Here is a 109,092-nt window from a genome sequence, read left to right on the forward strand (position 1 = left end):
GCGAGCCAGGACAGGGCCTTGTCCCAGGCCACGTCCCGGAAGGCGGGCAGGCGGTCGTCCGGGGTCTTCAGGAGGCGCAGGAGCTGGGCGGAGAGGGAGAGTTCCGCGCGGTGGAAGGGGACGAGGTAGACGGCGGTCACGTCCTCTTCGCCCTCGGGGCCGGGGACCCTCTCGCGTACGACGCCTTCCTCCTCCTTGGCGAGCTCCGCCAGGCAGTCGATGACCAGGCCCGTGTCCACCTGGAGCAGCTTCACCGCGTCCGTGATGAGGCGCTCCTCGGGGAGGTAGCAGTTGCCCTGGTCGGTGGACTGGGAGAGTGCGTACTGGAGGCCTGCCTTGACGCGTTCGGGGCTGTCGTGGGGGATGCCGACGGACTGGGCGATGCGGTCCGCGGTGAGGAAGCCGATGCCCCAGACGTCGGCGGCGAGGCGGTAGGGCTCGTTCTTCACCACGGAGATGGAGGCGTCCGCGTACTTCTTGTAGATGCGGACGGCGATGGAGGTGGAGACGCCCACGCCCTGCAGGAAGACCATCACCTCCTTGATGGCCTTCTGTTCCTCCCAGGCCGCGGCGATCATCTTGGTGCGTTTGGGGCCGAGGCCGGGGACTTCGACGAGGCGCCCCGGCTGCTGCTCGATGATGTCGAGGGTGTCCACGCCGAAGTGGGTGGTGATGCGGTCGGCCATGACGGGGCCGATGCCCTTGATGAGGCCGGAGCCGAGGTAGCGGCGGATGCCTTGGATGGTGGCGGGGAGGATGGTGGTGTAGTTCTCCACCGTGAACTGCTTGCCGTACTGGGCGTGGGAGGCCCAGCGGCCCTCCATGCGGAGGGACTCTCCCACTTGGGCGCCCAGCAGTGCGCCGACGACGGTGAGGAGGTCGCCTGCGCCGCGGCCGGTGTCCACACGGGCGACCGTGTACCCGTTCTCCTCGTTGGCGTAGGTGATCCGCTCCAGGACCCCTTCGACCACCGCGCCGCTTGCTGTCGCTGGGCTTGACATGAGCCGACGTTATCGCCCGGCACTGACAGCGTGGGAAGCCTGTGGATAACTCCCCCGGGGGTGTGGGAGTGGGGGCAGCGGGGTGGCGGGAAAGCTTCGAAGGGCCCGGCTTTTCGGCCGGGCCCCTCGGGTCTCCCCTCCCCTGTCGGTACCCCGCGATCCCCCCAGATCCCCCCTACGGGAGTCCCGACGCAAAGTACGACCCGCGTCGGGCGGAAAGGGTTGCACGGGCAAGGCTTCTTTCTTTCAGGGTGTTCTCGGGATGCCTTCGGGATGCCTCGGGGGTGCCTTGGGGGTGCCTTCGGGGTGCCGACGAAGTTGGGCGGAAGTAGCGTTTCCCCCATGAGCGACGAATCCCCCGAAACCACGCCCGGCACTTCACTGGAGAAGGACGTCCTGGACGAACTCGGCGACGACAAGCTCCAGGAGATCGCGGGGCTGCTCGGTACGGATGCGGCCGGGGCGCAGGACGTGGTGGGCACCACGGTGACCGCGCTTTCGGGCAACCTGCGGGAGAAGGCGGCGGACCCCGCGGAGGCGGAGGAGGTCGAACAGGCCCTCACCGAGGCGTCGCCTCCGCAGGGGATCGCCGGGTTCGGGGGCTTCGGAGGGCTCGCGGCGGGCGGAATGCTGTCCGGGGTGCTGGCGAAGATGAGTCGGCCGGTGGCGAATGCGGTGGCGAAGAAGACGGGCCTGCCGGCGGCTTCGGTGACCCGCGTGATCGAACTGCTGATCCCGGTGCTGTTGACGGTACTGACGAAGCGGGCCCGGACGTCGTCGAAGCCGACGGCGGGGGCGGGGCGTTCCGGGGGCGGCGGCCTGGGGGACTTGCTGGCCCAAGTCCTGGGCGCCAAGAAGAAGTAGCCCTGCCGGGGGGGCACCGGAGCGGGGCCGCGCCGCCTTAGGGGCGGGGCCGCGCCGGTATGTCCGTCCTCGCTATCGTCCGGTGGCCGCCTTGGCACTTCGGCCCCGGAGCGCCGCGAACCGTGCTCCGGGCGGACAAACCGGCCCGCCCCCTCCCGAGCGCTCCCGACTGCGGGTCAACGGGCGGGTGGGCGGGAAGGCTTGTTCGTTCAGGGGCGGATGCGGGGTTTCGGGCGGGTGGGCGGGAAGGCTTGTTCGTTCAAGGGCGGATGCGGGGTTTCGGGCGGGTGGGTGGGGAGGCTTGTTCGTTCAAAGTTGGATGCGGGGATTCGGGTGGGTGGGTGGGGAAGGAGGGCTGCGGAGCCCCCCGGCTAGCAAGCGTGGTGCAGGTAGTTTGTTGAGGTTTCCGACAGGAGTTGTCGGCCGTCCCTCGACCACAGCTCCTCGTTGAAGAGTTCAACCTCGATGGGGCCCCCGTAGCCCGCCTCCTCGACCAAGGACCGCCACGACCGCAGGTCGATCGCGCCGTCGCCCAGCTGCCCACGCCCGTTCAGTACGCCCTGCGGCAACGGCGTGATCCAGTCGGCCAGTTGGAACGCGTGCAGGCGTCCACCCCGACCCGCGCGGGCAATCTGCGCGGGCGCCTGGTCGTCCCACCACACGTGGTACGTGTCCACGCACACCCCGACCTCCGCCGCCGGAAAGCCCTCCGCCAGGTCGAGGGCCTGGGCCAGCGTGGAGACCACGCAGCGGTCCGACGCGAACATGGGGTGGAGGGGTTCGATGGCCAGGCGGATCCCCCGCGCTGCCGCGTAGGGAGCGAGCTCGGCCAGCGCCTCGGCGATGCGCGAGCGCGCGCCCCGCAGATCCTTGCTGCCCTCGGGCAACCCGCCCGAGACCAGCACCAGCGTGTCCGTACCCAGCGTCGCCGCCTCGTCGATCGCCGCCTTGTTGTCGTCGATCGCCCGCACGCGCGCGTGCGGGTCGATCGCCGTCAGGAAGCCTCCCCGGCACAGGGTCGTGACCGTCAGGCCCGCGTCCCGCATCAGCTTGGCGGTCGCCTCCAGCCCGTAGGACTGGACCGGCTCTCGCCATAGGCCCACCCCCGGAATGCCCAAGTCCGTGCAGGACGCCGCCAGTTCCGGCAGCGACAGTTGCTTCACCGTCATCTGGTTGATGGAGAAGCGTGCCAAGCCCTCGCCCTCGCTCATTGCCGCACTCCGTACAGGGTGAGAAGAGTTTTCATGCGGGACTCCGCCAGGCGCGGGTCCGGGAACAGGCCCAGGCCGTCCGCCAGTTCGTACGCGCGCGCCAAGTGCGGCAGCGAACGCGCCGACTGAAGGCCGCCCACCATCGTGAAGTGGGTCTGGTGGCCCGCCAGCCAGGCCAGGAACACCACGCCCGTCTTGTAGAAGCGGGTGGGCGGCTGGAAGAGGTGGCGGGACAGTTCGACCGTGGGGTCGAGGCAGGCGCGGAACGCCTCCGTGTCCCCCGTGTCGAGGCGGCGCACCGCCTGCGCCGCCAGCGGAGCCAGCGGGTCGAAGATGCCGAGCAGGGCGTGGCTGAAGCCCTGGTCGTCGCCCGCGATCAGCTCGGGGTAGTTGAAGTCGTCGCCCGTGTAGCAGCGGACGCCGTCCGGCAGGCGGCGGCGCAGGGCGATCTCGCGGCCCGGGTCCAGGAGGGAGATCTTGATGCCGTCGACCTTGTCCGGGTGCGCGGCGATGACCTCCAGGAAGGTGTCGGTCGCCGCGTCCAGGTCCGCGCTCCCCCAGTAGCCGGTGAGCGCCGGGTCGAACATCGGGCCGAGCCAGTGCAGGATCACCGGCTCGCTCGCCTGGCGCAGGAGGTGGCCGTACGTCTCCAGGTAGTCGTCCGGGCCCTTCGCCGCCGCGGCGAGCGCCCTGGACGCCATCAGGATCACCTGTGCGCCGGTCGACTCGACCAGGGTCAGCTGTTCCTCGTACGCCGATCTGACCGTCAACAGGTCGGCCGGGCCGGTGAGTTGGTCCGTCCCCGCGCCGCAGGCGATCGCGCCGCCCACCGACTTCGCCTCCGCCGCCGAGCGCGTGATCAGTTCCGCCGCGCCCTTCCAGTCCAGGCCCATCCCGCGTTGCGCCGTGTCCATCGCCTCGGCCACGCCCAGGCCCTGCGCCCACAGGTGGCGGCGGAAGGCGAGGGTCGCGTCCCAGTCGACGGCCGCCGGTGAGTCCGGGGAGACGTCGGCGCGGGGGTCCGCCACCACGTGCGCCGCCGAGAAGACCGTGCGGGAGGTGAGGGGGGAGCTCCCGGGCGCCGGCTGGGCCGGGTTCTCCCGGGGTTCGTACGTGCGCGTCGTTCCGTCCTCGCACGGCAGCTTGAGCGTCACTGGGCGATCTCCGGAACCTCGATGCGGCGGCCCTCCGCCGAGGACTTCAGGCCCAGCTCCGCGAGCTGCACGCCGCGCGCGCCCGCGTGCAGGTCCCAGTGGTAGGGCGCGTCCGCGTACACGTGCCGCAGGAACAGCTCCCACTGCGCCTTGAAGCCGTTGTCGAACTCCTGGTTGTCGGGGATCTCCTGCCACTGGTCCCGGAAGGAGTGGGTGACGGGCAGGTCCGGGTTCCAGACCGGCTTGGGGGTGGAACTGCGGTGCTGTACGCGGCAGTTGCGCAGCCCTGCCACCGCCGAGCCCTCCGTGCCGTCCACCTGGAACTCGACCAGCTCGTCGCGGTTCACGCGGACCGTCCAGGAGGAGTTGATCTGGGCGATCGCGCCGCCCTCCAGCTCGAAGATGCCGTACGCGGCGTCGTCCGCCGTCGCGTCGTAGGGCTTGTCCTGCTCGTCCCAGCGCTGCGGTACGTGCGTCGCGGCAAGCGCCTGGACGCTGCGTACGCGGCCGAACAGCTCGTGCAGGACGTACTCCCAGTGCGGGAACATGTCGACGACGATGCCGCCGCCGTCCTCCGAGCGGTAGTTCCAGGAGGGGCGCTGGGCGCTCTGCCAGTCTCCCTCGAAGACCCAGTAGCCGAACTCGCCCCGGACGGACAGGATCTGGCCGAAGAAGCCGCCGTCGATGAGGCGCTTGAGCTTGAGCAGTCCCGGTAGAAAGAGCTTGTCCTGGACCACGCCGTGCTTGATGCCGGCGGCCTGGGCGAGGCGGGCCAGTTCCAGGGCTCCGGCGAGGCCGGTGGCGGACGGCTTCTCCGTGTAGATGTGCTTGCCCGCCGCGATGGCCTTCTTGATGGCCTCCTCGCGCGCGGACGTGACCTGCGCGTCGAAGTAGATGTCGATGGTGGGGTCGGCGAGGACCGCGTCCAGGTCGGTCGAGACGCTCGATCCGGCGTCAAGTCCGTGGCGCTCCGCGATCTCGCGCAGTGCGCGCTCTCTGCGGCCCACCAGGACCGGCTCGGGCCACAGCACCGTGCCGTCGGCGTCGCCCAGGGGCAGTCCGCCCTGCTCGCGCAGGGCGAGGAGCGAGCGGACGAGGTGCTGGCGGTAGCCCATCCGTCCCGTCACACCGTTCATGGCGATGCGCACCGTCTTGCGAGTCACAGGGGTCCCTCCGTACGCAGGTAAGCGTATAGCAAGCGCTTTCTATCCAAGAAGAAGCTAGCCTGCCGCACAAGGTTCGGACAAGGGTTTCGGACCAGAGCCGTGACCGGAGGACGACGAGATGACCGTGACCCTGGCGGACGTGGCGGCACGCGCCCAGGTCTCCCCCGCCACCGTCTCCCGCGTACTGAACGGCAACTACCCCGTGGCGGCGGCCACCCGGGAGCGCGTCCTGCGGGCCGTGGACGACCTCGACTACGTCCTCAACGGGCCCGCGAGCTCGCTCGCCGCGGCCACGTCCGATCTGGTCGGCATCCTGGTGAACGACATCGCCGACCCCTTCTTCGGGATCATGGCGGGCGCCGTCCAGTCCGAGATCGGCGGCCCCGGCGGGCGCGCCGGGGGCGAGCGGATGGCCGTGGTCTGCAACACGGGCGGCTCCCCGGAGCGCGAGCTCACCTATCTGACCCTGCTCCAGCGCCAGCGCGCCGCCGCGGTCGTCCTGACCGGCGGCGCCCTGGAGGACCCCGCGCACGCCGCCGCGATGTCCGCGAAGCTGGCCCGGCTCGCGGACGCGGGAACCCGGATCGTGCTCTGCGGGCGGCCCCCGCTGGAGGACTCGGACGCGGCGGTGGCCACGCTCACCTTCGACAACCGCAACGGCGGGCGGCGGCTCACGGAGCATCTGCTGACGCTCGGGCACCGCAGGATCGGGTACGTGGCGGGGCCGATGGAGCGCACGACGACCCGGCACCGGCTCGAAGGCCACCGGGACGCGCTCGCGGCGTCCGGCGCGGGCAACGCGGGCAACGGCGACCAGGACGAACTGACCGTGCACGGCCCCTACACCCGCCGGTCCGGCTACGAGGCAACCCTCGAACTCCTGCGCCGCGCCCCGGACCTGACCGCCATCGTGGCCGCCAACGACACGGTCGCCCTGGGCGCGTCCGCCGCCCTGCGCGAGCGCGGCCTGCGCATCCCCGAGGACATCTCGGTGGCGGGCTTCGACGACCTGCCGTTCTCGGTGGACGCGGTCCCCGCCCTGACGACCGTACGCCTGCCGCTGTACGAGGCGGGCGCCCGCGCGGGCCGCCTGGCCACGGGCGCGGAGGAGGCACCCCCCGGCGGCGTGGCGACGATCGGCGCGGAACTGATGGTCCGGGGGTCGACGGCGCCGCCGTGTCGGTGAGGCCTCGATGTCGTTGACGTCCTCGGGAAAAGGAGGCTCATATGGCAGTCATGGTCATGGATGCACCCAGCGCCTGGGACGTACTGGACGGCGTCAACCTTCCCCGCGGCTACCGCGTCGAGATCACGGAGGGGAAGATCATCATGACGCCGCAAGGTGAGTACCAGTGGAAAGTCATCCTGAGGGCGGCTCCCCAGATCGAGCAGCAGCTCGCCGCACACGGTGACATCCTCTCGGACGTCATGATCGACTTTCCGTCCAGTCAGTACGGGTACGCACCTGCCCTGGCGATCGTCGCCCCCGGAGCAGAACGCAACAGCCGTGGCCGCTACGAGTGGCACAGCCTGGAGGCGGTCCTTGAGGTCGTCTCGCGGAGCAGCCGGGACAACGACTTCGCCAAGAAGTTCCACCTCTACGCGGAATGCGGCATCCCGCTCTACGTGGTCATCGATCCCGAGGACGGCGTCTGCACCGTCCACCGCGGCCCGACCAGGACCGGGAACTACGAGGACGCGGCCAAGATCCCCTTCGGCCAGGATCTGACCCTGCCTCTCCAAGGGCGCGACATCACCATCACGACCGACGGCTTCCCCAAGGCCGGGGACCTGGACTGAGCCCGCGCATCCCGCGCGACAGGGCATGGCGGTCATGGACGGCCCGGCGTACCGTTGACTCAGTCAAGGGTGATTCGCCTCGATGCCCCCTGGAGTGATCCGTGATGCCGCACGCCTCCGATACGCCCATCCAAGAGATCCGCGCCTTCAACCGCTTCTACACCAACCTCATCGGCGCCCTCGACTACAGCCGTCAGCTCTACGTCCCGTACACCCTCACCGAGGCCCGGGTCCTGTACGAGCTCAATCACGCCAGCCATCTCGACGCGGCCGATCTGCGCTCCGAACTCTGTCTGGACGCGGGGTACTTGAGCCGTCTGCTCGGCAAGCTGGAGAAGGCCGGGATCGTCGAGCGCGCGCCGTCCGAGCGTGATCCGCGGCGTCAGCGCATCACGCTCACCCCGCGGGGGCGGGAGACCGCCGGGCTGCTGGACGAGCGGTCCACCGAGGCCGTCGGGTCGCTGCTCTCGGACGTCCCCGCCGCCGAGCGGCCCCGCCTGGCCACCGCGATGCGCACCGTGCGGGAGATCTTGAGCAACCGGAAGGGCGGGGCGGTCGCCTCGCGGCCTCTCCTCCGCGAGCCCGGTCCCGGTGATCTGGGGTGGATCGTGCAGCGCAACGCCGCCCTGTACGCGGCCGAGTTCGGGTTCAACATCGACTACGAAGGCCTCGTCGCCCGCATCGTCGCCGATTTCGCCGAGGATCACGATCCGCACCTGGAGCGGGTATGGATCGCCGAGCTCGACGGGCGGCCCGTGGGGTGTGTGATGTGCGTGCGCGACGACGCTCCGGGGACCGCCCGGCTGCGGCTCCTGCTCGTCGAGCCGGACGCGCGGGGGCACGGCATCGGGGATCAACTGGTCGGCGCCTGCGTCGAGTTCGCGCGCGGTGTCGGATATCGCGAGATGGTCCTGTGGACCAACGACATCCTCGGCGCCGCCCGCACCATCTACCAGCGGCACGGCTTCGTCCTCGTCGACGAGAAGCCGCACCGCTCGTTCGGCGTCGACCTGCTGGGGCAGGACTGGCAACTGCACCTAGGGTCTGCGTCATGAAACTCGCCTTCTCCACCCTCGGCGTCCCCGGACTCCCCGTCGCCGACGTGCTGGACCTCGCCACCACCCACGGCTACCACGGCATCGAGCTGCGCGCGCATCCCGAGGAGCCGGTCCACCCGGGGATCGGCCTCACCGAACGGGCGGACGTCGCCGCCCAGTTCAAGACCGCGGGCATCGAGATCCTCGGGGTCTCCGGGTACGCGCGCGTGGCGGCGCCCGGCGACGACGGGCCCGTCCTCGACGACATACGTTCCCTGCTCACCCTCGCCCGCGACCTGGGCGCCCCCTTCATCCGCGTCTTCCCCGGCGGCGGCACCGAGCAGAGCGCCGACGAGGCCGACGCGACGGCGGCCCGGCGGCTCGGCACCGCGGCCGAGATCGCCGCGGACTTCGGCGTACGCATCCTCCTGGAGACCCACGACTCGCACCGCACGGGCGCCGCGGCCACTCGCGTGCTCGGCGCGGTCGGCCACCGGCACGCGGGCGCCCTGTGGGACGTGATGCACACCTGGCTCGGCGGCGAGTCCCCCGTGGAGAGCCACGCGGCGCTCTCCCCGTACCTCGGCTACGTACAGGTGAAGGACATCGCGTCGGCCGACGACACGACACCGCTGGCGCTCGGCGACGGCGTCCTGCCGCTCGCCGCGTGCGTGGACGCGCTGCTCAGCGGGGAGCACCGGGACGGCTGGCTGTGCTGGGAGTACGAGGCGCGGTGGTACGAGGACGCGGCGCCGCTGCCCGAACTCCTCGGCCCGGGACGGGACTTCCTGTCACGGCTCCTGAACCGCCCCGCCTGACCCCGCCGGAACCGCCACGCCCGGCCCCCGCCAGGGACGTCAGGCCCACCCCGCCCACCAGGAGCGCCGCCGCGCACCAGCCGAGCGGGCTCACCGACTCGCCCAGGACGAGACCGGCGGCGGACATCCCGAACACCGGGACCAGGAGCGAGAAGGGCGCCACGGTCGAGGCGGGGTGGCGGCGCAGCAGATACCCCCAGGCGCCGAAGCCGAAGACCGTCGTGATCCACGCGACGTAGACGATGATGCCCACGCCCTGCCAGTCCAGCGAGCGCAGGGCGGCGAGGTCCGCCGTCGGGCCCTCGAAGAGCAGCGAGAGCCCGAGCAGCGGCAGGACCGGGACCGTGCTCACCCACACCATGAAGTTCAGGGAGTCGGGCGGGGACGCCTTGCGGGTCAGGACGTTCGACGCGCCCCAGCAGGCCGCGGCGCCGATCAGCAGCACGAAGGCCGTGAGCGGGCCGGCCTCCCCCTCGTCGACCGCCGCGACGCCGATGCCCGCGAGCGCGATGAGCATCCCCGCCAGGCGTACGCCGCCGGGGCGTTCACCGAGGGCCACGAAGGCGAACAGGGCCGTGAACACCGCCTGGATCTGGAGGACGAGGGAGGACGTTCCCGCCGGCATCCCCGCGTCCATGCCGATGAACAGCAGGCCGAACTTGGCGACCCCCAGGACGAGTCCGACCCCCACGATCCACTTCCAGGCGACCTTCGGCGGCCCCACGAAGAACACCGCGGGCAGCGCCGCCACCAGGAAGCGCAGGGCGGAGAAGAGCAGCGGCGGGAAGTGGTCGAGGCCCACCTCGATGACGACGAAATTGACGCCCCACACGGCGGTGACGAGGAGAGCGAGGAGGACATGAGCGGGTCGCATGCGTCGAGGATCACCCGCCGCGACCATGTAGGACCAGCGCGGATCTCTGCATGATGGGATGTAGCAACGCTTACGGATCAGGCGGGGCCCGCAGGGCGTCGCATCCCAATGGGGAGGGCTTCCCGTGCTCGATCTCGCTCGGCTCCGCGCCCTGCACGCCGTCTCCGTGCACGGCACCGTCGGCGCCGCCGCCACCGCGCTCGGCTACACCCCCTCCGCCGTCTCCCAGCAGATAGCCAAGCTGGAGCGCGAGACCCGCACCACCCTCCTGGAGCGGCAGGGCAGGGGCGTCGCGCTCACCGAGGAGGCGCGTCATCTCGCCGCCACGGCGCAGGAGTTGATGGCGATCGTGGAGCGCGCGGAGACCGAGCTCGAGGAGCGGCGCGGGCTGCCCGCGGGGCGCCTGACCATCGCCGCGTTCGCATCGGCGGCGCGCGGTCTGCTCCCCGGCGCCCTCGCGGATCTCGCCGCGCGGCACCCCGCGCTCGACGCCCGGATGTCGGAGATCGACCCGCATCTCTCCGTGGACCTGGTGGCCAAGGGCGCGGTGGACATGGCGGTCGTGCACGACTGGGACATCGCGCCGCTGCCCACGCCGCCCGGCGTCGAACAGGCCGTCATCGGCGACGACTACTGCGACCTCGTGGTGCCCGCGGGACACCGGCTCTCGGGGCGCGTCTCCGTGCGCCGCGAGGAGCTGAAGGGCGAGCGGTGGATCACCCAGCCGCCGGGGCTCGTCTGCCACGAGTGGCTGGTGCGCACCCTGCGCGAGGCGGGCTGCGAGCCGGACATCGCGCACACGGCGGAGGAGAACCCCACCCTCGTCGCCCTGGTCGCGGCCCGGCTCGGCATCGCGCTCATCCCCCGCCTGGGCCGCGGCCCGATCCCCGACGGCGCGGTCACGGTGGGGCTCGACCCGCTGCCGGTGCGGCGGCTGTACGCACTGTGGCGGGCCGGGGCGTCGCGGCGCCCCGCGATCGCCGAGACGGTCCGCACCCTGCAGGAGCAGTGGGACGGCGCGCGGCCCGACGCGGGGCCCTACGCGGTGCCCGAGGCCGCGCGAATCGCCGTTCCCTGAACCTCAGTTCCCCCACTCGTACCACTTTCCGAAAATGGCCCTCTGCCGGGAACCCACGCGCACGCCCCACCGTCCAACTGGCAGCTGCCGGGTGAGTCTCCGCGAGGCGGTGTCGGCATCGCTGCTGGCTGCGAACGCTGACCACCCTCTCCGCCGCCCGCGGCCGGCAGCATGCCGTCACCGGTGCGCCCCCCTCCAACAGCGCCGGTGACGGCCCCTCTCCTCCACAGTGGCTGCCGACTCCCTTGACCGGCAGAAATCTTCGGGATATCCGTGACTCTCGGAAAGTTTCCTTCAGCCGGTTTCCCCAGCCCGGCTCCCGGTCCGGCCTCCGTCCCCGAAGGAGCGCACATGTCCCACCGCAACGCCTCCAGACGCACCCTGCTCACCGCCACGGCCGTCGCTGCGACGGCCCTCGCCGCGCCGTCCGCCGCCCATGCCGCGGGCAGCGGCGACCGCGGGCGCGACCGGAAGCTGCGGGAGATCATCTCCCGCATGAGCCTCGAGGAGAAGGTCGGCCAGCTCTTCGTGATGCATGTGTACGGCCACTCCGCCACCGAGCCCGACCAGGCGGACATCGACGCCAACCTCAAGGAACTGGGCGTCCGCACCGCCGCGGAAGCGGTCGCCAAGTACCACCTCGGCGGCATCATCTACTTCGGCTGGGCCCACAACACCCGCGCCCCGCACCAGATCGCCGCCCTCTCGAACGGCATCCAGCGCGCGGCCCTCACCCCGGACGCCCCCGAGCAGTCCCCCACCGCCCGCATCCCGCTGCTCATCTCCACCGACCAGGAGCACGGCGCCGTGGCCCGCGTCGGCAAGCCCGCCACGCTCCTGCCCGGCGCGATGGCCCTGGGAGCCGCGGGCTCGCGCTCCACCGCGCGCAAGGCGGCCCGGATCGCGGGCGCCGAGCTGCGCGCGCTCGGCATCCGGCAGAACTACGCCCCGGTGGCCGACGTGAACGTCAATCCGGCCAACCCCGTCATCGCCGTCCGCTCCTTCGGCTCGGACCCCGAAGCGGTCGCCGAACTGGTCGCCGCCCAGGTCAAGGGCTACCAGGGCGAGGACATCGCCTCGACGTCCAAGCACTTCCCCGGGCACGGCGACACCAAGGACGACAGCCACTCCCACCTGCCCTACATCCACCACACCCGCGAGCAGTGGGAGACCCTGGACGCGCCGCCGTTCCGGGCCGCGGTGGCCGCCGGCATCGACTCGATCATGACCGCGCACATCGTGGTCCCCGCCCTGGACCCGGCCGAGGACCCGGCCACGCTCTCGCGCCCCATCCTCACCGGCATCCTGCGCGAGGAACTCGGCTACGACGGCGTCGTGGTGACCGACTCGCTCGGCATGCAGGGCGTCCGCACGAAGTACGGCGACGACCGGGTGCCGGTGCTCGCCCTGAAGGCGGGCGTCGACCAGCTCCTGAACCCGCCGAAGCCGGAGATCGCCTGGAACGCGGTGCTCCGGGCGGTGCGCGGCGGGGAGTTGACGGAGGCGCGGCTCGACGAGTCGATCCTGCGAATCCTGCGCCTGAAGGCGAAGCTCGACCTGTTCTCCGACCCGTACGTCACCTCGCGCGGCGTCGACCGCACGGTCGGCACGCGCGCGCATCTCGCCGCCGCGGACCGGATCGCCGAGGAGACGACGACGCTGCTCAGCAACACGGGCGGGCTGCTTCCGCTGTCGCGGCGTACGCACGGGGAGGTGCTCGTCGTGGGCGCGGACCCGGCGTCGCCGTCGGGGACGACGGGTCCGCCGACGACCGTGCTCGGGCGCGAACTGACGGCCGTCGGCTTCTCGCCGACGGTGCTTCCGACGGGCACGGCCCCCTCCGCCGCGAAGATCGCCGAGGCGGTGGCGGCCGCCGCGGGCAAGGACGCGGTGCTGGTGGGCACGTACAACGTGGGGGCCGGGAGCGCGCAGATCGCCCTGGTGCAGGCGCTGGTGGCGACGGGGGTTCCGGTCGTCGCGGTGGCCATCCGCAATCCGTACGACGTGGCGCGGTTGCCGTCCGTGGGCGCTTCCCTTGCCGCCTACTGCTGGACGGACGTCGAACTGCGCGCCGCGGTCCGGGTGATCGCGGGGCGCGTCGAGCCGCGGGGGAAGCTGCCCGTGCCGGTGCAGCGGGCGGACGATCCGGGGCAGGTGCTGTACCCGGTCGGCCACGGCCTGACGTACTGATCCGTACGTCGCCCCACCCGCGCACCGCCTCCACCTGACCCAAAGCACCCCACGCACCTGGCGTGCGCCCGCCCGAGCGGGTCACGCTGGGTGCACATATCGGGGGGTTTGCCATGCATGCCATGCCGGGCTTGAGGTGTGCGGGGGTGCTCCTTGCCGTGCTTTTTGCCGTGCTCCTCGGCGTGACCGGCTGCCAGAAGTCCTCGTCCCCCGGATCGGATTCCTCGGACCGGAAGCCGTCCTCGTCGGTGTCGTCCGGTTACGGGGCCGTCTTCCTCGCCGTGGACGAGTGCAGTTCGCGGGGGCGCGAGACCTTCACGGAGGTGCCGTGCACGAGCGAGCGGGCGGCGGCGCGGGTCATCGCCCGCTACGACGGCAGGGTCGCGGAGGGCCCCGCGTGCCCCGTCCGCACGGACTTCGTGCTCCACATCAGCGAGAACCGGCCCGCGGGCGACGAGGACGGGAACGGCGAGGTGCCGCGCGGCTACGCCTGCATGCGGAACCTGGAGGAGCCGCATCCCGGTGACCCCGGGGGCGGCGGCGGGCCCCGGACCGTCGTCGGGGACTGCGTCTACAGCGCGAGGCAGGGGGAGGTGCGGGAGACCGCGTGCGACGGGTCCGGCGCGAAGGCCCCCGAGTACCGGGTGACGTCGGCCGTCTCGGAGCGGGCCCTGTGTCCTGCCGCCACGCAGCTGTACGTGTCGCTGGAGGGCGGTAAGCCGGTGGGGTGTGCGGTGCGGGTGTGAGCGGTGCGGCGTGCGAACGCCGGACGGGCCGAGGATGCGGCCCGTCCGGCCGTACGGCAACGACCCTACGGACGCAGGGTCATCTGCTTCCGCTCGTCCTTGCGGTCGAGCTTCGCGTCGTACGGGGCCAGCGGCTTCGGGGACGCCGAGGTGGAGACCCCGGCCCACGCCTGGATCCGCTCCGTGGCCTTCGCCTTCTCCGCCGGGACGAGGCCCGCCACGTTCGCTCCGTGGTTGGCGCCCGGGGCGGTGAAGACGTGCGAGTCGTGCTTCGCGCCCCTGGCGGGACGGAAGGGCTCCGCACCCCACGGGTCGTTCTCGCCGTAGACGTACAGCATCCGGTGCGAGTTGTGCCGCACCCAGCGGTCCACGTCCTTCATGGCACCGGACTGGAACTTCATCGGGATCTCACGCGGCACGAAGTTCCGCGGCGGCTGGTAGCCGTAGCGGCTCAGGTCGCCGAGCCAGGGCTGCTTGATGTCGGGCGAGCCCAGCTGCGTACCGGCCTGGTAGTAGTACGGCGTGTACGGGGTGAGGCCCTGGTCCGTGTAGGAGGTCCAGCCGCCCACCGCGTCCACGTAGTCGAAGATCACCTGGTCGGACGCGGACTTGGCGTCCGGCACGTCCGCGCACGCGGACTCCGGCTGGTACTGCCAGAAGCCCCACACCAGGTCGAGGACGACGGCCTCGTACGCCTTGTCCAGGTTGCCGACCGTCTTGAAGGTGTAGCCGCCCGCCTCGGCGAACGCGGCGTACTTCTTCTCCAGCGGCTCGCGGCGCACGAGCGCCTCGCGCTGCACGGCCTCCAGCTTGGCGCGGCACTCCTTGGTGCCGACCGTCTCGAAGAACTCGTCGTAGCGCGAGTCCTCCTTGTTCACCACGTCGTTCGGGGCGACGTACGCGACGACGCCGTCCATGTCACGCGGGTAGAAGCGCTCGTAGTACGTGGCGGTCATGCCGCCCTTCGAGCCGCCGGTCGCCACCCACTTCTTGTCGTAGATCGGCTTCAGCGCCTTGAAGATGCGGTGCTGGTCGCTCGCGGCCTGCCAGATGTCGAGCTTGGACCAGTCGGCCGGCTCGGGGCGGGACGGCGTGAAGAAGCGGTACTCCATGGAGACCTGGTTGCCGTCGATGATCCGCGTCGGCTCGCTGCGGCTGGGGTTCGTCGAGACGCCGTAGCCGCTGGTGAAGAAGGCCGTGGGGCGGGCGGTGTCCTTGTGCAGCACCGTCAGGCGCTGCTTGAAGGTGCCCTTGGAGGGGTGCCGGTGGTCGATCGGCTGGGTGTAGTTGAGGACGAAGTAGCGGTAGCCGGTGTACGGCTTCTCCTCGATCAGGCTCATGCCCGGTATCGCGAGGAGCCGGTCCTTGATGTCGGTGGCCTGCGGCTTGGCGGCGGTGGCCGCCCCTGCCGCACTCACTGTGCCCGCGGTGCCTATGCCTATGAGCACCACGAGCGACAGCAGCCATCTGAGCGCCTTGCGCATGCACTCTCCCCTGAGTGGTTCACGGTTGCGTCCGCCGGAACTTATCGGAGCAACTCGCTCACCACTAGGGGCTCTTGCGTCACATCAGGCCGCAGTACGGAACAAAGAGGGCATTGCCCTCAGCCGGACCCACAAGTCGGACCCACAAGTCAGCACCCTGAGTCGGCACGCACGGTCAGCACAGGATCCAGCCCGAGCTGACGCTCCCCCCGCCGACCATCCCCTTCACCCACACGCACCGATGCCCCACGTGCACCGTCACCGGGCCCGCGCGATGCGTGTAGCGGCCCTTGTCCCTGGCCGGGCGGTTGCCCCGGGCCTGGACACTGACCGACATCGTCTTGCGGGCGCCGGGGCGCTTGGCGATCGTGACGGCGCAGACATAGCTGCGCTTCTTGTAGATGACGACCTTGCCCGTGCTGAAGGAGAGCGTGCGCACCTTGTGCCCGGCGCAGCGTCCGGCCGAAGCCTGGGCCTGCGCCGCGCCGGCGCCCGCGACACCGAGCAGGACGGCAGCCGCAAGGACGACGGCGCCGAGCGCGAGGCTCCGCCGTATTCGACCACTGCTCACCAGTTTCCCTCCCGACACTTCCGCATCAGCGTACTGATGTACGGACGCCGACCGTACGTCCGCCGGTTGCGCCGCCGCCCGGATTCGTTCGACGGGCCGGTCATCGGGCGTCCCCCGGCTACGCGGTCGACGGCTCGGCCTCCCCCACGAACGTCCGCCACAGCCGCGCGTACCGTCCGTCGAGCGCGAGCAGCTCCTCGTGCGTGCCGTCCTCCGCGACCCGGCCGTGGTCCATCAGGATCACGCGGTCCGCGCGGGCCGCCGTGGTCAGGCGGTGGGCGACCACCAGCGTGGTGCGCTTGCCCGCGATGCGGTCGGTGGCCTGGTTGACCTGCGCCTCCGTGGCGAGGTCGAGGGCCGCGGTGGCCTCGTCCAGGAGCAGGATGTCCGGGTCGACGAGCTCCGCGCGGGCCAGGGCGATCAGCTGGCGCTGTCCCGCGGAGAGGTTGCGGCCGCGCTCGGAGACCTCGTGGAGGTAGCCGCCGTCCAGGGTGGCGATCATGTCGTGCGCGCCGACCGCGCGGGCCGCGGCCTCCACCTCGGCGTCCGTGGCGTCGGGCCGCCCGTAGGCGATCGCGTCGCGCACCGTGCCCGCGAAGAGGTAGGCCTCCTGCGGGACGACACCGAGGCGGTGGCGGTACGAGGTGAGGTCCAGGGAGCGCAGGTCGGTGCCGTCGACGGTGACCCGGCCGCCGGTCGGGTCGTAGAACCGGGCGACGAGCTTGACCAGCGTCGACTTGCCCGCGCCGGTCTCGCCGACGAACGCGACGGTCTGGCCTGCGGGGATGCGCAGGCGCACGTCGCTGAGGGCCTCCTCGGGCTCGTCCTCGGAGCCGTACGCGAAGTCCACGTCCTCGAAGGCGATCTCTCCGCGCAGGGACAGGACGTCGAGCGGCTCGTCCGCGGCCTTCGTCGAGGTCGGCTCCTGGAGCAGTTCCTGGATGCGGCCGAGCGAGACGGTGGCCTGCTGGTAGCCGTCGAAGACCTGGGAGAGCTGCTGGACCGGCGCGAAGAACAGGTCGATGTAGAGGAGGTAGGCGACCAGGGCGCCGGTGGTCAGCGTCCCCGCCTCCACACGCCCCGCGCCGACCATCAGGACCGCGGCCGCGGCGACCGCCGAGAGCAGCTGAACGAACGGGAAGTAGATGGAGATCAGCCACTGCCCGCGGATGCGGGCGCTGCGGTAGTCGGCGCTGGCCTGCGCGAACTTCCTTGCGCCCGAGCGCTCGCGCCGGAAGGCCTGCACGATGCGCAGCCCGGCGACCGACTCCTGGAGATCGGCGTTGACCACCGAGACGCGCTCGCGCGCCAGCTCGTACGCCTTGACGCTGGAGCGGCGGAAGAAGAACGTACCGATGATCAGCGGCGGCAGCGTCGCGAAGACGACGAGCGCGAGCTCCACGTCGATCACGACGAGCGCGACCATGATGCCGAAGAAGGTGACGACGGAGACGAAGGCGGTGACCAGACCCGTCTGGAGGAAGGTGGACAGGGCGTCCACGTCGGTCGTCATCCGGGTCATGATGCGCCCGGTCAACTCCCGCTCGTAGTAGTCGAGTCCAAGCCGCTGGAGCTGGGCGAAGATCTTCAGGCGCAGCGAGTAGAGGACGCGTTCGCCCGTCCGTCCGGTCATCCGCGTCTCGCCGATCTGCGCCGTCCACTGGACGAGCACGGCGAGCAGCGCGAGCCCGGATGCCGCCCACACGGCGCCGAGCGCGAGCTGCGATACGCCCTCGTCGATGCCGTGCCGGATCAGCACCGGAAGCAGCAGACCCATGCCCGCGTCGATGGCGACCAGGAGCAGCGCCAGGAGCAGCGGCTTGCCGAATCCGGCGAGGAGACGGCGCAGGCCGTAGGACTCCTCCGTGGCGACCGCGCGCGCCTCGTCGACGCCGGGGGTGTCGGTGGCCGGGGGCAACGCGTCGACCTGGGCGAGGAGTTCGGGGGTCGCGGGCATCCCGGACATCGCGGTGTCCTTGGGCTCGCGGTCGCCGACCCAGAGCTGCGGGGTGATGCCGCGTTCGGCGTCGAACTCGGCGTCGAGCTCGGCGCGCAGGGAGGTGTCCTCGGGGAGCTCGACCGGGACCGTCCGGCCGGGCGAGACGCCGCCGAGCTCGTCCGGGTCGGTCAGCAGGCGCCGGTAGAGGGGAGAGTTCTCCGTCAGCTCCTCGTGCGTGCCGATCGCGGCGAGCTTCCCGCCGTCGAGCACGGCGATGCGGTCGGCGAGGTTCAGGGTGGAGCGGCGGTGGGCGATGAGGAGGGTCGTGCGGCCCGCCATGACGCCGCGCAGGGCCTCGTGGATCTCGTGCTCGACGCGCGCGTCCACCGCCGACGTCGCGTCGTCGAGGACGAGCAGGCGCGGATCGGTGAGGATGGCGCGGGCGAGGGCGACGCGCTGGCGCTGGCCGCCGGAGAGGGTGAGGCCGTGCTCGCCGACGGTGGTGTCGTACCCGTCGGGCAGTTCGGAGATGAAGCGGTCGGCCTGGGCGGCGCGGGCCGCGGTCTCGATCTCCTCCTGGGTGGCGTCGGGCTTTCCGTACGCGATGTTGGCGCGGACGGTGTCGGAGAAGAGGAAGGAGTCCTCGGGCACGAGCCCTATCGCGGCCCGCAGCGAGTCGGTCGTCAGCTCGCGCACGTCGTGGCCGCCGACGAGGACGGCGCCGTGCGTCACGTCGTAGAAGCGGGGCAGCAGCAGCGAGACGGTGGACTTGCCGCTGCCCGAGGTGCCGACGACGGCGAGCGTCTCGCCGGGCCGGATCTCGAAGGAGAGCCCGTCAAGGACGGGGCGGCTGTCCTCGTACGCGAAGGAGACGTCGTCGAACTCGACGGTGGCCGGGGCGTCGGCGGGCAGTTCCTTGGTGCCGTCCTTCAGCGTCGGCTCGGTGTCGATGAGCTCCAGGACGCGCTCGGCGCCCGCGCGGGCCTGCTGGCCGACGGTGAGGACCATGGCGAGCATGCGCACGGGCCCGACGAGCTGGGCGAGATAGCTGGAGAAGGCGACGAACGTACCGAGCGTGATCTGCCCGCGCACCGCGAGCCAGCCGCCGAGCGCGAGCATCGCGACCTGGCCGAGCGCGGGCACGGCCTGGAGGGCGGGCGTGTACTTGGAGTTCAGCCGGATGGTGCGCATCCGCCCCGCGAAGAGCTTGCGCCCGACCTCCCTGAGCTTCCCGGTCTCCTGGTCCTCCTGGCCGAACCCCTTCACGACGCGTACGCCGGAGACGGAGCCGTCCACGACTCCGGCGACGGCGGCGGCCTGGGCCTGCGCGTACCAGGTGGAGGGGTGCAGGCGGCCCCGGCTGCGCTTGGCGATGAACCAGAGGGCGGGGGCGACGGCCAGCGCGACGAGGGTCAGCGGGATGGAGAGCCACGCCATGATCACGAGGGACATGACGAAGAGGAGGATGTTGCCGATGGTCATCGGCAACATGAAGAGCAGGCCCTGGATGAGCTGGAGGTCGCTGGTGGCGCGGCCGACGACCTGCCCGGTGGACAGCTCGTCCTGCCGCCGCCCGTCGAGCTTGGTGATCGTGCCGTACATCTCGGTCCGCAGGTCGTGCTGGACGTCGAGGGCGAGGCGTCCGCCGTAGTAGCGGCGGATGTAGGTGAAGACGTAGACGAGGAGGGCCGCGCCGATGAGGGCGCCGACCCAGGGGCCCATGGACCGGCTCTTGTCCCCGATGACGTCGTCGATGATCACCTTGGTGATGAGCGGTACGAGCGCCATGACGGCCATGCCCGCGAGCGAGGACCCGAGGGCGAGCACGACGTCCTTCGGGTACCGCCACGCGTACCCGGTCAGCCGTTTCGCCCAGCCGGATTTCTCCGCCCCGGCCCCACCGGATTTCTCCGGCTCGGCCCCGCCCCGTTGCTCCGTCACGTGCTGCCTCCCGTCGACCTGACCTGCCGAGAGGCCCAACGCGGCGGGATGCGGATTTCATCCCGCCGCAACAAAGAGGGGTCTGAGGTCCTAGGACCCGGTCAGCTGCCGGGGACCGCGACGAACGCCTCACGCGGCGTGTCGGTCGGCGTGTAGCGCTGGGACGCGGCGGTCCTGGGCGTCAGGTCCTTGTGGACGGCCTTGGCCACGCCCTGGATGGTGGTGACGCCGTAGTTCATGGAGCTGTTGCCGTGGGTGAGCACGGAGATCGTGTAGTCGTGGCCGCCGCCCTTGAACGCGCCGATGCTGTGCACCCGCCAGCCGTGGGTCGAGCGCTGCAGCCAGCCGTTCTTGACGTGGATCTTGACGCCGGACGGCGCGCCCGCCGGGGTGCCCCAGCGCTGCGAGGAGACGACCTTGCCCATCAGCTTGAGGATGTAGGCGCGCGCGTTGTCGCTCAGGACGGAGTTCTTGGCGGTGATCAGGGCGAGGAGCTTCTGCTCGTCGGCCGCGTTGATCCGGGTCAGGCCCCAGTAGCCGCCGGAACCCGGCACCGTCTTGGTCATCTTGGCGGCCCGGAGGAACCCGTTGATCTTTCCCGTGCCGAGCTGGCGCCAGAGCTTGCTGGTCGCCGCGTTGTCCGACCTGGTGATCATGGCGTACGCGAGGTCCGACTCGCGCACCGACAGCTTCCGATCGGTCTTCTTCGCGTCCCACAGCAGCGCCGCGAGGACGGTCGTCTTGACGACGCTCGCCGAGTCGAACGACGTGGTCGATCGCAGGGTGCAGGTGGTCTTGGTGGTGCGGTCGTGCAGGCCGACCGCGACGGTGCCCTTGCGGTTCTTCAGCGCCGCCGTGATGTCCTTGGTCAGCTTGGCGGCCAGGCCGGCCTGCGCGGAGGTGCAGACGACCTGCGGCGCCGCCGCCGCGGCGGCGGGCGTGGCGGTCGCGGCGGTGCCGAGCGGCACGAGCACTCCGGCGGCGAGACTCGCCGAGAGCACGCGGGCACGCCTGGATATCCCGGATACCGGGTGCGTCATGGAATTTCCCCATCCCCTTGGGTTCGTACAAACCCCTCGGGGCCCGTACGAGCGCGCCCCCCGGCGCACTCACCCCGCATGACTCACCGGCCCCGGGCGAGGTTGTACGACTTTGGAACAGATGACCGATCCGTGACGAACCCGTAGCCAAATGATCACCTCGCGCCCGGACGCGGCGGAGTCCCGGCGTCACACCGCGAAGAGCGGGTGGTGCCGGGACTCCGCCGCGATCGGCGGCGGCTCAGATGTGCGTCGGGTCAGATATGCGTCGGCTCGAACATGCGCAGCACCGCCGGGAGCACGACCACCGAGGGGCCGGGCTCCGCGAGCGCCTTCGCCAGGTCGTCGCGGAGGGTCTCCGGGGTCGTACGGACGCCCGGCACCCCGAAGGACTCCGCGAGCGCCACGAAGTCGGGGCGGGCCAGCTCCGTCGCGGTGGGTTCGCCGAACGCCTCGGACATGTACTCCCGGAGGATTCCGTACCCCCCGTCGTCCACGATCAGCCAGGTGACCGGCAGGCCGTGCTGCTTGGCCGAGGCCAGTTCCGCGATGGAGTACATCGCGCCGCCGTCGCCCGACACGGCGAGCACCGGCCTGGTCGGGTCGGCCGCCGCGGCGCCGATGGCGGCCGGGAAGCCGTACCCCAGGCCGCCCGCGCCCTGCGCCGAGTGCATCGTGTTCGGACGCCGCGCGTCGAAGGCGGACCAGGCCCAGTACGCGAGGATCGTCATGTCCCAGAAGGACGGCGAGGCGTCCGGCAGGGCCTCGCGCACCGACGCCAGGACCTGCTGCTCCAGGTCGAGCTCCTGGGCGGCGATGCGGTCCTTGACCTTGGCGAGCACCGTCCGCACCCGCTCGGGGGCCGACGGGTCCTCACGCGGGGCGTCGATCGTCTCCAGGAGCGCGGAGAGCGCCAGGCGCGCGTCCGCGTGGATGCCGAGCGCCGGGTGGTTGGACTCCAGCTTCCCGGCGTCCGCCTCGATCTGCACGACCCGGCCGCGCGGCTTGAACGTGTGGTAGTTCGAGGAGAGCTCGCCGAGGCCCGATCCGACCACCAGGAGGACGTCCGCGTCCTCCAGGAAGTCCGTGGTGTACCGGTCCTCCAGCCACGACTGGAGCGACAGCGGGTGCTCCCAGGGGAAGGCGCCCTTGCCGCCGAAGGTCGTCACGACAGGGGCGTTCACCAGCTCGGCGAGGGCCAGGAGCTTTCCGGAGGCATCCGAGCGCACGACTCCGCCGCCCGCGATGATCGCCGGGCGCTCGGCCCGGGACAGCAGGTCGGCCGCCACCGCGGTCAGCTCGGGACGCGGGACGACCTCGTCCGGGGTCGCGTCCATGGCCGTGACGACGGGCAGGGTCGTCTCCGCGAGCAGCACGTCCTGCGGGATCTCCACCCAGACCGGGCCGTGCGGGGCGGTGAGCGCCGACTCCCAGGCCGCCGCGATCGCGGAGGGGATCTGCGAGGCCGTGCGGACCGTGTGGACGGACTTCACGATGTCGCGGAAGGATGCCTGCTGGTCGCGCAGCTCGTGGAGGTAGCCGTGCCGGCCGCCGCCGAGGCCCGCCACCGGGATCTGGCTGCCGATCGCGAGCACGGGCGACGAGCCGGCCGCCGCCTCCTGGAGCGCGGCGAGCGAGGTCAGCGCGCCGGGTCCGGTGGACAGGAGCAGCGGGGCCACCTCGCCGGTGATCCGGCCGTACGCGTCCGCCGCGAAGCCGGTGTTGTTCTCGACGCGAAGCCCGACGTACGACAGGGAAGAGCGGCGCAGCGCGTCGAACATGCCGAGCGCGTGCTGGCCGGGCAGGCCGAAGACCGTCGTCGCGCCGAGGCCCTGGAGGGTCTCGACGACGAGGTCGCCGCCGTTGCGCCCGGCGGGCGGGTTCAGGGCCGCTTCCTGCTGCGCGTCCGTGGGGCGCAGGACTACGTCGTGGTCGTGCGTCACTTGGCCGCGCTCCCCTCGGTGGTCCGGCGGGCCTCCGCGATCTGCCGGGACATGATCGTCGTCAGCTCGTACGCGGTGTGCGAGGCGGCGACGGCCGTGATCTCCGCGTGGTCGTAGGCGGGGGCGACCTCGACGACGTCCGCCGAGACGAGGTTGCAGGAGGAGAGTCCCCGCAGGATCTCCAGGAGCTCGCGCGACGTCATGCCGCCCGCCTCCGGGGTGCCGGTGCCGGGCGCGTGGGCCGGGTCCAGGCAGTCGATGTCGATGGAGATGTACAGCGGGCGGTCGCCGATGCGCTGGCGCAGCTGGTCGGCGACCTCGTCGGCGCCGCGGCGGTAGATGTCCGCCGAGGTGACGATGCCGAAGCCCATCTTCTCGTCGTCGGTGAGGTCCTTCTTGCCGTACAGCGGGCCGCGCGTGCCGACGTGGCTGAGCGCCTCGGTGTCGAGGATGCCCTCCTCGACGGCCCGGCGGAACGGCGTGCCGTGCGTGTACTCCGCGCCGAAGTACGTGTCCCAGGTGTCCAGGTGCGCGTCGAAGTGCAGCAGGGCGACCGGGCCGTGCTTCTTGGCGACCGAGCGGAGCAGCGGCAGCGCGATGGTGTGGTCGCCGCCGAGCGTCATCATGCGGGCGCCGGAGCCGAGGAGGTCGTCCGCGGCGGCCTCGATCGTCTCGACCGCCTCGTTGATGTTGAACGGGTTGGCGGCTATGTCGCCCGCGTCCGCGACCTGCGCGAGCGCGAAGGGGGATGCGTCCTGCGCGGGGTTGTACGGACGCAGGAGGCGCGAGGCCTCGCGGATCGCGTTGCCGCCGAAGCGTGCGCCGGGGCGGTACGAGACACCGGTGTCGAAGGGCACGCCGACCACGGCGATGTCCGTCTTGCCGCCCACCTCGTCGAGACGGGGCAGCCGGGCGTAGGTCGCCGGGCCCGCGTACCGGGGAACGCGGGAGGAATCGACCGGGCCGCGGGGGGTCGGGGTCTCGGCGCTGCTCATGGTCGGTTTCCTCCTGCTGGTTACGAGTGCTGCGTTGCTGCTGGGACAAGTGTCGCGCGGCCCACCGGCAGTGGGCCGCGCGAGAGGGCTAGGCGGGCACCGGAGTCTCCGGCTCCGCCTCTTCGGCCCCCCGGCCCGCGAGCCGCTCGCGCCAGGCCGCGAGGACCTGTGCGTCGGTCGGCTTGGTGGCGAGGGAGACGACGACGTACACGGCGAGCGAGATCAGCAGGCCGTAGTAGACGGGCTCGTTGGCGAGGATTCCGTACCCCCACATGAGCCCGATGACCGAGAGCCCGCCGGTGGCGACGGCCGCGAGCGCACCGGGCGCCGTGCCGCGCTTCCAGAGCAGCCCGCCGAGGATCGGCACGAGCAGCCCGGCGACGAGCAGGTTGTAGGCGACGGTGAGCGCCTGGACGACGTCGTTGAGGGCGATGGCGATGCAGACGACCGCGATGCCCATGATCAGGATGAAGAGGCGGTTGCCCTTCACCTCGTCGTGCTCCTCGCCCTCCCCCTTCGGGGAGACGGCGCCCCGCAGCCGCGACCAGATGTCGTTGTTGGCGACGGTCGCGCAGGCGATGAGCGCTCCGGAGGAGGTGGACATCACGGCGGCGAGCGCCGCGGCGAGCACCAGCCCTCGTACACCCATGGGCAGTTCGTCCTTGACGATGGTCGCGAAGGCCGCGTCCGCGCTGGGCAGCTTCGGGTACATGACCTTGGCCGCGGTGCCGATGACGGCGCCCGCGACGGCGTACACCAGACAGTAGGTACCGGCGACGGTGCCGCCGTAGCGGGCGACCTTGTCGCTGCGCGCGGTGAAGACGCGCTGCCAGATGTCCTGCCCGATGAGCATGCCGAACGTATAGATCAGGACGTACGTGAAGATCGTCTCGCCGCCGATGCCCAGCGGGTCGAAGTACTCGGTGGGCAGCTTGGCCTTCATCTCGCTGAAGCCGCCGGCCTTGACGACCGCGATGGGCAGCAGCAGGAGCAGCACGCCGATGGTCTTCACCACGAACTGCACCATGTCGGTGAGCGTGATGGACCACATGCCGCCGAGCGTGGAGTACGCGACGACGATCGAGCCGCCCAGGATGATCGCGATCGTGCGGTTCATGTCGAACAGGACGTCGAAGATGGTGGCGTACGCGATGGTCGAGGTGACCGCGAGCATCAGGGTGTACGCCCACATGACGACCCCGGAGATGACGCCCGCGCGCCCGCCGTAGCGCAGGTCGAGCATCTCGGAGACGGTGTAGACCTTCAGGCGCGCGATGCGCGCCGAGAAGAAGACGCTCAGCGCGAGCAGGCCGAGGCCGATGGTGAAGACCATCCAGGCGCCGGAGAGCCCGTACTGGTAGCCGAGGCCGACGCCGCCGATGGTGGACGCGCCGCCGAGGACGATGGCGGCCATGGTCCCGGAGTACATCCACGGTCCGAGGCGGCGTCCGGCGACCAGGAACTCGCTCTTGGACTTGGCGCGGCGCATGCCCCACCAGCCCATCGCGAGCATGCCGGCGAGATAGACGACGATCACTGTGTAGTCGACGGCCATAGGGGGCCCTCCTTCGCGCACCTCGGTGGCGTGTCGTGCAGATGGGGGTGGTGGGGGGTGGCAACCAGCCGCGGGGACATCCGCCCGTACCCGCGGCCTGGGGTCGGCACGACCTTAGGTGGCCGGAAAGCAACGCTGAAGTGTACGTTTCATCCACTTCCCGTGATCGATATGGATGGAACATCCACCGTGCCGGACCCCGCCACCCCGTCAGCCCCCTCCGCGCCGCCCCCGACGCCGCCGGTCCCGCTCACCGCACTGCTTGCCCGGGAGGACCTGGGCCTGCGCCAGATCGCGGGCCCGGACGCCGCGGAGAGCGGGGCGGCCGTCCAGTGGGTGCACACCTCGGAGATGGCGGACCCGTACCCGTACCTCCTGGGCGGCGAGCTCCTGCTGACGGCGGGCGTGCACATCAGCGACCCGGTGGGCGCGGGCGTCTACCTGGACGACTACGTGGCGCGGATCGTCCAGGCGGGCGGCTCGGCCCTCGGCTTCGGCGTCGCGCCGGTGCACGACACGGTGCCGCGCGCCCTGGTGACGGCCTGCGACCGCTACGGCCTGCCGCTCCTGGAGGTGCCGCCGCGCACCACGTTCAGCGGGGTCGCCCGCGCGGTGTGGCAGCTGGTGGCCGAGGCCAGGCACGCCGAGCTGCGCCGCGTGACGGAGGCCCAGCAGGGCCTCGCCACGGCCGCCGCGCGCCCGGACCCGGTGCCCGCGGTCCTTCGCCAGCTGGCGGCGCGCCTGAGCGGCTGGGCGGTGCTCTACGCACCGGACGGCGCGGTGCTCCACACGGCGGGGGCCGATCCGGCGCCGGGCGCGCGGCAGGCGGTGCGCGGCCTCTCCGAAGTCGTCCGTCCGGCGGGGCGGCCCGGCCCGACGCCCGCCTCCGCCACCGACTCCGTGGGCGGCGCCCACCTCGCCGCGTACGCGCTGGGCGGCGGGCAGGGGTTCGCGCTCGGGGTCGCCGCCGAGCAGCGCGAACCGGGGGATCACACCATCACCGGGGTGGCCGTCGTGCTGCTCTCGCTCCTGACCGGGAAGCACCAGGGGGCCGCCGACTCCCTGCGGTCGGCGGCGCTCGTGCGGCTGCTCCTGGGCTCGGCGGTGGGCGATGTCGCGCCCCTTCTAGGGGGCGAGGAGTGGACCGTGGTGCACGCGCGCGGGGAGGCCGGAAACGAACCGGTGGCCCACTCGGTCGCGGCCTCCGCGCTGGCCGCCGCGCTGGGCAGCGGCCTGGTCGACGCGGACGCGGGGCAGGACCTCGTACGGCTGCTGCTCCCCGCCGACCGCGAGCTCACCGGACAGCCGGGCTGGACCCTCGGCGTCTCCGCCCCCGCCGCCCCCCGCGACCTGCCCGCCGCCGACGCGCAGGCGGACCGCGCCCTGCGCCGCGCCGAGGCCACCCGCGCGCCGCTCGTCCGGCACCGCGAGGCGGGCATCGCCGCGCTGGTGGCGCCCGCCGAGGCCGCGGCCCACGCGCGCGTGCTGCTCGCCCCGCTCGGCGGCGGCCAGGCGCTCACGGAGACCCTGCGCACCTGGCTCTCCCTGCACGGCAGCTGGGACCGCACGGCAACGGCCCTGGGGGTGCACCGCAACACGGTCCGGCAGCGCATCGCCCGGTGCGCGACGCTGCTGGGGGCGGACTTGGACGACCCCGATGTCCGCATGGAACTGTGGTTCGCACTGGGCCGCTGAGGGGCGCCCTGAAGGGGCGCGGGGAACCGCGCGCCAAGCCACAGGCGGCCCGCGGACGAGGAAGAACCCACCCCCGCTCAAGCCAAACGCAGTGCAGCTCACAGTCCAGGCTTCGGGACTGCCCGCCACCAGCCGGTCACCGACGGCAGAATGGACACCATGCCGATACCCAGCCGTGCCGCGCTCGTCGACCACCTAGTCCGCTCCCGCATCGCGGGCGATGTCGCCACGCCCCGCGAGAACAACCTCAGCCATTACCGGAAGCTCGCGAACGGCGACCGCCACTACTGGCTCGGCCTTGAGCTCGGTGACCGCTGGACGGACGAGCAGGACGTCCTCGCGGTGATGGCCGAGCGGTGCGGCGTGATCGACGACGCCGAGTTCCGGCACGGGCAGGACACCATCGACCCGGAGCTGACGGTCGACGCCCTGGAGCGGATGGCGGCCCGCCTTCGCAAGGCCGCGGCCGGCAAGGAGAGGGTCCTTTTCGCCACCGGCCACCCCGGAGGCCTGCTGGACGTGCACCGCGCGACGGCCGCCGCCCTGCGCTCGGCGGGCTGCGAGATCGTCGTCATCCCCGAGGGCCTCACCGCCGACGAGGGCATGGTCTTCCAGTTCGCGGACGTGGCGATGCTGGAGCGCGGCGCGACCCTGTGGCACACCCACTCCCCCGAGCCGATGAACGCGATCCTGGACGGCCTGGAGCGCGAGGGGCGCCCGCTGCCGGACCTGGTCGTCGCCGACCACGGCTGGGCCGGACGGGCGGGCCAGCGCGGCATCGACTCCGTCGGGTACGCGGACTGCAACGACCCGGCGCTGTTCATCGGTGAGGCCGAGGGCACCGTCCAGGTGACGGTCCCGATGGACGACCACGTCACGAGCCCGCGCTTCTACGACCCGATGACGGCCTACCTGTTGGACGCCGCGGGCCTCACGGCCACGGATTGAGCCCTTCCGTACGTTGCTGGGAGTAGCCCGGCGTGGGGTCCAGATAGACCCGTCGTACGCCGGGGAACCGCTCCCGCAGCCGCCGCTCGGCCTGTTCGCAGGCCCACTCGATCTGCGCCGCCGTGGAGGCGTCGCGGAAGTCGACCTTGGCGGCGACCATCGCCTCCTGCGGCCCCTGGAGCAGCGTCGTCAGTTCGAGCACGGCCTCGACGTGCTCGGAGGCGAGGAGCACCTCGCGGATCTCCTTGCGCATCGGCTTCGGCAGCGGGCGCCCGATGAGGAGCTGCGCGTTGCTGCGGCCGAGCACCCAGGCGACGTAGAGCAGCAGCGCGCCGATGCAGAGCGAGGCCGCGCCGTCCCACGCGCCCGACCCGGTGAGCTGCCCGCCGAGCAGTCCGCCCGCGGCGAGCACGAGGCCGGCGAGGGCGGCGGAGTCCTCCAGGACGACGGCCTTCACGGCGGTGTCGGGCGTGTAGCGCAGATAGCGCCCGAAGGACGCCCCGAAGCGCTCCGCCTCACCGCGTGCCTGTTTGACGCCGGTGCGCAGCGAATAGCCCTCCAGGAGGAAGGCGACGGCGAGCACGATGTACGAGACGAGCGGGTCGCCGAGCTCCTCGCCCGCCACCAGGGTGTGGATGCCGTCGTAGATCGAGAAGACGGCGCCGCCGACGAAGGTGGCGACGGCCGCGAGCATCGCCCAGATGTAGCGCTCGGGGCCGTAGCCCAGCGGGTGGTCCTCGTCGGCGGGTTTCTCGCTCCGCTTCAGGGCGGTGAGGAGCAGCAGTTCGGTGACGGTGTCGGCCAGGGAGTGCGCCGCTTCGGAGAGCATCGCGCTCGACCCGCTGATGACACCGGCGACGGCCTTGGCGACGGCGATCCCGAGGTTGGCGACGGCGGCGACGATGACGGTGAAGGTGCTCTCGCCGCCGCCCTCTGACGGTTGCTCACTCATGTATCGGACGGTATGTCCGATCAGCGGGGAACGCGAACGACGCCTTCCTGGATGACCGTCACCGCGAGCTGCCCGTCCTGCGTCCAGATCCGCGCCTGGCCCAGGCCCCGCCCGCCGGACGCGGAGGGCGACTCCTGGTCGTACAGGAGCCATTCGTCGGCCCTGAAGGGGCGGTGGAACCACATCGCGTGGTCGAGCGACGCGCCGACGACGTCGCCGACCGCCCAGCCGCCCCTGCCGTGCGCGAGCAGCACCGAGTCGAGCAGCGTCATGTCGGAGACGTACGTGGCGAGGCAGACGTGCAGCAGGGAGGCGTCGATGCCGCCGTCGAGCTTGCCGTTCGTGCGGAACCACACCTGCGAGCGCGGCTCGCGCGGCTGTCCGACGCTGGCCCAGGGCGGTGCGTCCACGTAGCGCAGGTCGACGGCCGCGCGGGCCTCGATCAGGCGCTCGGCGACGTGGGCCGGCAGATGGCGGGGCAGCATCTCGGCGGCGGTCGGCAGTGTCTCCGGGTCCGGCGCGGACGGCATGCCCGTCTGGTGCTCCAAGCCCTCCTCGTGCGCCTGGAAGGACGCGGAGAGGTGGAATATCGGCTGCCCGTGCTGGACGGCGACGACCCTGCGGGTGGTGAACGAGCGGCCGTCGCGGATGCGGTCGACGGTGTAGACGATCGGCGCGCCCGGATCCCCCGCACGCAGGAAGTACGCGTGCAGGGAGTGGGCGGGCCTCTCGGCGGGGACCGTGCGTCCTGCCGCCACCAGCGCCTGGGCGGCCACCTGGCCGCCGAAGACGCGCGGGACGATCGCCGACCGGCTCACGCCCCGGAATATGTCCTCCTCGATCTGCTCGAGGTCGAGCAGATCGAGGAGCGACTCAAGTGCCTTGTTCATGAATCCAGTTCTACAGGGCGGTTTTCACAGGCCCGTGTTCTTCTACAGGCCCATGTTCTTGGCGATGATCATCTTCATGACCTCGCTGGTGCCGCCGTAGATGCGGTTGACGCGGTTGTCCGCGTACAGGCGGGCGATGGGGTACTCGTTCATGAAGCCGTAGCCGCCGTGCAGCTGGAGGCACTTGTCGATGACGCGGTGCGCGACCTCGGTGTTGAACAGCTTCGCGGAGGCGGCCTCGGCCGCGGTCAGCTCGCCCGCGTCCAGGGCCTCCAGGGCGCGGTCGGCGACGGCCTCGGCCGCGTCCACCTCGGCCTGGCAGGCGGCGAGCTCGAACTTGGTGTTCTGGAAGGAGGCGACCGTCTTGCCGAAGACCGTGCGGTCCTGGACGTACTCCTTGGCGAACCGGACGGCGGCCTTGGCCTGCGCGTAGGCGCCGTAGGCGATGCCCCAGCGCTCGGAGGGCAGGTTGCTGCCGAGGTAGTAGAAGCCCTTGTTCTCCTCGCCGAGGAGGTCCTCGACGGGGACCTTGACGTCGACGAACGCCAGCTCGGCGGTGTCGGAGGTCTTCAGGCCGAGCTTGTCGAGCTTGCGGCCGATGGAGTAGCCCTCGGACTTGGTGTCCACGGCGAAGAGGGAGATGCCGAAGCGGCGGTCCTCGGCGGTGGGCGCGGAGGTGCGCGCGCAGACGATCACGCGGTCGGCGTGCACACCGCCGGTGATGAAGGTCTTGGAGCCGTTGAGGACGTAGTGCGTGCCGTCCTCGGAGAGCTTGGCCGTGGTCTTCATGCCCGCGAGGTCGGAGCCGGTGCCCGGCTCGGTCATCGCCAGGGCCCACATCTCCTCGGCGGAGACGAACTTCTCGAGGTAGCGCTTCTTCTGCTCGTCGGTGCCGAGCGCCTTGATGTACGGCAGGGCGAGCAGCACGTGGACGCCGGAGCCGCCGAAGGTGACGCCCGCGCGGGCCGTCTCCTCGTACTGGATGGCCTCGAACTTGTGCGACTCGATGCCCGCGCCGCCGAACTCCTCGGGGACGCTGATCCCGAAGAGACCGAGCTCGGCGAGCTTGTAGTAGAACTCGCGCGGCACCTGACCCGCGGCGAACCACTCCTCGTGGACCGGGACGACCTCGGCCTCGATGAAGGCGCGCAGGGTCTCCCGGAACGCCTCGTGGTCCTCATTGAAAACGGTACGGCGCACGGAGAACTCCTTCGATACGGCACCAGGCTCGGCCAAGCGCACACGACTAAGCGCTTGCTCAGATAGACGTTACCCGTCGGTCACCGGACCGTCCAGAGAGAAGCCCTGTCGCTCCCGTCACGCTACGGCCGCGGCGAACGCCCCGCGCGCGAGGCTGTGCAGCAGCTGCGCCATGGCCGTGCGGCTGGGCAGCGCGTCGCGGCGGCTCAGGTGCGGCGTGGAGTTGAGCAGCCCGAAGACCGCGTGCACGGACACCCGGGCCGCGTTCTCGGCGAGGTCCGGATAGACCTTGCGCACCACGTCGACCCAGATCTCCACGTACTGCCGCTGGAGCTGGCGGACCAGCTTGCGGTCGGTGTCCCGCAGCCGGTCGAGCTCGCGGTCGTGCAGCGTGATCAGGGAGCGGTCGTCCAGGGCGAAGTCGATGTGCCCCTCGATGAGCGAGTCGAGCACCTGCTCCGGCGACCCGTTCTCGTCGGCCACGCAGCGTTTGCCGCCGGTCAGGAGCTGCCCGCTGATGCCGACGAGCAGCTCGGCGAGCATCGCGTCCTTGCCGGGGAAGTGGCGGTAGAGGCCGGGGCCGCTGATGCCGACCGCCGCCCCTATCTCGTCCACTCCGACTCCGTGGAAGCCGCGCTCGGCGAAGAGCCGCGCGGCCTCCCTGAGGATCTGCTCGCGACGGGTGGGGGCGTCGGTTCTGGTGGCCATGGAATCAATTCTAGACAGGGCGGTTAGCGCTCGTTAACCTGATGGAAATGCGTTAACGCTCATTAACCGAGCAAGGGGGCTCGACTGATGCTGCAGGCACCAGTGCTGGCGAGCGCGGCTGATCCCGCGTCCGAAGCATGGCGGACGAACGAGGCGGCGCACACCGCCCTCGTCGACGAGCTGCGGGCCAAGCTCGCGGCGGCCAGGCTCGGCGGTGGCGAGCGGGCCCGCGCCCGCCATGTCTCCCGCGGCAAGCTGCTGCCCCGCGACCGGGTGGACGCCCTGCTCGACCCCGGCTCGCCCTTCCTTGAGCTGGCACCGCTCGCGGCGGACGGGTTGTACGGCGGGGACGCCCCGGCGGCCGGAGTCATCGCCGGCATCGGCCGGGTCTCCGGGCGCACGTGCGTGATCGTCGCCAACGACGCCACCGTCAAAGGCGGGACGTACTACCCGATGACGGTGAAGAAGCACCTGCGCGCCCAGGAGGTCGCGCTGGAGAACCGCCTGCCCTGCCTGTATCTGGTGGACTCGGGCGGCGCCTTCCTGCCCATGCAGGACGACGTCTTCCCGGACCGCGAGCACTTCGGGCGGATCTTCTACAACCAGGCGCGGATGTCCGGTGCGGGCGTCCCGCAGATCGCGGCCGTGCTCGGCTCGTGCACGGCAGGCGGGGCGTACGTCCCCGCGATGAGCGACGAGGCCGTCATCGTCCGCAATCAGGGCACGATCTTCCTCGGCGGCCCGCCCCTGGTGAAGGCCGCGACCGGCGAGGTGGTGACGGCCGAGGAGCTGGGCGGCGGCGAGGTCCACTCCCGGGTCTCCGGGGTGACGGACCACCTCGCGGAGGACGACGCGCACGCGCTGCGGATCGTGCGGACGATCGTCTCCACGCTCCCCGGGCGCGGTGAACTCCCCTGGTCCGTCCGCCCTGTCGAGGAGCCGAAGGTCGATCCGCTCGGGCTCTATGGAGCGGTGCCGATGGACTCCCGCACCCCCTATGACGTCCGCGAGGTCATCGCGCGCGTGGTCGACGGCTCGCGCTTCGCCGAGTTCAAGCAGGAGTACGGCCAGACGCTCATCACGGGCTTCGCCCACATCCACGGCCACCCGGTCGGCATCATCGCGAACAACGGCATCCTGTTCTCCGAGTCCGCCCAGAAGGGCGCCCACTTCATCGAGCTGTGCGACCAGCGCGGCATCCCCCTCGTCTTCCTGCAGAACATCTCCGGCTTCATGGTCGGCCGGGACTACGAGGCGGGCGGCATCGCCAAGCACGGCGCCAAGATGGTGACGGCCGTGGCCTGCACGCGCGTGCCGAAGCTGACGGTCGTGATCGGCGGTTCGTACGGCGCGGGGAACTACTCGATGTGCGGCCGTGCCTACTCCCCCCGCTTCCTGTGGATGTGGCCGAACGCCAAGATCTCCGTGATGGGAGGCGAGCAGGCCGCGTCGGTCCTCGCGACCGTCAAGCGCGACCAGTTGGAGTCGCGCGGCGAAGAGTGGTCGGCGCAGGACGAGGAGGCGTTCAAGGCCCCGGTCCGCGCCCAGTACGAAGAGCAGGGCAACGCCTATTACGCCACCGCGCGGCTGTGGGACGACGGCGTGATCGACCCCATGGAGACCCGGCAGGTCCTCGGCCTCGCCCTGACCGCGTGCGCCGAGGCCCCGCTGGGCGAGCCCGGCTTCGGCGTCTTCCGGATGTGAGGGCGGCCATGACTGATTCCAGGAGAGGGACGATGTTCGACACGGTGCTGGTCGCCAACAGGGGCGAGATCGCGGTCCGCGTCATCCGGACGCTGCGGGCGCTCGGCGTGCGCTCGGTCGCCGTCTTCAGCGACGCGGACGCGGACGCCCGGCACGTGCGGGAGGCGGACACCGCCGTGCGCCTAGGTCCGGCCCCGGCGTCCGAGAGCTATCTCTCGGCCGAGCGGCTGCTCGAAGCGGCGGCCCGCAGCGGCGCCCAGGCCGTCCACCCGGGGTACGGCTTCCTCGCGGAGAACGCCGAGTTCGCGCGGGCCTGCACGGAGGCCGGTCTGGTCTTCATCGGGCCGCCCGCCTCGGCGATCGACCTGATGGGCGACAAGATCCGCGCCAAGGAGACGGTCGCGGCGGCCGGGGTCCCGGTGGTCCCCGGCTCCTCCGGCAGCGGCCTGACCGACGCCCAACTGGCCGACGCGGCACGTGAGATCGGCATGCCGGTGCTGCTCAAGCCCTCCGCGGGCGGCGGCGGCAAGGGCATGCGCCTGGTGCGGGACGCCTCGCTGCTCGCGGACGAGATCGCCGCCGCGCGGCGCGAGGCGCGGTCCTCCTTCGGTGACGACACGCTCCTGGTGGAGCGGTGGATCGACCGCCCCCGGCACATCGAGATCCAGGTCCTCGCGGACGGTCACGGCCATGTGATCCACCTGGGCGAGCGCGAGTGCTCGCTCCAGCGCCGCCACCAGAAGATCATCGAAGAGGCCCCGAGCGTCCTGCTCGACGAGGCCACGCGCGCGTCGATGGGCGAGGCGGCGGTCCAGGCGGCCCGCTCCTGCGGGTACGCGGGCGCGGGCACGGTGGAGTTCATCGTGCCGGGCAAGGACCCCGCGTCGTACTACTTCATGGAGATGAACACCCGCCTCCAGGTGGAACACCCGGTGACGGAGCTGATCACCGGCATCGACCTGGTGGAGTGGCAGCTGCGGGTCGCCGCCGGCGAGGAACTCCCCTGCGGCCAGGACGACATCACGCTCACCGGCCACGCGATCGAGGCCCGCATCTGCGCCGAGGACCCTTCACGCGGCTTCCTGCCGTCCGGCGGGACCGTCCTCGCGCTGCACGAACCGCAGGGCGACGGCGTGCGGACCGACTCCGGGCTGAGCCGGGGCACCGAGGTCGGGAGCCTGTACGACCCGATGCTGTCCAAGGTCATCGCGTACGGCCCGGACCGCCCGACCGCCCTGCGCAAGCTGCGGGCCGCCCTCGCGGAGACGGTCACGCTGGGCGTGCCGACCAACGCGGGATTCCTGCGGCGGCTCCTCGCCCACCCGGCGGTGGTCTCCGGGGAGTTGGACACGGGCCTCGTCGAGCGCGAGGCGGAGGGCCTGGTCCCCGAGGGAGTGCCCGACGAGGTGTACGAAGCGGCGGCCGCCGTGCGCAACGCCGCCCTCGAACCCACCGGTGACGGCTGGCGTGACCCGTTCTCGGTGCCGAAGGGCTGGCGCCTTGGCGGCACCCCGGCCCCGCTGACGCACCAACTCCGCGTGCCGGGACACGAACCCGTCGCGCACGTCGCGGGCGAGGGCCCCCGCACGGTGGAGCCCGGCCGCGTCACGGTCCACGTGGACGGCCTCACCCACACGTTCCACCGCGCCGCCGACTGGCTCGGCAGGGACGGCGACGCCTGGCACGTCCAGGACCACGACCCCGTGGAGGCGAGCCTCACCGGAGCCGCCCACAGCGGGGCCGACGCGCTGACCGCCCCGATGCCCGGGACGGTCACGGTCGTCAAGGTGTCCACCGGCGACCGGGTGGCCCAGGGGCAGAGCCTCCTCGTGGTGGAGGCCATGAAGATGGAGCACGTCATCTCCGCCCCGCACGCGGGCACCGTCAGCGAACTCGACGTCACACCGGGCGCGACCGTCGCCATGGACCAGATCCTGGCCGTGGTGATCCCGGACGAGGCGGACACGACGGAGGAGGACCAGAAGTGACCACCGACGCACGGCCCGGCGGCCTCCCCATGGCCGTCCCCGCCCAGGGCCTCCCGCCCCGCGTCCGCATCCACGAGGTGGGCGCACGGGACGGCCTGCAGAACGAGAAGGCGGTCGTCCCCACGGAGATCAAGGCGGAGTTCATCCACCGCCTGGCCGCCGCGGGCCTCACCACCGTCGAGGCGACCAGCTTCGTGCACCCCAAGTGGGTGCCCCAACTGGCGGACTCCGAGCGTCTTTTCCCGCTCGTGCGCGACCTCGCGCAGGGCGGCGAGGTGAAGCTCCCGGTCCTGGTGCCGAACGACCGGGGCCTGGACCGCGCCCTGGCGCTCGGCGCCCGCGGCGTCGCCGTCTTCGTCAGCGCCACGGAGTCCTTCGCCAAGGCCAACCTCAACCGCACGATGGACGAGGCGCTCGCGATGTCGGAGCCGGTCGTGGCCCGCGCCCGCGAGCAGAAGGTGCACGTGCGGGGGTACGTCTCCATGTGCTTCGGCGACCCGTGGGAGGGCGCCGTGCCCATCGCCCAGGTCGTCCGCACCGCGAAGGCCCTCCTGGACATGGGCTGCGACGAGCTGAGCCTCGGCGACACCATCGGCGTGGCCACACCGGGCCATGTGCTGGCCCTGCTCGCCGGGTTGAACGAAGCGGGCGTGCCCACGGACCGCATCGGCGTGCACTTCCACGACACGTACGGCCAGGCGCTCGCCAACACCCTCGCCGCCCTGCAGCACGGCGTGAGCACGGTCGACGCGTCGGCGGGCGGCCTCGGCGGCTGTCCGTACGCGAAGAGCGCCACCGGCAATCTGGCCACCGAAGACCTCGTATGGATGCTCGACGGCCTCGGCATCGAGACCGGCGTCGATCTCGGCCGCCTCACCGCCACCAGCGCGTGGATGGCCGAACAACTGGGCCGACCCAGCCCGTCCCGCACCGTCCGTGCCCTGACCGGCACCTCCCACCAGGAGCAGTGAAGAACGATGGACCACCGTCTGTCCCCCGAGCACGAGGAACTCCGCCGCACGGTCGAGGAGTTCGCGCACGACGTGGTCGCCCCGAAGATCGGCGACCTGTACGAACGCCACGAATTCCCGTACGAGATCGTGCGCGAGATGGGCCGCATGGGCCTGTTCGGCCTGCCCTTCCCCGAGGAGTACGGCGGCATGGGCGGCGACTATCTCGCCCTCGGCATCGCGCTCGAGGAGCTGGCGCGGGTCGACTCCTCGGTGGCGATCACCCTGGAGGCGGGCGTCTCGCTCGGCGCCATGCCGATCCACCTCTTCGGCACGGACGAGCAGAAGCAGGAGTGGCTGCCCCGGCTCTGCTCCGGTGAACTCCTGGGCGCCTTCGGCCTGACCGAGCCGGACGGCGGCTCGGACGCGGGCGGCACGCGCACGACCGCGGTGCGGGACGGCGACGAGTGGGTGATCAACGGCTCCAAGTGCTTCATCACCAACTCCGGCACGGACATCACGGGCCTGGTCACGGTCACCGCCGTCACCGGCCGCAAGGCGGACGGCCGTCCGCTGATCTCCTCGATCATCGTGCCGTCCGGCACCCCGGGCTTCACGGTCGCGGCACCGTACTCGAAGGTCGGCTGGAACGCGTCGGACACCCGCGAGCTGGCCTTCTCGGACGTGCGGGTCCCGGTGGCCAACCTGCTGGGCGAAGAGGGGCGTGGATACGCCCAGTTCCTGCGCATCCTGGACGAGGGCCGGGTCGCGATCTCCGCGCTGGCGACGGGCCTCGCGCAGGGCTGCGTCGACGAGTCCGTGAAGTACGCCAAGGAGCGGCACGCCTTCGGGAAGCCGATCGGGGCGAACCAAGCGATCCAGTTCAAGATCGCCGACATGGAGATGCGGGCGCACATGGCCCGGGTCGGCTGGCGGGACGCGGCGTCGCGCCTGGTCGGCGGGGAGTCCTTCAAGAAGGAGGCGGCGATCGCGAAGCTCTACTCCTCCACGGTCGCCGTCGACAACGCCCGCGAGGCCACCCAGATCCACGGCGGGTACGGCTTCATGAACGAGTACCCCGTGGCCCGGATGTGGCGGGACTCCAAGATCCTGGAGATCGGCGAGGGCACCAGCGAGGTGCAGCGGATGCTGATCGCACGGGAGCTGGGGTTCGCGGGATAACCACGCCCGCACCGGGGAAGGCGACCGCGGGAGCCGCTGGACACCAGATTAGGTTAGGTTAACCTAAGCGCTAGTTCCGGCCAGTGGCCCCGCCGCCGTCCTCACGAAAGCAGAGACCCTCATATGTCCCACCCCCGCTTCCCCCAGCCCTCCCGCCGCGGCATCCTCGCCGCCGGTGGAGCCCTCGGCCTCACGGCCATGCTGGCAGCCTGCGGCGACGACAAGAAGGACGGCTCGGGCGCGGCGGACTCCGGCGACTCCGGCCCCTGGAGCTTCAAGGACGACCGCGGCACGACCGCCAAGGCCAAGGGCACCCCGAAGAACATCGTCGCCTTCACCGGCGTCGCCGCCGCGCTCTTCGACTACGGCATCGAGGTCAAGGGCGTCTTCGGCCCGACGAAGACCAAGGACGGCAAGGCGGACGTCCAGGCCGGCGACATGGACATCAGCAAGCTGACGATCCTCGGCAACGAGTGGGGCAAGTTCAACATCGAGAAGTACGCGGGCCTCGCCCCCGACCTCCTCGTCTCCACGATGTTCGACGACGCGGGCACCCTGTGGTCCGTCCCCGAGGAGAGCAAGGACAAGATCCTCAAGCTCGCCCCGAGCGCCGGCATCAGCGTCTACGACCGCCAGATGACCCAGCCCCTCCAGCGCCTCCTCGCGCTCGCCGAGTCGCTCGGCGCCGACGTGAAGGCCGAGAAGGTCGTCAAGGCGAAGAAGCGCTTCGAGGCCGCCGCCGAGCGACTGCGCAAGGTCGCCAAGGCGAACAAGGACATCAAGGTCCTCGTCGGCTCGGCCAGCCAGGACATCTTCTACGTCTCCGGGACGAACCTCTCCGCCGACCTGGAGTACTTCAAGTCCCTCGGCGTGAACTTCGTCGAGCCGTCCGAGAGCGCCAAGAAGGCGAGCGGCGGCTGGTTCGAGAACCTGAGCTGGGAGAACGTCAACAAGCACGCCGCGGACGTGATCATGATGGACAACCGCACCGCCACCATCCAGCCCGCGGACATCGAGAAGCCGACCTGGGCGAAGCTCCCCGCGGTCAAGGCCGGTCAGGTCATCCCGCGCGTCACCGAGCCCATCTACTCGTACGACAAGTGCGCCCCGATCCTCGAGGACCTCGCCGACGCGATCGAGAAGGCCAAGAAGGTCAGCTGACCCCTCCCCTTCCGAAGGCCTCACGCAGCAGCCCTCTCCGCATTCCGGAGAGGGCTGTTCCGTTTTTGTGTCACCCGGTGACCACAGGGACCCCCTGGGTTTATCCCGAGGGAGAGTTAGGTTAGGCTTACCTCACTTCCCCCAAGTCCCCTCACCCAGAGGAAGTTCATGCGCTCGCACCTGCTCAACGACACCACCGCGGAGCGTTACCGCAGTTCCGTGACCGAAGGAGTCGAGCGGGTGGCGGCCAGGATCGCCACCACCTCCCGCCCTTTCACCGGGATCTCCGTCGACGAACTCGCGCCCCGCATCGAGGCCGTCGACCTGGACGAGCCCCTGCACGACACCATCGCCGCCCTGGACGAGCTCGACGAGCTCTACCTGCGCGACGCCGTGTACTTCCACCATCCCCGCTACCTCGCGCACCTCAACTGCCCGGTCGTCATACCGGCCGTGCTGGGCGAGGCGGTGCTCTCCGCGGTCAACTCTTCCCTCGACACCTGGGATCAATCCGCGGGCGGCACCCTGATCGAACGCCGTCTCATCGACTGGACCGCCGAGCGCATCGGGCTCGGCCCGGCCGCCGACGGCGTGTTCACCAGCGGCGGCTCGCAGTCCAACCTCCAGGCCATGCTGCTCGCCCGCGAGGAGGCCGCCAAGGCCGGAAAGCCGGCCTCGCGGCTGCGCATCTTCGCCTCCGAGGTGGGCCACTTCAGCATCCAGAAGGCCGCGACGCTGCTCGGCCTCGGCGAGGACGCCGTGATCGTCATCCCCACCGATCACGACAAGCGCATGCAGACCGTGGCACTCGCCCACGAGCTGGAGCGCTGCCTGGCCGACGACCTCACCCCCATGGCGGTCGTCGCCACGGCCGGCACCACCGACTTCGGCTCCATCGACCCGCTCCCCGAGATCGCCGAACTCTGCGAGCAGTACGGCACCTGGATGCACGTCGACGCGGCGTACGGGTGCGGTCTGCTCGCCTCGCTCAAGAACCGCCACCTCATCGACGGCATCGAGCGCGCCGACTCCGTGACCGTCGACTACCACAAGTCCTTCTTCCAGCCGGTGAGTTCCTCCGCCGTGCTGGTGCGCGACCGCTCCACGCTGAGCCACGCGACGTACCACGCGGAGTACCTCAACCCGCGCCGCATGGTGCAGGAGCGCATCCCCAACCAGGTCGACAAGTCCCTCCAGACGACGCGGCGCTTCGACGCCCTGAAGCTGTGGATGACCCTGCGCGTGATGGGCGCCGACGCCATCGGCGAGCTCTTCGACTCCGTGTGCGACATGGCGGACGACGGCTGGCGGCTGCTCGCCGCCGACCCGCGCTACGACGTCGTCGTGGAGCCCCAGCTCTCCACGCTCGTCTTCCGCTACATCCCCGAGTCGATCTGCGACCCCGCCGCCATCGACCGCGCCAACCTGTACGCCCGTAAGGCCCTGTTCGCCTCCGGTGACGCCGTCGTCGCGGGCACCAAGGTCGGCGAACGCCAGTACCTCAAGTTCACCCTGCTCAATCCCGAGACCACGGTCGCCGACATCACGGCCGTCCTCGATCTGATCGCCGGCCACGCCGAGCAGTACCTGGGAGAGACCCTTGACCGCGCTTCCTGATCACCGAGAACCACTGGACTTCATCGGTATCGGACTGGGCCCCTTCAACCTCGGCCTCGCCTGTCTGACCGAACCCATCGACGAGCTGAGCGGCCTCTTCCTGGAGTCCAAGCCGGACTTCGAGTGGCACTCGGGCATGTTCCTGGAGGGCGCTCACCTCCAGACCCCGTTCATGTCCGACCTCGTCACCCTCGCGGACCCGACGTCCCCCTACTCCTTCCTCAACTACCTGAAGGAATCAGGGCGGCTCTACTCCTTCTACATCCGCGAGAACTTCTATCCGCTGCGCACGGAGTACAACGACTACTGCCGCTGGGCCGCGGCCAAGCTCTCCTCGGTCCGCTTCAGCACGACGGTGACCGAGGTGACGTACGCGGACGATCTGTACGTCGTCCACACGACCAGCGGCGACACCTTCCGCGCCCGCCACCTCGTCCTGGGCACCGGCACGCCGCCGCACATCCCCGAGTCGTGCGCGGACCTCGGCGGGGACTTCATCCACAACTCCCGCTACCTCCAGTCCAAGCAGGAGCTCCAGAAGAAGGAGTCGATCACGCTCGTCGGCAGCGGCCAGTCCGCCGCCGAGATCTACCAGGACCTCCTGAGCGAGATCGACGTCCACGGCTACAAGCTCAACTGGGTCACGCGCTCCCCGCGCTTCTTCCCCCTTGAGTACACCAAGCTGACCCTGGAGATGACCTCGCCGGAGTACGTCGACTACTTCCACGCACTGCCGGAAGCGACCCGCTACCGCCTGCAGGATCAGCAGAAGACGCTCTTCAAGGGCATCGACGGCGACCTGATCAACGAGATCTTCGACCTGCTCTACCAGAAGAACCTCGGCGGCCCGGTGCCGACGCGGCTGCTCACCAACTCATCGCTGCGGAGCGCCCGGCACGAGAACGGCACCTACACCCTGGGCCTGCGCCAGGACGAGCAGGGCAAGGACTTCGAGCTGGAGTCCGAGGGCCTGATCCTGGCCACCGGCTACCAGTACGTCACGCCCGACTTCCTTGAGCCGGTGCGCGGCCGCATCCGCTGGGACGGCCGCGGCCGCTTCGAGGTCGCCCGCAACTACTCGATCGACACCACGGGCCGCGGCATCTTCCTGCAGAACGGCGCCGTGCACTCCCACTCCCTGACCAGCCCCGACCTGGGCATGGGCCCGTACCGCAACGCGTACATCATCGGTGAGCTGCTCGGCGCCGAGTACTACCCCGTCGAGAAGTCCATCGCGTTCCAGGAGTTCGCCGTATGAGCACCACCGCAGACCTGACCCTGCGCCCCCTCGACCCGCTGAAGGACGCCGAGCTCCTGCACGGCTGGGTCACCCACCCCAAGGCCTCGTTCTGGATGATGCAGGACGCGACGCTGCCGGACGTCGAGCGCGAGTACATGGCGATCGCCGCCCACGAGCACCACGACGCGTTCATCGGCCTGCACAAAGGCGTCCCCGCCTTCCTGATGGAGCGCTACGACCCCGCGCACGTCGAGCTCGTCGGGCTCTACGAGCCGCAGCCCGGCGACGTGGGCATGCACTTCCTCACCGCGCCCTCCGACGTCCGCATCCCCGGCTTCACCCGGGACGTGATCACCAAGGTCATGGAGACGCTCTTCGCCGACCCGGCGACCGAGCGCGTGGTGGTCGAGCCCGACGTCGACAACGTGGCCGTGCACGCCCTGAACGAGGCCGTCGGCTTCCGGGCGTCCGAGGTCATCCAGAAGCCGGAGAAGAAGGCTCTGCTGAGCTTCTGCACCCGCGAGCAGTTCGAACAAGCAGTACGCGAAAGGGAAACGGCGATATGACCCTGTCCGACGCAACGGCGCACCTCTCCCCCGAGCGCTGGGAGCAGGCCAACCGCCTCCTCATCCGCAAAGCCATCGCCGAGTTCGCCCACGAGCGGCTCTTCACCCCGGAGCCGCTGGGCGACGACACCTACGTCATCCGCAGCGACGACGCCCTGACCCGCTACCGCTTCACCGCCAAGCGGCTGCGGCTCGACCACTGGCAGGTGGACGCCGGCTCCATCTCCCGGCACCGCGACGGCGCCGAACTCCCGCTGAACGCGCTGGACTTCTTCATCGAGCTGCGTACGGCGCTCGGCCTGAGCGACGAGATCCTGCCGGTCTACCTGGAGGAGATCTCCTCCACCCTCTCCGGCACCTGCTACAAACTCACCAAGCCCGCGATCCCCTCCGCCGAGCTCTCCCGCTCCGGCTTCCAGGAGATCGAGACGGGCATGACCGAGGGCCACCCCTGCTTCGTCGCCAACAACGGCCGGCTCGGCTTCGGCGTGCACGAGTACCTCTCGTACGCTCCCGAGACCGCGAGCCCCCTGCGCCTGGTGTGGCTGGCGGCGAGCAAGGAGCGCGCCGCCTTCACCGCGGGCGCGGGCATCGACTACGAGTCGTTCTTCCGGGCCGAGCTGGGCCAGGAGACCCTGGAGCGCTTCGACCGCACACTCCGCGACCAGGGCCTGGACCCCGAGGACTACATCCTGATCCCGGCCCACCCCTGGCAGTGGTGGAACAAGCTCTCGGTGACCTTCGCGGCCGAGGTCGCCCAGCGGCACCTGGTCTGCCTGGGCGAGGGCGACGACGAGTACCTCGCCCAGCAGTCGATCCGTACGTTCTTCAACACCAGCGACCCGGCCAAGCACTACGTCAAAACGGCCCTGTCGGTCATCAACATGGGTTTCATGCGCGGACTCTCGGCCGCGTACATGGAGGCGACCCCGGCGATCAACGACTGGCTGGCGAACCTCATCGACACCGACGAGACGCTGAAGTCGACCGGCCTGACGATCATCCGTGAGCGCGCGGCCGTCGGCTATCGCCACCTGGAGTACGAGGCCGCCACCGACCGCTACTCCCCGTACCGCAAGATGCTCGCGGCCCTGTGGCGCGAGAGCCCCGTCCCGTCCCTCGCGGAGGGCGAGCAGCTGGCCACGATGGCCTCGCTCCTGCACACCGACCTCGACGGCGCGTCCTTCGCGGGCGCCCTCATCGAGCGCTCCGGGCTCACCCCCGCCGAGTGGCTGCGCGGCTACCTGCACGCGTACCTGACGCCGCTGCTTCACAGCTTCTACATGTACGACCTCGTCTTCATGCCGCACGGCGAGAACGTCATCCTGGTCCTGAAGGACGGCGTCGTACAGCGGGCGATCTTCAAGGACATCGCCGAGGAGATCGCGGTCATGGACCCGGACGCGGTGCTCCCGCCGACGGTGGAGCGGCTGCGGGTCGAGGTGCCCGACGACCAGAAGCTCCTGTCCATCTTCACGGACGTCTTCGACTGCTTCTTCCGCTTCCTGTCCGCGAACCTCGTCACCGAGGGCCTGGTGGACGAGGAGACGTTCTGGGGCGCCGTCGCCGAGTGCGTCACCGCCTACCAGGAGGCGACTCCCCAACTGGCCGACAAGTTCAAGCAGTTCGACATGTTCGCGCCCGAATTCGCGCGCTCCTGCCTGAACAGGCTCCAGCTGCGGGACAACGAGCAGATGGTGGACCTCGCCGACCCGGCGGGCGCGCTGCAGCTGGTCGGGACGCTCAGGAACCCGATCGCGTAGCCAGTCACCCATAAGCCGAGTGGGGCTCCCGAGACGGTCCTCGGGAGCCCCACTCTCACGTGTCCGCCTGTCTACTTCGACGGCCAGGGAACTTCCGGCGACTTGTAGTAGCCGATGCCCAGCGCGTCCCAGCGCGGGCCCTGTTCGGCGAGCCGCGTCTTGTACGTGTTCCAGTCGTGCGTCGACGCGGGCGACCAGCCGAGCTCGGCGATGCCGGGGAGGCGCGGGAACGCCATGTACTCGATGTGCGGCGAGGTCGAGAGCGTCTCCGACCACAGCGGCGCCTCGACACCCTTGATCGAGTCCGCGGGCGCGCCCGTCAGGTACGTCCCCGGGTCCCAGTCGTAGCTGCGCTGCACGGAGACGTAGCCCGCCCAGGACAGGCCCAGCGGGGTGTCCTTGTCGTACTTCATGTCGAGGTAGGCGCGGTCCGCGGGCGACAGGACCAGCTTGGTGCCCTTCTTCGCCGCGTTCGCGACCTGCTCGCGCTCGGCGGCGCCGGTGGCGTCGTAGCCCCAGTACTGCGCGATGGCGCCCTTGGCGGGCGTGGCGCCGGTCAGCTGGTGCCAGCCGATCGCGGTCTTGCCGTACTTGGCGACCACCGGCTGGACCTTGTTCATGAACTCCACGTAGTCCTCGTGGCTGGTGGAGTGCGCCTCGTCGCCGCCGATGTGGATGTACTTGCCGGGCGTCAGGGCGGCGATCTCGCGGATGACGTCGTCCACGAAGTCGTACGTGACGGCCTTCTTCACGCACAGCGAGCTGAAGCCGACCTCGGTGCCGGTGTAGAGCGGCGGCGCGACGCCGTCGCAGTTCAGCTCGGCGTACGAGGCGAGCGCGGCGTTCGTGTGGCCCGGCATGTCGATCTCGGGGATCACTTCGAGCTGCCGCGACGCCGCGTACTTGACGATGTCCTTGTACTGGGCCTTGGTGTAGTAGCCGCCCTGGCCGCCGCCGACCTGCGTGGAGCCGCCGTACGTGGCGAGCCGGGGCCAGGAGTCGATGGCGATGCGCCAGCCCTGGTCGTCGCTCAGGTGCAGGTGCAGCTTGTTGACCTTGTAGAGCGACATCTGGTCGATGTAGCGCTTGACCTTGTCGACCGAGAAGAAGTGCCGCGACACGTCGAGCATCGCGCCGCGGTGCTCGTAGCGGGGCGAGTCCTCGATGGTGCCGCCCGCCACCAGCCAGGGGCCCTTCTGCCTGCTCTTCTTCTCGGCGGCCGCCGGCAGCTGCTGGCGCAGCGTCTGGACGCCGTAGAAGAGCCCCGCGGACTTACGGGCCGTGATGGTGACGGAACCGCGCTTGGACTCCAGGCGGTAGCCCTCACTGCCCAGGGACGTGTCCTTGGGGTTCAGCCGCAGCCGGATGCCGTCGCGGCCCTCGTCGTCGGTGACCTTGAGGGGGTGGCCGGTGGAGGGGCGCAGGACACCCGCCAGATAGCCGCCGATCCTGTGCGCGTCGCGCGAGTCGTCGACCCGGATGCGGGTCTTGGCGTTGATCTCGTACGGAGAGCCGCCCGGGTCGGCGGAGGCGGGGGCCGGGATCACCTGGCCGAGCGGGGTCGGTTCGCCGGCCGTGGCTGCCTCCTTGGCTCCGCTGTCGCCGCCCGGCACAGCGGCCACGGAAGAGAGTCCGGCCGCGGCTACGAGCAGCAACGAGCCGAACAGGCGGGTCGATCTGGGGTGCTGTCTCACGTGCGGGTCCCTTCGACGGGCCATCACTGTGGTGCATCTCAATCGAACGCTCACCATGGGACCCTCGCACCCCGTGGCGGGTCAAGGGTGTAGACCACTTCGGCCGCCCGCCGGTGGAAGAATCGTCCCCATGGCGGAAATCATCCAGCGCGACGGGACATGGACCTTCGACGGAGAGACGCTGCGCCTTGTGCCGGGACGCGACAAGAACGTGTCCCTGCTGCGCAAGTCACTGGGAGAACTGGCCGTGCCGCTGGTCGCGTTGGCGGGCATCGCCTTCGAACAGGGCAAGAAGTCGGGGCGGCTGAGGCTGCGGCTGCGGGACGGCGCCGATCCATTGCTGCAGGCGGCCGGGGGCAAGCTCGGGGACGCGGACCCGTATCAGCTGACGGTGGATTCGGATCGCTACGGCGTCGCGGAGTACGTCGTCGACGAGGTCCGCAACGCGCTGCTGATCGAGCAGGTGCCTGCCGCGCCCTGCGACGGCTATCTGCTGCCGGGCCCCTCGGTGCCGCTCTCGGTCTCCGCGGGGGACGGCACGGCGAGCTTCGACGGCGAGCACATCCGCCTGGAGTGGAACTGGAAGACGGAGGAGGCGAAGTCGGCGGCCGGCGCGCGCTCGCTGGCCCTCGCCGATGTCGCGGCGGTGGAGTGGCAGCCCGCGGTGGGCCTGGAGAACGGCTACCTCCGCTTCACCGTCCGGCACGCGCCCACCAAGGCCCCGCCGAAGTACGACCCGAACTCCGTCGAGCTGTGGGGCTTCAAGAAGGACCCGCTGATGGCGCTGGTGGCCGCGGCCGTGCAGGTGCGGCTGCCGCATCCGGCGGCGGCCTCGGCGGAACCCTCGCAGGCGCCCCCTGCCCTGACGGCGAAGGCCGTGCCTGCCGCCCCGGCGGAGGACGATCACGACGCGCTGCTGCGGCGCCTGCGTGAGCTGGGCGAACTGCACCAGTCCGGAATACTCACCGACGAGGAGTTCTCCCTCGCCAAGCAGGCGGTCCTGAAGCGGATGTAGGGGTCCGGGGCCGATTTTCGCCACGACCCTGCCCGGAATCGGGCAGGATTGTTGCACCGAGAGGGCTATTACTCCAGGATCAACGAATGCACGACGACCTGGTGGACCACCTGACCCGCAGCACCCCGCTCCAGCGGGGCGAAGCTCTGCGGGTCGTCCAGGACGTGCTGGCCTACTTCGACGAGACGACCGAGGAATTCGTCCGTCGCCGCCACCGCGAACTGCAAGGTCAGGGCCTGCTGAACGCGGCGATCTTCGAACAGATCTCGGCGGACCTCAAGTACCGCGCGGTCGCGCCGCCCGAGCTCAGCCTCAGACAGCTGCGCCGCATGATCTACGGCTGAGACGGCTGAGAGCCAGCCCGGAACAACCCAACCCTCTACGGCTAGGACACCCTCTATGTGTGGAATCGTCGGTTATATCGGCAAGCGTGACGTGGCCCCCCTCCTCCTCGAAGGCCTGCAGCGCCTGGAGTACCGCGGCTACGACTCCGCGGGCGTCGTCATCACCAGCCCCAAGGCCGCAGGCCTGAAGATGGTCAAGGCGAAGGGCCGCGTGCGCGACCTGGAGGCCAAGGTGCCCGCCCGCTTCAAGGGCACCACCGGCATCGCCCACACCCGCTGGGCCACCCACGGCGCCCCGTCCGACGAGAACGCGCACCCGCACATGTCGGCCGACGACAAGGTCGCCGTCGTCCACAACGGCATCATCGACAACGCCTCCGAGCTGCGCGCCAAGCTCACCGCCGACGGCGTCGAGTTCCTCTCCGAGACGGACACCGAGGTCCTCACCCACCTCATCGCCCGCGCCCAGGCGGACAAGCTGGAGGACAAGGTCCGCGAGGCCCTGCGACACGTCGAGGGCACGTACGGCATCGCCGTCCTGCACGCCGACTTCAACGACCGCATCGTCGTCGCCCGCAACGGCTCCCCCGTGGTCCTCGGCATCGGCGAGAAGGAGATGTTCGTCGCCTCGGACGTCGCCGCGCTCGTCTCGCACACCCGTCAGGTCGTCACCCTCGACGACGGCGAGATGGCCACCATCAAGGCCGACGACTACCGCACGTACACGACCGAGGGCTCGCGCACGACCGCGTCGCCGACCACCGTGGAGTGGGAGGCCGAGTCGTACGACATGGGCGGCCACGACACGTACATGCACAAGGAGATCTTCGAGCAGCCCGACGCCGTGGACCGCGTCCTGCGCGGCCGCATCGACGACCGCTTCTCCACCGTGCACCTCGGCGGCCTGAACCTCGACGCGCACGACGCCCGCAAGGTGCGCCGCGTCAAGATCCTCGGCTGCGGCACCTCGTACCACGCGGGCATGATCGGCGCCCAGATGATCGAGGAGCTGGCCCGCATCCCCGCGGACGCCGAGCCCGCGAGCGAGTTCCGCTACCGCAACCCGGTGGTGGACCCCGACACCCTGTACATCGCCGTATCGCAGTCCGGCGAGACGTACGACGTGCTGGCCGCCGTCCAGGAGCTCAAGCGCAAGGGCGCCCGCGTCCTGGGCGTCGTGAACGTCGTCGGCTCGGCGATCGCCCGTGAGGCCGACGCGGGCGTGTACGTCCATGCGGGCCCCGAGGTCTGCGTCGTCTCGACCAAGTGCTTCACCAACACCACGGTCGCCTTCGGCCTGCTCGCCCTGCACCTGGGCCGCATCCGTGACCTGTCGGTCTCCGACGGCAAGCGGATCATCGAGGGCCTGCGCAAGCTGCCCGGCCAGATCTCGGAGATCCTCAAGCAGGAGGACGAGATCAAGAAGATCGCCAAGCAGTACGCGGAAGCCCGCTCGATGCTCTTCATCGGACGCGTACGCGGCTACCCCGTCGCCCGCGAGGCCTCGCTCAAGCTCAAGGAGGTCTCGTACATCCACGCCGAGGCCTACCCCGCCTCCGAGCTCAAGCACGGCCCGCTCGCGCTCATCGAGCCCGCGCTCCCGACGGTCGCGATCGTCCCGAACGACGACCTCCTGGAGAAGAACCGCGCCGCCCTCGAGGAGATCAAGGCCCGCAGCGGCAAGATCCTCGCGGTCGCGCACCAGGAGCAGGAGAAGGCCGACCAGACGATCCTCGTCCCGAAGAACGAGAACGAGCTGGACCCGATCCTGATGGGCATCCCGCTCCAACTCCTCGCCTACCACACGGCATTGGCCCTGGGCCGCGACATCGACAAGCCGCGCAACCTGGCCAAGTCGGTCACGGTCGAGTAGTCCTCGCGAAGAGCGGCCCTGCCATGTGAACGACCCCTCGCGCGTGCCACCAAGCGTGCGAGGGGTCGTTCTTCAGGAGCCGGGGGCGCCCATTCCCCCGACCCGCGCCTGCCTCGCCCGGTGGCCGTCACTCCCCGGTCGGCAGGAGGTTGCCGTGCCACCTGTACGTACCCTTCACAAGGGCACAACCCACCTCTACGCGTGAGTAGATTTATCTACACGGCAAGGAAGTTGACGCCTCGCCACCCCAACCCCACCTGCGACGAAGGGGTGTTACGGAATGACGACGACGGGGCGCTGCGCACGGCGCGCGAGCCGGCCCGCGACCGAGCCGAAGATGCGCCCCACGATCCCGTGCGTCGACCCGACGACGATCGCGTCCGCCGCATACTCCCGGCCGACCTCTTCGAGTTCGTGGCAGATGTCGCCGCCGCGCTCGACGAGGATCCAGGGCACCTCGGACAGATAGTCCGCACAGGCCAGCTCCAGGCCGAGCACTTCCGTGCGGTGGTCCGGCACGTCGACGAAGACCGGGGGCTCACAGCCCGCCCACACGGTGGTGGGGAGCCGGTTGGCGACGTGCACGATGATCAGGCCTGATCCGGAGCGATGGGCCATGCCGATCGCGTACGAGAGCGCGCGCTCACTGGAGGTCGAGCCGTCGAAGCCGACGACGACCCCGTGCCGGAAGGCTGGATCGCAGGAATGACGTGGTTCTTCCGCCGCCTGGGGGGTCGCCGTGGGATCGGCGACCTGCCGCTTGCGGTCCGCGGGTTCGGAGAATTCGTGACCGGCCATGGGTGTCTCGGCGAAGGAGTCCTCTGTGGGAGGGTCGGCTTTGTTCGGGTCGTACGGCGCATATGGAGCGGAACGGACAGGATCGGGCAGGGACGAGGAGGAGCGGCTACGACCACCGGAGCTGTGTCCGGGAATCATCTTCCCAACCCCATACCCCTAAGGGTACGGCGACACTCCTCTCCTGCCCAGAGCTTGCTGTCGGCCCTGCGGGAGCCTCACGGCGTTCACCGGAGCATGCATGAGCGGCGCCCGTATGGCAATGGTTGCTGCCTCGTACAGGTGGTTTGGGCACCCACCCGCGTGGACCGGGATCGGCCACAAGGTTCACGCCAGTGACCGGCCGAGCGACCACGCGTTGAACCTCGGTACGCCACCGCCACAGGGAGCCCGCCGTGCCTGGACCGCCGTCCGTGTCCTCACAAGTCACGACGTCCTCACGAGTCACGACGCAGAGCCGCCGACGCCTTCCGGAGGGGGCGCGCGAGCGCCCGCGCGGCGGCGCCCCGGCCCCGCGCGCCGAGGAGGCGCCGCCCGCCCCTCCTCAGGACTCGGCGAGCGACGTGGTGCGCTGGGCCGCGTTCAGCTGCGTCCTGGTTCCCGTCGTCCTCGTGGGGTACGGGACATCACTGGCCGGAGCCGCGGGCTCGGCCCTCGGACTCGCGGCCGTGACGGGGGTCTGCCGGCTGCTTCTGCGGCAGTCGGAGCGGGGGGCGGAGCGGCTGGTCGAGGAGCAGAGTCGCGAGCGCCGCGGGCGGCACGGGCGGACGGGCGCGGGGGCGCATCGGAGCGGTCGGCATGCTGGTGGGTCTACGCCGGGGGACTGACCGATTCGCGCGCACGCACCCATTGCTTTTCAGCCAACTTCCTATGGCCATGCATTCCTTGGCCGAAGGGGTACCCAACCCCGGTCCCACCAGGGCTGAAAGCCATACAGAAGCCGCCTGAACCCTACGGGGACCGGCCACGGAGCCAAGGCGCACTTCCCAGCAACGCCCGTGAGTGCAACGCTTCGTGATCGACTGCTTCACGCCAAGTTGCCATGTCGACATAGTGCCGGGTCCTTAACTGGTCACCCCGGCAGCACGGGACGCAGTAGATTCGATCATGACTGTATTACGGCGGGGGACTGGTGGAGGACCGAGGGGAAACGTGCAGGAGCGACAGGTCCGACAGGAACGCCAAGAGCGCCGGGAACACAGAGACCGCAGAGAACACAGAGAAAACAGACCAGGCCAAGAACAGGGAGCCGCGACGACCGAGGGGGGCTTAGCACCATGAGCCACGACTCCACTGCCGTGCAAGAAGCCGCGTCGCGGAAGCTTTCCGGACGCCGCCGCAGGGAGATTGTCGCGGTGCTGCTGTTCAGCGGTGGCCCCATCTTCGAGAGTTCCATACCACTCTCCGTTTTCGGGATCGACCGGCAGGACGCCGGGGTCCCCCGATACCGGTTGCTGGTGTGCGCCGGCGAAGATGGTCCGCTGCGTACGACCGGGGGGCTCGAACTCACCGCGCCGCATGGCCTGGAGGCCATAGGGCGTGCGGGCACCGTCGTGGTGCCGGCCTGGCGGTCGATCACGTCACCGCCGCCACCGGAAGCACTCGACGCGCTGCGCCGCGCGCACGAAGAGGGCGCCCGCATCGTGGGGCTGTGCACCGGGGCGTTCGTACTCGCCGCGGCCGGCCTGCTCGACGGCCGTCCGGCGACCACGCACTGGATGTACGCACCGACGCTGGCCAAGCGATATCCGTCCGTCCATGTGGACCCGCGTGAGCTCTTCGTCGACGACGGAGACGTGCTCACGAGCGCGGGGACCGCGGCCGGAATTGATCTGTGCCTGCACATCGTGCGCACGGACCACGGCAACGAAGCGGCGGGCGCGCTCGCCCGCAGGCTCGTCGTGCCTCCGCGCAGGGCCGGCGGCCAGGAGCGCTATCTCGACAGGTCTTTACCTGAGGAGATCGGCGCCGACCCGCTCGCCGAGGTCGTCGCCTGGGCCCTGGAACATCTCCACGAGCAGTTCGACGTGGAGACCCTGGCCGCGCGCGCGTACATGAGCAGGCGCACCTTCGACCGCAGGTTCCGCTCGCTCACCGGGAGCGCTCCCCTGCAGTGGCTGATCACTCAGCGCGTACTGCAGGCACAGCGGCTGCTCGAGACCTCCGACTACTCCGTCGACGAGGTCGCGGGCCGCTGCGGCTTCCGCTCGCCCGTGGCCCTGCGCGGCCACTTCCGCCGTCAGCTGGGCTCCTCGCCCGCCGCCTACCGGGCCGCTTACCGCGCCCGCAGGCCGCAGGGGGGTGAGCGGGCCATGCTGGAATCCCCGGCGCCCGCTTCCGCCCCGCAGACGGTGAACACGGAGAGCGGACCCGTGCCGTCGCAGACGCGGCGCACGGCGGCCGCGAGCGCCTTCGGCCCCTCGGCGTCGCTCTCCGCGGATCCGGGGAAGCCGAACTCGGATGTGTACGCGCCAGGCCGTCCGCCACTGCCCGGCCAGAGGAGTGCGCCGTAGGGTAAGACGCATGAACGATCGCATGGTGTGGATCGACTGCGAGATGACCGGGCTCTCGTTGACGGATGACGCACTTATCGAGGTGGCCGCACTGGTCACCGACTCGGAACTGAACGTGCTCGGCGAAGGTGTGGACATCGTGATCCGCCCGCCGGACGCGGCGCTGGAGACCATGCCCGAGGTGGTGCGCAAAATGCACACCACCTCGGGGCTCCTCGACGAGCTGGCCTCGGGCACGACGCTGGCCGACGCCGAGGAGCAGGTCCTGGCGTACGTACGTGAGCACGTCAAGGAGCCCCGCAAGGCTCCGCTCTGCGGGAACTCGGTCGGCACCGACCGTGGCTTCCTGCTGCGCGACATGCGGACGCTGGAGGAGTTTCTCCACTACCGCATCGTCGACGTCTCCTCCATCAAGGAACTCGCCCGGCGGTGGTACCCCCGGGCGTACTTCAACAGCCCGGACAAGAACGGCAACCACCGGGCGCTTGCCGACATCCGCGAGTCCATCGCCGAGCTGCGCTACTACCGCGAGGCGGTCTTCGTGCCGCAGCCGGGACCGGACTCGGACACCGCGAAAACCATCGCGGCCAAGTACGTGCTGCCTGCGGAGTAGCCTCCGCGGAACCCCTCTGTACGGGGTCCGGAAAACGCGTGCGCGAGCACCCCTTCGGACCCTGTACACTTTTTCTCGGCCGGTCGGAAGAAAGAAAAACGACCGGACATGGTGGGTGTAGCTCAGTTGGTAGAGCACCTGGTTGTGGTCCAGGTGGCCGCGGGTTCAAGTCCCGTCACTCACCCTGAATGAAGAAGGCCCGGTCCGCGGAAGCGGACCGGGCCTTCTTCATGTCCGGGGCCCGTTCCCCGGCCGGCCGGGGGCTCAGGACGAAGCCCGCTCCACCAGTTCCGTCGGCAGTACCAATTGGCGGTGCTCCAGGCGGCGGGCGGACGCCGGGCGGTCGTCCGCGATCTCGGCGAGCAGCAGGTCGATCATGGCCCGGCCCATCTCCTCGATCGGCTGGCGCACGCTCGTCAGCGGCGGGTCCATGTGGCGGGCGATCGCCGAGTCGTCGAAGCCGACCAGGGCCACGTCGTCCGGTATGCGCCGCCCGGCCTCCCGCAGGACCTGACGGGCGCCGGCGGCCATCACGTCCGAGCCCGCGAACACCGCGTCCACGCCGGGGCAGGCCTCGAGCAGCTCCGCCATCGCCCGGCGGCCGCCCTCCTCCGTGAAGTCGCCCGGCGCGATCAGCCGCTCGTCCACCGGGCGGCCCGCGTCCGACAGGGCCGCGCGGTAGCCGTCCAGGCGGCGCTGGGCGCCGTAGACGTCCAGGCGGCCGGTGATGGTGGCTATGGACGTGCGTCCGCGCGCCAGGAGGTGCTCCACCGCCGAGTGCGCCCCGGCGAAGTTGTCGGAGTCGACCGAGGGCAGCGCCTCGTCGGCCGAGCGGCGGCCGCTGATCACCGCGGGGATCTCCAGCTGGGTCAGGAGGTCGGGCAGCGGGTCGTCGGCGTGGACCGAGACCAGGAGGACCCCGTCGACCCGGTGGGCCGCGAGGTACTGGGCCAGGCGCTGACGCCTGCGGTCGTTCCCCGCGAAGATCAGCAGGAGCTGCATCTCCGTCTCGCCGAGCTCCGCCCCGACACCGCGCAGGACGTCGGAGAAGTACGGCTCGGCGAAGAAGCGGGTCTCCGGCTCGGGCACGACCAGGGCGATGGCGTCCGTGCGGTTGGCGGCGAGGGCACGGGCCGCCGTGTTCGGGACGTAACCGAGCTCCGCGACGGCGGCCTCGACCGCCGTCCGGGTCGCCTCGCTCACCCGCGGTGATCCGTTGATCACCCGGGAGACCGTCCCGCGGCCCACCCCTGCCCTTGCGGCGACCTCCTCCAGGGTCGGTCGCCCGCCACTGCGGCTACGCGCACCGTGAGCTGCCATTGTCCGCCTCCCGTCGCACTTCCCCCGGCGAGGAATGTAGAGGAATGTAACAGCCTGATCATTGCCGGGCGGATGGGCCGGACACCCGAGCGCCCTCGCGGCAGTCCGAGTAACAGCCCGATAACTGAAGACATATCTCGCTGTCCGGTCCCTTGACACCCCCGCTCCCAGCCACGACTCTTCAACTCATCACCTGTGGGAGCGCTCCCACACTACCTGACACGTACACATCCCGCACGTTCCCCACCCGCGCCGAAGCGTCAATCAACGGGGCAAGCAGTGCAGTTGGCCGGGGGGTCGGCACGTCAGGCAACAGGAGGACACAATGCGCACGAGTTCCCGCCGGCCCGGACGGCTGGTGGCCTTCGCGGCCGTGACCGCGCTGGCCACAAGCCTGCTGGCCGGTTGTTCCAGCGACGACGAGAGCGGCTCGGAGGGCGGCGACGGCAAGGTCACGCTCAATGTCGGCACGTTCGGTGTGCTGGGCCTGAAGCAGGCAGGTCTCTACGACGAGTACGAGAAGTCGCACCCGAACATCAAGATCAAAGAGAACGTCATCGAGCGGAACGACGCCTACTACCCCAAGCTCCTCACCCAGCTCCAGTCCGGCGCCGGAGTGAACGACGTCGCGGCCATAGAGGTCAGCAACATCACCGAGGTCGTGCAGACCCAGGGCGCCAAGTTCGAGGACCTGAGCAAGGCCGAGGGCGTGGACAAGGCCACGTACCTCGACTGGAAGTGGAAGCAGGCCACGACCGAGGACGGCAAGACGGTCGGCCTCGGCGTCGACATCGGCCCGACGGCGCTGTGTTACCGCAAGGACCTCTTCGAGAAGGCCGGTCTGCCCACCGACCGCGAGGAGCTCGCCAAGGCCTGGGCCGGCGACTGGGACAAGTACGTCGAGCTCGGCAAGAAGTACATGGAGAAGGCGCCCAAGGGCACCAAGTTCGTGGACTCCGCCTCCAGTGTCTACAACGCCGTCTTCGCCGGTGCGAAAGAGCGGTACTACGACAAGGGCGGCAAGGAGATCTACGAGGACAGCCAGGGCCGCAAGGACGCCTGGGACGCGGCGATGAAGGTCGCGCAGGGCGACATGTCCTCCAAGCTCAAGCAGTTCGACCCGACGTGGGACCAGGGCTTCGCCAACGCCAAGTTCGCCACCGTGGCCTGCCCCGCGTGGATGGCCGGCTACATCCAGGAGAAGACGGGCCCGGAGGGCAAGGGCCAGTGGGACATGGCCAAGGCGCCCACGGACGGCAACTGGGGAGGAACGTTCCTGGGCGTGCCGAGCGCGGGCAAGCACAAGAAGGAGGCGACCGAGCTCGCCGTCTGGCTGACCCAGCCCGAGCAGCTCGCGAAGGTCTTCGCCAAGCAGGCCAGCTTCCCGTCCACCCCGTCGGTCTACGACTCGCTGAAGCCGTCGGCCGAGACGAAGGCGTACTTCAACGACGCGCCCATCACGGAGACCTTCGCCGGTATCGCGAAGAACACCCCCGCGGCCGTCTACGGCGTCAAGGACGCCCAGATCGGCCAGTCCATCACGGACATCGGTGTGCTCCAGGTGGAGCAACAGGGCAAGTCTCCGGCGGAGGGCTGGAAGGCCGCTCAGGAGGAGATCAAGGATGTTCTGGGACAGTGACGCGCATGTCCGAGACCGCTGAGTACGCCGAGACCGCGTCCCCCGGTGAGGGGGACGCGGCCCCGGCCGCGTCCGGGAGCCGCAAGGCCTCCCCCACGTCCTCGTGGCGCAGCCGCCTGTACCGCTGGGACATAAAGGCGTCGCCGTACGTCTTCGTCGCCCCGTTCTTCCTCTTCTTCGGCGCCTTCGGCCTCTTCCCGCTGCTCTACACCGGCTGGGCGTCGCTGCACCGCCTGGAGCTGACCAACCTCGACGACAGCACGTGGCTGGGCCTGGAGAACTACACCAACCTGCTGCAGAGCGACTACTTCTGGAACGCGCTCGGCAACACCTTCACCATCGGCATCATCTCCACCGTCCCCCAGCTCGCCGTCGCCCTCGGCATCGCGCACCTGCTCAACTACAAACTGCGCGGCTCCACCCTGTGGCGCGTCGCGATGCTCGCTCCGTACGCCACGTCGGTGGCGAGCGCCTCACTGGTCTTCACGCTGCTGTTCGCCTGGGACGGCGGCATGGTCAACTGGATCATCGGCTCCGTCGGCATCGACCCCGTCAACTGGCGTGAATCGTCGTGGGGTTCGCAGTTCGCGGTGTCCTCGATCGTCATCTGGCGGTGGACCGGTTACAACGCGCTGATCTATCTGGCGGCGATGCAGGCCGTGCCGCACGACCTGTACGAGTCGGCATCGCTGGACGGCGCTTCGCGCTGGCAGCAGTTCCGGCACGTGACCATCCCGATGCTGCGGCCGACGATCCTGTTCACGGTGGTCGTCTCCACCATCGGGGCGACCCAGCTCTTCGGTGAGCCGCTGCTGTTCGGCGGCACGTCCGGATCCAAGGGCGGCGCCGACCACCAGTTCCAGACGCTGGGTCTCTATCTGTACGACCAGGGCTGGATCAACGGCCACCTGGGCCGGGCCTCGGCCGTCGCCTGGCTGATGCTCGTGATCCTGCTGCTCATCGCCGCGGTCAATCTGCTGATCGCCCGACGTCTGAGGAAGGCCCAATGAAGTCCGGCACCATGGGCCCGACGACCGACCTCGCCACAGGCCCGAAGGCAGACCTCGTCAAGAGCCCGAAGACAGGCCGCCCGCTGGGTCTGAAGGCCGGTCGCACGATGCACGCGGGGCCCGTGACCTACCTCGTCCTCACCCTGTTCACGGCCGTCTCGCTGGCGCCGCTGATCTGGACGGCGATCGCGGCGTCGCGCACGAGCGGGCGGCTCGCCCAGACACCGCCGCCCCTGTGGTTCGGCGGGAACCTCTTCAAGAACCTGGAGCGGGCCTGGACGGAGGCGAGCCTGGGCGACGCGATGCTCAACACCACGATCGTGGCGGGCAGCATCACCATCGGCACCGTCCTGTTCTCCACGATCGCCGGATTCGCCTTCGCCAAGCTGAAGTTCAAGTTCAGCGGTCTGCTGCTCCTGCTGACCATCGGCACGATGATGGTGCCGCCGCAGCTGAGTGTCGTACCGCTCTACCTGTGGATCGCCGACCTGCAGTGGACCAATCAGCTCCAGGCGGTGATCCTGCCGACGTTCGTGAGCGCCTTCGGGGTGTTCTTCATGCGGCAGTACCTGCTGCAGGCGCTGCCGAGCGAGCTCATCGAGGCGGCTCGGATGGACGGTGCGAGCAGCCTGCGGATCATCTGGCACGTGGTGTTCCCCGCGGCGCGGCCCGCAATGGCGGTCCTCGGCCTGCTGACGTTCGTCATGGCCTGGAACGACTTCCTCTGGCCGATCATCGCGCTCAACCAGTCGAACCCCACCGTGCAGGTGGCGCTCAACTCGCTCGGCACGGGCTACATCCCCGACCGGGCGGTGATCATGGCGGGCGCCCTGCTCGGCACGCTGCCGCTGCTCCTGGCGTTCATCCTCTTCGGCAAGCAGATCGTGAGCGGCATCATGCAGGGCGCCGTCAAGGGCTGAGGGCGCGCTTCTCTCCCCCTGCCGTACGTGCCCCTCTCCCGCCAGGGCCGGGCCGCCGCCACTCCGCCGGCCCTGGCGACCCGCCCCTCTCCCTCTCTCTTCCTTTTCCTCTTCCCCCTTCCATGGGAGCGCTTCCATGCCTGAATCCCTCGCCTTTCCGGCCGACTTCCTCTGGGGCGCGGCCACCTCCGCGTACCAGATCGAGGGCGCCGTACGCGAAGACGGCCGCACCCCCTCCATCTGGGACACCTTCAGCCACACGCCCGGCAGGACCGCCGACGGGGACACCGGTGACGTGGCCGTCGAGCACTACCACCGCTACCGCGACGACGTGGCGCTCATGGCGGACCTCGGTCTGAACGCCTACCGCTTCTCCGTCTCCTGGTCACGGGTGCAGCCCACCGGACGTGGCCCCGCCGTCCAGCGCGGGCTCGACTTCTACCGGCGGCTGGTCGACGAACTGCTCGGCAAGGGCATCAAGCCCGCCCTGACCCTCTACCACTGGGACCTGCCGCAGGAGCTGGAGGACGCGGGCGGCTGGCCGGCGCGGGAGACCGCCTACCGGTTCGCCGAGTACGCGGGCTTCGTCGCCGAGGCGCTCGGTGACCGCGTCGAGTCCTGGATCACGCTCAACGAACCGTGGTGCAGCGCCTTTTTGGGCTACGGCTCGGGCGTGCACGCCCCCGGCCGCACCGATCCGGCGGCGGCCCTGCAGGCCGCGCACCACCTCAACCTCGCGCACGGCCTGGGCACGCAGGCGCTGCGGGCCGCTCTGCCCGCCCGCGCCCGCGTGGCGGTGAGCCTCAACTCCTCGGTGGTCAGGGCGGTTTCGGACAGCCCCGAGGACATGGACGCCCGCCGCCGCATCGACAACCTCGCCAACGGCGTCTTCCACGGGCCGATGCTGCACGGCGCCTATCCGGCGGACCTGCTCACCGACACCGCCCGGATCACCGACTGGTCCTTCGTGCACGACGGCGACCTGGCCGCCGCGCACCAGCCGCTGGACGCGCTCGGCCTGAACTACTACACGCCCGCCCTCGTCTCGGCCGCGCAGGACGACGCGGGCAACCCGCGCAACGACGGGCACGGCGCCAGCGAGCACTCCCCGTGGCCCGGGTCCGACGACGTGGCCTTCCACCAGACGCCGGGCGACCGCACCGAGATGGGCTGGACGATCGACCCGACGGGGCTGCACGAGCTGATCATGCGCTACTCCCGGGAGGCGCCGGGCCTGCCGCTGTACGTCACCGAGAACGGCGCGGCCTACGACGACAAGCCCGACGCGGACGGCCGCGTCCACGACCCGGAGCGCATCGCCTACCTGCACGGACACTTGGCCGCCGTGCGCCGGGCCATCACGGACGGTGCCGACGTCCGGGGCTACTACCTCTGGTCCCTCATGGACAACTTCGAATGGTCGTACGGCTACGGCAAGCGCTTCGGCGCGGTCTACGTCGACTACGAGACGCAGGCCCGCGTCCCCAAGTCCAGCGCCCACTGGTACGCGGCGGTCGCGGCCGCCGGTGAGCTGCCGCGCGGGGGTGCCGTGAGCTGACCCGCCCCTGCCGTACCCCCGAGGAGCCGAGTGGCACCCCGCCACTCGGCTCCTTAAGTTGCCCATATGCCACATATCGCAATAGATCAGGCGCGGTGAGCGCCGGTGGGCGTACTCCGTGACCACCCCGAGTTCGCGCTGTTCATCTGCCTCGCCCTGGGCTACCTCGTGGGCAAGGTGCGCGTCGGCCCCATCACGCTCGGCGGCATCTGCGGCACCTTGATCGTCTCGCTGCTGCTCGGCGCCTGGGCCAAGGTCGTCGTCTCCGACGACGTCAAGACGATCTTCTTCGCGCTGTTCATCTTCGCCCTCGGCTATCTCGCGGGCCCGCAGTTCTTCTCCAACCTCAACCGCGAGAGCCTGCGCTTCTTCGCGCTCTGCGGGATCGAGCTCGTCTGCGTCCTGGGCATCGCCCTCGGCCTCGCCAAGGCCTTCGACCTGGACGTCGGCACCGCGTCGGGCATCCTGGCGGGCGCGGCCACCGAGTCGGCCGTCGTCGGTACGGCGACCGAGGCCATCGGCAAGCTCGACGGGCTCACCCCGGACCAGATCACCCAGTACCAGGGGCACGTCGCCACCGCGTACACGGTCTGCTACCTCTTCGGCCTGATCACCATCGTGCTCTACACCAGCCAGATCATGCCGATGATGCTGCGCATCAACCTGCGGGACGCCTCGCGCGAGCTGTGGGAGAAGATGCGCGGCGCGGGCGGCGGCCTGGAGTCCGACGAGCGCGCGGCGCTGCCCGGCATGGTCGGCCGCACCTTCCTGGTGACCGACGCGGACGGCCGCACGGTCGGCGATCTGGAGGCCGAGGTCGGCGGGCGCGCCACCGTCGAGGCCGTCAAACGCGGCAGCAAGGCCCTGACGCCCTCCCCCGGTCTCGCCCTGACCCTCTCCGACCTGGTCCTGGTGGTCGGGCAGCGGGCCAACACCATCGAGGCCGGACGCCTGATCGGCCCCGAGACCCCCGGCATCCCCGGCGTCGACACCCCGCTGGCCACCGCCCAGGTCGCCGTCACCGAGAAGGCGTCGGACGGCCTGAGCGTGGACGAGCTGGAGCGCGCCCATCCCGAGTTCGTCAAGGACGGCGTGTACGTCACCGACGTACTGCGCGGTGATCAGCATCTGCCCGCGGCCGGGAGCACCACCGTGCGCCGCGGTGACGTGCTCACCCTGGTGGGCGCGCGCTCCGGCCTGAACAAGCTGGTCGCGAGGATCGGCGCGGTCGTCAAGAACGACGCCACCGACTTCATCTACCTGGGTCTGGGCATCGCGGCGGGTTCCCTGCTCGGGCAGGTCGTCGTGCACTTCGGCGACGTGCCCATGTCGCTCGGCACGGGCGGCGGCTGTCTGATCTCCGGGCTGCTCTTCGGGTGGTTCCGCTCCCGCAAGCAGACCTTCGGGGCGTTCCCGCCGCAGGCCGCCAACACCCTCAAGGACATGGGTCTGGCGATCTTCATCGCCTGCACGGGGCTCGTCTCGGGGCCGCAGGCCTGGCCGCTGCTCAAGGAGTACGGGGTGCTGCTTCCGTTCGCCGGGATCGCGATGGTCCTCGTGCCCGCGACGATCTCGCTCGTCGTCGGCCGCAAGCTCCTGAAGATCGAGAAACCGCTCCTCATCGGCGCCATCGCGGGCCAGCAGTGTTCGACCCCGGCGATCACCTCCGTCACCCAGGTGGCCCAGAGCTCGGTCCCGCTGCTCGGCTACACGATCACGTACGCCCTCTCGAACTTCCTGCTCCCTCTGACCGGGCCGATCCTCGTCGGCGTACTCGGCGCCTGAGCGGCGCGTCCGGAGCGTAGAGAATGATCGACTTCCTCAACCGGAACATCTTCCAGCCCCACCCCGAGCTGCTCGTCTTCATCACCGTCGCGATCGGCTTCCTCTTCGGGAAGGTGCGCTATCGGGCCATCGGACTCGGCGCGGTCACCGGCTGTCTCATCGCGGGGCTGCTGCTCGGGGCGCAGTTCAAGGTCGAGATCGACGGAACGGTGAAGAACCTCTTCTTCACGATGTTCCTCTTCGCCCTCGGCTACAAGGTCGGCCCACAGTTCTTCCGCGGCCTGAAGAAGGACGGCCTTCCGCAGGTGCTCAACGCGGTCGTGGTCTGCGTGACCGGCCTGCTCGTCTGCTGGGGCTTCGCCGCGATGCTCGGCTACGGTCCCGGGCTCTCGGCGGGACTGCTCGGCGGGGCGCTCACCCAGTCCGCCGTCATCGGTGTCGCGGGCGACGCGATCTCCAACCTGCCGGGGCTCAGCTCCGCGCAGGTCAAGAGCGAGTCGAACCTGGTCGCCATCGGGTACGCCGTGACCTATCCGCTCGGCACGATCCTGTGCGCGATGCTGCTGGCCAACGTCCTGCCCCGGCTCTACCGCCGTGATCTCGCGGCCGAATCAGCGGCCCTGGCAGCGGAGTTGGACGCACCGGGCGACAACCCCGACCTGGCCGAGGGCTACTACGAGGTCGTCCTGCGCGCCTACACCATCCAGCGCCCCGACCTCGCCGGCCGCACCATCGAGGACTTCGAGAACCAGCAGCGCGAGCTGGGCCGCCGGGTCTACATCACGCGCGTACGCAGAGAGGGGGACATCCTCGACCACGACCAGCGGACCGCGCTGCGCGAGGGCGATGTCGTCGCGCTGAGCGCGCTGCGCGGCTCGCTCGTCGAGTTCGATCCCCGTACGCACATCGGCGCCGAGACCGACGACGTCGAACTCCTCGGCTACCAGACCGAGTCGCTGCACGTCGTGGCCTCCGAGAAGGCCCAGCTCGGCCGGACGATCGGTGACCTGCGGCAGGAGCCGTTCATGGTCGGCGTCTACGTCGACAAGCTGTACCGCTCCGGCTCCGAGTTCCCCTACCGCCTCTCCACGAAGCTGGAGCGCGGCGACACCCTGATCCTCACCGGCCCCAAACGCCTGGTGGACCCGGCGGGCAAGGAGATCGGCAAACCCGTGCCGACGTCCTTCGCCACCGACATGATCTGGGTGGGCCTTGGCATCTTCCTCGGCGGCTGCATCGGCATCCCGGCACTCACCGCGGGCGGCGTGCCCATCTCGCTCTCCACGTCCGGCGGCGCGCTCATCATGGGCCTGGTCTTCGGGTGGATCCGCGGCAAGTACCCGACGTACGGGAACGTCCCGCCCGGCGCCCAGTGGTTCATGGACACGCTCGGGCTCTGCCTCTTCGTCGCGGTCGTCGGCATCAACGCCGGGCCGAGCTTCACCTCCGGTCTGTCGACCGCGGGCTGGGGCCTCCTGCTGTTCGGCGCGATCGCCACGGTGATCCCGCTGATCGTCGGCTTCCTCTTCGGGCACTACGTCCAGAAGATCCGCTTCCCGATCCTGATGGGGGTCCTCGCGGGCGGCCAGACGACCACCGCGGCGATCGGCGCGATCAACGAAACGTCCAGGTCCCAGATCCCGACGCTCGGCTACACGATTCCGTACGCCGTCGGCAACGTGCTCCTGACCATCTGGGGCGCCGTCATCGTCCTGCTCCACCACTGATCCCGTCGATCCCGTCCGCATGTGAGGAACGAGCCGTGCCCAAGACCACCTTCACCCGCGAGGAAATCCAGTCGTTCGCCCAGCTCAGCCCCTTCGAGCTGAAGGACAAGTTCATCCAGATCGCCCAGGCGGTGCAGGCCGACAAGCCGGGCCAGAAGGAGAAGTCCATCCCGCAGATGCTCAACGCGGGCCGCGGCAACCCGAACTGGATCGCCACCGGTCCCCGCGAGGCCTTCTACGCGCTCGGCTACTTCGCCCTCTCCGAGTCCCGCCGCGTCTGGACCGCCGACGACCTGGGCGGCATGCCGGAGAAGGCGGGATCGGGCGACCGCTTCGACACCTTCGTACGCCGGCACCCGGACCTGCCCGGCATCGAGCTGCTCCAGAAGTGCGTCGAGTACGCCGTCGAGCGCTTCGGCTTCGACCGGGACGACTTCGTCCACGAGCTGACGGACAGCTCGGTGGGCGACAACTACCCGGTCCCGGACCGGATGCTGAAGCACGCCGAGCAGATCGTGCGCGGGTACATCGCCGACGAGATGTTCGACAAGAAGCCGCCGTCCGACAACCTCTCGCTCTTCGCCACCGAGGGCGGCACGGCCGCGATGTGCTACATCTTCGACTCGCTCATGAAGAACGGCATCCTGCACAAGGGCGACAAGATCGCCCTGATGGTGCCGGTGTTCACGCCGTACATCGAGATCCCCGAGCTCGACACGTACGAGTTCGACGTGACGTACGTCCAGGCCAGCAAGTTCGCCGAGGCGGGCGTGCGGGAGTGGCGCTACCCCGAGGAGGAGGTGGCGAAGCTCGCGGACCCCGACATCAAGATGGTGTGCCTGGTCAATCCGTCCAACCCGCCCTCGCTCGCGCTCAGTCAGCGGGTCGCGGACCAGATCAAGCAGATCGTCGCCACGTCGAACCCGAACCTGCTGATCGTGACGGACGACGTGTACGGCACGTTCGTCGAGGGCTTCCGCTCGATCGCCGCCGACCTGCCGCGCAACACGCTGCTCGTCTACTCGTACTCCAAGCACTACGGCGCCACCGGCTGGCGGCTCGGCGTCATCGGACTGCACGACGACAACGTCATCGACGAGCTGATCGCGGCGCTGCCGCAGGCCGAGAAGGACCGGCTCGCCAAGCGGTACGGGACGCTGACCCTGGAACCGGAGAAGATCAGGTTCATCGACCGGCTCGTCGCCGACTCACGCCAGGTGGCGCTGAACCACACCTCGGGGCTCTCGCTCCCCCAGCAGATGGTGATGGTCCTGTTCTCCCTCTTCGACATGTTGGAGGAGGGGCAGGCGTACAAGCTACGAATCCGCGCGATCGTGCGGCAGCGGCTGCAACTCCTCCTGGAGGGCGCCGAGATGAAGATCTCGGACGACCCCAAGCGGGCCGGCTACTACATCGAGCTCGATCTGCTGGCCGAGGCCGAACGCGTCCACGGCAAGGACTTCGCCGACTTCCTGGAGAAGAACTACGAGCCGGTCGACCCACTGTTCCGTCTCGCCGAGCAGACGCATGTGGTGCTCCTGAACGGGGGCGGATTCGAGGGCCCCGAGTGGTCGGTGCGGGTGTCGCTGGCCAACCTGGACGACCTCGACTACCTGAAGATCGGCCATCACCTGCGGGCGATCTTCAACGACTACGCGTCGGAGTGGCAGGCGAGCAAGGCCTGAGCACGAGTGGCGCCCCGACCGGGTGGGGGGATGCCGGTCGAGGCGCCGTAGGGGGGTGGCAGTCAGGGGGTGGAGCTGCTGAGGTGCTACTTGTAGGCGGCGAATGCCTTGGTGAAGGCGAGCGGCTCCTGCTCGATGGAGGAACAGGTCGGCTGCGCACCGTTGTTGGCGCCGCCCTCACAGGCCTTGTCACGGGTCGACGACCACATGGCGAGCCAGCCGATGCCCTTCTCCTCGGCGAACTTCACCAGCTGCGTGGCGTCGTCGACCTTGAAGATCTCGGTGGTGACGTCGTTCACGCCGATCATCGGGGTGACCGCGACGGCCTTCCAGGCGGCCTCGTCGGACAGGTCGAGCGCGCCCTTGATCTGCTTCTGCGTGGCGGTCGCCGCGTCGATGGCGTACTGGCCCATGTCGCCGCTGTAGGACGGTCCGTAGTCCATCGCCATGATGTTGACGGCGGAGACCTTCACGCCGTTCTTCTTGGCGTCGGCGACGAGGTCGACGCCCGGCTGGGTCAGGCCCTCGGGCATGACGGGCAGCGTGAACGAGACGTCCAGGCCCTCGTGGTCCTTCTGCAGCTGCGCGATGGCCTGCGCGCGGCGGGTGTTGGCGGCGGTGTCGGGCAGCGCGGCGCCCTCGATGTCGAAGTCGACCTTCGTCAGCTCGTACTTGTCTATGACCTTGCTGTACGCCTTGGCCAGCGCGTCGGCGCTGTCGCACTTGAGGCCCAGCTCCGAGCCCGCCGCGCCGCCGAAGGACACGCGTACGTCGCCGCCCTTGGCCCGCAGGTCCCCGATCTGCGAGGCGACCTTGTCGTCGTCGAGCCCGGTGGTGCCGCCCCACAGGGGCTCGCAGCTGCCGCCGGAGGTGATGAAGGCGAGGGTGAACTCCTTGACGCCGGTCTTCTCGGCGGTGTCGACGAGGTCGTACGCGGGGGCGAGCGAAGTGTCCACGAACGGAGCGAACTTGGCGCTGTCGGCGGCCTTGGCGGTGTCCTCGGCGGGAGCCTTGGTCGCCAGGGCCGTCCCGGAGAAGGCGAAGGCTCCGCCCCCGACGAGGGCGGCGGCCGCGAGCCCTCCCATGACCTTGGACGTGGTGCTCACCGTGCGCCGATGCGTGCTGCTCATCGCGTGCCTGCCTTAGCTGTGCGGGGGGTGGGGGTGCGTGCAGCACGTTAGCCCCGCGAGGGCGCGACATCGCGGGCAATTGGGGCTCTGCACTGGATCTTAGGGCGGGCTTAAGGGAGCGATCGGGACCGGTTAAAGGTCGGCCTCGGGTATGGGACGCGGAGCTCTCCGGCCACCCGCAGGTCAACCCGCGGTCGCCCGCTTGCGGCGGCGTACGGACCCTCCGTGCCCACGGCCCCCGGCCACGGGCCGGCGGCCGTCCAGCTGGATCCAGATGCGGACCTCCGTGCCGCCGAGCACGGAACGCCCGATGCGGACGTCGCCGCCCGTGGACTCCGCCAGCTGCCGCACGATGTCCAGGCCGAGCCCCGTGGACCCGTCGGCCCCCGAGCCCGCGCCCCGCGCCAGCGCGGCCTCGGGATCGGCGATGCCGTCGCCCGAGTCCGAGACGAGGACGATCACCGCGTCCTCGCCGCTGTGCACGTCCACCGCGAACGCCGTCCCCTCCCGCGTGTGCCGGAAGACGTTGCCCAGCAACGCGTCCAGGGAGGCGACCAGTTCGGGCCGCGCCACCGGAATCCACACCGGCCGCTCCACCCCCGCGACCCGCACCTCGCGCCCCTCGTCCTCCGCGAGCGCCGACCAGAAGGCCATGCGTTCCTGGATCACCTCGGAGGCGTCGCAGCCCGCGCCGGGGCCGACCGCCGCGGTCTGCGGCTTGGCGTCGCGGGCGGTGCGGATGATCGTGTCGACCTCGCGCTCCAGCTTCTCCACCGCGATGCGGGTCTGCTCGGCCGCCGGACCGTCCCCCAGCGACGCCGCGTTGAGGCGAAGGACCGTCAGCGGAGTGCGCAGGCGGTGCGACAGGTCGGCCGCCAACTCTCGTTCGTTCGCCAGGAGTTGGACCACCTGGTCGGCCATGGAATTGAACGCCACCGCGGCCAGGCGCAGCTCCGTCGGCCCCTCCGCCGGCACCCGCGCGCCCAGCTTCCCCTCACCGAGGGACTGCGCCGCGCCCACGAGGCGCTTGGCGGGCTGCACCATGCGTACGCCGAGCCGGTCCGCCACCGCCACGGACCCGATGATCAGCGCGACGCCGACCCCGGCGAGCACCAGCCACGCCGTGGTCACGCCGTTGCTGACCGCGCCCTCGGGCACGAAGATCTCGACCACGGCGATCTGGCCGGAGCTCAGCGCCGTCGGCTGGAGCAGCGCGAAGCCGCCGTCGACCGTCGCCGTCCGCGCCCGGCCCTCCTTGCGCGTGGTCTCCACCGCGTGCTCGTCGGCCCGCCGGTCGCCGATCTCCAGGGCGGGCGCCTTGTCGATGGCCGGTACGTACACCGCCATCCGCCCCTCGCCGCCCGCCTCGGACGTGGCGACGGCCCGCGTCAGCTGGTCGCGGTCGGTGGTGATGGAGAGCGTGGGGCCCATGCCTGCGGCGTGCCGCTCGGCGTTCGAGAAGGCCCTGTCCCGCGCCATCTCCTGGATGACGAGCCCGAGCGGTACCGCGAAGGCGACCACGACCATCGTCGTGACGGCCAGGCACACCTTGACCAGTGCCCACCTCACAGCGGTGGCTCCAGCTTGACGCCGACACCCCGCAGCGTGTGCAGGTAGCGCGGCCGCGCGGCCGTCTCGCCCAACTTCCTGCGCAGCCACGACAGATGCACGTCGATGGTCTGGTCGTCCCCGTAACTCTGCTGCCACACCTCGGCGAGCAGCTCCTTGCGGGGTACGACGACACCGGGGCGCCCGGCGAGGAAGGCCAGCAGGTCGAACTCGCGCCGGGTCAGATCGAGCCGCGCCCCGTCCAGCTCCGCCTGGCGGCGCAGCGGGTCGATGGCGAGCCCGCCGACCCGTATCTCCCGGCTCGGCGGCGCCTCGCCCGCCGATACGCGCGAGCGGCGCAGCACGGCGGCCATCCGGGCGGAGAGGTGCTCGACGGAGAAGGGCTTGGTGAGGTAGTCGTCGGCGCCGTCGTTCAGGAGCCTGACGATCTCGGTCTCGTCGTCACGCGCGGTGGCGATGATCACGGGTACGTCGGTGATCCCGCGCAGCATCTTCAATGCCTCGGATCCGTCCAGATCGGGCAGACCGAGGTCCAGGATCACCACGTCGAAACGGAAATGGGCCACTTCGCGCAGCGCCTCGAGGGCGGTGCCGACGCTGCGCACGGTGTGCGATGCCTCGGTCAGATGCCGGATGAGAGCGGAGCGTACGAACTGGTCATCCTCGACGACGAGCACACTTGCCATGGGCGGCACCGTACGCCATATGAGTGAGCCCGGTCCTCCTGGGAGACCGGCGACACCGGCGGGGCCAGTGGTGCAGTATGGCTCGCGATGCGCAGAGGACTCATACACGCAATGGCTTGGTCGCTCGCCACGGGCGCGGCGGTCACGCTCTCCTGGTGGGGTGTCCACACGGTCATGGCGGGCACCGCCTACGACCCGCCGCGCGCCGTTCCGCTGGCCGCCGACGGCGACCGCGCGGAGCCGCTCTCGTCCTCCACGCACCGCCCCGACCCGACGCCGACCCCCTCGCCGTCGAAGACGGACAAGCCCTCGAAGTCGCAGAAGCCCCCGGAGAGCAAGCCGTCGAAGACGAGGACGAGCAAGCCGAGCACCCCCTCGGCGCCCGCCTCCACCCCCGGCAACGTGAAGAGCTACTCCTCCGACGGCGGCCGGGTCGTCTTCGACCTCGGCAAGGAGTCCGCGACGCTGGTCTCGGCGACCCCGGCGGCCGGCTGGTCGGTGCAGGTGTGGAAGCAGGACACCTGGATTCGCGTGGAGTTCACGTCGGGCGCCGAGAAGGTCTCGGTGTTCTGCACGTGGCACGACCACGCGCCCGCCGTCGAGATCAACGAGTACTGACCGGGCGGTACAGGCACGTCCTCAGCGGAACACCGAGGGCGGCGGCGCGGGCGATGCCACCGCGCTCGCGTCCGTGACCGCCGCCGCTCCCCCGCTGAAGTCGATGAGCGCCCTGCCGTGCTCGACCCGCGCCGGATGCGAGTCGCCCGCGCTGCGCCGGGTCAGCTCGGCGATCGGCAACGGCACGTCCGAGCCGACGAGCACCGCGTTGCCGAAGCGCTTGCCGCGCAGCACCGCCGGGTCGGCGATGAGGGCGAGCTCCGGGAAGAGCGTGGCGGCGGTGGCGAGCTGGCCGCGCAGATGCGCGAGCGGCGGCCCGTCGGCGAGGTTCGCCGCGTAGAGACCACCGGGCTTCAGGACCCTGCGTACGTCGCCGAGGAACTCGGCGCTGGTGAGGTGGGCGGGGGTGCGGGCGCCGCTGAAGACATCGGCGATGACGAGGTCGGCCCAGCCGTCCGCGATCTTCGCGAGCCCCTCGCGGGCGTCGGTGCCGCGCACGCGCACCCGCGCCTGCGGGTCCAGCGGCAGCTCGCGGCGCACGAGTTGGATGAGCGCGGTGTCGCGCTCGATGACCTGCTGGGTGGAGCGTGGCCGGGTCGCGGCTATGTAGCGGGCGAGGGTGAAGGCGCCGCCGCCGAGGTGCAGGGCCTGGACCGGCTTGCCGGCCGGCGCGACCAGGTCGGCGACGTGGCCGAGCCTGCGCTGGTACTCGAAGTCGAGATACGCCGGGTCGTCGAGGTCGACGTGGGACTGCGGGGCGCCGTCCACGAGCAGCGTCCACGCGCGCGCCCTGTCCCGGTCGGGCATCAGCTCGGCGAGCCCGCCGTCCACCTTCTCGACGACGGCTTGCGCCTCTTCCCGGGACCGCCTGTTCCTTGCCATCGGACCATTATCGGCGCACGGGGACGGCGCGGCCCGATGACCTTGGAGTACTGCCCCACCGCGGGCTCAGCGGCAGTTGTCGGCGGCCTCGATCGTGCGGGCCGCCTGGCCGAGTGCCGCGCGCAGAACGGCGGGGTCGGTGACCGGATCGGCCTCGTCGGGGGGCAGCAGCCAGCCGGTGCCCGCGACCGGGGGCGGCGGGGGCTCCGGCTCGGTGTGCGGGCGGGAGCCGCGGCGGAAGGTCTGCGTACACGCGCTGCCCGGCAGATCCCAGGCATCGGCGGTGCCGGGCGGCACCAGGAAGCCGAGGGTGTCGCAGCCGTTGTCGTGCAGGACGGGGCCGACGGCGTCGCCCGCCCCGCGGCGCAGGATGTCGACCGCCTCCAGGCCCTGGCGGGCCGGGACGGTGACGAGGTCGCAGAAGCCGGGGGGCTCGGTGGGCCGGACGCCCTGCTGTGGTGGTGCGCTGTGGTCCGGGGTCGGCAGGTGCCGTGCCGTGCTCAACGACGCCCGCGATGCACCGTTCTCCACGCTGATCTCCAACAAGGGGACCCCTCCTCGCAAGGGTGGAAGCCGCGTCGCTCCCTCTCCTCATGGTTCAACGCGGGACGGCGTCAACAGCTACGGCGGAATGCCGCCGCAAAGGATGGCACTTCATGGCAGATCATGGGTGAGATATCCGGTTTGTAGCCAAACTCCGCGTGCCGTCCCCATCACAGCGGGTACGTTCGTGCTCCGCCGGAACAGGGGCAGCATCGCCGGATCCACAGGATTCGGCGCACTCCGGCACGATCCGTACGAGAGGGTCAGGCCATGGCGTCGTCACCGATGGCATCGTCAACTCCGTCCCCACGACCGAACCTTCGCTTCCGTCACCTGCGCGGACAGCGCTCGCCGGGCGAGTTCGCCGCCGTGATCCGCCGGGCCGCTCGCGACATCGGGGAGCGCGTCAGCTGCGACGCCCGTTACATCGGACGCGTCGAGGCGGGCGAGATCCGCTGCCCCAACTACGCGTACGAGCGGGTGTTCCTGCACCTGTTTCCCGGCCGGACGCTGACGGACCTGGGGTTCGCACCCCGCTCCGCAGTGCGCGGACGGGGGGCGCGCGCCGGGTCCGGCGCGCCCGCCCCACACACCACGATCCAGCTGTATGAGTCTGCTCCGCCCGGGCCTTGTGGCCCCGAAGAGCACGAGTACGACCCGTACGAGATCCAGAGCCACGAGGAGAGCGACGTGCGGCGTCGCGCATTCATGAGCGGCACGGCCACCGTGGCCGCCGCCTCGATGGGGCCCTTCGGGCTGCTCGCCGCCCCGAACCCGGCCGAGGCCACCGCCCAGCGCGGCGGCAAGGCGGGCGAGGCCGAGGTGAGCGCGGTCGAGGAAGCCGTACGGAAGATCCGGCTGCTCGACGACCGGCACGGCGCCGACGGCCTCTACCGCCGCGCCGCCGCCCCGCTGCGGACCGCCTACGCCCTGCTCGACGCGGGCACCACCCGCCAGTCCACGGCGGACCGGCTGCACGCGGGCGCCGGTGAACTGGCCATCTCCGTGGGCTGGTTGGCGCACGACTCCGGCCGCTTCGACGACGCGCGCTCGCACTACGCGGAGGCGCTCGCGACGGCCCGGATGGCCTCCGATCCGGCCCTGGAGGCACACGCCTTCTGCAACACGGCGTTCCTGGCGCGCGACGCCGGGCGGCCCCGGGAGGCGGTGCGGGCGTCCCAGGCGGCAACGCGCGCAGCCCGGCACCTCGCGTCGCCCCGGCTGCTCTCGCTCCTCGCGCTGCGCGAGGCCGGCGGCTGGGCGGGGCTCGGCGACCGGGCCGGCTGCGAGCAGTCGCTGACCCGCGCGCACGCCCTCTTCGACCGGGGCCCCTGTGACGCCGACCCGGAGTGGATGAGCTTCTACGGCCCGGCCGAGCTGGAGGGCCTTGAGGCGCAGTGCTGGTCGGCGCTCGGCGACTGGGGGCGGGCGGTGCGGCACGCGCGGCGCGCGGCGGGCGTGGCGTCGGCGCAGACCCCGCAGTTCACCCGGAACATCGCCCTGTACACCGCGGAGCTCGCCGACGACCTGGCCCGCGCGGGCCGCCCGGACGAGGCGGCGACGGCGGGCGTGCGGGTGATCGGGCTCCTGGACGAGGTGCAGTCATCGCGCATCCAGTCGATGCTCGCCACGACGGCCCGGGTGCTGCTTCCGCACCGGCGCGCCTCGGGGGTGTGCGGCTTCCTGGAGCAGCATGCTTCGTTGCCGCGGGCGGGATAGCCGCCCGTACGCCCTTGGCGGCTAGGCCAGGTGCCCGGTGTCGTTCCACGACTCGACGGCCGGTTCGCCGTAGGCCCAGCCGAGGGTGGAGATCGAGGTCGGGTTGAGGCGGATGCGGGCGGCGAAGTCGACGCCGAGGCCCAGCCAGCGTGCGCCGATGGACCGCAGGATGTGCCCGTGCGCGAAGACCAGGACGTCACGGTCCGCGCCGCGCGCCCAGGCCACCACCTCGTCCGCGCGGGCGGTGATCTGCTCCAGGGTCTCGCCCCCGGGGACGCCGTCGCGCCAGATGAACCAGCCGGGGCGTACGTCCTGGATCTCGGCCGGGGTCATCCCCTCGTAGGAGCCGTAGTCCCACTCCATGAGCGTGTCCCAGGGAGTGGCGCGGTCCCCGAAGCCGGCGATCTCGCAGGTCTCGCGGGCACGCACGAGAGGGCTGGTGCGCACTTCGACGTCCGGGAGCCCGTCGAAGGGGGCGCGGTGCAGACGCTCGCCCAGGAGCTTCGCGCCGTCGCGGCCCTCTTCGAGGAGCGGGATGTCCGTCCTGCCGGTGTGCTTGCCGGACAGTGACCACTCCGTCTGTCCGTGCCGGGCCAGCAGGATGCGCGGTGCCATGTCGAGCCTTTCCCGAGCCGACGGTCGTCCTCATCGGTCGAGACCATCAGCTGTCATAGAGCGAATTCTGTGGACAGACAGCTGTCCGTACCTTCCATCATCACTCACGCGCCGGATCGCGATCACTGGTGCCCGCCAGGAGCAACCCGCTCGTCGATCTCTGCGTCTAAGACGACCGGGGACCGCCGCAGCGCGCTCTCGCGTACGCCGTAAAGTGAGGCGGCGGCGAACACCGCATGACCAAAGAGGATGGGGGACCGACCGGATGCCGCAGACCGACGCTCCGGGCACCGGAGGCATCAGCGGGCTTCGGCTTCGCTGGTGGACGGAGCTGCCGCTGATCGTGCTGGTGTACGCCGCGTACTCGGCCGGCAGGCTGCTGGCGCGCGGCGACGTGTCCACCGCGGTCGACCACGGCCTCGGCATACTCCGCGTCGAGAAGTTCCTGCGCCTGAACGCCGAGAACCCGCTGAACCGTCTCTTCACCGACCACTCGTGGATAGGTGTCCCCGCCGACTTCTGGTACGCGTCGCTGCACTATCTGGCGACGCCCTTGATCCTCGTCTGGCTCTTCCGCAGCCGCGCGGTCCACTACCGCGCCGCACGCGCGTGGCTGATGACCTCCACCATGATCGGCCTGATCGGCTTCACGCTCCTGCCGACCTGCCCGCCCCGCCTGCTGAGCGAGGGCCACGGCTTCGTCGACACCATGGCGCAGTACAGCGACTTCGGCTGGTGGGGCGGCGAGGCGAGTGCGCCGCGCGGGCTCGGCGGCATGACCAACCAGTACGCGGCGATGCCGAGCCTGCACGTGGGGTGGGCGCTGTGGTGCGGGGTGATCCTGTGGCGTCACGGGCGTTCGCCGCTGGCCAGGGTCGCGGCGGTGGGGTATCCCCTGATCACCACGATCGTCGTGATGGGCACCGCGAACCACTACTTCCTCGACGCCGTCGCGGGCGCCGTCGTGATGGGCATCGGGCTGCTCCTGGCCCGGCCGGTGCTGCGGCTCGCGGACCGGGTGAAGGCCAGAATGGGTGTGCCGTTCGCGGCCGCGCGGCCGTCTTCGGGCATGGTGGCGAGGCCGAAGTCGCCGTCCGTCGTGGGCGTGGCCGCGGCCTCGTCAGCCCCAGAGTCCTCAATTGTCAGTGGCGGGTGCCAGACTTCGACAGGTGAGCGAATTCCCCGGCCGCGCAAGCGGCCCGCCGAGCCAGGCGCCGAGCCGAGTGCCCGACCCGCCGAAGCGGGGGACAGCACTCCGACAGCGGCTCGCTGAGCTGCGCGGACCGGACGTCCCCGCGCAGCCGCTCGACGCCCGCGCGCTGGCCGCCCTCGCCGCGAACCCGGGGTGCCGGCGGCGGGCACTGCTCGACGGGGCGGGCGTGGACAAGGCGACGCTCGCCCAGTCGCTCGGCTCCCCCGCCTCCTTCGGGCAGTCGCAGTTCGCGTTCATGCGGGGCAACGCCTTCGAGGCGAAGGTCAAGGCGGACGGCGGCGCGGAGCTGCTGCGTCTGGCGCACGGGCGGCTCGGGGGCGGACCCGAGCCGGTGCCGGGCGAGTCGTCGGTCCCGGACCTGACCGCGGTGGGCCCCGAGGGCCGCGCGGCCCGCACGTCCCTCGCCCTGCGCGAGGCGACGTCCACGGAGGGTTGGACCCTCCTGGACCACCCCATGCTGGCGCTCGACGTCGCCGGGACCCCCGCCTTCCTCGAACCGGACGCGGTGGTGATCCACCCCGACGGCACCTGGACGGTCGTGGAGATCAAGTCCTTCCCGATGATCGACGGTTCGGCGGACGCGGCGAAGGTGGGCGCCGCGGCGCGCCAGGCGGCGGTGTACGCACTGGCCCTCGAGCGGGTGGCCGCGCACCTGGACCCGGCGCCCCAGGTCCGCCATCACGTGCTCCTGGTCTGCCCCAAGGACTTCTCGAACCTCCCGACGGCGTCGGCGATCGACGTGCGCAAACAACTCTCGGTGACCAGGCGCCAATTGGCGCGCCTGACCCGCATCGAGGACATCGCGGCAGCGCTTCCGGAGGGCACGACGTTCGACGTGTCCCGCCCCGCCGCCGACCTGACCGCGGCGGTCGAATCGGTCCCGGCGACGTACGCCCCCGAGTGCCTGGCCGCCTGCGAACTGGCCTTCCACTGCCGCGAACGCTCCCGCGAAGAGGGCGCGGTGACGTCCCTGGGCCGCTCGCTGCGGGGCGAGCTGGGCGGTCTGACGACGGTCGCCGGGGTCCTGTCGGCGGCGAACGGCACATCGGGCGATCCCGCGGACCCGGCGGTGGCGGCACTGCGGCGGGCGGCGGCACTGCGCGCTGAGGCGTTGTCGGGCGTGGGCGCCTCGGGCGTGGAAGCGGCGGGCGTGGGCGCCTCGGGCGTGGAAGCGGCGGGCGTGGGCGCCTCGGGCGTGGAAGCGGCGGGGGGTACGCCGTGCTGACCGCGTATGTGACGCGGCTGCCCGGCGTGCTCCGCCGCGCTGTCTCGAACCGCCGCGCTCTCCCGTACGGCCGCGCTCTCTCGAACCGCCACACTTTCCCGTACGGCCGCGCTGTCTCGTACGGCCGCGCTGTCTCGTACCGCCACGCTCTCCCGTACCGCCACGCTCTCCCGTACCGCCGCGCTCTCTCGAACCGCCACACCTTCCCGTACGGCCGCGCTGTCTCGTACGGCCGCGCTGTCTCGTACCGCCACGCTCTCCCGTACCGCCACGCTCTCCCGTACCGCCGCGCTCTCCCGTGCGCTGCGGCTGCATCTGGCTTCCCGACCGCCCACCCGTTCCGGAGCTTTCCGGTGGCCGCGCTCCACCGGCCCGCCCACCCGCTGGCCGGCCCTTCGGTGGGCGGATGTCGCCGGGTGATCGGGTGGGCGAGTGGGGAAAATCCGCCGCGAAGCGGCGGGGCAGCAGCGGATGACGGCCCGCAGAGGCCGCCGCACCGCGCAGCGCCCCGGGGCGCGTCAGGCGACGACGGCGGCGAACAGGCGACGACGGACAGCGCACCGCCAAAGCCCCGTGCAACGGCCCCGCAGGGAGAGGCGACCCAGTGTCACTGATCGACAACCTCGCCCGCCTGGAGGCGGTGGCCACCGGCCGCGCCCAGCCCAGAGCAACGACCCGGCACCGGCACCTCTCCCAGCGCCCCCTCGTCCTCGTCCCCCTCATCACCGCCGGCGAGGCAGGCGCCCCGCTCGGCGCGCTCGTCGGGACGGAGCGGACCTCGCCCCGCGTGCTCATCGTGCCGCAGCCCCGCGACCGCGACCTGCGCTTCACCTTCCTCGCCCAACTCGCGGACACCGTCCTGGAGTACGTCGACTCGTTCACGGACGACGTCGAGGCGGCGGAACGCAGCGAGACGGACCCGGAGACCGGCAAGCGGGTCAAGGTGGAGGTCGAACTCTGCGCGGACGCACCGCAGTTGATCGTCCCCAGCCGCGCCGGCATCGACTTCGTACGGCTCATCGGCCGCTCCACCCGCTTCCGCCGCACCGCGGAGCAGGACCCTGAGACGCCCTACCCCGCCCCGCCGCGCGTCCCCCTCCTCGGCCGCTGGCTGACCCACTTCGGGGAGCGCGCCCGGGTTCCCGGCTCCTCCCTCCTCGTCGCCATGACCGAACTGCTCTCCCGGCACTGGGCCACCGGGCAGTCCAGCCTGGAGGACCAGCACCTGGGCGCCCTGCTCGCCTGGATCGAGGCCCCGGAAGGCACGTCCGGCGCCGAGGCCGCGCTCCGCGCCGAGCTGGCGCGGGACAAGGACGGTCAGTTGCTCTGCCCGCCCGCGGGCCCCGCCACGGACCCGGCGTTCGACAACCGCCTCCTCGCCCCGGCCATCGAGCGCTACGACCGCGCGCGCGGCACCCTCGCCACCGCCGAGGACGGCATCCAGGCGGACGCCCGCCTCGCCGAACTGGCTGCCGCCGAGCGGGAGATCCGCTCCCTGATCGAGAGCAGGACCCGCCCCACCTGGGACGCGGTGTGGCGCGGTCTCGACGCGCTCTGCACGCTTCCCGAGGCCCCGCGCGCCGCCGACCGCTGGACCCGCGACCGCTGGTCGTTCACCGGCCACCGCGACCGCGTGACGGCGGGCGAACCCCCGCAGCCCCGCGTCGACGACGCGGTGACGGCGGCGAACAAGCTCGCCACGCGCGAGCGCGAACAGGCCAGGCTGGAGGCCCAGGAAGCGCTCGACGACCCGCTGGTGATGGCCGGCCGCAGGCTCGCGGGCGAGGCCTTCGCCGGCGAGGTGACCGAGGTGGTCATGGCGTACAGCGAGGGCAAGAGCCCGAGGCCGCGCCCCCTGGTCACGGTCCGCACGGACGACCACCCGCACCTGGCCGAGCGCGCGAAGGTGTACCGCTCGCTGCAGGGCAAGCCGCAGACGGCCGAGTTCGTGACGTACGAGGGCGAGGGAATCGTCGTCCTGCGCGTCACCGACAAGATGGGGCGCGGCAAGGAGCCCGAGCCCGGTTCCGTGCCGGAGAAGGGCGACCGCGTCTGCTGGACGCTCTTCGAGCACGAGCAGCGCGGCGGCCCCAAGCTGCCCGAACCCGAGGCGACTCCCTGGACCCACGGCGGCCCGCCGGGCGACGCCGCCGAGCGCCCTGACCCCGTGACGCCGGAGGACACCCTGTGAGTCCGACCGCCCCCTTCGACCGCGCCTCCTTCGACCCGGGCGCCGCGGCCACCCGCGCCACGGACGCGATCCTGCACGACACGCTGCACGGCGCGCACCGCGGTGTCGTCGTCGACTCGCCGCCCGGCGCGGGCAAGTCGACCCTCGTCGTCCGCGCGGCCCGCGAACTGGCGGCCGCCGGGCGCCCGTTGATGGTGATCGCGCAGACGAACGCGCAGGTGGACGACCTGGTTCTGCGCCTCGCCGAGAAGGACCCCGAGCTGCCGGTGGGCCGTCTGCACAGCAGTGACCCGGACGCGTACGACAAGGCCCTGGACGACCTGCCCTTCGTCCGTACGTCCACGAAGGCCGCCGACCTGGCGGGCCTGGACGTCGTCGTGTCCACCGCGGCGAAGTGGGCGCACGTCAAGGACGTGGAGCCCTGGCGGCACGCCATCGTGGACGAGGCGTACCAAATGCGTTCGGACGCGCTGCTCGCCGTGGCCGGGCTCTTCGAGCGGGCCCTGTTCGTGGGCGACCCGGGCCAGCTCGACCCGTTCTCGATCGTGGGCGCCGAGCAGTGGGCCGGTCTCGCGTACGACCCTTCGGCGAGCGCGGTGACGACGCTGCTCGCGCACAATCCCGAACTGCCGCAGCACCGCCTGCCGGTGTCCTGGCGGCTCCCGGCGTCGGCGGCCCCGCTGGTGTCGGCGGCGTTCTATCCGTACACGCCCTTCCGCAGCGGCACGGACCACGGCGACAGGAAACTCGGCTTCGGTGTTCCGTCGGACGGTTCGGGCCCGGACCGGGTGATCGACGAGGCGGCGGAGTCGGGCTGGGGCCTGCTGGAACTGCCCGCGCGGAACACGCCGCGGACCGACCCCGAGGCCGTGCGCGCGGTGGCCCAGGTCGTGCGGCGGCTCCTGGACCGGGGCGGCGCGGCCACGTCGGAGCGCGGCCCGGAACCCACGCCCCTGACGGCCGACCGCATCGCCGTCGGCACCGCCCACCGCGACCAGGCGGCGGCGGTGCGGGCGATCCTCGCGGAAATGGGCGTAAGAGACGTCACGGTGGACACCGCGAACCGGCTCCAGGGCCGCGAGTTCGACGTGACGGTGGTCCTGCACCCGCTCTCCGGCCGCCCGGACGCCACCGCGTTCCACCTGGAGACGGGCCGCCTGTGCGTCCTGGCGTCCCGCCACCGCCACGCCTGCATCGTGATCTGCCGCGCGGGCGTCAGCGAACTGCTCGACGACCACCCGTCGACGGAACCGGTCCAACTGGGCGTCACCGTGAAGTTCCCAGACGGCTGGGAAGCGAACCACGCGGTACTGGCCCGCCTCGCCGAACACCGAGTGGCATGGCGACCGTGAACCCGCCGGCCCACCACACCGCAAACACCGGACGGAGTCCGGCACGCCGCCGGAGGCGGCCAAGAGAAACAGCCCAGACGGCTGGGAAGCGAACCACGCGGTACTGGCCCGCCTCGCGGAACACCGAGTGGCATGGCGACCGTGAACCCGCAGGCGCACCACACCCCAAACGCCGGACGGAGTCCGGCACGCCGCCGGAGGCGGCCAAGAGAAACAGCCCGGATGGCTGGGAAGCGAACCACGCGGTACTGGCCCGCCTCGCCGAACACCGAGTGGCATGGCGGCCCTAGCTCTGGCGGTGCGCGGAAATCCTGGAACCCCCACAGCCCAGGGCCCACGGCCCCCTTGCGCAGCAAGGGAGAATGGAAGTCGGCCCCACGGCCGGAAACCGTACGAGGAGGAAGAACCATGGCGGAGCCCGAGCGGCCCCGGACCGAACAGCGTCTGCGACCCGCGCCCCTGCTCTTCGAGCCCGCGGAAGCAGTCGCCGACCCGGAGCACTTCTTCGACCTGGAGTCGATGGAGGACCCTCGTGAGCTCCTGGCCCGCGCCACCGAGCTGACCCACGCCTTCCGTGCCGCGACGGACCGTGCGGTCGAGTTCCAGGCGATCGCGGCCGCCCAGCTCGCCGACCCCCGGCGCTTCGACCGGCTGACGCCCGCCGCGATCGCTGAGCGCGCGCAGTGGACCGAGGACTACGCGAAGAAGATGGTCGAGTTCGGCCGGGACCTGCTGCGCGGGGCCGGTGCGGGCGGCGGCGGTCCGGAGGCCTGAGAGGCGCCGGACAGGGGGCGCGAAGGGCGCTCCGGGCCCCGGAAGAAGATCACGGGGCATATGCCATGGGGGCAAGGTACTCCCTCCCACCCCCTGTTGTCCTGATTTCTGGCAACTCTCAGAAATGGAACCTTCACCACCGGTAGATGTAGTCGCCATGAGCAGCACGCGCCTCCACCCGGATCCCCACCCCGCCGACGTCCAGGACATCTCCGACGTCACCACCGAGGGAGCCGCCTGGCTCGCCTCCGCGGAAACGTATCCCCGCAGCGCCCTGTCCCACTGGCGCAACCGCCCCACCGCCCCGGCCGTCCTGCCCTGCGGCTCCGTCTTCGACGTGGTGAGCGTCCCCGCGGTCTTCGGCCGGCGGATGCTCGACCGCCTGTGGGACGAAGGCCCCGGCTCGGGCCCCGTCGCCGCGCACCGCGGCCGCATGCTGCTCTTCACCGCCCCCGGCACCGCCCAGCGGCTGCCCTCGCTGCTCGAGTGGGAGGAGTGGGGCCGCGCCGTGCCGGGCGTGCTCTGCCACGGCATGGGGGACGCGGTGACGGTGCCGCCGCTCACCGCGGAACACGGGGAGACCGAGCGGTCCGGCCCCCTCGAAGGGCACCTCGAATCGCGCTGGCTCGTCGCCCCCGACACCCGGCACCCCTGGCTGCCGGGGCCCGAGATGACGCTCTGGGCCTGCGTCCGCGCGGCCCGTGCGGCGGCGGGCTCCGCGGTCCGTATTTCGATTTTTCCTGGCGGCGATCAGAGTGCTAAGGTCTACGACGTCAGCAGGCGCCGTTAGCTCAGTTGGTTAGAGCAGCTGACTCTTAATCAGCGGGTCCGGGGTTCGAGTCCCTGACGGCGCACAGACAGAAAGAAGCCCCTCGCGCAAGCGGGGGGCTTCTTTCATGTCCGGCACTTTCCTCATGTCCGGCACTTTCCTCATATCCGGCGCTTTCCTCATGCCCGGCGCTTCCTTCATCCTCGGCGCCGACAAGATGTCGGGGACGGCTCAGCCCACCGACACCTTCACCGTCCACGCCCCCGTCGCCGTCCGCCCCTCGACCTCGATGCGTACGTCCTCGTCCGGCACCGTGAAGCTCTCCCCCGCCCCCACCGGCGCGTCCGCGAGCGGCGGATACACCGATGCGCCCCAGCACGCCTCCGAGTCCGGGTGCGCGTCGATGACCTCGACCGGGCCGCCACCGGAGGGCGCCTCGTTGCGTACGCGATAGGCGAGCACTCCTTCCCGGCAGGTCGCCCGGTCGTTGCCCGCCGCGTCGCGCGCCTCGATGGCGATGGCACTGCCACGGCCCGTGCGCACGACCGCCAGCTTGGTGCCGCCGACGCCACCGCGCGTGGGCCGCGCCGACAGCGGCTCCAGGGTCAGCCGCCGGTCGCCGCCCTCCACGCACACCACCTGCCGCTCGTCCAGCCAGCCGAGCTTCCACTTGTGCCAGCCGAAGAGGTCGGGGGAGAGCCCGAACTGGCTGCCCATGACGTCCCAGTCGCCGACGTGCGTGTCCCAGTCGCCCTCGCCGTCCGTCGGCCGGTGATAGAGGTCGGGCAGGTCGAAGACGTGGCCGGTCTCGTGGGCGAGGACGTTGCGGTCCGGTGGATGCTGCTCGAAGACCGTGACGATGCGCTTGATGTCCGCGCCGTCGGCCCGCATCGGCCGGTCGAAGTTGACGACCTTCGTCGCGTCCGAGTCGACGCCGGGCGCGTCCGGGTCCGCGACGAAGTAGACGACGTCGTACCGCGAGAAGTCCACGTGCGGATCGGCGGCGGTCACCGCGTCCCGCAGATAGGCGCTGCGCCGTGCCGCGTTCCAGTCGCGCTGTATGGCGTACGCGGTGGAGTAGTCCGGCATCTCGACCCACTCGCGCTGCGGGTGCGGGCGCAGCGCGAACTTGCCGTAGGAGGCGCGGTCGAAGAACTGGCTGGTGGCGGGGAAGTAGTCGGCCGCCAGGTCCTCGGGGTCGATCCGGGGCGGGGAGTCGGGGAAGGAGAGGAAGACCATCACCGCGTCGAGGGTCCGTTCGGGGCGCGGATAGGCGGCGTTCCAGGTGTCCAGGCCCTCCGAGTGATGCGCCGGTGTGCGCTGGAGCGCGCAGGGCACCGCCGAGGTCTGGGCGATCGCGGGACCCGCGACGAGCCCCGTGGCGGCCAGTGCGGTCAGGGATGTGAGGGCGGCGGCCGCGCTGCGCAACCGGGGTCTCTCCCCTCCACGGGTGAGTCCCCAGGGGGGTAGCTGACGCGGCACGTCGACCTCCGGGTGCGGATTGCGGGGCATCCCACCCACCCTGTGATGATTTATTCAAATACGCCCTGTTTGTCTGACCCGGTCGGGTGATGAGCGGCGCGTCGAGCGCTCACGGAACGTCACAAGTGGTCGCCGGGAAGATTGAGGCGCAAAGGAAGCGGTACCGGGTCGAGCAGAAACGATCTGTCGCCGTGTGGGCGCCAAACCCATGCCGGGCATGCGCCTGTCCTATGCCGGAGACGGCCGCCACGCGGCGCCGCGCTGTGGCTGGATGCGCCCTCGGGCCAGCCCCTATGATCGGCACACTTTCCTGCGCGGGCCCGGCCTCGCCGAACAACTGCACTGCGGGAGCAAGTGGTGAACGGAACGTCTGAAGGCCAAGCGCCCACAGCGATCACAGCACCCGACCTCGCTGGGGCGCCCACTACGGAGCGTCGCCGTCCGGCGCAGCTGCCCGATCACCGAGCCGCTTTCGCCGCCGCCCCTCTCGCCCTGGGCGTCGTCGACGGCGAAGGCGTCGTCGTCGACGCGAACGACGCGCTCGCCGAGTTGCTCGGCGCGACCTCGGACGAGCTGACGGGCCGCCTCGCCGCCGATCTGGTGGACCTGGCGTCGGAGGCCCGCACCTGGCACGCGTACCGCGAGGTGCTCCGCGGCCGCCAGGCGAAGCTGCGCTGCACCCGGCGCCTGAAACACCCCGACGGGCATTCCCTGTGGATCCAGGTCACCGTCACGCCGATGCCCGGCGGGCGCACGGTGCTGCTCGCCGCCACCGACATCAGCGCCCGCCGCGAGCTGCAGGCCCGGCTGCGGCACCTCCAGATGCACGACCCGGTGACACGGCTGCCCAACCGCAGCCTGTTCTTCGAACGCCTCGCCGCCGCGCTCGAAGCGGGAGCGTACGACGACACGGGCACCGGCCGGATCGGCCTCTGCTATCTGGACCTCGACGGGTTCAAGGCGGTCAACGACACCCTCGGCCACCGGGTCGGCGACCGGCTGCTCGCGGCCGTCGCGGAGCGGCTCACGCGGTGCGCCGACGAGGCGGGCCACGGCAGGACGGCGGCGCCGCTGGTCGCACGGCTGGGCGGCGACGAGTTCGCGCTGCTCGTGGAGGACTCGACGGGCACGGACCAGCTGGCCGACCTCGCCGAAGCGGCGCTCAAGACGCTGCAGGAGCCCTTCGACCTGTCGGGCCAGCGGCTCTCCGTCTCGGCGTCGATCGGCGTCGTGGAGCGGCGGGCCGCCGGGGCCACGACGACGTGCCTGATGCAGGCCGCCGACACGACGCTCTACTGGGCGAAGTCGGACGGCAAGGCCCGCTGGACGCTCTTCGACCCCGAGCGCAACGCCCACCGCATGACGCGGCAGTCGCTGTCGAGCTCACTGCGTCCGGCCGTCGATCGCGGTGAATTCCTGCTGGACTACCAGCCGTTGGTGCGCCTGGAGGACGGCGGTCTGCGCGGGGTCGAGGCGCTGGTGCGGTGGCAGCATCCGCGCTTCGGCCTGCTGACGCCGAATCGGTTCATCGGATTGGCCGAGGAGGACGGTTCGATCGTGCAGCTGGGCCGCTGGGTGCTGCGGACCGCGTGCCGCCAGGCCCGGCAGTGGCAGCTGGACCACCCAGGGCGGCCGCCGGTCTTCGTGAGCGTCAATGTCGCGGTGCGCCAGGTGTGGGACTCGGACCTGGTGGCCGACGTGGAGGAGATCCTCGCCGAGACGGAACTCCGCCCCGAACTGCTCCAGTTGGAGCTCACCGAGTCGGCCGTGATGGGCTCGGCGGGCCGCCCGCTGCAGGCTCTCCAGTCGCTCAGCGACATGGGGGTGCGGATCGCCATCGACGACTTCGGCACGGGCTACTCGAACCTGGCCTACCTGAGCCGCCTTCCGGTGTCCGTCCTCAAGCTGGACGGCTCCTTCGTACGAGGCTTCCAGTACGACGCGGAGGCGGGCGAGGCGCACATCAACCCCGCCGACGAGGTCATCGTCGAGGCGCTGGTGCAGCTCGCCCACCGGCTGGGCCTGACGGTGACCGCGGAGTGCGTGGAGACGACGTCCCAGGCGGCACGGCTGCGCCGGATCGGCTGCGACACCGGGCAGGGGTGGCTGTACTCCCGCCCGGTGACGCCGGATCGTATCTCCGCACTGCTCGCGGCGAGTTGAGGCTAGGCGCGGGGCAGCCCGTAGGCGTCGGCGATCAGCTCGTAGGACCTCAACCGGACTTCACCGCTGTGTGCGTTGGCCGTGATCATCAACTCGTCGGCGCCGGTGCGCTTGGCGAGGTCGTCGAGGCCGGTGCGGACCTGGTCGGCGGTGCCGTGGATGACGTTGGAGTTCCAGCTGTTGACGAACTCCCGCTCCATGTCACTGAACGCGTACGCCTCGGCCTCCTCGGGAGTCGGGACGAGCCCCGGCTTCCCGGTGCGCAGCCGGACCATGTTCAGCGCGGCGGCAAGAACCTGACGCCGAGCTTCGCCCTCCTCATCCGTGGCGAGAGCCGAGACGCCGATGAGAGCGTACGGAGCATCGAGCACGGCGGACGGCTTGAACGACTCCCGGTAGAGGTCGAGCGCCGGGATCGTGTTCTGCGCCGAGAAGTGGTGGGCGAAGGCGAAGGGCAGACCGAGGACTCCGGCGAGGCGGGCGCTGAAGCCGGAGGAGCCGAGCAGCCACAGGGGCGGGCGGTGCGGGGACTGGACGCCGCCGGGTGAGGTGGCCTGGACGGGGCCGGGGACGGCGTGGATACGGCCGTACGGGTGCCCGTCGGGAAAGTCGTCGTCCAAGAAGCGGGTCAGCTCGGCGAGCTGCTGCGGAAAGTCGTCGGCGCCTTCATTGAGACGCTCGGTCCTGCGCAGCGCGGCGGCGGTCGCACCGTCCGTACCCGGGGCGCGCCCGAGCCCCAGGTCGACACGCCCAGGAGCCATCGCCTCCAGGGTCCCGAACTGCTCCGCGATGACGAGAGGAGCGTGGTTGGGCAGCATGACGCCGCCCGATCCCAGCCGGATGCGTTCGGTGTGGGCGGCGAGGTGGGCGAGGATGACCGCCGGTGAGGAGGAGGCCACTCCCGGCATGGAGTGGTGCTCGGCCACCCAGTAGCGGTGGTATCCGCGCCCCTCGGCGAGCTTGGCGATCTCCACGCTCTTCTTCAGGGCGTCGGTGGCGGTACGCCCCGCGCCCACGGTCACCAGGTCCAGTACGGAGAGCGGGACCGGCGCGCTGCCGTGCCGCTCGCCGCGGATGTCGTCGCTCGGGTCCACTGTCACGGGGGCCTGCCTCCTGCTGCGCGGTGCTTGTGCGGTATTTCGTACTCCGCAGACCCAACAGGAGGGGGGCTCCGCTTTATTCCCCGATGCCCGGCCCCCTGCCCCGCGGCGCCCCGTAACGAACAGACCTCTCCCACCCACCCGCCCGTAACCCCGCATCCGCCCCTGAACGAACAAGCCTTTCCCGCCCACCCGCCCGATTGCCCCGCAGTGACCAGCGACTACCCGCAGTCGGGAGCGCTCGGGAGGGGACGTGCCGGTATGTCCGCCCGGAGCACGGTTCGCGGCGCTCCGGGACCGCAGCGGCCGGGCGGCCACCGGACGACAGCGAGGACGGACATACCGGCGCGGCACCGACCCACACACGGACCGACCCACACACGGACCGGCCCACACACGGACCGACCCCGCAGCAGCCGCTACTCCCGAACCTGCACCACCGGCTCCTTAGTGAAGAGCGCCCCCAGGGAGGGGGCGTTCACCCGCCGGGTCGCCAGGCGCAGCGCTTCCCAGACCGTCACCTGGTTCGCCGTCAGGACCGGTTTGCCCAGCTCCTCCTCCAGCGCCTGCACATACGCCGCCGTATGCAGCGCCGTATCCGGGAGCAGGAGCGCCTGCGCGTCGGGGTGGTCGCCCGCGTGGGCCATGGCACGGACCTCCTCCCAGCCCCACGTACCCACCTCCGCCGCAGTGATGATCCCGTTCCCCCGCGTCGACACGACCTCCGTGCCGGCCGCCTTCAGGAACGAGGCGAAGAGGGAAGCGACGTCCTCCGGGTACGTGGCCGCCACGGCGACCCGCCCCGCGCCCACCTCACGTACCGCGTGGGCGAACGCGAAGGACGTGCTGGACGCCGGCAGGCCCGCCGTCCGGGCCAGCGCACGGACCTGGTCGTGCGCGCCCTCCCAGCCGAAGACGAAGCTCGCGCTGGTGCAGGCCCACACCACCGCCTCCGCCCCGGCCAGACGCAACTCCTCGACCCCGGCGGCGAGCCGTGCCGTCGACCCCATCTCCAGGAGCGCGTCCACCCGGTGCGCGTCCTCGCCGATGTCGGTGTGGACGACCTGCAGCCGGACGTCACTCCCCAGCATCTGTTCCATGCGGGGGTACTCGTCCTCAGCCGAGTGACCCGGATAGAGGAAACCAAGTGCGGTCACTTCCAGCCTCCTTCAAGGCAGCGTTGGTGGTCCTTCGGGCAGCCCCTGGGGCGGATCGACCGGTACCACACCGGGCAGCTCGCCCGGCCCGGCGACCGGACCCGCGCCCGGCCTGGCACTCGGATTGATCAGCGCCTGGTAGGGCCCTACGGCATGGGTACCCAGACGGCGCAGGGCGGACCACATCGTCACCTGGTTCGCGGAGATCACCGGCATCCGCAGCTCGGCCTCCAGCTGCGGAATGACGTCGTACGTCGCGAGGTTGGTGCAGCTGATGAAGAGCGCGTCGGCCCCGCCCAGCACCGCCCGCCGCGCCATCTCCGCCACGTCCTTGTACGGCACCTTCCAGATGTGCCGGGTCAGGCCCAGATAGGCGCGACCGGTGACGGACACACCGGATTCGGCCAGGTAGTGCTCCAGGGACTGGGTCACCGACCAGGTGTAGGGCGTGACGAGCGCGATGCGCCGCGCGCCCAGATCGTCGAGCGCTTCGAGCAGCGCGCCCGAGGTCGTGACGGCCGAGACCGCGCCCTCGCGGTTCATGGCCTCGCACATCGCGCGCTCACCCGCGATGCCGCCGACGAAGCTTCCCGACGTGCAGGCGTACGCCAGAACTTCGGGCTCCGCGGCGCTCAGCGCGCGCACCGCCTCGGCGAGCGTTTCGTGCTCGCTGACGAGTCGTGCCAGGTCAAGGCTTACCTCGACGGGCACGTACGGCGTGCGCGTCAGGTGGAGGGAGATCTCGTCCGGCACCCAGCGCCAGAGCTCCCGGTCGAGTGCGAAGTCGAAAGGGGCGACGACACCTACACCGCGTTGAGGGTGTGGTCCGCCGAGGAAAGAGACGTCCATGAGCAGGCCCCAAGTTCGTGCGTGCGTGCAATGGAGGGACCGGCCGGGGCCGGGAGATGCGAAACCGGCGACGCGCCGGGACGTCGGGACGGGGCAGAAGGCGCCGAGAAAGCGCTACAGAGAGTGCTACGGCCTCGTACGGAGCGTACTCAGTCGCGGGGTGCTTGTGATAGAGCACCTCTGTTGACGAAGGTAGTTTCAGGTGCGAGCGTGGTCAATCCGCGCATCTCAGACGGCTCTGGCCGACACAAATCTCAGGGAAGCGGACTCTCATTGCGAAACGGTTTCTCCTCGATGTCCGAATCAATGTCTGATCCGATGTCTGGTCCGATGTCTGAAACAACCGTTCTGGTCCTTGACGCCCCCTCCCCCGCCCCGCCGCCCCGCCTCGGCAGCCTCACCGGGCGCGCCCGGATCCTGCACGCGGACGCGGACACCCTGGCGGCCCAACTCCCCCACGCCGATGTGCTCCTGGTCTGGGACTTCCTCTCGGACGCGGTGCGTCTGGCCTGGCCCGGCGAGGGGCCGAGGCCCCGCTGGGTGCACACCGCGAGCGCGGGCGTGGACCGCCTGATGTGCCCCGAGCTGGCCCGCTCCGACACGCTGGTCACCAACGCCCGCGGCGTCTTCGACCAGCCCATCGCCGAGTACGTGGCCGCCCTCGTCCTGGCCATGGCCAAGGACCTGCCACGCACCCTCCAGCTCCAGGGCGAGCGCACCTGGCAGCACCGCGAGACCCAGCGAGTCGCCCGTACGCGCGCGTGTGTCGTGGGTTCGGGCCCCATCGGACACGCCATCGTGCGCATGCTGAAGGGGCTCGGGATCATCACCGCCCTGGTGGGCCGCAGCGCGCGGGCCGGCGTCCACGGCCCCGACGAGCTCGACCGGCTCATGGCGCGCGCCGACTGGGTGGTGTGCGCGGCGCCGCTGACGGACGACACGCGCGGGATGTTCGACGAGCGGCGGTTCGGGATGATGCAGCCCTCCGCGCGCTTCATCAACATCGGGCGCGGCGCGCTCGTCGTGGAGGACGCTCTCGCGGCCGCCCTGTCGAAGCGGTGGATCGCGGGCGCGGCGCTCGACGTCTTCGAGCACGAGCCACTGCCCGCGGACAGCCCGCTGTGGACGGCGCCGGGGCTCCTGGTGTCCCCGCACATGAGCGGCGACACGGTCGGCTGGCGCGATGAACTGGGCGCACAGTTCGTCGAGTTGTACGAGGAGTGGGCGGCCGGGCGGCCCCTCTCGAACGTGGTCGACAAGAAACGCGGGTATGTACCCGGGAATTGATCATTCCCCGAGCCACTTCCCTCCCCCTTGAGGAGCGTGCATGACCGAGCTCACGGATCTCACCGCGGTACAACTCGTCGACGCCTATCGCAAGGGCGAATTCAGTCCCGTCGACGCGACACGGGCGGCCCTGCGCAGGGCCGAGGAAGTACAGCCCGCGGTGAACGCCTTCGTGCGCCTCGACGCCGAGGACGCCCTCGCGGAAGCGGAGGCGAGTGCGGAGCGCTGGCGGCGGGGTGAGCCGCGGGGTCTGGTGGACGGGGTGCCCGTCTCGGTCAAGGACATCCTGCTGCAGCGCGGCGGGCCGACCCTGCGGGGCTCCAAAACCGTTCGCGAGCAAGGGAGTTGGGAGGAGGACGCGCCGTCGGTGGCGCGGCTTCGCGAGCACGGCGCGGTGTTCATCGGCAAGACGACGACGCCCGAGTTCGGCTGGAAGGGCGTCACCGACAGCCCGCAGAGCGGGATCACGCGCAATCCGTACGACCCTTCGCGCACCGCGGGCGGTTCCAGCGGCGGCAGCGCGGCCGCCGTGGCGCTCGGCGCGGCGCCGGTGTCGCTCGGCACGGACGGCGGCGGTTCGGTGCGCATCCCGGGCTCCTTCTGCGGGATCTTCGCGCTGAAGCCGACGTACGGACGCGTGCCGCTGTATCCCGCGTCCGCGTTCGGCACGCTGGCGCACGTCGGCCCCATGACGCGGGACGCGGCGGACGCGGCGCTCCTGATGGACGTCATCAGCGGCCCGGACTGGCGCGACTGGTCGCAGCTGGGTCCGGCAGAGGGCAGCTTCCGCGCGGGTATCGAAGGCGGCGTACGCGGACTGCGCATCGCGTACTCCCCCTCGCTCGGCGGTCAGGTCGCGGTGCGGCCCGCGGTCGCCGCGGCCGTGCGCCGGGCCGTGGAGTCCCTCGCGGCGCAGGGTGCGTACGTCGAGGAGGCGGACCCCGACTTCACGGACCCGGTGGAGGCCTTCCACACGCTGTGGTTCAGCGGCGCGGCGCGGGTGATCCAGCACCTGCCGCCGGACCGCCGTGAGTTGCTCGACCCGGGGCTGCGGGAGATCTGTGCGCAGGGCGCCCGGGCCAGCGCGCTCGACTACCTTGCCGCAGTTGACGTACGCATGGAGCTCGGCCGTCGCATGGGCCGCTTTCACCAGACGTACGACCTTCTGATCACTCCGACGTTGCCGATCACCGCGTTCGAGGCGGGAGCCGAGGTACCGAAAGGTTCCGGCCATCGGCGGTGGACGGGATGGACTCCGTTCACCTACCCCTTCAACATGACGCAGCAGCCGGCCGCGACCGTCCCCTGCGGGGTGGACCGGGACGGGCTGCCCATCGGCGTGCAGATCGTGGCGGCGCGACACGCCGACGCATCCGTCCTGCGGGCCGCGCACGCGCTGTACGAAGCGGGCGGCGCGAGGATCGCGCCGCCCTCCATCGGCTGAACCCGCGGACGGGTGCGCAGGCGGGGCCTACGCTCTGCGGAAATTCAGCGTCTCGCCCTGCGCGCCCGCGCGCCACAGGTCGTTGCAGGCCTCGGCCATCTGGTCGAGGCCTTCGACCACTTGGCCCCAGACGATGCCGGGGACCCAGCCGACGTCTCCGTTGAGCAGCAGGTTGTTGCGCTCGTAGAAGAGGGCGAGGTCCACGACCGTGGCACCCGCCTTGACGTCCGCGGCCGGTTCGTACCCATAGGCCTGCGTGCCCAGCTGTGTCCCGTTGAAGGAGAAATAGCAGAGGTCGCCGGGGATGGGGGTGACTGTCGGATTCTCCAGGGGCGGCTCGCGGTCCGCGAAAGCCGGAAAGAGGGCGTAGATCTCATTGCGGGCGTACTTCGCGTGATAGACGTCCTCGCTGAGCGGAAGCGCCTCCCACACCGCCGCGCAGGTCACCGGGGCCCGGTCGTCGAGCAGCTTTGCCGTGCACTGAACTCCCCGCTTGGCGAGGGAGACTTCGATGAATCGGTCTGCCATGTGTCCCATGCTCCTCCCTGGGTCAAGACCACAACGATTGCATCAGGGGCTGAAATTGGCCCGCATATCTCGCGTCGAGTCGGGTAGCCGCGCGCCCATGGCTCCACCACTTTGGAACGACCCAGAGAGCAATGAGACAGAGAGCCCCCGTGCCCCGGGCACGGGGCCCGGTGCGGCGCCCCGGAACATCGGGATCCGCCGACGATCACTCCTGTTCGGCGCGGCCGCGGTAGGTGCGGTGGGCGCGCTCGGCGCGGCGGGCTGCAGCAAGGTGCCCACCGGGGACACGCTGGCGCGCCTGAAGTCGCAGGGGACGGTGCGGCTCGGGATCGCGGGAGAGGCGCCGTACGGGTACATCGACGAGGACGGGGCGTTCACCGGCGAGGCGGTGGAGCTCGCGAAAGTGATCTTCAAGCGCCTGGGGGTCGACAGCGTCCAGCCCGTGGCGACCGAGTTCGGTTCACTCATTCCCGGCCTGACCACGCAGCAGTTCGATGTGGTCTCGGCGGGGATGTACATCAACAAGGAGCGCTGTCAGCAGGTCATCTTCTCCGACCCCGAGTACCAGATGCTGGACTCCTTCATCGTCCGCAAGGGCAACCCGAAGAAGATCTACAACTACCAGGACGCCTTCAAGATCAAGGCGAAGATGGGCACGGGCCCCGCCTACGCTGAGATCGACTACGGGATCGCCGCGGGCTACAAGCGGGACGAGATCTCCATCTTCCAGGACCCGGTCGCGGGCATGAACGCCGTCGAGGCCGGCCGCATCGACTTCTTCGCCGGCACCGCGCTGACCGGCCGCGGAGTGGTCCGCAAGAGCACGAAAGCTGAGGCGACCGAGGCCTTCGCGCCCATCGTCGACGGCGAGAAGCAGATCGACGGCGGCGGCTTCACCTTCCGGCCCACCGACACGGAACTGCGCGACGCCTTCAACGTGGAGATCCACAAGATGAAGAAGAGCGGCGAGCTCTTCCGGATCCTGAAGCCGTTCGGCTTCACCAAGGACGAGATGACCACGCTCACCGCTAAGGAGCTGTGCAAATGACAGCGGGACTGTGGGAACACTGGGTTCTGCCCGGTATCTGGATCACCATCCAGCTGACGATCTACAGCGCGGCCCTGGCCGCCGTCGTCGCCTTCGGCATCGGCATCGCCCGCACCCACCGGCTGCGCACCGTGCGCTTCCTGGCCGGTTTCTACACCGAGGTCTTCCGCGGCACCTCTTCGCTGGTGCTGATGTTCTGGATCTTCTTCGTCCTGCCGCAGCTGGTGGGCTGGGCGCTGGTCCCGATGTGGGCGGCCGTGCTCGCCCTCGGGCTCTCCTACGGTGCGTACGGCGCCGAGATCGTGCGCGGCGCGCTCAACTCGGTGGCTCCGGCACAGCGCGAGGCGGGGGTCGCGTTGAGCTTCAGTCCGTGGCAGCGGATGCGTCTGATCCTGCTGCCGCAGGCCATCCCGGAGATGATCCCGCCGTTCTCGAACCTGCTGGTGGAGCTCCTCAAGGGCACCGCCCTGGTCTCGCTGCTCGGCATCGGCGACGTGTCGTTCGCCGCGTACCTGGTGCGCCTGGCGACCACCGAGAGCGCCGAGATCTACACGATCTCCCTGGTGATCTACTTCGTGCTCGCGTTCCTGCTGACGCGCGGAATGCGTTCCCTGGAGCGTAAGACCAAGGCCGGCATCGGCCAGCAGCCCGAGCCGCGCGGCGGCCTGATGGGCAAGCTCAACTTCCGCCAGCAGCTGGCGACTTCACAGGTTCCGAAGAGCTCAGGGGGCGGTGGCGCGTGAACAACGGTACTGACAAGTGGGACTGGGGTGCGGTCGCCGACTTCATGCCGCACTTCTGGGACGGCGTCCTCACCACCCTGCAGATCCTGGCCCTCGGCTCGCTGATCTCGTTCTCGGTCGGCCTGGTGTGGGCGCTCGCGTTCCGCGCGCCCAGCCGCTTCGTGCGGTGGCCGGTCGGCATCATCACCGAGTTCATCCGCAACACCCCGCTGCTCGTGCAGTTGTTCTTCCTGTTCTTCGTGCTGCCGGAGTGGGGCGTCCAGTTCTCCGCCCTCACCACCGGCATCATCGCGATCGGCCTGCACTACTCGACGTACACCGCGCAGGTCTATCGCGCGGGCATCGAGGCCGTACCCGTCGGACAGTGGGAGGCGGCCACGGCGCTGAGCCTGCCCTACCGCCACACGTGGACCGCGGTGATCCTGCCGCAGGCCATCCGCCGCGTGATTCCCGCGCTCGGCAACTACGTCATCGCGATGTTGAAGGACACCCCGCTGCTGGCCAGCATCGGGGTACTGGAGCTGCTGCAGCGCTCGCGCCTCGAGGCGGCGCAGACCTTCCAGTACACCGAGGCCCTGACCGTCGTCGGCATCGCCTTCATCGTCATCGCCTACCCGTCCTCCCTCCTCCTCCGAGCTCTGGAGCGTCGTCTTGTCGTCTGAAAGCACCCCCAAGGAAACGACCAATCCGGCGGTGGACGGCAGCGAGCTGATCCGCTTCGACAAGGTCACCAAGAGGTTCGGGTCGAACACCGTCCTGGACGAGCTCGACTTCTCGGTGGACTCGGGCAAACACGTCACGCTGATCGGCCCGTCGGGATCCGGCAAGACCACGATCCTGCGGCTGCTCATGACCCTGATGAAGCCCGAGGAGGGCACGATCAAGGTCGGCGGGCGCTACCTCACGCACGAGGAGAAGAACGGCAAGCTCGTGCCGGCGAACGAGAAGTACATCCGCGAGGTCCGCAAGAACATCGGGATGGTCTTCCAGCAGTTCAACCTCTTCCCGAACATGAAGGTCCTGCGCAACATCACGGAAGCCCCGGTCACCGTCCTCGGCCTGTCCAAGGACGAGGCCGAGGAGCGCGCCCGCGGGCTGCTGGAACTGGTCGGGCTCACCGAGCACATCGACAAGTACCCCAACCAGCTCTCCGGCGGCCAGCAGCAGCGCGTCGCCATCGCGCGCGCCCTGGCGATGCGCCCGCAGGTGCTGCTCCTGGACGAGGTCACGTCCGCGCTCGACCCCGAGCTGGTGGCCGGTGTCCTCGACGTCCTGCGGGACATCGCGCACACCACGGACATCACGATGCTCTGTGTGACCCACGAGATGAACTTCGCGCGTGACATCTCGGACCAGGTCCTGATGTTCGACTCGGGGCGGGTCATCGAGGCCGGGACACCGGAGAAGATCTTCACCGAGCCGGAGCACGAGCGGACCCGGGAGTTCCTCAGCGCGGTCCTGTGACCGCGTGGCGAAATCAACCAGGCCATGGCCTTGGGTGATGACGCTGGCATATGCCAGGGTGGCGCGTTCCTGCTGACGGAGCCGGAGCGCGCCACCAATCTGGTCAACAGCCGCTCCATAGTGACCCCTTGGCGGCTATCGTGGGACGGAGCCCAGCTGTCCGGAACCGTTCCACGCAGGGGGAAGCCGTGGCGCTGAAGCACGAGCCGACCACGCCGCAGCACTCGGTACAGAGCGCCCTGCGGGTGCTCGAGATCGTCGCCAGGCACGAAGCCGGCGTGACCGACGCCGAGCTGGCCCGGCAGACCAAACTTCCCGCCCCCCAGCTGGCCACCCTCCTTCGCATGCTGCGCCGCGAGGCGTACGTCGAGCAGATCGCCGACGGTGCGTACGTGACCGGTGAGTCCCTCACCCGGCTCGGCTCGGCCCAGCGCCGCGACCAGGCACTGCGGGACAAGCTCCAGGTGACGCTCGACGGGCTGCGCGACTCGATCGGCGCGGCCGTCTACATCAGCCGGTACGAAGACGGCGAAATCAAGATCACCGACTGCGCGGACGGCCCCTGCACCCCGAAGGTCAACGAGTGGGTGGACTTCCGCTCCTCCGCGCACGCCAGCGCGGTCGGCAAGAGCCTGCTGACCCAGCTCGACCTGGACGGCCGCAGGGACCACCTCTCCCGCCACAAGATGGCCCGCCTCACCTCGCGGACGATCACGAACGAGAAGGTCCTCCTGAACCGCCTCGCCGCCCAGCCCGCCACGGTCCCGGTCCTCGACCTCCAGGAGTACGCGGTCGGCACGGTCTGCGCGGCCGTCCCGATCACCGCGGGCTCCTCGGTCGGCTGCCTCGCGCTCTCCCTGCCGGTGGAGCACGCGCACCGGCTGCGCGAAGCGGCCCAGACGCTCAATCGCGGGGCGGCGCCGGTGCTGCTCTCGCTGGCGATCTAGGGGCGGGTCCCCGGGGCGAGCAGCGGGGGAACGCGGGCGGTTCGGAGCACCCTCCAGGACCGGGTATTATTTTCGAGTCAGCACGCGCCGCTAGCTCAGTTGGTTAGAGCAGCTGACTCTTAATCAGCGGGTCCGGGGTTCGAGTCCCTGGCGGCGCACTAGCGATTAGGTCGCTGACCTGGGGCTTCTCGGTTTTCCGAGAAGCCCTTTCGCGTTGCCCCGACCGTCCCGCGACCCTGCGGAAAACCCCACCCTGCTCGACGGCAATCCGCATACCGCCGCTGATCCACGGTTCCTAGCGTTGCTGATGAATCCCGGTGGCTGTGCCGCAGCCGCCGTCCCGCCAGCCTGGAGAAACCGCATGGATCTCGTGACTCTCGCCCTCCCCCAGGAACCCGCGGGCGGCATCGCGGGCTGGGCGGCCGACCTCGTGGACACGATGGGCGGTCCGGGCGCCGGTCTCGCCATCGCCCTGGAGAACCTCTTCCCGCCGCTGCCCAGCGAGGTGATCCTGCCGCTGACCGGCTTCGCCGCCGGACAGGGCGTGATCAGCCTGGCGTCCGCGCTGTTCTGGACGACACTCGGCTCGGTGGTCGGCGCCGCCGTCCTGTACTGGATCGGCGTGCTGTTCGGCCGTGAGCGCATGCATGCCATCTGGGCCAAGCTGCCGCTGGTCAAGGGTTCCGACCTGGAGCGCACCGAGCAGTGGTTCGCCAAGCACGGCACGAAGGCGGTCCTCCTGGGCCGCATGGTGCCGATCTTCCGCAGCCTCATCTCGGTCCCGGCCGGTGTGGAGCGCATGCCGCTGCCGATCTTCCTGACCCTGACCACCGTGGGCAGCCTGGTCTGGAACTCGGTCCTGGTGATGGCGGGTTACTGGCTGGGCGACCAGTGGGACGCCGTGGAGACCTACGTCGGTTTCCTCTCCAAGGCCGTCCTCGTCCTGGTCGTCGTCGCCATCGCCGTCTACGTGGTCATGCGCGTCCGGTCCAAGAAGCGGCCGCAGGCGCAGCCCCAGCACCGCCGTACGTCCTGACCCGCGGCGATGACAGGCAACGCGACGAACCCCCGTCCCCTTCCCGCCCCTGCTGAGCGATCTTGCCCCGGCGGTGCGGCGGCATTAGTGTCGGCAGGCGTGACGGGGGACCTGGCGGTGAAGCCGACGGCGCGCCTCCTCAGAGCCGCAGGCGTCCTGCTCAGCTGCTTCACCGCCCTGCTCGGCCTGCTGTACTTCATCCTGGCCGGCGCCCTGCTCGGCGCCTTCCTGCTGTGGCCGCGCACCCGCGGCAGGGCCTACGCCCTGCTCGCCGCGGGGGCCCGCAGGCTCGCCGCCCTCGAACGTTCGAGGCGCTCGGTCTTCTTCCACGACAGGTTCCCCGAGCACCACGCCTCCGACCAGCAGGTGCTGCGCTACCTCGCGGCCCGCACGTACACCGGACTGCTGTGCGGCGTCGTGGTCGGACTGCTCGTCTTCGGCGTCGTCCTGGCCGGGCTGCTCGCCGCGGGCGTCGCCCGGTCCACGATGACCTGGCAGGAGCTGCTGCCCCAGGTGGTGCTCGGCGGCGTCCTGCTCTTCCTCGACGTACAGGGTCTCCACTCACTGGCCGCCCTGGACGCCCGCCTGGCCCGCGAGTGCTTCGGGCCCTCGGAGCGCGAGCTCCTGGAGCGGCGCATCGACGAACTGGCCGCCAGCCGCGCCGCGGTGGTGCACGCGGTGGACACGGAGCGGCGGCGCGTCGAACGCGATCTGCACGACGGCGTCCAGCAGCGGCTCGTGGCGCTGGCCATGCTGCTCGGGCGGGCCCGCCGCAGCAAGACTCCGGAGCAGGCGGACGCCCTCCTGGAGCAGGCGCACAAGGAGTCGAGGGAAGTCCTCACCGAACTGCGCGAAGTGGCCTGGCGGGTCTATCCGTCGGCGCTCGACAACCTCGGTCTTCAGGAGGCCATCGGCGGGGTCTCCGAGCGGTGCAGCATCCCGATACGGATGGAGTACGACGTTCCCGAGCCGCTGGCGCCGTCCCTGGAGACGGCCGCCTACTTCGTCGTGTCCGAGGCCGTGACCAACGCGGCCAAGCACTCGTCGGCCGAGGACATCTTCGTCAGCGTCAAGGCGTACGACACGTCCCTCGCCATCCTGGTCCGCGACAGCGGTGTCGGCGGCGCCGATCCGGCGGGCAGCGGTCTGACCGGACTGCACAGCCGGGTGGCCGCGCTCGACGGCAGCCTGAACGTCCACAGCCCCGTCGGGGGCCCCACCACCATCACCGCGGAGCTGCCGTGCGCGTAATTCTCGCCGAGGACTCGACCCTGCTGCGAGAAGGGCTGATCCGGCTGCTCACCGAGGAAGGCCACGAGGTGCTCGCCGGGGTGGGTGACGCCGTCTCGCTGCTGCGTGAGATGGAGACGCAGACGCCGGACATCGTGGTCACCGACATCCGGATGCCGCCGACCCACACCGACGAGGGGCTGCGCGCCGCGGTGGAGATCCGCAAGCGCTGGCCCGGCGTCGGCGTGCTCGTGCTCTCCCAGCACGTGGAGCGCAACTACGCGGCCCAGCTGTTCACTTCGAACGTCGAGCGGGTCGGCTACCTCCTCAAGGACCGCGTCGCGCAGGTCGACGAGTTCCTCGACTCGCTGGAGCGCATCCACGCGGGCGGCGCCGCCATCGACCCCGAGGTCGTACGGCAGTTGGTCATCCGCACCACGCACACCGACCCCCTCTCCCGCCTCACCCCCCGCGAGCGCAGCGTCATCGAGGTGCTTGCGCAGGGCCACACGAACGCGGCCATCGCGCAGAAGCTGCACATCTCGCTGAGCTCGGTCGAGAAGAACCTCAACATGATCTTCGACAAGCTGGATCTCTCGCACACCACCGGCTACAGCCGCCGGGTGCTCGCGGTGCTGCGCTACCTGGAGTCCTGACACCTCACGGACGGCGCCCGGCCCCGGACCGCCCCGCACATATCCCCCGCACCGGTGAGGACAGCGTCGCGGGGCCGCCGCGATACTGGCACGGCCTCCTGCCCCGAGGAGCCGCCCGATGCAACGTCCCTTCCTCGCGCTGTCCCGACTGCGCACCGCCCACCCCTACGCGGTGGACACCGCGCTCGCCGCCGTGGTGCTCTTCGCCGTCTCGCTCCAGTTCCTCTTCCCCGACGAAGGGGGCGACGAGCTGAGCGCGGCCGGGTTCGCCCTCGGTGCCGGGACCGCGGTGCCGCTGATCTGGCGCCGACGCGCGCCCTTCGCCTGCGCCGCCCTGATCGCCGTCTTCACGCCCGCCATGGCGCTCTACCACCGGCCGCCGCCCGACGTCTGCTTCGGCGGCATGGTCGCCCTCTACACCGTGGCCGCCCTGAGCACGCCGCTGAAACGGCGCTTCATGCTCGTCGGCTGGCTGACGGGCGCCGCCGTGACCATGACCTTCAAGGAGCACGCCGAGCCGTACGAATACCCCTTCCATCTGCTCAGCCTCATCAGTGCGTACGCCCTGGGGGCCTTCGCCCGCGTGCAGCGCGCGTACACCGCCGCCCTGGAGGACCGGGCCCGGCGCCTGGAGCGGGAGCGCGCCACCGAGACCGCGCGGGCGGTCAGCCAGGAGCGCTCCAGGATCGCCCGCGACATGCACGACATCCTGGCCCACGCGGTGAGCCTGATGGTGGTCCAGGCGGAGGCGGGGCCCGTGGTCGTCCGCAGCGACCCGGACCGTGCGGTGGGGGCGTTCGACGCGATCGCGGGCGCGGGGCGCGACGCGATGGTGCAGTTGCGGCGAATCCTCGGCGTACTGAGGGAGTCGTCGGCCCCGGGGGACGGCGGACGCGTCCCGCAGCCGACACTCGCGGCGCTCCCGGAGCTGACCGCGCTGGTCGAACGGGCGGGCCTGCGCGTGGAGTTGAGCGAGACGGGCGAGCCCCGCCCGCTGCCGCCCGACGTCGAGGTGGCCGCGTACCGCATCGTCCAGGAGGCCCTGACCAACTGCGTCAAGCACGCGGGAGCGACGGAGGCGACCGTCCAACTTGGGTGGTCCGCAGCTGAGTTGACGCTCAAGGTCCAGGACGACGGAGCCGGGTTCTCCGCCGACGAAGGCGTGGGGCACGGACTCGTCGGCATCCATGAACGCGCCGCCGCCTGCGGTGGCACCGCCGAGGCCGGGAACGGTCCCGATGGTGGATTCCGTGTCGCCGTACGGCTGCCCACGGCATCCTTGGGGGATGAGCATCCGGGTGGCGGTCGCCGACGATCAGGAGCTGGTGCGCAGCGGCTTCTCCATGATCCTTGAGGCGCAGCCCGACATCGAGGTGGTGGCGGAGGCGGGTGACGGCGCGGAGGCGGTGGCGGCGGTGCGCCGGCACGCCCCGGACGTCATCCTCCTGGACATCCGCATGCCGGGCATGGACGGCATCGAGGCGGCCCGCCAGGTGTGCGCGCAGTCCAGCTGCCGGGTCGTCATGCTGACCACCTTCGACCTGGACGAGTACGTGTACGAGGCGCTGTACGCGGGGGCGAGCGGCTTCCTGCTCAAGGACGTCCGCAGGGACGACCTGGTGCACGCGGTCCGGGTCGTGGCCGCCGGGGACTCCCTGCTCGCGCCCTCGGTGACCCGGCGGCTGGTGGCCGACGTGGTCCGGCGCCGCCGCACGGAGGCCGGCGCACCCGCCGTGTCGCCGTCCGAACGCCTCGCGGTCCTCACCGCCCGCGAGGAGGAGACGCTGCGGCTGCTCGCCCGGGGGCTCTCCAACGCGGAGATCGCGGCGTCGTTCGTGGTCAGCGAGCACACGGTGAAGACCCACGTCAGCAACGTCCTGTCGAAGCTGGCGCTGCGGGACCGGGTGCAGGCGGTGATCTGCGCGTACGAGACGGGGCTCGTGATCCCGGGGAGCTAGGCCCCCCGCCGTCGAACTGCCGCCGCTTCTCCCGTGACCTCCCCGGCCCTCCCCTGCCTTCCCCGGCCCTCCCCCGCCCGACGGAGACCTACCCCGCACGGGGGAGACGGCAAGACCGCCCGCCACGGCGATCCGCCGCACACGGGCACGGGGCGACGCTGAGGGGCGACCCGGACCCCGTCCATGGAGGAGGCAGAGCCATGCTGGCCGCCCTCGCCCGCACAGCGACCCGACGCCCACGAACCGTCGTCCTCATCTGGCTCCTTCTCCTCGTCCTCGGCCTCGGCTTCGGCACCCGGGTCTTCGGCGACCTGACCTCGTCGGTCGAGGACGTCCCCGGCAGCGAGTCGGTCGTCACGGAGGAGCGCCTCGCCGAACTCACCCCGGAGGGCGAGGACTTCAACGCCGTCGTGTCGGCGTCCGCCGTCGAGACCCCGCAGCTCCGCGCGCAGGTGGGCGACGCCGTCGCCGACGTACGGAAGCAGCCGGGCATCGCCGAGGTGCCCGATCCGTACACCACCCGGGGCCTGGTCGCCCAGGACGGCAAGGCCCTGCTCATCCCCGTCGTCCTCAAGGGCGGCCTGGACGACGACGCCGAGGAAGAGGCCGTCGGCGACGCCGCCGACCGCCTCCGGGAGATCAGCGCCGCCGAGGTGGCGGTGAGCGGCGGGCCGCTGCTCGGCGAGCAGATGGGCGGCAGGGCCCAGGAGGACGTCGCGCAGGCCGAGTTGATCACCTTGCCCGCCGTGCTGGTCGTGCTCCTGCTCATCTTCGGCGGGCTGCGGGCCGCCGGACTGCCCCTCCTGGTCACCGTGAGCGGCGTGGCCGGCGCCTTCCTGACCCTGTACGGGTTCAGCCAGTTCACCGAGATCTCCGTCTACGCCGTCCAGATCGTCACCATGCTCGGCCTCGGCCTCGCCGTCGACTACGCGCTCCTGATGGTGATCCGCTTCCGCGAGGAACGGGGGAAGACGGACGACGTGGCGCGGGCCGTGCACGCGACCGTCGCCCGCGCCGGGCGCACCGTCCTCTTCTCCGGTCTGACGGTGGCCATCAGCCTGTCGGGGCTCGTCTGGTTCCCCAGCCCGTTCCTGCGCAGCATGGGCCTCGCGGCCGGTGCGGTGGTCGTCGTCGACATGCTGGCGGCGCTGACGCTGCTGCCCGCGCTGCTCGCCCTGTTCGGCGGCAAGATCGCACCGGCCGGGTCGAAGTCCCGTACGAGCAAGCTGACTTGGTGGCGTGCGAAGTCAGACCAGACCCCTGAGCCCGGAGCCTTCTTCGCGCGCCTCGCCCTCTTCTCCGCCCGGCGCCCCTTGGCCGTGACGACCACCGTCGTCGCCGTCCTCACCCTGCTCGCGCTGCCCGCCTTCGGGATGCGGATCAACATCGGGGACGCGCGGCAGCTCCCGCACGACACCGAGGCCCGGCAGCTGTACGACACCGTGCGCGAGCACTATCCGGCGGGGACGGACACCGACCCCGTCCAGGTGCTCATCGGGCCCGGCGCCGAACCCGACTGCGAGGACAAGATCCGTGCCCTGCCCGGGATCAGGGCGGCCGACGGCGAGCGGCTCTCCGACGGCACGATCCTGCTCGAACTGACCCCGACCGGCTCCGTCGACGGTCCCACCGCCACCCGGCTCGTGGAGCAGGTGCGCGACCTCCGCGGCGACGAACCCGTCCGCGTCACCGGCAACGCGGCGAGTCTCGTCGACTTCCGCTCGATGCTCGCCGAGCGGGCGCCCTGGGCCGTACTGACCGTGCTCGTCGCCCTGTTCGGCCTGCTCTTCGCCTTCACCGGCTCGCTGCTGCTCCCGCTGCGTACGCTCGCCACCACCCTGCTCAGCCTGGGCGCCGCGCTCGGCGTCGTGGTGTGGGTGTTCCAGGACGGGCATCTCGCGGGGCTGCTCGGCGGTGAAGGGCTCGGGGCGCTGAGCCTGACCGCGCCGCCGCTGATCATCGCGATCGCGTTCGGACTGGCCATGGACTACGAGCTGTTCATCCTGTCCCGGATGCGGGAGACGTGGCTGGAGACCGGCGACCACCGTGCCGCCGTCGTCGAGGGGCTGCGCCGCTCGGGCCGCGTGGTCAGCTGTGCGGCGCTGCTGCTCGCGATCGTCTTCGGCGGCTTCATGACCGGCGGCTTCTCACCGATCCTGCAGATCGGGCTCGGTCTGACGCTCGCGGTGCTCATCGACGCGACCGTGGTCCGGATGTTCCTCGTCCCGGCGACGATGACGCTGCTGGGCCGCCGTGCCTGGTGGGCGCCGCCGCGCCTGCGGAGGATGCACGAGCGGTACGGGCTGCGCGAGGAGCCGTCCGACGACCCCGTACCGGTCAGGCAAGCACCACCCAGTCCATGACCAGGGCGGCCACCAGGCCGACGGCCAGAAGGTAGCTGCCGAGCCGGGTCCGTCCGCGCCTGCTGAGTTCGATCACCAGGCCGCAGAGGACGAGCAGCAGCCCGTACACCCCCACGACCAGGACGGACGACCGGCTCGCCAGGCGTACGGCGAGCACTGCGGCCGCCGCGGCCATCAGCACCGAGGCCGCGGCGATCCGTATGCGCCGGGCCTGGCGCGGCGTGAGGCCTGCCCGTGTCTGGTCTGACGTGCTCATGGTTCAGGATCGTAATCGACCAGACCGATGGCCACTGCACGCTTTGCTTTCCGGGGCCATCCGGGGGCCTTCCGGGGGCTTTCCGGGGCTTGCCGGGCTTTCCGGGCTCAGGCCCGCAGGTACGCGAGGACCGCGAGGACCCTGCGGTGGGTGCCGTCGGCGGGCGGCAGGTCGAGTTTCCCCAGGATGTTGCCGATGTGCTTGCCCACCGCGGCCTCGCTGACGACGAGTTCGGCGGCGATCGCGCCGTTCGACCTGCCCTCGGCCACCAGGCCGAGGACCTCGCGCTCGCGCGGCGTGAGCTGGGCGAGGGGGTCGCGGCGGCGCCTGAGCAACTGCCGTACGACCTCCGGGTCCACGACCGTGCCGCCGTCCGCGACCCGCGTCACCGCGTCGGCGAACTGCTCGACCTGGCCCACGCGGTCCTTGAGCAGATAGCCGACGCCGGTGCCGTCGCCGGTGTCCAGGAGCTCGGCGGCGTACGAACGCTGCACGTACTGACTGAGCACGAGGACCGGCAGCTCGGGCCGTTCGGCGCGCAGGGCGAGGGCGGCGCGCAGGCCTTCGTCCTGGAAGGTGGGCGGCATGCGTACGTCGGTGAGGACGAGGTCGGGGTCGTGCGCGTCGACGGCGGCGCGGAGCCCTTCCGCGTCACCGAGCGCGGCCGGTACGTCGTGCCCGAAGCGGGTCAGCAGCCCGATGAGACCTTCGCGGAGCAGCACGCTGTCCTCGGCCACGACGATGCTCAGTCGGCGGTGAGTGCTGGGGAGTGCTGGGCTCGGCACGGGATCTCCACGGACAGTACGGTCGGCCCGCCGGGCGGGCTGGTGACCGTCAGTGTGCCATCGAGCACGGCGATCCGGTCCGCGAGCCCGGTCAGCCCGCTGCCCCGGGAGGGGTCGGCGCCGCCCTTGCCTTCGTCCCACACCTCGATGCGGAGGGTTCCGTGCTGATGTCGGGCCTTGATGCGGGCGCGGGGTGCTTCGCTGTGGCGGGCGATGTTGGTGAGGGCTTCCCGGGTGGTGAAGTACCCGGCGGACTCGACGGGTTCGGGGAGGCGCGGCAGGCCGTCGAGGTCGGTGTCGACGGGAACGGGGGACCGTTCGGCGGCGTCCTCGATGGCGGCGGCGAGGCCGTAGTCGGCGAGGACCTGGGGGTGGATGCCGCGGATGAGTTCGCGCAGCTCCGTGAGGACGTTCCCCGCCTCGTCGTGGGCCGTGGCGAGCCGGCCGGCGAGGGGGCTGCCGGGGGTGGCGTCGAGCCGGGCGAGGCCCAGGGCCATGGTGAGGGCGACGAGGCGCTGCTGGGCCCCGTCGTGCAGATCGCGCTCGATGCGGCGCCGCTCGGCCTCGAAGGCGTCGACCAGGCGGGCCCGGGAGCGGGTCACTTCTGCCAGTTGGGTGGCCGCTTCGGCCTCGCGCGGGGCGAGGAGGAGGCGGGCGAGGGCGGCTCGGGCGGTGGCGTAGGCGCCGAGGGGATAGAGGAGCGGGGCGAGGAGGGCGAGGCCAAGGAGTGCGAGGGCGAAGGCGTGCGGATAGCCACTGACGAGCCAAAGCTTGGCGGCGCGTATCTCACCTCCGTCGAGGGCGAGTTGGGCAGGGGCGGCGATGAGGACGGCGGGGCCGCCGAGGGTGCAGATGAGCACCAGGAGATCGAGCGGCCACAGGACGAGCGCGAGCAGCACGGCGTACGCGAACTCGCGCCAGGTGGCCTGCTCCGTGAACCGAAGCGTGAGCCAGGCGGGGATGCCGGGAGCTTCGGGGGTGCGGTGGGGACTGGGAGCACCGGATGGATCGACGAGGGCGAGCCGACGCCGTTCGAGGGCGGCGACGGGGATTCCGGCGAGGGGAAGCAGGGCGAGGAGGGGCAGCCCTACGAGGAGGAGGGCGAGGGCGGCACTGACGGTAACGGCAACAAGCCCACAGAGAAGCAGGAGAATCCCCAGCAGCACACCCCCGAGGAGATACCCGACGCCCCTCCAGGGCGCACTGGACCCCAGATACCCCCGCCGCCGAACCCCCACCCAGACGCTTTCCCTGACCATGGGGGCCACGGTATGCGGGGGCGGGGTGGGTGCGGTGCCGCGCCGGTATGTCCGTCCTCGCTATCGTCCGGTGGCCGCCTGGGTACTTCGGCCCCGGAGCGCCGCGAACCGTGCTCCGGGCGGACATACCGCCACGTCCCCTCCCGAGCGCTCCCGACTGCGACGAATCACTGGTCGCTGCGGGGCAATCGGGCGGGTGGGCGGGAGAGGCTCGTTCGGCCAGGGTCGGATGCGGAGTTACGGGCGGGTGGGCGGGAGAGGCCCGTTCGGCAAGGGGCGGATGCGGAGTTACGGGCGGGTGGGCGGGAGAGGCCCGGGAGACGGCACCGGCGCCGGCGGCAGCAGCCCCTCACGGGACTGGGCCCGGTACTGGTCCAGCAGGGCAGTCTCCACGTCCGGCGTCAGACGGTGATACGCCCCCGCCCCGGGGGCAGGCCGCCACCACACAGGATCCCCGCAGCGAAACCCCTCCCCCCGCAAAACCGCCCTCGCCACCTTGTTCGTCGCCGTCACCGGCATCCTCTCCACCACCCGCACGAACCGCGGCGCCATCTTCGTGCCCAAGTCCGGCTGGGACAGCAGGAATTCCGCGAAGGACAAGGGGTCGAAAGCCACCCCCGCCCGGGGCGCCACCGCCGCCATCACCTGATCCCCCGCCACGGGGTCCGGCACCGCGTACACCGCGACCGCCACCGCCCCCTCCCACCGCGCCAGAATGTTCTCGATCATCGCCGCCGCCAGGTTCTCGCTGTCCACGCGGAGCCGGTCGTCCGTACGCCCCGCGAAGTAGAGGAACCCCTCCCCGTCCCGGTAGAAGAGATCCCCCGTCCAGTACCAGCCGTCCCGCAGCCGCGCCGCGTCCGCCTCCGCGTTGCGCCAGTACCCCTCGAAGGGCGTCCGGCCCTTGTTCACCAACTCCCCTATCGCCGACTTCCCGTTCAGGAGCCGGCCGTCCTCCGTGAAGACGGCGGGCGGGCACTCCTCCCGCGTCACGGGGTCCACCACCGCCAGCTCGTCCCCCGGCGCCGCCCGCCCGATCGCCCCGGCCGGCGTCCCCGGCGCCCGCTGGATCGCCGCCCCGCCCTCCGAGGAGCCGTACCCCTCGACCAGGCGCACCCCGAACCGCTTCTCGAAGCGCGCCGCGTCCACCGCCCCGGCCTCGGTGCCGAAGCCCAGGTGGAGGGGGTTGTCCGTGTCGTCGGCCTTCTCCGGCGTAGCCAGGACGTACTGCACCGCCCTTCCCACGTACGTGAAGTACGTGGCCCCGTGCGCCCGTACGTCGTCCAGGAACGCCGAGGCGGAGAAGCGGCGCCGCAGCGCCACCCCCGCCCCGGCCGCCAGCGCGGGCGCCCAGTCCGCGATCACCGCGTTGCCGTGGAACATGGGCATGCAGATGTAGTGGACGCCCTCCGGGCCGAGGCCGAAGTGGCCGACCAGCGACTGTCCCGCCGCCGCCAGGCGGCCCTGGCTGCAGATCGCGGCCTTGGGCGCCCCCGTCGAGCCGGAGGTGAAGTAGAGCAGCATGCGGCTCGTCGGCGTCGCCGATCGCGATATCTCCGGGTGAGCCTGCGCGTAGGGCGCCAGGAGTTCCGCGTACGCCTGCGTGTCGGTCACCAGGATGCGCAGGCCCGGGAGTTGCAGGCCGTCCAGGAGCGGGAGATGGGCCCGTTCCGTGATCAGGACCGCGCAGTCGGTGTGCACGATGTCGCGGGCCAGCTCCGCGCCCCTGCGCGTGGGGTTGATGCCCGCCACGGCCGCCCCCGCGAGCGCCGCCGCGCTCAGCCACAGCGGGTACTCGGGGGTGTTGTCGAGCAGCACGCCGACGTGCGGCTCGGCACCTCTCGGCAGCAGGTCGGCGAGGAGCGCCGCCCGCGCCGCCGCGCCCGCTGCGACCTGGTGGTGGGTCAGCTCCTGGTGCTCGAAGCGCAGTCCGGGGCGGTGGTCGCCCCAGCGCGCCCGCACGAGTTCCGCGACGGTGCTCCCGGTGGACTTCATGGCCGCGCACCATAATTGATGGGCCGTCAGATGGGGAGGGTGTCTACGGGAGCTCTGACCCGAACAGGTCGTTCGCCGACACCATGAAGAAGACGCAGAAGGCGAGCACGACGCCGAGGAAGCAGAGGGTGGCGACCGTGCCCGCCGCGTTCTTGAAGGGGCTCGGCTCGTGCGCCGTCGCCTTCTCGGGGCGGTCGGCCGCGTAGTGCACGGTGACGAAGTCGCCCTCGACGGTCGTCGCGGGGCCGTTCTCCTCCTCGAACCTGAGGGGGCGCCCCGCGGATGGCGTGAACTCGTAGACGTGGTGCAGCGTGGTCGTGGTGTGGCCGCTGTCGCTGCGACTGCTGGTCGTGGTGTACGTACGCAGGCAGCGCCCCTCGGCCGTCAGGCCGCTCGACCACGCCTGCCGCAGCTCCAGGGAGCGCCTGACCACCTTGACCGCCATCACGATCGCCACCGCGCCGATGGCCACGGGCACCACGACAAACATGAACTCCACAACTGTCCCCCGGTGATCGATGCCGTTCCGCGCACACCGTCCTCATCGTGGACGGCGTGCGCAGAACCTACCCGTGGGGAGCGCCGTGGAGCCTCAAGCCCTGCTCAGAACTTGACGTCGGAGCAGGCGTAGAACGCGTTCGCCGTGTCGTGGACGGTCCACACCGCGACGATCACGTGATGTCCGCTCCTGCCGCCGGGGATCGCCCCGGAGTGCGAGAGCGTGGCGGGCGGCTGCTGGCCGTTGTAGGGGACGTTGAGGAACGGGGTCGTGTCGAGGGCGGCCCGGGTGACCGGCTTGCTCTCGTCCCAACCCTGCTTGGTTATGTAGTACTTGAAGTCGGTGGTGCGGTGCCGTGCCGTGAACTGCCAGCGGAAGGTGTAGTTCTGACCTGCGCTGACGCTGGTCGTCGGCCAGGCGCCGCCGCCCGGCGCCTTCGGCTGGTTGAGCGAGTCGAAGCCGCCGACGCCCGCCGAGCAGATCTTGCCGTCGGCCGGACCGGACGCCGGGAAGCCCTTGGGGCCCTCGACGCTCTGCGGTTCGTACTGGATGGAACCGCAGCCGCTCACCGTGCCGTTGGCACAGTTGATCTGGCGGCTGGCCGGCAGGTCGGTGTAGCCGTGGCTGCTCGCGCCACCGGACGAGAGCGCGAGGGCCCCGAACGTGGTGGCGCCGAGCATGGCCGCGTACATCTTCTTGTTTCGCATGCTGCCGCTCCAGGGGGAAACGTGGGGGTTCCGTGAGCCGTGCGCGCGCTGCGGCACTGCGGGTGCAGTGGGTGCAGTGGGTACTGCGGTCTAGACCAAGCCCAGATTATGGGCGGTAGTTGAACATGTCCATACCAATAGTGGAGACGATCCGATCGCAGCGTTCGCGCGACTTCTCCACGAGGTCACCGTTGGGGCCGTCGTTCGTCGCCACCCACGCCGCCGCCCCGTCGGCCGTCCGGCCGCCCGCCAACTGCCTTTCGATCAGGCGCAGTTGACGTACCTCCGCAGGTGCCCGCACGTACCAGCACTCCCCCATCAGCCGCCGTGCGTCGCGCCAGCCGGGCAGATCGCAGGCGAGATAGTTCCCCTCGGTGACGACGAGACGGGCGCTCGGCGGGACCCGGTGCCGGGCGGAAACCGGCTCGTGGAGAGTGCGGTCGTAATCGGGTACGTAGATGTCGTGCCCGGTGTCGTCGAGGACCCGGGTGAGGAGCGCGACGTATCCCCGGACGTCGAAACTCGGCTCCGAACCCTTGCGGGCGGTGAGGGCGAGGCGCTCCAGCTGGTCGTTCGAGAGGTGGAAACCGTCGAGCGGCAGATACGCGGCGCCCTCGCCGACCGCCTCCACCAGCGCCCGCGCGAACGTCGACTTCCCCGCGCCGGGCGGCCCCGCGATCCCCAGGAGGGTGCGGGGCCGGACGGCGGTCAGGCTCCAGGCGTCCCGGGCGAGGTCCGCGAGGCTGGGGGCACGGTCGGTTCGGGCGCTGTCATCGGTCTCCATGCCCCGTATAGAACGCCACCGTCAGGTCCTTGACCAAGGCCTTGCGCTCGTAGTCGTCGAGCTCGACCAGGCCGCGGGTGGTCAGCCGGGTCACCGTGTCCTCGACGGAGTCCACCACCGAGGTGAGCACGCTGTCGCGGTGCCGTGCGTCCAGGGCGGCGACGCGGCGCAGGCGCATGGTGTCGGCGATCTCGGGGGCGTACTCGATGCGGGTCGGCTGGGCGGAGAAGATCTCGATGCCGACCGGCTCGGCCTCCACCGCGAGCATCCGGGTCAGCGCGTCACCGACGGCGTCGGCGTCGCGCAGGGTCGGGGTGTCGTCGTGGAAGGCGTCGGCGGGCAGCCGGGACAGGACGCGGGCGGTCGCCGCCTCGACGCACTCGCGCAGATACTCCTGGTGGTCGGCGACGCCGAGCGTCGCGCGCGCCGCGTCCTTGACCCGCCACACGACGAGGACGACGACCCGCAGCGCGACCCCGCCCCGGTCCACCGCGGGCATCGGCTCGCTGCGCCAGTGCCGCAGGCGTACGTCGACGCGGCGGCGCAGGAGGAGCGGGTTGACCCACATCAGTCCGGTGCGGCGGACGCTGCCGCGGTAGCGCCCGAAGAGGGTGAGCACCCACGCCGTGCCGACCCGGCCCCGGGCCAGCCCCCCGAACCCGAACAGGGCGAGCGCACCCGAGGCGGCGAGCGAGGCCCACTGCGCGAGGCCGAGCCCGGCGTACGCGTCGTAGCCGCCGTACCCGTCCGCCCAGGGCAGCCCGGCCGCCAGCGCCACCGACTCGGGCAGCACCCCGGCCCATCCCAGCGCGGCCGCACACCCGGCGACGCCCACGGCCCCGCCGAGCACCCCGACCGCACCGGGCAGCACCCGGGCGGGCCGCTCGCCGAGGGCCGGGTCGACCACGGGCAGGGGGCGGGCGGCCACCGGCGGCGCGGGGCGCCGGGCGGTGCGCGGCTGCTCGCCCGTCCCTTGCCTGCGCCGCACGACGGCGGGCGCAAGGGACACCCCTGGTTCGGCGGGGTCGTCGCGGAAGAGGAGGTGGATGGGGATCTCGGTGGTCGCCTCGCTCTGGATCAGGCGCGGCGGGCGGGCGACCGGCTCCGGGGCGCCGACGGCCTTCGGGTCCTCGGGCTGGGGGGTCTGTGACCGTGAAGCCGCTGTCGCACTCATCCTTGCCTCCGCCTCATACGTACCTCGGTCTCATCCCCACCCCGGTCACATCCCGACCCGATCCACACCCCGGCCACACCCGCGCCCCGGTCACGTTCGTGCCCCGGCCCGACTCGTGCCCCGGTCTCATCCGCAACCCGGTCACATGTGTGCCTCGGTCCCACTTCTGGCCCGGTCACAACCGCGCCCCGGTCACGTTCGTGCCCCGGCCCGACTCGCGCCCCGGCCACACCCGCAACCCGGTCACATCTGTGCCCCAGCCCAATTGCTGCCCCGGCCACACCCGCAACCCGGTCACTTCCGCGCCCCGGCCCGACTCGTGCCCCGGCCACACCCGCAACCCGGTCACATGTGTGCCTCGGTCCCACTTCTGGCCCGGTCACAACCGCGCCCCGGTCACGTTCGTGCCCCGGCCCGACTCGCGCCCCGC

90 protein-coding genes, 3 tRNA genes and 2 pseudogenes (1 of these 95 only partly in view) are annotated in these 109,092 nt (G+C 70.9%); 57 read left to right on the forward strand and 38 right to left on the reverse strand.

Going from position 1 to position 109,092, the window contains the following annotated elements:
- Positions 1 to 1,001, reverse strand: partial view of an SF1B family DNA helicase RecD2 gene (recD2, locus tag ACZ6ZP_RS05320; RefSeq protein WP_351164608.1) — the beginning only. The gene continues 1,237 nt to the left of window position 1, outside the view; the window shows 1,001 of its 2,238 coding nt (coding positions 1-1,001); its start codon is at positions 999 to 1,001; its stop codon lies off the left edge, out of view.
- A gap of 342 nt (positions 1,002 to 1,343) precedes the next feature.
- On the opposite strand from recD2, the gene ACZ6ZP_RS05325 reads away from it, so the two are divergent.
- A complete protein-coding gene (locus ACZ6ZP_RS05325; protein WP_469405595.1) occupies positions 1,344 to 1,865 on the forward strand; it encodes a DUF937 domain-containing protein in 522 nt (173 codons plus the stop codon).
- A 371-nt stretch (positions 1,866 to 2,236) separates the two neighbouring features.
- Here the strand turns inward: ACZ6ZP_RS05325 and ACZ6ZP_RS05330 are convergent, their stop codons facing one another.
- From ACZ6ZP_RS05330 to ACZ6ZP_RS05340, 3 genes are read right to left on the reverse strand one after another with little or no spacing between them, the layout of a single operon-like run.
- Positions 2,237 to 3,076 (reverse strand): sugar phosphate isomerase/epimerase family protein, encoded by an 840-nt coding sequence (locus tag ACZ6ZP_RS05330; RefSeq protein ID WP_469405596.1) that lies wholly within the window; start codon positions 3,074 to 3,076, stop codon positions 2,237 to 2,239.
- Positions 3,073 to 4,230, reverse strand: a complete 1,158-nt coding sequence (locus ACZ6ZP_RS05335; protein WP_383822567.1) for a dihydrodipicolinate synthase family protein — start codon at positions 4,228 to 4,230, stop codon at positions 3,073 to 3,075. The genes ACZ6ZP_RS05330 and ACZ6ZP_RS05335 overlap by 4 nt, the downstream gene beginning before the upstream one ends.
- On the reverse strand, positions 4,227 to 5,393 hold the full coding sequence (locus ACZ6ZP_RS05340) for a Gfo/Idh/MocA family protein (RefSeq protein WP_351164613.1): 1,167 nt from the start codon (positions 5,391 to 5,393) through the stop codon (positions 4,227 to 4,229). Before ACZ6ZP_RS05340 ends, ACZ6ZP_RS05335 begins: the two co-directional genes overlap by 4 nt.
- Before the next feature lie 121 nt (positions 5,394 to 5,514).
- On the opposite strand from ACZ6ZP_RS05340, the gene ACZ6ZP_RS05345 reads away from it, so the two are divergent.
- The 4 genes and pseudogenes from ACZ6ZP_RS05345 to ACZ6ZP_RS05360 form a co-directional block, all read left to right on the forward strand.
- On the forward strand, positions 5,515 to 6,582 hold the full coding sequence (locus ACZ6ZP_RS05345; protein ID WP_351164614.1) for a LacI family DNA-binding transcriptional regulator: 1,068 nt from the start codon (positions 5,515 to 5,517) through the stop codon (positions 6,580 to 6,582).
- A gap of 41 nt (positions 6,583 to 6,623) precedes the next feature.
- On the forward strand, positions 6,624 to 7,196 hold the full coding sequence (locus ACZ6ZP_RS05350) for a Uma2 family endonuclease (protein ID WP_399977211.1): 573 nt from the start codon (positions 6,624 to 6,626) through the stop codon (positions 7,194 to 7,196).
- A gap of 104 nt (positions 7,197 to 7,300) precedes the next feature.
- Positions 7,301 to 8,251 carry a bifunctional helix-turn-helix transcriptional regulator/GNAT family N-acetyltransferase gene (locus ACZ6ZP_RS05355; RefSeq protein WP_351164617.1) on the forward strand — a complete coding sequence of 317 codons (951 nt, stop codon included), beginning with the start codon at positions 7,301 to 7,303 and terminating at the stop codon, positions 8,249 to 8,251.
- Positions 8,248 to 8,964: pseudogene (locus ACZ6ZP_RS05360) on the forward strand (sugar phosphate isomerase/epimerase family protein); the annotation flags it as partial. The gene ACZ6ZP_RS05355 and the pseudogene ACZ6ZP_RS05360, both read left to right, overlap by 4 nt.
- Here the strand turns inward: ACZ6ZP_RS05360 and ACZ6ZP_RS05365 are convergent.
- Positions 8,918 to 9,925, reverse strand: a complete 1,008-nt coding sequence (locus ACZ6ZP_RS05365) for an EamA family transporter (RefSeq protein WP_361474160.1) — start codon at positions 9,923 to 9,925, stop codon at positions 8,918 to 8,920. The pseudogene ACZ6ZP_RS05360 and the gene ACZ6ZP_RS05365 overlap by 47 nt on opposite strands.
- 124 nt (positions 9,926 to 10,049) lie before the next feature.
- Between ACZ6ZP_RS05365 and ACZ6ZP_RS05370 the strand changes: the two genes are divergently transcribed.
- The 3 genes from ACZ6ZP_RS05370 (at position 10,050) to ACZ6ZP_RS05380 (ending at position 13,939) form a co-directional block, all read left to right on the forward strand.
- On the forward strand, positions 10,050 to 11,003 hold the full coding sequence (locus tag ACZ6ZP_RS05370) for a LysR family transcriptional regulator (protein ID WP_469405600.1): 954 nt from the start codon (positions 10,050 to 10,052) through the stop codon (positions 11,001 to 11,003).
- Positions 11,004 to 11,354: 351 nt separating this feature from the next.
- Entirely contained in the window at positions 11,355 to 13,193 is a 1,839-nt protein-coding gene (locus ACZ6ZP_RS05375) for a glycoside hydrolase family 3 protein (protein ID WP_351164620.1), read from the forward strand.
- A 113-nt stretch (positions 13,194 to 13,306) separates the two neighbouring features.
- A complete protein-coding gene (locus tag ACZ6ZP_RS05380; protein ID WP_351164621.1) occupies positions 13,307 to 13,939 on the forward strand; it encodes a hypothetical protein in 633 nt (210 codons plus the stop codon).
- A 65-nt stretch (positions 13,940 to 14,004) separates the two neighbouring features.
- On the opposite strand, the gene ACZ6ZP_RS05385 is transcribed toward ACZ6ZP_RS05380, so the two are convergent.
- From ACZ6ZP_RS05385 to ACZ6ZP_RS05415, 7 genes are all read right to left on the reverse strand, one after another.
- A complete protein-coding gene (locus tag ACZ6ZP_RS05385; protein WP_351164622.1) occupies positions 14,005 to 15,423 on the reverse strand; it encodes a S28 family serine protease in 1,419 nt (472 codons plus the stop codon).
- 175 nt (positions 15,424 to 15,598) lie between these two features.
- The gene (locus ACZ6ZP_RS05390; protein ID WP_351164623.1) at positions 15,599 to 15,994 is read right to left on the reverse strand and encodes a hypothetical protein; all 396 of its coding nucleotides are present in this window, start codon (positions 15,992 to 15,994) and stop codon (positions 15,599 to 15,601) included.
- A 118-nt stretch (positions 15,995 to 16,112) separates the two neighbouring features.
- Positions 16,113 to 19,874 (reverse strand): ABC transporter ATP-binding protein, encoded by a 3,762-nt coding sequence (locus ACZ6ZP_RS05395; RefSeq protein ID WP_468613531.1) that lies wholly within the window; start codon positions 19,872 to 19,874, stop codon positions 16,113 to 16,115.
- A 101-nt stretch (positions 19,875 to 19,975) separates the two neighbouring features.
- Entirely contained in the window at positions 19,976 to 20,914 is a 939-nt protein-coding gene (locus tag ACZ6ZP_RS05400; protein WP_469405604.1) for a serine hydrolase, read from the reverse strand.
- 257 nt (positions 20,915 to 21,171) lie between these two features.
- The gene (locus ACZ6ZP_RS05405) at positions 21,172 to 22,857 is read right to left on the reverse strand and encodes a thiamine pyrophosphate-binding protein (RefSeq protein WP_361474143.1); all 1,686 of its coding nucleotides are present in this window, start codon (positions 22,855 to 22,857) and stop codon (positions 21,172 to 21,174) included.
- A complete protein-coding gene (speB, locus tag ACZ6ZP_RS05410) occupies positions 22,854 to 23,852 on the reverse strand; it encodes an agmatinase (RefSeq protein ID WP_351164633.1) in 999 nt (332 codons plus the stop codon). The genes ACZ6ZP_RS05405 and speB overlap by 4 nt, the downstream gene beginning before the upstream one ends.
- Before the next feature lie 88 nt (positions 23,853 to 23,940).
- Positions 23,941 to 25,407: a sodium:solute symporter family protein gene (locus ACZ6ZP_RS05415; RefSeq protein WP_351164634.1), complete on the reverse strand. Its 1,467-nt coding sequence runs from the start codon at positions 25,405 to 25,407 to the stop codon at positions 23,941 to 23,943.
- A 171-nt stretch (positions 25,408 to 25,578) separates the two neighbouring features.
- Here ACZ6ZP_RS05415 and ACZ6ZP_RS05420 point away from each other — a divergent pair, with 171 nt between their 5' ends.
- On the forward strand, positions 25,579 to 27,102 hold the full coding sequence (locus tag ACZ6ZP_RS05420) for a PucR family transcriptional regulator (RefSeq protein ID WP_469405606.1): 1,524 nt from the start codon (positions 25,579 to 25,581) through the stop codon (positions 27,100 to 27,102).
- 150 nt (positions 27,103 to 27,252) lie between these two features.
- Positions 27,253 to 28,050: a phosphatase gene (locus ACZ6ZP_RS05425; RefSeq protein WP_351164636.1), complete on the forward strand. Its 798-nt coding sequence runs from the start codon at positions 27,253 to 27,255 to the stop codon at positions 28,048 to 28,050.
- Here the strand turns inward: ACZ6ZP_RS05425 and ACZ6ZP_RS05430 are convergent.
- The 4 genes from ACZ6ZP_RS05430 to ACZ6ZP_RS05445 form a co-directional block, all read right to left on the reverse strand.
- Positions 28,034 to 29,002, reverse strand: a complete 969-nt coding sequence (locus ACZ6ZP_RS05430; RefSeq protein WP_351164637.1) for a cation diffusion facilitator family transporter — start codon at positions 29,000 to 29,002, stop codon at positions 28,034 to 28,036. The genes ACZ6ZP_RS05425 and ACZ6ZP_RS05430 overlap by 17 nt on opposite strands.
- A 20-nt stretch (positions 29,003 to 29,022) precedes the next feature.
- Positions 29,023 to 29,892, reverse strand: a complete 870-nt coding sequence (locus ACZ6ZP_RS05435; protein WP_366461984.1) for an acyl-CoA thioesterase — start codon at positions 29,890 to 29,892, stop codon at positions 29,023 to 29,025.
- A gap of 42 nt (positions 29,893 to 29,934) precedes the next feature.
- Positions 29,935 to 31,092 carry an acyl-CoA dehydrogenase family protein gene (locus ACZ6ZP_RS05440; protein WP_160505158.1) on the reverse strand — a complete coding sequence of 386 codons (1,158 nt, stop codon included), beginning with the start codon at positions 31,090 to 31,092 and terminating at the stop codon, positions 29,935 to 29,937.
- A gap of 117 nt (positions 31,093 to 31,209) precedes the next feature.
- The gene (locus ACZ6ZP_RS05445) at positions 31,210 to 31,800 is read right to left on the reverse strand and encodes an SACE_7040 family transcriptional regulator (RefSeq protein ID WP_351164640.1); all 591 of its coding nucleotides are present in this window, start codon (positions 31,798 to 31,800) and stop codon (positions 31,210 to 31,212) included.
- A gap of 87 nt (positions 31,801 to 31,887) precedes the next feature.
- Between ACZ6ZP_RS05445 and ACZ6ZP_RS05450 the strand changes: the two genes are divergently transcribed.
- The 9 genes from ACZ6ZP_RS05450 (at position 31,888) to ACZ6ZP_RS05490 (ending at position 43,971) form a co-directional block, all read left to right on the forward strand.
- Positions 31,888 to 33,504, forward strand: a complete 1,617-nt coding sequence (locus ACZ6ZP_RS05450) for a carboxyl transferase domain-containing protein (RefSeq protein WP_469405611.1) — start codon at positions 31,888 to 31,890, stop codon at positions 33,502 to 33,504.
- A 32-nt stretch (positions 33,505 to 33,536) separates the two neighbouring features.
- Positions 33,537 to 35,492: an acetyl/propionyl/methylcrotonyl-CoA carboxylase subunit alpha gene (locus ACZ6ZP_RS05455; protein WP_469405613.1), complete on the forward strand. Its 1,956-nt coding sequence runs from the start codon at positions 33,537 to 33,539 to the stop codon at positions 35,490 to 35,492.
- Between the two features lie 29 nt (positions 35,493 to 35,521).
- Complete coding sequence (locus ACZ6ZP_RS05460; RefSeq protein ID WP_351164805.1) at positions 35,522 to 36,463, forward strand: hydroxymethylglutaryl-CoA lyase; 942 nt, start codon at positions 35,522 to 35,524, stop codon at positions 36,461 to 36,463.
- Positions 36,464 to 36,469: 6 nt separating this feature from the next.
- Entirely contained in the window at positions 36,470 to 37,624 is a 1,155-nt protein-coding gene (locus ACZ6ZP_RS05465; RefSeq protein ID WP_351164643.1) for an acyl-CoA dehydrogenase family protein, read from the forward strand.
- Between the two features lie 123 nt (positions 37,625 to 37,747).
- A complete protein-coding gene (locus ACZ6ZP_RS05470) occupies positions 37,748 to 38,785 on the forward strand; it encodes an ABC transporter substrate-binding protein (protein ID WP_351164644.1) in 1,038 nt (345 codons plus the stop codon).
- A 168-nt stretch (positions 38,786 to 38,953) separates the two neighbouring features.
- On the forward strand, positions 38,954 to 40,402 hold the full coding sequence (locus ACZ6ZP_RS05475; RefSeq protein ID WP_351164645.1) for a pyridoxal phosphate-dependent decarboxylase family protein: 1,449 nt from the start codon (positions 38,954 to 38,956) through the stop codon (positions 40,400 to 40,402).
- A complete protein-coding gene (locus ACZ6ZP_RS05480; RefSeq protein ID WP_469405617.1) occupies positions 40,386 to 41,660 on the forward strand; it encodes a lysine N(6)-hydroxylase/L-ornithine N(5)-oxygenase family protein in 1,275 nt (424 codons plus the stop codon). The genes ACZ6ZP_RS05475 and ACZ6ZP_RS05480 overlap by 17 nt, the downstream gene beginning before the upstream one ends.
- The gene (locus tag ACZ6ZP_RS05485) at positions 41,657 to 42,208 is read left to right on the forward strand and encodes a GNAT family N-acetyltransferase (protein WP_383822531.1); all 552 of its coding nucleotides are present in this window, start codon (positions 41,657 to 41,659) and stop codon (positions 42,206 to 42,208) included. Before ACZ6ZP_RS05480 ends, ACZ6ZP_RS05485 begins: the two co-directional genes overlap by 4 nt.
- Positions 42,205 to 43,971: an IucA/IucC family protein gene (locus tag ACZ6ZP_RS05490; protein ID WP_366461981.1), complete on the forward strand. Its 1,767-nt coding sequence runs from the start codon at positions 42,205 to 42,207 to the stop codon at positions 43,969 to 43,971. The genes ACZ6ZP_RS05485 and ACZ6ZP_RS05490 overlap by 4 nt, the downstream gene beginning before the upstream one ends.
- Before the next feature lie 71 nt (positions 43,972 to 44,042).
- Here ACZ6ZP_RS05490 and ACZ6ZP_RS05495 read toward each other — a convergent pair whose 3' ends face one another.
- Complete coding sequence (locus tag ACZ6ZP_RS05495; protein WP_366461980.1) at positions 44,043 to 45,689, reverse strand: beta-N-acetylhexosaminidase; 1,647 nt, start codon at positions 45,687 to 45,689, stop codon at positions 44,043 to 44,045.
- A gap of 106 nt (positions 45,690 to 45,795) precedes the next feature.
- Between ACZ6ZP_RS05495 and ACZ6ZP_RS05500 the strand changes: the two genes are divergently transcribed.
- The 3 genes from ACZ6ZP_RS05500 (at position 45,796) to glmS (ending at position 48,897) form a co-directional block, all read left to right on the forward strand.
- Positions 45,796 to 46,680: a DUF4429 domain-containing protein gene (locus ACZ6ZP_RS05500; RefSeq protein ID WP_383822522.1), complete on the forward strand. Its 885-nt coding sequence runs from the start codon at positions 45,796 to 45,798 to the stop codon at positions 46,678 to 46,680.
- 86 nt (positions 46,681 to 46,766) lie between these two features.
- Complete coding sequence (locus tag ACZ6ZP_RS05505) at positions 46,767 to 47,024, forward strand: hypothetical protein (RefSeq protein ID WP_351164653.1); 258 nt, start codon at positions 46,767 to 46,769, stop codon at positions 47,022 to 47,024.
- Positions 47,025 to 47,079: 55 nt separating this feature from the next.
- Positions 47,080 to 48,897: a glutamine--fructose-6-phosphate transaminase (isomerizing) gene (gene glmS, locus ACZ6ZP_RS05510; protein ID WP_351164654.1), complete on the forward strand. Its 1,818-nt coding sequence runs from the start codon at positions 47,080 to 47,082 to the stop codon at positions 48,895 to 48,897.
- Between the two features lie 273 nt (positions 48,898 to 49,170).
- Here glmS and ACZ6ZP_RS05515 read toward each other — a convergent pair whose 3' ends face one another.
- Positions 49,171 to 49,695 (reverse strand): universal stress protein, encoded by a 525-nt coding sequence (locus ACZ6ZP_RS05515; RefSeq protein WP_351164655.1) that lies wholly within the window; start codon positions 49,693 to 49,695, stop codon positions 49,171 to 49,173.
- A gap of 560 nt (positions 49,696 to 50,255) precedes the next feature.
- Between ACZ6ZP_RS05515 and ACZ6ZP_RS05520 the strand changes: the two genes are divergently transcribed.
- From ACZ6ZP_RS05520 to ACZ6ZP_RS05535, 4 genes are all read left to right on the forward strand, one after another.
- Positions 50,256 to 50,519 (forward strand): hypothetical protein, encoded by a 264-nt coding sequence (locus ACZ6ZP_RS05520; protein WP_469405808.1) that lies wholly within the window; start codon positions 50,256 to 50,258, stop codon positions 50,517 to 50,519.
- Between the two features lie 450 nt (positions 50,520 to 50,969).
- Positions 50,970 to 52,205 carry a GlxA family transcriptional regulator gene (locus tag ACZ6ZP_RS05525; RefSeq protein WP_383822517.1) on the forward strand — a complete coding sequence of 412 codons (1,236 nt, stop codon included), beginning with the start codon at positions 50,970 to 50,972 and terminating at the stop codon, positions 52,203 to 52,205.
- A gap of 10 nt (positions 52,206 to 52,215) precedes the next feature.
- Positions 52,216 to 52,818 (forward strand): oligoribonuclease, encoded by a 603-nt coding sequence (orn, locus tag ACZ6ZP_RS05530; protein WP_249589784.1) that lies wholly within the window; start codon positions 52,216 to 52,218, stop codon positions 52,816 to 52,818.
- Positions 52,819 to 52,929: 111 nt separating this feature from the next.
- A tRNA-His gene (locus ACZ6ZP_RS05535) sits at positions 52,930 to 53,002 on the forward strand.
- Positions 53,003 to 53,082: 80 nt separating this feature from the next.
- Here ACZ6ZP_RS05535 and ACZ6ZP_RS05540 read toward each other — a convergent pair.
- Positions 53,083 to 54,138, reverse strand: a complete 1,056-nt coding sequence (locus ACZ6ZP_RS05540) for a LacI family DNA-binding transcriptional regulator (protein ID WP_383822514.1) — start codon at positions 54,136 to 54,138, stop codon at positions 53,083 to 53,085.
- 325 nt (positions 54,139 to 54,463) lie between these two features.
- Between ACZ6ZP_RS05540 and ACZ6ZP_RS05545 the strand changes: the two genes are divergently transcribed.
- The 7 genes from ACZ6ZP_RS05545 to ACZ6ZP_RS05575 all read left to right on the forward strand — a co-directional run bounded on the left by ACZ6ZP_RS05545 (position 54,464) and on the right by ACZ6ZP_RS05575 (position 64,462).
- Positions 54,464 to 55,777 (forward strand): ABC transporter substrate-binding protein, encoded by a 1,314-nt coding sequence (locus ACZ6ZP_RS05545; RefSeq protein WP_366461979.1) that lies wholly within the window; start codon positions 54,464 to 54,466, stop codon positions 55,775 to 55,777.
- Between the two features lie 5 nt (positions 55,778 to 55,782).
- On the forward strand, positions 55,783 to 56,787 hold the full coding sequence (locus tag ACZ6ZP_RS05550; RefSeq protein ID WP_351164659.1) for a carbohydrate ABC transporter permease: 1,005 nt from the start codon (positions 55,783 to 55,785) through the stop codon (positions 56,785 to 56,787).
- Positions 56,784 to 57,707 (forward strand): carbohydrate ABC transporter permease, encoded by a 924-nt coding sequence (locus ACZ6ZP_RS05555; protein ID WP_383822511.1) that lies wholly within the window; start codon positions 56,784 to 56,786, stop codon positions 57,705 to 57,707. The genes ACZ6ZP_RS05550 and ACZ6ZP_RS05555 overlap by 4 nt, the downstream gene beginning before the upstream one ends.
- A 136-nt stretch (positions 57,708 to 57,843) precedes the next feature.
- Positions 57,844 to 59,265 carry a GH1 family beta-glucosidase gene (locus ACZ6ZP_RS05560; RefSeq protein ID WP_469405627.1) on the forward strand — a complete coding sequence of 474 codons (1,422 nt, stop codon included), beginning with the start codon at positions 57,844 to 57,846 and terminating at the stop codon, positions 59,263 to 59,265.
- A 105-nt stretch (positions 59,266 to 59,370) separates the two neighbouring features.
- Entirely contained in the window at positions 59,371 to 61,050 is a 1,680-nt protein-coding gene (gene aspT / locus ACZ6ZP_RS05565) for an aspartate-alanine antiporter (protein WP_351164661.1), read from the forward strand.
- A gap of 23 nt (positions 61,051 to 61,073) precedes the next feature.
- On the forward strand, positions 61,074 to 62,777 hold the full coding sequence (gene aspT, locus ACZ6ZP_RS05570) for an aspartate-alanine antiporter (RefSeq protein ID WP_351164662.1): 1,704 nt from the start codon (positions 61,074 to 61,076) through the stop codon (positions 62,775 to 62,777).
- Between the two features lie 35 nt (positions 62,778 to 62,812).
- Positions 62,813 to 64,462 (forward strand): bifunctional aspartate transaminase/aspartate 4-decarboxylase, encoded by a 1,650-nt coding sequence (locus tag ACZ6ZP_RS05575; protein WP_383822505.1) that lies wholly within the window; start codon positions 62,813 to 62,815, stop codon positions 64,460 to 64,462.
- Positions 64,463 to 64,548: 86 nt separating this feature from the next.
- Here the strand turns inward: ACZ6ZP_RS05575 and ACZ6ZP_RS05580 are convergent.
- From ACZ6ZP_RS05580 to ACZ6ZP_RS05590, 3 genes and pseudogenes are all read right to left on the reverse strand, one after another.
- Positions 64,549 to 65,501: pseudogene (locus ACZ6ZP_RS05580) on the reverse strand (chitinase); the annotation flags it as partial.
- 274 nt (positions 65,502 to 65,775) lie between these two features.
- Positions 65,776 to 67,161, reverse strand: coding sequence for a sensor histidine kinase (locus ACZ6ZP_RS05585; RefSeq protein WP_361470616.1), 1,386 nt, complete (start codon positions 67,159 to 67,161; stop codon positions 65,776 to 65,778).
- Entirely contained in the window at positions 67,158 to 67,847 is a 690-nt protein-coding gene (locus ACZ6ZP_RS05590) for a response regulator transcription factor (protein ID WP_351164666.1), read from the reverse strand. The genes ACZ6ZP_RS05585 and ACZ6ZP_RS05590 overlap by 4 nt, the downstream gene beginning before the upstream one ends.
- 87 nt (positions 67,848 to 67,934) lie before the next feature.
- On the opposite strand from ACZ6ZP_RS05590, the gene ACZ6ZP_RS05595 reads away from it, so the two are divergent.
- Entirely contained in the window at positions 67,935 to 68,465 is a 531-nt protein-coding gene (locus tag ACZ6ZP_RS05595) for a hypothetical protein (protein ID WP_351164667.1), read from the forward strand.
- 21 nt (positions 68,466 to 68,486) lie between these two features.
- Here the strand turns inward: ACZ6ZP_RS05595 and ACZ6ZP_RS05600 are convergent, their stop codons facing one another.
- Both ACZ6ZP_RS05600 and ACZ6ZP_RS05605 read right to left on the reverse strand, forming a co-directional pair.
- Positions 68,487 to 69,347 (reverse strand): spermidine synthase, encoded by an 861-nt coding sequence (locus tag ACZ6ZP_RS05600; RefSeq protein ID WP_351164668.1) that lies wholly within the window; start codon positions 69,345 to 69,347, stop codon positions 68,487 to 68,489.
- Positions 69,348 to 69,413: 66 nt separating this feature from the next.
- Positions 69,414 to 69,890, reverse strand: coding sequence for a hypothetical protein (locus ACZ6ZP_RS05605; protein WP_383822692.1), 477 nt, complete (start codon positions 69,888 to 69,890; stop codon positions 69,414 to 69,416).
- Between the two features lie 270 nt (positions 69,891 to 70,160).
- On the opposite strand from ACZ6ZP_RS05605, the gene ACZ6ZP_RS05610 reads away from it, so the two are divergent.
- Complete coding sequence (locus ACZ6ZP_RS05610) at positions 70,161 to 71,609, forward strand: tetratricopeptide repeat protein (RefSeq protein ID WP_383822500.1); 1,449 nt, start codon at positions 70,161 to 70,163, stop codon at positions 71,607 to 71,609.
- A gap of 21 nt (positions 71,610 to 71,630) precedes the next feature.
- Here the strand turns inward: ACZ6ZP_RS05610 and ACZ6ZP_RS05615 are convergent, their stop codons facing one another.
- Positions 71,631 to 72,224, reverse strand: coding sequence for a histidine phosphatase family protein (locus tag ACZ6ZP_RS05615; RefSeq protein WP_469405635.1), 594 nt, complete (start codon positions 72,222 to 72,224; stop codon positions 71,631 to 71,633).
- Between the two features lie 265 nt (positions 72,225 to 72,489).
- On the opposite strand from ACZ6ZP_RS05615, the gene ACZ6ZP_RS05620 reads away from it, so the two are divergent.
- From ACZ6ZP_RS05620 to ACZ6ZP_RS05650, 7 genes are all read left to right on the forward strand, one after another.
- Complete coding sequence (locus ACZ6ZP_RS05620) at positions 72,490 to 73,497, forward strand: phosphatase PAP2 family protein (RefSeq protein ID WP_469405637.1); 1,008 nt, start codon at positions 72,490 to 72,492, stop codon at positions 73,495 to 73,497.
- Positions 73,448 to 74,662: a hypothetical protein gene (locus ACZ6ZP_RS05625; RefSeq protein ID WP_383822497.1), complete on the forward strand. Its 1,215-nt coding sequence runs from the start codon at positions 73,448 to 73,450 to the stop codon at positions 74,660 to 74,662. Before ACZ6ZP_RS05620 ends, ACZ6ZP_RS05625 begins: the two co-directional genes overlap by 50 nt.
- 604 nt (positions 74,663 to 75,266) lie before the next feature.
- Entirely contained in the window at positions 75,267 to 76,853 is a 1,587-nt protein-coding gene (locus tag ACZ6ZP_RS05630; RefSeq protein WP_351164675.1) for a hypothetical protein, read from the forward strand.
- On the forward strand, positions 76,850 to 78,205 hold the full coding sequence (locus ACZ6ZP_RS05635; protein WP_351164676.1) for an AAA domain-containing protein: 1,356 nt from the start codon (positions 76,850 to 76,852) through the stop codon (positions 78,203 to 78,205). The genes ACZ6ZP_RS05630 and ACZ6ZP_RS05635 overlap by 4 nt, the downstream gene beginning before the upstream one ends.
- A 408-nt stretch (positions 78,206 to 78,613) precedes the next feature.
- Positions 78,614 to 78,979: a hypothetical protein gene (locus ACZ6ZP_RS05640; RefSeq protein WP_249589766.1), complete on the forward strand. Its 366-nt coding sequence runs from the start codon at positions 78,614 to 78,616 to the stop codon at positions 78,977 to 78,979.
- A 157-nt stretch (positions 78,980 to 79,136) separates the two neighbouring features.
- Positions 79,137 to 79,769 carry a bifunctional DNA primase/polymerase gene (locus ACZ6ZP_RS05645; protein ID WP_469405640.1) on the forward strand — a complete coding sequence of 211 codons (633 nt, stop codon included), beginning with the start codon at positions 79,137 to 79,139 and terminating at the stop codon, positions 79,767 to 79,769.
- Positions 79,760 to 79,833 (forward strand) — tRNA-Lys (locus ACZ6ZP_RS05650). The genes ACZ6ZP_RS05645 and ACZ6ZP_RS05650 overlap by 10 nt, the downstream gene beginning before the upstream one ends.
- 146 nt (positions 79,834 to 79,979) lie before the next feature.
- Here ACZ6ZP_RS05650 and ACZ6ZP_RS05655 read toward each other — a convergent pair.
- Positions 79,980 to 81,260: a M6 family metalloprotease domain-containing protein gene (locus tag ACZ6ZP_RS05655; RefSeq protein ID WP_351164678.1), complete on the reverse strand. Its 1,281-nt coding sequence runs from the start codon at positions 81,258 to 81,260 to the stop codon at positions 79,980 to 79,982.
- Positions 81,261 to 81,587: 327 nt separating this feature from the next.
- Between ACZ6ZP_RS05655 and ACZ6ZP_RS05660 the strand changes: the two genes are divergently transcribed.
- Entirely contained in the window at positions 81,588 to 83,393 is a 1,806-nt protein-coding gene (locus ACZ6ZP_RS05660) for a putative bifunctional diguanylate cyclase/phosphodiesterase (RefSeq protein WP_469405643.1), read from the forward strand.
- Positions 83,394 to 83,395: 2 nt separating this feature from the next.
- Here the strand turns inward: ACZ6ZP_RS05660 and ACZ6ZP_RS05665 are convergent, their stop codons facing one another.
- The 3 genes from ACZ6ZP_RS05665 to ACZ6ZP_RS05675 all read right to left on the reverse strand — a co-directional run bounded on the left by ACZ6ZP_RS05665 (position 83,396) and on the right by ACZ6ZP_RS05675 (position 86,499).
- Entirely contained in the window at positions 83,396 to 84,493 is a 1,098-nt protein-coding gene (locus tag ACZ6ZP_RS05665; protein WP_351164680.1) for an LLM class flavin-dependent oxidoreductase, read from the reverse strand.
- 419 nt (positions 84,494 to 84,912) lie between these two features.
- A complete protein-coding gene (locus ACZ6ZP_RS05670) occupies positions 84,913 to 85,650 on the reverse strand; it encodes a maleate cis-trans isomerase family protein (RefSeq protein ID WP_351164682.1) in 738 nt (245 codons plus the stop codon).
- Positions 85,651 to 85,662: 12 nt separating this feature from the next.
- Positions 85,663 to 86,499, reverse strand: coding sequence for a maleate cis-trans isomerase family protein (locus ACZ6ZP_RS05675; RefSeq protein ID WP_361470628.1), 837 nt, complete (start codon positions 86,497 to 86,499; stop codon positions 85,663 to 85,665).
- Positions 86,500 to 86,829: 330 nt separating this feature from the next.
- On the opposite strand from ACZ6ZP_RS05675, the gene ACZ6ZP_RS05680 reads away from it, so the two are divergent.
- Positions 86,830 to 87,786: a D-2-hydroxyacid dehydrogenase gene (locus ACZ6ZP_RS05680; protein WP_351164684.1), complete on the forward strand. Its 957-nt coding sequence runs from the start codon at positions 86,830 to 86,832 to the stop codon at positions 87,784 to 87,786.
- A 40-nt stretch (positions 87,787 to 87,826) separates the two neighbouring features.
- Positions 87,827 to 89,230, forward strand: a complete 1,404-nt coding sequence (locus tag ACZ6ZP_RS05685; RefSeq protein ID WP_351164685.1) for an amidase — start codon at positions 87,827 to 87,829, stop codon at positions 89,228 to 89,230.
- Between the two features lie 27 nt (positions 89,231 to 89,257).
- Here ACZ6ZP_RS05685 and ACZ6ZP_RS05690 read toward each other — a convergent pair whose 3' ends face one another.
- Positions 89,258 to 89,758 (reverse strand): DUF3830 family protein, encoded by a 501-nt coding sequence (locus ACZ6ZP_RS05690; protein WP_351164686.1) that lies wholly within the window; start codon positions 89,756 to 89,758, stop codon positions 89,258 to 89,260.
- Between the two features lie 193 nt (positions 89,759 to 89,951).
- Between ACZ6ZP_RS05690 and ehuB the strand changes: the two genes are divergently transcribed.
- The 12 genes from ehuB to ACZ6ZP_RS05750 all read left to right on the forward strand — a co-directional run bounded on the left by ehuB (position 89,952) and on the right by ACZ6ZP_RS05750 (position 101,203).
- Complete coding sequence (gene ehuB / locus ACZ6ZP_RS05695) at positions 89,952 to 90,806, forward strand: ectoine/hydroxyectoine ABC transporter substrate-binding protein EhuB (RefSeq protein ID WP_361470669.1); 855 nt, start codon at positions 89,952 to 89,954, stop codon at positions 90,804 to 90,806.
- Positions 90,803 to 91,549: an ectoine/hydroxyectoine ABC transporter permease subunit EhuC gene (gene ehuC / locus ACZ6ZP_RS05700; RefSeq protein WP_351164687.1), complete on the forward strand. Its 747-nt coding sequence runs from the start codon at positions 90,803 to 90,805 to the stop codon at positions 91,547 to 91,549. The genes ehuB and ehuC overlap by 4 nt, the downstream gene beginning before the upstream one ends.
- A 44-nt stretch (positions 91,550 to 91,593) precedes the next feature.
- Entirely contained in the window at positions 91,594 to 92,211 is a 618-nt protein-coding gene (ehuD, locus tag ACZ6ZP_RS05705; protein WP_351164811.1) for an ectoine/hydroxyectoine ABC transporter permease subunit EhuD, read from the forward strand.
- Entirely contained in the window at positions 92,201 to 93,013 is an 813-nt protein-coding gene (ehuA, locus tag ACZ6ZP_RS05710; RefSeq protein WP_469405646.1) for an ectoine/hydroxyectoine ABC transporter ATP-binding protein EhuA, read from the forward strand. Before ehuD ends, ehuA begins: the two co-directional genes overlap by 11 nt.
- Positions 93,014 to 93,201: 188 nt before the next feature.
- The gene (locus tag ACZ6ZP_RS05715; protein WP_351164691.1) at positions 93,202 to 93,960 is read left to right on the forward strand and encodes an IclR family transcriptional regulator; all 759 of its coding nucleotides are present in this window, start codon (positions 93,202 to 93,204) and stop codon (positions 93,958 to 93,960) included.
- An 84-nt stretch (positions 93,961 to 94,044) separates the two neighbouring features.
- A tRNA-Lys gene (locus ACZ6ZP_RS05720) sits at positions 94,045 to 94,118 on the forward strand.
- Positions 94,119 to 94,321: 203 nt separating this feature from the next.
- The gene (locus ACZ6ZP_RS05725) at positions 94,322 to 94,996 is read left to right on the forward strand and encodes a DedA family protein (protein WP_351164693.1); all 675 of its coding nucleotides are present in this window, start codon (positions 94,322 to 94,324) and stop codon (positions 94,994 to 94,996) included.
- 99 nt (positions 94,997 to 95,095) lie between these two features.
- Positions 95,096 to 96,247 (forward strand): sensor histidine kinase, encoded by a 1,152-nt coding sequence (locus ACZ6ZP_RS05730; RefSeq protein WP_351164694.1) that lies wholly within the window; start codon positions 95,096 to 95,098, stop codon positions 96,245 to 96,247.
- Positions 96,238 to 96,882: a response regulator transcription factor gene (locus ACZ6ZP_RS05735; RefSeq protein ID WP_361470638.1), complete on the forward strand. Its 645-nt coding sequence runs from the start codon at positions 96,238 to 96,240 to the stop codon at positions 96,880 to 96,882. The genes ACZ6ZP_RS05730 and ACZ6ZP_RS05735 overlap by 10 nt, the downstream gene beginning before the upstream one ends.
- 118 nt (positions 96,883 to 97,000) lie before the next feature.
- Positions 97,001 to 98,236 (forward strand): sensor histidine kinase, encoded by a 1,236-nt coding sequence (locus tag ACZ6ZP_RS05740; protein ID WP_361470641.1) that lies wholly within the window; start codon positions 97,001 to 97,003, stop codon positions 98,234 to 98,236.
- Entirely contained in the window at positions 98,169 to 98,840 is a 672-nt protein-coding gene (locus ACZ6ZP_RS05745; RefSeq protein WP_351164697.1) for a response regulator transcription factor, read from the forward strand. Before ACZ6ZP_RS05740 ends, ACZ6ZP_RS05745 begins: the two co-directional genes overlap by 68 nt.
- Before the next feature lie 200 nt (positions 98,841 to 99,040).
- Positions 99,041 to 101,203: an MMPL family transporter gene (locus ACZ6ZP_RS05750; RefSeq protein WP_469405647.1), complete on the forward strand. Its 2,163-nt coding sequence runs from the start codon at positions 99,041 to 99,043 to the stop codon at positions 101,201 to 101,203.
- Here ACZ6ZP_RS05750 and ACZ6ZP_RS05755 read toward each other — a convergent pair.
- The 8 genes from ACZ6ZP_RS05755 to ACZ6ZP_RS05790 all read right to left on the reverse strand — a co-directional run bounded on the left by ACZ6ZP_RS05755 (position 101,178) and on the right by ACZ6ZP_RS05790 (position 108,662).
- Positions 101,178 to 101,459 (reverse strand): hypothetical protein, encoded by a 282-nt coding sequence (locus ACZ6ZP_RS05755; RefSeq protein WP_351164700.1) that lies wholly within the window; start codon positions 101,457 to 101,459, stop codon positions 101,178 to 101,180. The genes ACZ6ZP_RS05750 and ACZ6ZP_RS05755 overlap by 26 nt on opposite strands.
- A 107-nt stretch (positions 101,460 to 101,566) precedes the next feature.
- Positions 101,567 to 102,244: a response regulator gene (locus ACZ6ZP_RS05760; protein ID WP_469405649.1), complete on the reverse strand. Its 678-nt coding sequence runs from the start codon at positions 102,242 to 102,244 to the stop codon at positions 101,567 to 101,569.
- On the reverse strand, positions 102,205 to 103,503 hold the full coding sequence (locus ACZ6ZP_RS05765; protein WP_469405650.1) for a sensor histidine kinase: 1,299 nt from the start codon (positions 103,501 to 103,503) through the stop codon (positions 102,205 to 102,207). The genes ACZ6ZP_RS05760 and ACZ6ZP_RS05765 overlap by 40 nt, the downstream gene beginning before the upstream one ends.
- A gap of 288 nt (positions 103,504 to 103,791) precedes the next feature.
- A complete protein-coding gene (locus ACZ6ZP_RS05770) occupies positions 103,792 to 105,498 on the reverse strand; it encodes an AMP-binding protein (RefSeq protein WP_383822473.1) in 1,707 nt (568 codons plus the stop codon).
- A 43-nt stretch (positions 105,499 to 105,541) separates the two neighbouring features.
- Positions 105,542 to 105,988, reverse strand: a complete 447-nt coding sequence (locus ACZ6ZP_RS05775) for a DUF3592 domain-containing protein (RefSeq protein WP_361470652.1) — start codon at positions 105,986 to 105,988, stop codon at positions 105,542 to 105,544.
- A 113-nt stretch (positions 105,989 to 106,101) separates the two neighbouring features.
- A complete protein-coding gene (locus ACZ6ZP_RS05780; protein ID WP_351164705.1) occupies positions 106,102 to 106,704 on the reverse strand; it encodes a lytic polysaccharide monooxygenase auxiliary activity family 9 protein in 603 nt (200 codons plus the stop codon).
- Between the two features lie 106 nt (positions 106,705 to 106,810).
- Complete coding sequence (locus ACZ6ZP_RS05785; protein WP_469405652.1) at positions 106,811 to 107,488, reverse strand: nucleoside/nucleotide kinase family protein; 678 nt, start codon at positions 107,486 to 107,488, stop codon at positions 106,811 to 106,813.
- The gene (locus ACZ6ZP_RS05790; protein ID WP_351164707.1) at positions 107,475 to 108,662 is read right to left on the reverse strand and encodes an SPFH domain-containing protein; all 1,188 of its coding nucleotides are present in this window, start codon (positions 108,660 to 108,662) and stop codon (positions 107,475 to 107,477) included. Before ACZ6ZP_RS05790 ends, ACZ6ZP_RS05785 begins: the two co-directional genes overlap by 14 nt.
- Positions 108,663 to 109,092 lie beyond the last annotated feature (430 nt).

The organism is Streptomyces sp. NPDC054047, from assembly GCF_055585065.1.

Coding starts and splice junctions, on each gene's coding strand:
- ACZ6ZP_RS05325 (WP_469405595.1), top strand. CDS start 1,344: ATGAGCGACGAATCCCCCGAAACCACGCCCGGCACTTCACTGGAGAAG.
- ACZ6ZP_RS05330 (WP_469405596.1), bottom strand. CDS start 3,076: ATGAGCGAGGGCGAGGGCTTGGCACGCTTCTCCATCAACCAGATGACG.
- ACZ6ZP_RS05345 (WP_351164614.1), top strand. CDS start 5,515: ATGACCGTGACCCTGGCGGACGTGGCGGCACGCGCCCAGGTCTCCCCC.
- ACZ6ZP_RS05350 (WP_399977211.1), top strand. CDS start 6,624: ATGGCAGTCATGGTCATGGATGCACCCAGCGCCTGGGACGTACTGGAC.
- ACZ6ZP_RS05355 (WP_351164617.1), top strand. CDS start 7,301: ATGCCGCACGCCTCCGATACGCCCATCCAAGAGATCCGCGCCTTCAAC.
- ACZ6ZP_RS05365 (WP_361474160.1), bottom strand. CDS start 9,925: ATGCGACCCGCTCATGTCCTCCTCGCTCTCCTCGTCACCGCCGTGTGG.
- ACZ6ZP_RS05375 (WP_351164620.1), top strand. CDS start 11,355: ATGTCCCACCGCAACGCCTCCAGACGCACCCTGCTCACCGCCACGGCC.
- ACZ6ZP_RS05380 (WP_351164621.1), top strand. CDS start 13,307: ATGCATGCCATGCCGGGCTTGAGGTGTGCGGGGGTGCTCCTTGCCGTG.
- ACZ6ZP_RS05385 (WP_351164622.1), bottom strand. CDS start 15,423: ATGCGCAAGGCGCTCAGATGGCTGCTGTCGCTCGTGGTGCTCATAGGC.
- ACZ6ZP_RS05400 (WP_469405604.1), bottom strand. CDS start 20,914: ATGACGCACCCGGTATCCGGGATATCCAGGCGTGCCCGCGTGCTCTCG.
- speB (WP_351164633.1), bottom strand. CDS start 23,852: ATGAGCAGCGCCGAGACCCCGACCCCCCGCGGCCCGGTCGATTCCTCC.
- ACZ6ZP_RS05415 (WP_351164634.1), bottom strand. CDS start 25,407: ATGGCCGTCGACTACACAGTGATCGTCGTCTATCTCGCCGGCATGCTC.
- ACZ6ZP_RS05420 (WP_469405606.1), top strand. CDS start 25,579: ATGGATGGAACATCCACCGTGCCGGACCCCGCCACCCCGTCAGCCCCC.
- ACZ6ZP_RS05425 (WP_351164636.1), top strand. CDS start 27,253: ATGGACACCATGCCGATACCCAGCCGTGCCGCGCTCGTCGACCACCTA.
- ACZ6ZP_RS05430 (WP_351164637.1), bottom strand. CDS start 29,002: ATGAGTGAGCAACCGTCAGAGGGCGGCGGCGAGAGCACCTTCACCGTC.
- ACZ6ZP_RS05435 (WP_366461984.1), bottom strand. CDS start 29,892: ATGAACAAGGCACTTGAGTCGCTCCTCGATCTGCTCGACCTCGAGCAG.
- ACZ6ZP_RS05445 (WP_351164640.1), bottom strand. CDS start 31,800: ATGGCCACCAGAACCGACGCCCCCACCCGTCGCGAGCAGATCCTCAGG.
- ACZ6ZP_RS05450 (WP_469405611.1), top strand. CDS start 31,888: ATGCTGCAGGCACCAGTGCTGGCGAGCGCGGCTGATCCCGCGTCCGAA.
- ACZ6ZP_RS05455 (WP_469405613.1), top strand. CDS start 33,537: ATGTTCGACACGGTGCTGGTCGCCAACAGGGGCGAGATCGCGGTCCGC.
- ACZ6ZP_RS05460 (WP_351164805.1), top strand. CDS start 35,522: ATGGCCGTCCCCGCCCAGGGCCTCCCGCCCCGCGTCCGCATCCACGAG.
- ACZ6ZP_RS05465 (WP_351164643.1), top strand. CDS start 36,470: ATGGACCACCGTCTGTCCCCCGAGCACGAGGAACTCCGCCGCACGGTC.
- ACZ6ZP_RS05470 (WP_351164644.1), top strand. CDS start 37,748: ATGTCCCACCCCCGCTTCCCCCAGCCCTCCCGCCGCGGCATCCTCGCC.
- ACZ6ZP_RS05475 (WP_351164645.1), top strand. CDS start 38,954: ATGCGCTCGCACCTGCTCAACGACACCACCGCGGAGCGTTACCGCAGT.
- ACZ6ZP_RS05485 (WP_383822531.1), top strand. CDS start 41,657: ATGAGCACCACCGCAGACCTGACCCTGCGCCCCCTCGACCCGCTGAAG.
- ACZ6ZP_RS05490 (WP_366461981.1), top strand. CDS start 42,205: ATGACCCTGTCCGACGCAACGGCGCACCTCTCCCCCGAGCGCTGGGAG.
- ACZ6ZP_RS05495 (WP_366461980.1), bottom strand. CDS start 45,689: ATGGCCCGTCGAAGGGACCCGCACGTGAGACAGCACCCCAGATCGACC.
- ACZ6ZP_RS05500 (WP_383822522.1), top strand. CDS start 45,796: ATGGCGGAAATCATCCAGCGCGACGGGACATGGACCTTCGACGGAGAG.
- ACZ6ZP_RS05505 (WP_351164653.1), top strand. CDS start 46,767: ATGCACGACGACCTGGTGGACCACCTGACCCGCAGCACCCCGCTCCAG.
- glmS (WP_351164654.1), top strand. CDS start 47,080: ATGTGTGGAATCGTCGGTTATATCGGCAAGCGTGACGTGGCCCCCCTC.
- ACZ6ZP_RS05515 (WP_351164655.1), bottom strand. CDS start 49,695: ATGGCCGGTCACGAATTCTCCGAACCCGCGGACCGCAAGCGGCAGGTC.
- ACZ6ZP_RS05525 (WP_383822517.1), top strand. CDS start 50,970: ATGAGCCACGACTCCACTGCCGTGCAAGAAGCCGCGTCGCGGAAGCTT.
- orn (WP_249589784.1), top strand. CDS start 52,216: ATGAACGATCGCATGGTGTGGATCGACTGCGAGATGACCGGGCTCTCG.
- ACZ6ZP_RS05540 (WP_383822514.1), bottom strand. CDS start 54,138: ATGGCAGCTCACGGTGCGCGTAGCCGCAGTGGCGGGCGACCGACCCTG.
- ACZ6ZP_RS05545 (WP_366461979.1), top strand. CDS start 54,464: ATGCGCACGAGTTCCCGCCGGCCCGGACGGCTGGTGGCCTTCGCGGCC.
- ACZ6ZP_RS05550 (WP_351164659.1), top strand. CDS start 55,783: ATGTCCGAGACCGCTGAGTACGCCGAGACCGCGTCCCCCGGTGAGGGG.
- ACZ6ZP_RS05555 (WP_383822511.1), top strand. CDS start 56,784: ATGAAGTCCGGCACCATGGGCCCGACGACCGACCTCGCCACAGGCCCG.
- ACZ6ZP_RS05560 (WP_469405627.1), top strand. CDS start 57,844: ATGCCTGAATCCCTCGCCTTTCCGGCCGACTTCCTCTGGGGCGCGGCC.
- aspT (WP_351164662.1), top strand. CDS start 61,074: ATGATCGACTTCCTCAACCGGAACATCTTCCAGCCCCACCCCGAGCTG.
- ACZ6ZP_RS05590 (WP_351164666.1), bottom strand. CDS start 67,847: ATGGCAAGTGTGCTCGTCGTCGAGGATGACCAGTTCGTACGCTCCGCT.
- ACZ6ZP_RS05595 (WP_351164667.1), top strand. CDS start 67,935: ATGCGCAGAGGACTCATACACGCAATGGCTTGGTCGCTCGCCACGGGC.
- ACZ6ZP_RS05600 (WP_351164668.1), bottom strand. CDS start 69,347: ATGGCAAGGAACAGGCGGTCCCGGGAAGAGGCGCAAGCCGTCGTCGAG.
- ACZ6ZP_RS05610 (WP_383822500.1), top strand. CDS start 70,161: ATGGCGTCGTCACCGATGGCATCGTCAACTCCGTCCCCACGACCGAAC.
- ACZ6ZP_RS05615 (WP_469405635.1), bottom strand. CDS start 72,224: ATGGCACCGCGCATCCTGCTGGCCCGGCACGGACAGACGGAGTGGTCA.
- ACZ6ZP_RS05620 (WP_469405637.1), top strand. CDS start 72,490: ATGCCGCAGACCGACGCTCCGGGCACCGGAGGCATCAGCGGGCTTCGG.
- ACZ6ZP_RS05640 (WP_249589766.1), top strand. CDS start 78,614: ATGGCGGAGCCCGAGCGGCCCCGGACCGAACAGCGTCTGCGACCCGCG.
- ACZ6ZP_RS05645 (WP_469405640.1), top strand. CDS start 79,137: ATGAGCAGCACGCGCCTCCACCCGGATCCCCACCCCGCCGACGTCCAG.
- ACZ6ZP_RS05655 (WP_351164678.1), bottom strand. CDS start 81,260: ATGCCCCGCAATCCGCACCCGGAGGTCGACGTGCCGCGTCAGCTACCC.
- ACZ6ZP_RS05675 (WP_361470628.1), bottom strand. CDS start 86,499: ATGGACGTCTCTTTCCTCGGCGGACCACACCCTCAACGCGGTGTAGGT.
- ACZ6ZP_RS05680 (WP_351164684.1), top strand. CDS start 86,830: ATGTCTGAAACAACCGTTCTGGTCCTTGACGCCCCCTCCCCCGCCCCG.
- ACZ6ZP_RS05685 (WP_351164685.1), top strand. CDS start 87,827: ATGACCGAGCTCACGGATCTCACCGCGGTACAACTCGTCGACGCCTAT.
- ACZ6ZP_RS05690 (WP_351164686.1), bottom strand. CDS start 89,758: ATGGCAGACCGATTCATCGAAGTCTCCCTCGCCAAGCGGGGAGTTCAG.
- ehuC (WP_351164687.1), top strand. CDS start 90,803: ATGACAGCGGGACTGTGGGAACACTGGGTTCTGCCCGGTATCTGGATC.
- ehuD (WP_351164811.1), top strand. CDS start 91,594: ATGCCGCACTTCTGGGACGGCGTCCTCACCACCCTGCAGATCCTGGCC.
- ACZ6ZP_RS05725 (WP_351164693.1), top strand. CDS start 94,322: ATGGATCTCGTGACTCTCGCCCTCCCCCAGGAACCCGCGGGCGGCATC.
- ACZ6ZP_RS05740 (WP_361470641.1), top strand. CDS start 97,001: ATGCAACGTCCCTTCCTCGCGCTGTCCCGACTGCGCACCGCCCACCCC.
- ACZ6ZP_RS05745 (WP_351164697.1), top strand. CDS start 98,169: ATGAGCATCCGGGTGGCGGTCGCCGACGATCAGGAGCTGGTGCGCAGC.
- ACZ6ZP_RS05750 (WP_469405647.1), top strand. CDS start 99,041: ATGCTGGCCGCCCTCGCCCGCACAGCGACCCGACGCCCACGAACCGTC.
- ACZ6ZP_RS05755 (WP_351164700.1), bottom strand. CDS start 101,459: ATGAGCACGTCAGACCAGACACGGGCAGGCCTCACGCCGCGCCAGGCC.
- ACZ6ZP_RS05765 (WP_469405650.1), bottom strand. CDS start 103,503: ATGGTCAGGGAAAGCGTCTGGGTGGGGGTTCGGCGGCGGGGGTATCTG.
- ACZ6ZP_RS05770 (WP_383822473.1), bottom strand. CDS start 105,498: ATGAAGTCCACCGGGAGCACCGTCGCGGAACTCGTGCGGGCGCGCTGG.
- ACZ6ZP_RS05775 (WP_361470652.1), bottom strand. CDS start 105,988: ATGTTTGTCGTGGTGCCCGTGGCCATCGGCGCGGTGGCGATCGTGATG.
- ACZ6ZP_RS05780 (WP_351164705.1), bottom strand. CDS start 106,704: ATGCGAAACAAGAAGATGTACGCGGCCATGCTCGGCGCCACCACGTTC.
- ACZ6ZP_RS05785 (WP_469405652.1), bottom strand. CDS start 107,488: ATGGAGACCGATGACAGCGCCCGAACCGACCGTGCCCCCAGCCTCGCG.
- ACZ6ZP_RS05790 (WP_351164707.1), bottom strand. CDS start 108,662: ATGAGTGCGACAGCGGCTTCACGGTCACAGACCCCCCAGCCCGAGGAC.